The sequence below is a fragment of the Kitasatospora sp. NPDC091207 genome (genome assembly GCF_044768625.1).
Taxonomy (GTDB): Bacteria; Actinomycetota; Actinomycetes; order Streptomycetales; family Streptomycetaceae; genus Kitasatospora.
In genome coordinates, this window is record NZ_JBIVVS010000010.1 from 1 (window position 1) to 112,430 (window position 112,430).

Annotated in this window: 99 protein-coding genes and 4 tRNA genes; 47 read left to right on the top strand and 56 right to left on the bottom strand. The window is 73.7% G+C overall.

Annotated elements, in window-relative coordinates:
* Window positions 1-156: 156 nt before the first annotated feature.
* On the bottom strand, window positions 157-1,578 hold the full coding sequence (locus ACIQTO_RS18285) for a choice-of-anchor A family protein (protein ID WP_402388665.1): 1,422 nt from the start codon (window positions 1,576-1,578) through the stop codon (window positions 157-159).
* Window positions 1,579-1,861: 283 nt separating this feature from the next.
* On the opposite strand from ACIQTO_RS18285, the gene ACIQTO_RS18290 reads away from it, so the two are divergent.
* The 3 genes from ACIQTO_RS18290 to ACIQTO_RS18300 all read left to right on the top strand — a co-directional run bounded on the left by ACIQTO_RS18290 (window position 1,862) and on the right by ACIQTO_RS18300 (window position 4,109).
* Window positions 1,862-2,572 carry a 4'-phosphopantetheinyl transferase family protein gene (locus tag ACIQTO_RS18290; RefSeq protein WP_402388666.1) on the top strand — a complete coding sequence of 237 codons (711 nt, stop codon included), beginning with the start codon at window positions 1,862-1,864 and terminating at the stop codon, window positions 2,570-2,572.
* Window positions 2,573-2,766: 194 nt separating this feature from the next.
* A complete protein-coding gene (locus tag ACIQTO_RS18295; protein ID WP_402388669.1) occupies window positions 2,767-3,249 on the top strand; it encodes a DUF2269 family protein in 483 nt (160 codons plus the stop codon).
* Window positions 3,250-3,281: 32 nt separating this feature from the next.
* A complete protein-coding gene (locus ACIQTO_RS18300; protein WP_402388672.1) occupies window positions 3,282-4,109 on the top strand; it encodes a helix-turn-helix domain-containing protein in 828 nt (275 codons plus the stop codon).
* Window positions 4,110-4,154: 45 nt separating this feature from the next.
* Here the strand turns inward: ACIQTO_RS18300 and ACIQTO_RS18305 are convergent, their stop codons facing one another.
* Together ACIQTO_RS18305 and ACIQTO_RS18310 are read right to left on the bottom strand one after the other, a co-directional pair.
* Complete coding sequence (locus tag ACIQTO_RS18305) at window positions 4,155-4,592, bottom strand: hypothetical protein (RefSeq protein ID WP_387889605.1); 438 nt, start codon at window positions 4,590-4,592, stop codon at window positions 4,155-4,157.
* 207 nt (window positions 4,593-4,799) lie between these two features.
* Window positions 4,800-5,882 carry an Lrp/AsnC family transcriptional regulator gene (locus ACIQTO_RS18310; RefSeq protein ID WP_402388675.1) on the bottom strand — a complete coding sequence of 361 codons (1,083 nt, stop codon included), beginning with the start codon at window positions 5,880-5,882 and terminating at the stop codon, window positions 4,800-4,802.
* A 119-nt stretch (window positions 5,883-6,001) separates the two neighbouring features.
* Here ACIQTO_RS18310 and ACIQTO_RS18315 point away from each other — a divergent pair, with 119 nt between their 5' ends.
* Window positions 6,002-6,811, top strand: a complete 810-nt coding sequence (locus ACIQTO_RS18315; protein WP_402388677.1) for an inositol monophosphatase family protein — start codon at window positions 6,002-6,004, stop codon at window positions 6,809-6,811.
* On the opposite strand, the gene ACIQTO_RS18320 is transcribed toward ACIQTO_RS18315, so the two are convergent.
* The 6 genes from ACIQTO_RS18320 to ACIQTO_RS18345 all read right to left on the bottom strand — a co-directional run bounded on the left by ACIQTO_RS18320 (window position 6,812) and on the right by ACIQTO_RS18345 (window position 13,676).
* Window positions 6,812-7,720: an amidohydrolase family protein gene (locus ACIQTO_RS18320; RefSeq protein WP_402388679.1), complete on the bottom strand. Its 909-nt coding sequence runs from the start codon at window positions 7,718-7,720 to the stop codon at window positions 6,812-6,814.
* Window positions 7,721-7,746: 26 nt separating this feature from the next.
* A complete protein-coding gene (locus ACIQTO_RS18325) occupies window positions 7,747-9,489 on the bottom strand; it encodes an acyl-CoA dehydrogenase family protein (RefSeq protein ID WP_402388681.1) in 1,743 nt (580 codons plus the stop codon).
* Window positions 9,473-10,102 (bottom strand): TetR/AcrR family transcriptional regulator, encoded by a 630-nt coding sequence (locus ACIQTO_RS18330; RefSeq protein ID WP_402388684.1) that lies wholly within the window; start codon window positions 10,100-10,102, stop codon window positions 9,473-9,475. Before ACIQTO_RS18330 ends, ACIQTO_RS18325 begins: the two co-directional genes overlap by 17 nt.
* 212 nt (window positions 10,103-10,314) lie before the next feature.
* The gene (locus ACIQTO_RS18335; RefSeq protein WP_402388687.1) at window positions 10,315-11,799 is read right to left on the bottom strand and encodes a S28 family serine protease; all 1,485 of its coding nucleotides are present in this window, start codon (window positions 11,797-11,799) and stop codon (window positions 10,315-10,317) included.
* A gap of 139 nt (window positions 11,800-11,938) precedes the next feature.
* Entirely contained in the window at window positions 11,939-12,871 is a 933-nt protein-coding gene (locus ACIQTO_RS18340; protein ID WP_402388689.1) for a serine protease, read from the bottom strand.
* Between the two features lie 175 nt (window positions 12,872-13,046).
* Window positions 13,047-13,676, bottom strand: coding sequence for a TetR family transcriptional regulator (locus ACIQTO_RS18345; RefSeq protein WP_402388692.1), 630 nt, complete (start codon window positions 13,674-13,676; stop codon window positions 13,047-13,049).
* A 112-nt stretch (window positions 13,677-13,788) separates the two neighbouring features.
* Between ACIQTO_RS18345 and ACIQTO_RS18350 the strand changes: the two genes are divergently transcribed.
* From ACIQTO_RS18350 to ACIQTO_RS18360, 3 genes are all read left to right on the top strand, one after another.
* Complete coding sequence (locus ACIQTO_RS18350) at window positions 13,789-13,944, top strand: hypothetical protein (protein WP_380325133.1); 156 nt, start codon at window positions 13,789-13,791, stop codon at window positions 13,942-13,944.
* A gap of 40 nt (window positions 13,945-13,984) precedes the next feature.
* Window positions 13,985-14,323: a DUF4190 domain-containing protein gene (locus ACIQTO_RS18355; protein WP_402388696.1), complete on the top strand. Its 339-nt coding sequence runs from the start codon at window positions 13,985-13,987 to the stop codon at window positions 14,321-14,323.
* 228 nt (window positions 14,324-14,551) lie between these two features.
* Window positions 14,552-15,439: a metallophosphoesterase family protein gene (locus ACIQTO_RS18360; RefSeq protein WP_402388699.1), complete on the top strand. Its 888-nt coding sequence runs from the start codon at window positions 14,552-14,554 to the stop codon at window positions 15,437-15,439.
* Window positions 15,440-15,650: 211 nt separating this feature from the next.
* On the opposite strand, the gene ACIQTO_RS18365 is transcribed toward ACIQTO_RS18360, so the two are convergent.
* The 8 genes from ACIQTO_RS18365 to ACIQTO_RS18400 all read right to left on the bottom strand — a co-directional run bounded on the left by ACIQTO_RS18365 (window position 15,651) and on the right by ACIQTO_RS18400 (window position 25,459).
* Window positions 15,651-18,230 (bottom strand): ABC transporter permease, encoded by a 2,580-nt coding sequence (locus tag ACIQTO_RS18365; RefSeq protein WP_402388702.1) that lies wholly within the window; start codon window positions 18,228-18,230, stop codon window positions 15,651-15,653.
* Window positions 18,227-18,982 (bottom strand): ABC transporter ATP-binding protein, encoded by a 756-nt coding sequence (locus ACIQTO_RS18370; RefSeq protein ID WP_402388705.1) that lies wholly within the window; start codon window positions 18,980-18,982, stop codon window positions 18,227-18,229. Before ACIQTO_RS18370 ends, ACIQTO_RS18365 begins: the two co-directional genes overlap by 4 nt.
* Window positions 18,979-19,251, bottom strand: coding sequence for an SHOCT domain-containing protein (locus ACIQTO_RS18375; RefSeq protein ID WP_402388709.1), 273 nt, complete (start codon window positions 19,249-19,251; stop codon window positions 18,979-18,981). Before ACIQTO_RS18375 ends, ACIQTO_RS18370 begins: the two co-directional genes overlap by 4 nt.
* A gap of 332 nt (window positions 19,252-19,583) precedes the next feature.
* Complete coding sequence (locus tag ACIQTO_RS18380; RefSeq protein ID WP_402388712.1) at window positions 19,584-20,261, bottom strand: response regulator; 678 nt, start codon at window positions 20,259-20,261, stop codon at window positions 19,584-19,586.
* Window positions 20,258-21,559, bottom strand: a complete 1,302-nt coding sequence (locus ACIQTO_RS18385; protein WP_402388714.1) for a sensor histidine kinase — start codon at window positions 21,557-21,559, stop codon at window positions 20,258-20,260. The genes ACIQTO_RS18380 and ACIQTO_RS18385 overlap by 4 nt, the downstream gene beginning before the upstream one ends.
* Before the next feature lie 227 nt (window positions 21,560-21,786).
* Entirely contained in the window at window positions 21,787-24,318 is a 2,532-nt protein-coding gene (locus ACIQTO_RS18390) for an ATP-dependent Clp protease ATP-binding subunit (protein WP_402389260.1), read from the bottom strand.
* 122 nt (window positions 24,319-24,440) lie between these two features.
* On the bottom strand, window positions 24,441-25,187 hold the full coding sequence (locus ACIQTO_RS18395) for a VIT family protein (RefSeq protein ID WP_402388717.1): 747 nt from the start codon (window positions 25,185-25,187) through the stop codon (window positions 24,441-24,443).
* Window positions 25,188-25,387: 200 nt separating this feature from the next.
* Window positions 25,388-25,459: transfer RNA gene (locus ACIQTO_RS18400), tRNA-Val, on the bottom strand.
* Window positions 25,460-25,671: 212 nt separating this feature from the next.
* Between ACIQTO_RS18400 and ACIQTO_RS18405 the strand changes: the two genes are divergently transcribed.
* On the top strand, window positions 25,672-26,991 hold the full coding sequence (locus ACIQTO_RS18405; RefSeq protein WP_402388720.1) for a hypothetical protein: 1,320 nt from the start codon (window positions 25,672-25,674) through the stop codon (window positions 26,989-26,991).
* Between the two features lie 46 nt (window positions 26,992-27,037).
* Window positions 27,038-27,259: a zinc ribbon domain-containing protein gene (locus ACIQTO_RS18410; RefSeq protein WP_329487465.1), complete on the top strand. Its 222-nt coding sequence runs from the start codon at window positions 27,038-27,040 to the stop codon at window positions 27,257-27,259.
* 75 nt (window positions 27,260-27,334) lie between these two features.
* On the opposite strand, the gene ACIQTO_RS18415 is transcribed toward ACIQTO_RS18410, so the two are convergent.
* The 3 genes from ACIQTO_RS18415 to ACIQTO_RS18425 all read right to left on the bottom strand — a co-directional run bounded on the left by ACIQTO_RS18415 (window position 27,335) and on the right by ACIQTO_RS18425 (window position 32,191).
* Window positions 27,335-28,204 carry an HAD family hydrolase gene (locus tag ACIQTO_RS18415; protein WP_402388722.1) on the bottom strand — a complete coding sequence of 290 codons (870 nt, stop codon included), beginning with the start codon at window positions 28,202-28,204 and terminating at the stop codon, window positions 27,335-27,337.
* A gap of 5 nt (window positions 28,205-28,209) precedes the next feature.
* Window positions 28,210-30,729: a phosphoribosyltransferase gene (locus ACIQTO_RS18420; protein WP_402388725.1), complete on the bottom strand. Its 2,520-nt coding sequence runs from the start codon at window positions 30,727-30,729 to the stop codon at window positions 28,210-28,212.
* Between the two features lie 178 nt (window positions 30,730-30,907).
* Window positions 30,908-32,191 (bottom strand): HpcH/HpaI aldolase/citrate lyase family protein, encoded by a 1,284-nt coding sequence (locus ACIQTO_RS18425; RefSeq protein WP_402388728.1) that lies wholly within the window; start codon window positions 32,189-32,191, stop codon window positions 30,908-30,910.
* A 459-nt stretch (window positions 32,192-32,650) separates the two neighbouring features.
* Here ACIQTO_RS18425 and ACIQTO_RS18430 point away from each other — a divergent pair, with 459 nt between their 5' ends.
* The gene (locus tag ACIQTO_RS18430) at window positions 32,651-33,766 is read left to right on the top strand and encodes a TerD family protein (RefSeq protein WP_402388731.1); all 1,116 of its coding nucleotides are present in this window, start codon (window positions 32,651-32,653) and stop codon (window positions 33,764-33,766) included.
* A 130-nt stretch (window positions 33,767-33,896) separates the two neighbouring features.
* On the opposite strand, the gene ACIQTO_RS18435 is transcribed toward ACIQTO_RS18430, so the two are convergent.
* A complete protein-coding gene (locus ACIQTO_RS18435; protein ID WP_402388734.1) occupies window positions 33,897-34,637 on the bottom strand; it encodes a Tellurium resistance in 741 nt (246 codons plus the stop codon).
* A 436-nt stretch (window positions 34,638-35,073) separates the two neighbouring features.
* Here ACIQTO_RS18435 and ACIQTO_RS18440 point away from each other — a divergent pair, with 436 nt between their 5' ends.
* A complete protein-coding gene (locus ACIQTO_RS18440) occupies window positions 35,074-36,216 on the top strand; it encodes a DUF2637 domain-containing protein (protein ID WP_402388737.1) in 1,143 nt (380 codons plus the stop codon).
* A gap of 139 nt (window positions 36,217-36,355) precedes the next feature.
* On the opposite strand, the gene ACIQTO_RS18445 is transcribed toward ACIQTO_RS18440, so the two are convergent.
* From ACIQTO_RS18445 to ACIQTO_RS18465, 5 genes are all read right to left on the bottom strand, one after another.
* Window positions 36,356-37,459, bottom strand: a complete 1,104-nt coding sequence (locus tag ACIQTO_RS18445) for a DUF475 domain-containing protein (RefSeq protein ID WP_402388740.1) — start codon at window positions 37,457-37,459, stop codon at window positions 36,356-36,358.
* A 69-nt stretch (window positions 37,460-37,528) separates the two neighbouring features.
* Window positions 37,529-38,104, bottom strand: a complete 576-nt coding sequence (locus ACIQTO_RS18450; protein ID WP_380571056.1) for a TerD family protein — start codon at window positions 38,102-38,104, stop codon at window positions 37,529-37,531.
* A 342-nt stretch (window positions 38,105-38,446) separates the two neighbouring features.
* Window positions 38,447-39,022, bottom strand: coding sequence for a TerD family protein (locus tag ACIQTO_RS18455; RefSeq protein WP_402388743.1), 576 nt, complete (start codon window positions 39,020-39,022; stop codon window positions 38,447-38,449).
* A 239-nt stretch (window positions 39,023-39,261) separates the two neighbouring features.
* On the bottom strand, window positions 39,262-39,720 hold the full coding sequence (locus tag ACIQTO_RS18460; protein WP_402388746.1) for a peroxiredoxin: 459 nt from the start codon (window positions 39,718-39,720) through the stop codon (window positions 39,262-39,264).
* A gap of 240 nt (window positions 39,721-39,960) precedes the next feature.
* A complete protein-coding gene (locus ACIQTO_RS18465; protein ID WP_402388748.1) occupies window positions 39,961-40,395 on the bottom strand; it encodes a DUF3052 domain-containing protein in 435 nt (144 codons plus the stop codon).
* 516 nt (window positions 40,396-40,911) lie between these two features.
* On the opposite strand from ACIQTO_RS18465, the gene aceE reads away from it, so the two are divergent.
* Together aceE and ACIQTO_RS18475 are read left to right on the top strand one after the other, a co-directional pair.
* Window positions 40,912-43,662 (top strand): pyruvate dehydrogenase (acetyl-transferring), homodimeric type, encoded by a 2,751-nt coding sequence (gene aceE, locus ACIQTO_RS18470; RefSeq protein WP_402388751.1) that lies wholly within the window; start codon window positions 40,912-40,914, stop codon window positions 43,660-43,662.
* A 193-nt stretch (window positions 43,663-43,855) separates the two neighbouring features.
* Window positions 43,856-44,302, top strand: coding sequence for a nitroreductase/quinone reductase family protein (locus tag ACIQTO_RS18475; protein WP_402388752.1), 447 nt, complete (start codon window positions 43,856-43,858; stop codon window positions 44,300-44,302).
* Window positions 44,303-44,368: 66 nt separating this feature from the next.
* Here ACIQTO_RS18475 and ACIQTO_RS18480 read toward each other — a convergent pair whose 3' ends face one another.
* Window positions 44,369-45,973: an MFS transporter gene (locus tag ACIQTO_RS18480; protein ID WP_402388755.1), complete on the bottom strand. Its 1,605-nt coding sequence runs from the start codon at window positions 45,971-45,973 to the stop codon at window positions 44,369-44,371.
* 174 nt (window positions 45,974-46,147) lie between these two features.
* On the opposite strand from ACIQTO_RS18480, the gene ACIQTO_RS18485 reads away from it, so the two are divergent.
* The 9 genes from ACIQTO_RS18485 (at window position 46,148) to ACIQTO_RS18525 (ending at window position 57,817) form a co-directional block, all read left to right on the top strand.
* Window positions 46,148-46,876, top strand: a complete 729-nt coding sequence (locus tag ACIQTO_RS18485) for a TetR/AcrR family transcriptional regulator (RefSeq protein WP_402388758.1) — start codon at window positions 46,148-46,150, stop codon at window positions 46,874-46,876.
* 108 nt (window positions 46,877-46,984) lie between these two features.
* A complete protein-coding gene (locus tag ACIQTO_RS18490) occupies window positions 46,985-48,286 on the top strand; it encodes a sensor histidine kinase (protein ID WP_402388760.1) in 1,302 nt (433 codons plus the stop codon).
* Window positions 48,283-48,957 carry a response regulator gene (locus ACIQTO_RS18495; RefSeq protein WP_402388763.1) on the top strand — a complete coding sequence of 225 codons (675 nt, stop codon included), beginning with the start codon at window positions 48,283-48,285 and terminating at the stop codon, window positions 48,955-48,957. The genes ACIQTO_RS18490 and ACIQTO_RS18495 overlap by 4 nt, the downstream gene beginning before the upstream one ends.
* Before the next feature lie 158 nt (window positions 48,958-49,115).
* Entirely contained in the window at window positions 49,116-50,258 is a 1,143-nt protein-coding gene (locus ACIQTO_RS18500) for an alpha/beta hydrolase (RefSeq protein WP_402388765.1), read from the top strand.
* Between the two features lie 47 nt (window positions 50,259-50,305).
* Window positions 50,306-51,532: an acyltransferase gene (locus tag ACIQTO_RS18505; protein ID WP_402388767.1), complete on the top strand. Its 1,227-nt coding sequence runs from the start codon at window positions 50,306-50,308 to the stop codon at window positions 51,530-51,532.
* A 222-nt stretch (window positions 51,533-51,754) separates the two neighbouring features.
* Window positions 51,755-53,701 (top strand): galactose oxidase-like domain-containing protein, encoded by a 1,947-nt coding sequence (locus ACIQTO_RS18510; RefSeq protein WP_402388769.1) that lies wholly within the window; start codon window positions 51,755-51,757, stop codon window positions 53,699-53,701.
* Between the two features lie 35 nt (window positions 53,702-53,736).
* Window positions 53,737-56,028, top strand: coding sequence for a Dyp-type peroxidase (locus ACIQTO_RS18515; protein WP_402388772.1), 2,292 nt, complete (start codon window positions 53,737-53,739; stop codon window positions 56,026-56,028).
* Window positions 56,029-56,099: 71 nt separating this feature from the next.
* Complete coding sequence (locus ACIQTO_RS18520; RefSeq protein ID WP_402388775.1) at window positions 56,100-56,447, top strand: MmcQ/YjbR family DNA-binding protein; 348 nt, start codon at window positions 56,100-56,102, stop codon at window positions 56,445-56,447.
* A 158-nt stretch (window positions 56,448-56,605) separates the two neighbouring features.
* On the top strand, window positions 56,606-57,817 hold the full coding sequence (locus ACIQTO_RS18525; RefSeq protein ID WP_402388778.1) for an alpha/beta hydrolase: 1,212 nt from the start codon (window positions 56,606-56,608) through the stop codon (window positions 57,815-57,817).
* Window positions 57,818-57,838: 21 nt separating this feature from the next.
* On the opposite strand, the gene ACIQTO_RS18530 is transcribed toward ACIQTO_RS18525, so the two are convergent.
* On the bottom strand, window positions 57,839-58,825 hold the full coding sequence (locus ACIQTO_RS18530; protein WP_402388780.1) for a helix-turn-helix transcriptional regulator: 987 nt from the start codon (window positions 58,823-58,825) through the stop codon (window positions 57,839-57,841).
* A gap of 100 nt (window positions 58,826-58,925) precedes the next feature.
* Here ACIQTO_RS18530 and ACIQTO_RS18535 point away from each other — a divergent pair, with 100 nt between their 5' ends.
* Window positions 58,926-59,504 carry a TIGR03086 family metal-binding protein gene (locus ACIQTO_RS18535; RefSeq protein ID WP_402388783.1) on the top strand — a complete coding sequence of 193 codons (579 nt, stop codon included), beginning with the start codon at window positions 58,926-58,928 and terminating at the stop codon, window positions 59,502-59,504.
* A gap of 67 nt (window positions 59,505-59,571) precedes the next feature.
* Here the strand turns inward: ACIQTO_RS18535 and ACIQTO_RS18540 are convergent, their stop codons facing one another.
* Both ACIQTO_RS18540 and ACIQTO_RS18545 read right to left on the bottom strand, forming a co-directional pair.
* Entirely contained in the window at window positions 59,572-60,585 is a 1,014-nt protein-coding gene (locus ACIQTO_RS18540) for an aldo/keto reductase (protein ID WP_402388785.1), read from the bottom strand.
* The gene (locus ACIQTO_RS18545) at window positions 60,582-61,091 is read right to left on the bottom strand and encodes a MerR family transcriptional regulator (protein WP_402388788.1); all 510 of its coding nucleotides are present in this window, start codon (window positions 61,089-61,091) and stop codon (window positions 60,582-60,584) included. The genes ACIQTO_RS18540 and ACIQTO_RS18545 overlap by 4 nt, the downstream gene beginning before the upstream one ends.
* A 121-nt stretch (window positions 61,092-61,212) precedes the next feature.
* Here ACIQTO_RS18545 and ACIQTO_RS18550 point away from each other — a divergent pair, with 121 nt between their 5' ends.
* On the top strand, window positions 61,213-62,046 hold the full coding sequence (locus ACIQTO_RS18550; RefSeq protein ID WP_402388791.1) for a serine hydrolase domain-containing protein: 834 nt from the start codon (window positions 61,213-61,215) through the stop codon (window positions 62,044-62,046).
* A gap of 31 nt (window positions 62,047-62,077) precedes the next feature.
* Here ACIQTO_RS18550 and ACIQTO_RS18555 read toward each other — a convergent pair whose 3' ends face one another.
* Window positions 62,078-62,854: a pirin family protein gene (locus ACIQTO_RS18555; protein WP_402388793.1), complete on the bottom strand. Its 777-nt coding sequence runs from the start codon at window positions 62,852-62,854 to the stop codon at window positions 62,078-62,080.
* A gap of 299 nt (window positions 62,855-63,153) precedes the next feature.
* Between ACIQTO_RS18555 and ACIQTO_RS18560 the strand changes: the two genes are divergently transcribed.
* The 5 genes from ACIQTO_RS18560 (at window position 63,154) to fabF (ending at window position 68,147) form a co-directional block, all read left to right on the top strand.
* A complete protein-coding gene (locus ACIQTO_RS18560; RefSeq protein ID WP_380571187.1) occupies window positions 63,154-64,350 on the top strand; it encodes a PucR family transcriptional regulator in 1,197 nt (398 codons plus the stop codon).
* Window positions 64,351-64,440: 90 nt separating this feature from the next.
* A complete protein-coding gene (locus ACIQTO_RS18565) occupies window positions 64,441-65,391 on the top strand; it encodes an ACP S-malonyltransferase (RefSeq protein ID WP_402388796.1) in 951 nt (316 codons plus the stop codon).
* Window positions 65,388-66,419 carry a beta-ketoacyl-ACP synthase III gene (locus ACIQTO_RS18570; RefSeq protein ID WP_402388799.1) on the top strand — a complete coding sequence of 344 codons (1,032 nt, stop codon included), beginning with the start codon at window positions 65,388-65,390 and terminating at the stop codon, window positions 66,417-66,419. Before ACIQTO_RS18565 ends, ACIQTO_RS18570 begins: the two co-directional genes overlap by 4 nt.
* Before the next feature lie 80 nt (window positions 66,420-66,499).
* Window positions 66,500-66,742: an acyl carrier protein gene (locus tag ACIQTO_RS18575; protein ID WP_360183576.1), complete on the top strand. Its 243-nt coding sequence runs from the start codon at window positions 66,500-66,502 to the stop codon at window positions 66,740-66,742.
* Window positions 66,743-66,884: 142 nt separating this feature from the next.
* A complete protein-coding gene (fabF, locus tag ACIQTO_RS18580; protein WP_402388802.1) occupies window positions 66,885-68,147 on the top strand; it encodes a beta-ketoacyl-ACP synthase II in 1,263 nt (420 codons plus the stop codon).
* A gap of 89 nt (window positions 68,148-68,236) precedes the next feature.
* On the opposite strand, the gene ACIQTO_RS18585 is transcribed toward fabF, so the two are convergent.
* Together ACIQTO_RS18585 and ACIQTO_RS18590 are read right to left on the bottom strand one after the other, a co-directional pair.
* On the bottom strand, window positions 68,237-68,731 hold the full coding sequence (locus ACIQTO_RS18585; RefSeq protein ID WP_380571081.1) for a DUF3145 domain-containing protein: 495 nt from the start codon (window positions 68,729-68,731) through the stop codon (window positions 68,237-68,239).
* A 351-nt stretch (window positions 68,732-69,082) separates the two neighbouring features.
* Window positions 69,083-70,108 (bottom strand): NADP-dependent oxidoreductase, encoded by a 1,026-nt coding sequence (locus ACIQTO_RS18590; protein WP_402388805.1) that lies wholly within the window; start codon window positions 70,106-70,108, stop codon window positions 69,083-69,085.
* Between the two features lie 128 nt (window positions 70,109-70,236).
* Here ACIQTO_RS18590 and ACIQTO_RS18595 point away from each other — a divergent pair, with 128 nt between their 5' ends.
* Window positions 70,237-70,701, top strand: coding sequence for a MarR family winged helix-turn-helix transcriptional regulator (locus tag ACIQTO_RS18595; protein WP_402388808.1), 465 nt, complete (start codon window positions 70,237-70,239; stop codon window positions 70,699-70,701).
* Between the two features lie 156 nt (window positions 70,702-70,857).
* A complete protein-coding gene (locus ACIQTO_RS18600) occupies window positions 70,858-72,384 on the top strand; it encodes an LCP family protein (protein ID WP_402388811.1) in 1,527 nt (508 codons plus the stop codon).
* A gap of 10 nt (window positions 72,385-72,394) precedes the next feature.
* On the opposite strand, the gene ACIQTO_RS18605 is transcribed toward ACIQTO_RS18600, so the two are convergent.
* Window positions 72,395-73,330, bottom strand: a complete 936-nt coding sequence (locus ACIQTO_RS18605) for a 1-aminocyclopropane-1-carboxylate deaminase/D-cysteine desulfhydrase (protein WP_402388813.1) — start codon at window positions 73,328-73,330, stop codon at window positions 72,395-72,397.
* A 224-nt stretch (window positions 73,331-73,554) separates the two neighbouring features.
* Window positions 73,555-73,628, bottom strand: a tRNA-Ile gene (locus tag ACIQTO_RS18610).
* Window positions 73,629-73,819: 191 nt separating this feature from the next.
* Between ACIQTO_RS18610 and ACIQTO_RS18615 the strand changes: the two genes are divergently transcribed.
* Window positions 73,820-74,665: a trypsin-like serine peptidase gene (locus ACIQTO_RS18615; RefSeq protein ID WP_402388816.1), complete on the top strand. Its 846-nt coding sequence runs from the start codon at window positions 73,820-73,822 to the stop codon at window positions 74,663-74,665.
* Window positions 74,666-74,769: 104 nt separating this feature from the next.
* Window positions 74,770-75,516 carry a trypsin-like serine peptidase gene (locus tag ACIQTO_RS18620; RefSeq protein ID WP_402388819.1) on the top strand — a complete coding sequence of 249 codons (747 nt, stop codon included), beginning with the start codon at window positions 74,770-74,772 and terminating at the stop codon, window positions 75,514-75,516.
* A gap of 131 nt (window positions 75,517-75,647) precedes the next feature.
* Here the strand turns inward: ACIQTO_RS18620 and ACIQTO_RS18625 are convergent.
* Together ACIQTO_RS18625 and ACIQTO_RS18630 are read right to left on the bottom strand one after the other, a co-directional pair.
* Window positions 75,648-75,720, bottom strand: a tRNA-Asn gene (locus ACIQTO_RS18625).
* A 61-nt stretch (window positions 75,721-75,781) separates the two neighbouring features.
* Window positions 75,782-75,854: transfer RNA gene (locus ACIQTO_RS18630), tRNA-Asn, on the bottom strand.
* A gap of 244 nt (window positions 75,855-76,098) precedes the next feature.
* Here ACIQTO_RS18630 and ACIQTO_RS18635 point away from each other — a divergent pair.
* From ACIQTO_RS18635 to ACIQTO_RS18650, 4 genes are all read left to right on the top strand, one after another.
* Window positions 76,099-76,395 (top strand): hypothetical protein, encoded by a 297-nt coding sequence (locus ACIQTO_RS18635; RefSeq protein ID WP_402389264.1) that lies wholly within the window; start codon window positions 76,099-76,101, stop codon window positions 76,393-76,395.
* 107 nt (window positions 76,396-76,502) lie between these two features.
* Window positions 76,503-77,936 (top strand): FGGY family carbohydrate kinase, encoded by a 1,434-nt coding sequence (locus ACIQTO_RS18640; RefSeq protein ID WP_402388822.1) that lies wholly within the window; start codon window positions 76,503-76,505, stop codon window positions 77,934-77,936.
* 117 nt (window positions 77,937-78,053) lie between these two features.
* Window positions 78,054-79,457, top strand: a complete 1,404-nt coding sequence (locus tag ACIQTO_RS18645) for a glutamate decarboxylase (RefSeq protein ID WP_402388824.1) — start codon at window positions 78,054-78,056, stop codon at window positions 79,455-79,457.
* Between the two features lie 423 nt (window positions 79,458-79,880).
* The gene (locus ACIQTO_RS18650) at window positions 79,881-80,984 is read left to right on the top strand and encodes a DUF2690 domain-containing protein (protein WP_402388827.1); all 1,104 of its coding nucleotides are present in this window, start codon (window positions 79,881-79,883) and stop codon (window positions 80,982-80,984) included.
* On the opposite strand, the gene ACIQTO_RS18655 is transcribed toward ACIQTO_RS18650, so the two are convergent.
* The 5 genes from ACIQTO_RS18655 to ACIQTO_RS18675 form a co-directional block, all read right to left on the bottom strand.
* Window positions 80,981-82,147: an RNA polymerase sigma factor gene (locus ACIQTO_RS18655; RefSeq protein WP_402388830.1), complete on the bottom strand. Its 1,167-nt coding sequence runs from the start codon at window positions 82,145-82,147 to the stop codon at window positions 80,981-80,983. The two genes, ACIQTO_RS18650 and ACIQTO_RS18655, sit on opposite strands and share 4 nt — an antisense overlap.
* A 117-nt stretch (window positions 82,148-82,264) precedes the next feature.
* Entirely contained in the window at window positions 82,265-84,172 is a 1,908-nt protein-coding gene (dnaG, locus tag ACIQTO_RS18660) for a DNA primase (RefSeq protein WP_402388833.1), read from the bottom strand.
* A gap of 53 nt (window positions 84,173-84,225) precedes the next feature.
* Window positions 84,226-85,536, bottom strand: coding sequence for a deoxyguanosinetriphosphate triphosphohydrolase (locus ACIQTO_RS18665; RefSeq protein ID WP_402388836.1), 1,311 nt, complete (start codon window positions 85,534-85,536; stop codon window positions 84,226-84,228).
* 149 nt (window positions 85,537-85,685) lie between these two features.
* Window positions 85,686-86,675, bottom strand: a complete 990-nt coding sequence (locus ACIQTO_RS18670; RefSeq protein ID WP_402388837.1) for an SGNH/GDSL hydrolase family protein — start codon at window positions 86,673-86,675, stop codon at window positions 85,686-85,688.
* Between the two features lie 198 nt (window positions 86,676-86,873).
* Window positions 86,874-87,818, bottom strand: coding sequence for a PAC2 family protein (locus ACIQTO_RS18675; RefSeq protein WP_402388840.1), 945 nt, complete (start codon window positions 87,816-87,818; stop codon window positions 86,874-86,876).
* Window positions 87,819-88,508: 690 nt separating this feature from the next.
* On the opposite strand from ACIQTO_RS18675, the gene ACIQTO_RS18680 reads away from it, so the two are divergent.
* Window positions 88,509-89,237, top strand: coding sequence for a GNAT family N-acetyltransferase (locus ACIQTO_RS18680; RefSeq protein ID WP_402388843.1), 729 nt, complete (start codon window positions 88,509-88,511; stop codon window positions 89,235-89,237).
* Here the strand turns inward: ACIQTO_RS18680 and ACIQTO_RS18685 are convergent.
* Window positions 89,227-90,486: an ADP-ribosylglycohydrolase family protein gene (locus ACIQTO_RS18685; RefSeq protein ID WP_402388846.1), complete on the bottom strand. Its 1,260-nt coding sequence runs from the start codon at window positions 90,484-90,486 to the stop codon at window positions 89,227-89,229. The two genes, ACIQTO_RS18680 and ACIQTO_RS18685, sit on opposite strands and share 11 nt — an antisense overlap.
* Window positions 90,487-90,595: 109 nt before the next feature.
* Between ACIQTO_RS18685 and ACIQTO_RS18690 the strand changes: the two genes are divergently transcribed.
* Window positions 90,596-91,591: a hypothetical protein gene (locus ACIQTO_RS18690; RefSeq protein ID WP_402388849.1), complete on the top strand. Its 996-nt coding sequence runs from the start codon at window positions 90,596-90,598 to the stop codon at window positions 91,589-91,591.
* 72 nt (window positions 91,592-91,663) lie between these two features.
* Here ACIQTO_RS18690 and ACIQTO_RS18695 read toward each other — a convergent pair whose 3' ends face one another.
* The 8 genes from ACIQTO_RS18695 to ACIQTO_RS18730 all read right to left on the bottom strand — a co-directional run bounded on the left by ACIQTO_RS18695 (window position 91,664) and on the right by ACIQTO_RS18730 (window position 100,758).
* Window positions 91,664-91,981, bottom strand: a complete 318-nt coding sequence (locus ACIQTO_RS18695; RefSeq protein ID WP_402388852.1) for a transcriptional regulator — start codon at window positions 91,979-91,981, stop codon at window positions 91,664-91,666.
* A complete protein-coding gene (locus ACIQTO_RS18700) occupies window positions 91,981-92,460 on the bottom strand; it encodes a hypothetical protein (RefSeq protein WP_402388855.1) in 480 nt (159 codons plus the stop codon). Before ACIQTO_RS18700 ends, ACIQTO_RS18695 begins: the two co-directional genes overlap by 1 nt.
* Window positions 92,461-92,579: 119 nt before the next feature.
* Window positions 92,580-93,110, bottom strand: a complete 531-nt coding sequence (locus tag ACIQTO_RS18705; RefSeq protein ID WP_402388857.1) for a ribonuclease domain-containing protein — start codon at window positions 93,108-93,110, stop codon at window positions 92,580-92,582.
* A 323-nt stretch (window positions 93,111-93,433) separates the two neighbouring features.
* The gene (gene ppdK / locus ACIQTO_RS18710; protein ID WP_402388860.1) at window positions 93,434-96,142 is read right to left on the bottom strand and encodes a pyruvate, phosphate dikinase; all 2,709 of its coding nucleotides are present in this window, start codon (window positions 96,140-96,142) and stop codon (window positions 93,434-93,436) included.
* Window positions 96,143-96,705: 563 nt separating this feature from the next.
* On the bottom strand, window positions 96,706-97,812 hold the full coding sequence (gene dusB, locus ACIQTO_RS18715) for a tRNA dihydrouridine synthase DusB (RefSeq protein WP_402389267.1): 1,107 nt from the start codon (window positions 97,810-97,812) through the stop codon (window positions 96,706-96,708).
* Window positions 97,813-98,096: 284 nt separating this feature from the next.
* Window positions 98,097-98,894 (bottom strand): DUF4097 family beta strand repeat-containing protein, encoded by a 798-nt coding sequence (locus tag ACIQTO_RS18720; RefSeq protein WP_402388863.1) that lies wholly within the window; start codon window positions 98,892-98,894, stop codon window positions 98,097-98,099.
* A 2-nt stretch (window positions 98,895-98,896) separates the two neighbouring features.
* Window positions 98,897-99,541, bottom strand: a complete 645-nt coding sequence (locus ACIQTO_RS18725) for a response regulator (protein ID WP_402388866.1) — start codon at window positions 99,539-99,541, stop codon at window positions 98,897-98,899.
* Window positions 99,529-100,758, bottom strand: coding sequence for a histidine kinase (locus ACIQTO_RS18730; protein ID WP_402388869.1), 1,230 nt, complete (start codon window positions 100,756-100,758; stop codon window positions 99,529-99,531). Before ACIQTO_RS18730 ends, ACIQTO_RS18725 begins: the two co-directional genes overlap by 13 nt.
* A gap of 135 nt (window positions 100,759-100,893) precedes the next feature.
* On the opposite strand from ACIQTO_RS18730, the gene ACIQTO_RS18735 reads away from it, so the two are divergent.
* The 3 genes from ACIQTO_RS18735 (at window position 100,894) to ACIQTO_RS18745 (ending at window position 102,507) form a co-directional block, all read left to right on the top strand.
* Entirely contained in the window at window positions 100,894-101,430 is a 537-nt protein-coding gene (locus ACIQTO_RS18735; RefSeq protein WP_402388872.1) for a hypothetical protein, read from the top strand.
* Complete coding sequence (locus tag ACIQTO_RS18740) at window positions 101,427-101,843, top strand: hypothetical protein (protein ID WP_402388874.1); 417 nt, start codon at window positions 101,427-101,429, stop codon at window positions 101,841-101,843. Before ACIQTO_RS18735 ends, ACIQTO_RS18740 begins: the two co-directional genes overlap by 4 nt.
* A 277-nt stretch (window positions 101,844-102,120) precedes the next feature.
* Complete coding sequence (locus ACIQTO_RS18745) at window positions 102,121-102,507, top strand: VOC family protein (protein ID WP_402388877.1); 387 nt, start codon at window positions 102,121-102,123, stop codon at window positions 102,505-102,507.
* Between the two features lie 447 nt (window positions 102,508-102,954).
* On the opposite strand, the gene ACIQTO_RS18750 is transcribed toward ACIQTO_RS18745, so the two are convergent.
* Both ACIQTO_RS18750 and ACIQTO_RS18755 read right to left on the bottom strand, forming a co-directional pair.
* The gene (locus tag ACIQTO_RS18750; protein WP_402388880.1) at window positions 102,955-103,428 is read right to left on the bottom strand and encodes an alpha/beta fold hydrolase; all 474 of its coding nucleotides are present in this window, start codon (window positions 103,426-103,428) and stop codon (window positions 102,955-102,957) included.
* 178 nt (window positions 103,429-103,606) lie between these two features.
* Window positions 103,607-104,089, bottom strand: a complete 483-nt coding sequence (locus ACIQTO_RS18755; RefSeq protein ID WP_402388882.1) for an ATP-binding protein — start codon at window positions 104,087-104,089, stop codon at window positions 103,607-103,609.
* 178 nt (window positions 104,090-104,267) lie between these two features.
* Between ACIQTO_RS18755 and ACIQTO_RS18760 the strand changes: the two genes are divergently transcribed.
* Window positions 104,268-105,611, top strand: coding sequence for a hypothetical protein (locus ACIQTO_RS18760; protein WP_402388885.1), 1,344 nt, complete (start codon window positions 104,268-104,270; stop codon window positions 105,609-105,611).
* Between the two features lie 27 nt (window positions 105,612-105,638).
* On the opposite strand, the gene ACIQTO_RS18765 is transcribed toward ACIQTO_RS18760, so the two are convergent.
* Complete coding sequence (locus tag ACIQTO_RS18765) at window positions 105,639-106,145, bottom strand: ATP-binding protein (protein ID WP_402388888.1); 507 nt, start codon at window positions 106,143-106,145, stop codon at window positions 105,639-105,641.
* 68 nt (window positions 106,146-106,213) lie between these two features.
* Here ACIQTO_RS18765 and ACIQTO_RS18770 point away from each other — a divergent pair, with 68 nt between their 5' ends.
* Window positions 106,214-107,584 (top strand): ALF repeat-containing protein, encoded by a 1,371-nt coding sequence (locus tag ACIQTO_RS18770; RefSeq protein WP_402388891.1) that lies wholly within the window; start codon window positions 106,214-106,216, stop codon window positions 107,582-107,584.
* A gap of 76 nt (window positions 107,585-107,660) precedes the next feature.
* Here ACIQTO_RS18770 and ACIQTO_RS18775 read toward each other — a convergent pair whose 3' ends face one another.
* Entirely contained in the window at window positions 107,661-107,879 is a 219-nt protein-coding gene (locus tag ACIQTO_RS18775; RefSeq protein ID WP_402388894.1) for a hypothetical protein, read from the bottom strand.
* 172 nt (window positions 107,880-108,051) lie between these two features.
* Window positions 108,052-108,945: a hypothetical protein gene (locus tag ACIQTO_RS18780; RefSeq protein WP_402388896.1), complete on the bottom strand. Its 894-nt coding sequence runs from the start codon at window positions 108,943-108,945 to the stop codon at window positions 108,052-108,054.
* 242 nt (window positions 108,946-109,187) lie between these two features.
* On the opposite strand from ACIQTO_RS18780, the gene ACIQTO_RS18785 reads away from it, so the two are divergent.
* The 3 genes from ACIQTO_RS18785 to ACIQTO_RS18795 all read left to right on the top strand — a co-directional run bounded on the left by ACIQTO_RS18785 (window position 109,188) and on the right by ACIQTO_RS18795 (window position 112,380).
* Complete coding sequence (locus ACIQTO_RS18785) at window positions 109,188-109,766, top strand: NADAR family protein (protein ID WP_402388899.1); 579 nt, start codon at window positions 109,188-109,190, stop codon at window positions 109,764-109,766.
* On the top strand, window positions 109,763-110,887 hold the full coding sequence (locus ACIQTO_RS18790; RefSeq protein ID WP_402388901.1) for a hypothetical protein: 1,125 nt from the start codon (window positions 109,763-109,765) through the stop codon (window positions 110,885-110,887). Before ACIQTO_RS18785 ends, ACIQTO_RS18790 begins: the two co-directional genes overlap by 4 nt.
* A gap of 95 nt (window positions 110,888-110,982) precedes the next feature.
* A complete protein-coding gene (locus ACIQTO_RS18795; protein WP_402388904.1) occupies window positions 110,983-112,380 on the top strand; it encodes a hypothetical protein in 1,398 nt (465 codons plus the stop codon).
* The last annotated feature ends 50 nt before the right edge of the window (window positions 112,381-112,430 follow it).

Here is a 112,430-nt window from a genome sequence, read left to right on the forward strand (position 1 = left end):
CCGGGGGGGGGGGGGGGGCGGGGCGCCCCGGCGGGGGGGGGGGGGGGGGGCGGCCCGCGGGGGGGGGCGGGGGCCCCCGGCGGGGGGGGGGCCGGGGGGGGGGGGCCCCGGGCCCCCCCGACGGTGGTCCGGCGCCGAGGCGCCGCCGGACTGGGACTAGCTGTGGCGGCCGCGGCGGCGGGCGGCCAGGACGGCCAGACCGCCGAGGCCGAGCAGACCGACGCCGGCCAGGCCGAACACCAGCGGACCGTTGCCCGCGCCGGTCGACGGCAGCTCACCGCCGCCACCGGTCGACGAGCCGGGAGCCGGCAGGTGACTGGTCGGCCGGTGACCGGTGGGCCGGTGACCGGTCGGATGCGTGGTCGGGCCGGTCGGGGCCGGGCTCGACGAGCTGGGCGCCGGAGTGGTGGGCGACACGGTCGGCGAGGTCGGGGACGGCGAGGTCGGCGTGGGGCTGGGGGACGTCGGGGTCGGTGAGGTCGGGGACGGCGAGGTCGGCGTCGGGCTCGGCGAGGTCGGGGACGGCGAGGTGGGCGTGGGCGTCGGGCTGGGCGTCACGACGCAGTCCGGCAGGTCCCCGTCGAACGGGTAACTGTGGATCTCGTAGCCGCCGTTGCCGGTCTGGATCAGGTTGCCCGCGAGGTACACCCGGCCGTTCATGCCGGGCTGGGCGATGGTCGTGGTGCCGCCCACGTTGCCCGCCATGACCGAGCCCTGGAACTGCGCGCTGCCGAGGATCTGCGCGTTGGTCGACGTGGGGAAGTTCCACATCAGCCTGGAGCGCATCTCGGTGGTCTGGTCGCCGGGCAGGCCGGTGCCGGTGTAGGTGTTGATGATCGGAGCGGCCCCCAGCATATTGACGACGACGGTGGCGCCGGCCGGGATGTTGGCGAAGACCAGTCCGATCTGCTGGGTGGCCGAGCCCAGGTTCTGGGTGACGTTGAAGACCTGCTTCATGCTGGTCCCGTCGCCCGCGAAGGTCGCCTCGCTGCTGGTCACCGTGACCGTGCCGGTGGCGGTCGCCTTGGCGACGCAGGCCGAGACCTCCTCGATCTGGGTCAGCACCGCCTGGTAGGGCGCGGCGGCGTCCGGATCCTGGATCGCCTGACCGGTGGGGTCGATGCTGACGGTGCCGGTGAGCGTGCCCGCGTAGCGCAGGTTGCCGAAGGCCGGGCCGTGGGAGTCGCTGCCGCCGATGAGGATCTGGTTGCCGGTCCTCACGTCCACGTTGCCGCCGACGGTGACGAAGTCGCTGCCGTTGGGCGGCACCACCCGCGAACCGACCCCGACGACGCCCATGTTGAAGGCGCCACCGCCCTGGCTCTTGTCGATGGTGAGGTCGCCCAGGGTGACGACCTTGCCCTCGGCCTCGGCGGCCCGGCCGTTCACGGTGTAGTCGCCACCGGTGAAGACGTTGATCGAGGCGTCCCGCCCGGGGAAGTCCCCGTTGTGCGGCGGTGACGGCCAGGTGGCCGGGCAGTCGGGCCCGGAGCAGGCCCCCAGCGGCGGGGCCAGCGGTGCGGCCGAGCCCACCGTCAGCGCCGCGGCCATCGGGAGCGCCGCGACGGCGGTCGCCACCGCCAGCCGAACCGTCCGGCGCCTACGGGCGGCCGGCGGCATCGTCGAGGCGGTTGTTCTGAGATCCGACGAGCCAATGCCCTGATCCATCGACACATTCCTCCGCGCAGAGAGAACGCGGCAGGTCGCACAACCTGCCGCGTTTCAGTTGATCCCAGCCGATATCCGATACATCCGGTACATCCAACACCAAATCGGACGATCCACACCCTACAGACCATCAGGACCGATCCCAAGCAGTCCGGGCGACCGCGCTCCCGTCGGCCCCCGCTAGGTTGGCTCCATGACTCCCGAGGACCAGGACCCGCACGCTCCGCTCGCCGCCGTCTCGGCGAGCGCCGATGTCCTGCGGCACCCCGAAGCCGGCGAACACCTGCTCACCACCGTCGAGCGCGAGCGCGCCGCACGCTTCCGCCACGCGTCGGGGCGGGTGGACTTCACCGCCGCGCACATCCTGGTCCGGCTCTGCGCCGCCCGGCTGCTCGGCGTGCCGGTCACCGGGCTGACGCTGGCCCAGAACTGCCCCGACTGCGGCAAGGGCGACCACGGCCGGCCCTACCTGCCGGACCACCCGGACGTCCAGGTGAGCCTCTCGCACACCCGCGGGGTCGTCGCGGCCGCCGCCGGGTACCAGCCGGTCGGCGTCGACGTCGAGCTGACCGACCGCAGCGGGGCGCTCCTCGACGTCGCCGGACGGGTCCTCAGCCCGGCCGAGCTACGACAGGTCGAGGCGCACCCGGAGCCCGGGAAGGCGTTCCTGCGGCTGTGGGTCCGGAAGGAGTCGCTGATCAAGCTCGGACGGGCCGGCCTGGACACCCTCGCCACCGTCGACCTCTCCGCCCTGCCGCTCGACGTGCCGGCGGACCGGCCGCTGCGCAGCCGCCACCAGGACCTGCACCTGCTCGACTGGGCGGACGCCCGGCTGGGAGCGGTCGTCTCGGTGGTGAGCACCACCGAACCGCGGGTCGTGGTGCTGACACCGCCGGCGGGCTGAGCACCCGGCCGGGTCCCACGAACGGGCCCCCCGGGGGCGACCGGCCCCGCGAGAACGGTGGCTCCACCCGGGCGACGGCGGCCCGGATAAGCGGGTGTTAGCGTGCCTGCTCGGGGCGCGGAAACCGGTCGCCCCGGCTGCCCGTGCCGCGTCCCCGGCGCGCAGCCCCCGTTGGATCAAAGGGTGTCCCCGCCATGGCCAAGTTCCTGCTGAGCCTGCACGTCCTCGCCTCGGTGCTGTTCGTGGGGCCGGTGGCGGTGGCCGTGAGCATGTTCCCGCGCCGGGCCAGGGCCGCACTGGCCGGTGGGCCGGACCGCGCCGCCGAGGCCGGCACCCTGCGCCTGCTGCACCGGATCACCCAGGTCTACGCGCTGCTCGGGATAGCCGTCCCGGTGATGGGCATCGGCGTCGCCCAGGTGATGGACGTGCTGGGGCAGTCCTGGCTGATCGTCTCGATGGTGCTCACCGCGCTCGCGGCGCTCTCCCTGCTGCTGTTCGTCCTGCCCGGGCAGCAGGCGGCGGTGGACGCGCTCGGCCTCGACGCCGAGGCCCCGGAGCACGGCAAGGCCGTCCAGGGCCTGCGACTGCTTCCGATGACGGCCGGGGTGTTCAACCTGCTCTGGGCCGTGGTCGTCGTCCTGATGATCATCCGCCCCGGTTCGACCACCGGCGCCTGACCGGGCGACCCCGCCGGGAGTACCGTCCTGTCATGACGACAGCGGGTATCGACACCGGTACGGGGACGGGCGTGGGGGCGCTGCTGCGCGGCTGGCGCGAGCGGCGACAGCTCAGCCAGCTGCAACTGGCACTGCGGGCCGACTCGTCGGCCCGGCACATCAGCTTCGTCGAGACCGGGCGCTCCCGGCCCAGCCAGGAGATGGTGCTGCGGCTCGCGGAGCAATTGGACATCCCCGTCCGCGAGCGCAACTCCCTGCTGCTGGCCGCCGGTTACGCCCCGCACTACCCCGAGACGCCGCTGGACGACCCGGCGATGGACGCGCTGCGGGCCGGCATGGAACGGCTACTGGCCTCGCACGACCCGTACCCGGCCGTGGTGGTCGACGGCACCTTCCGGGTACTGGCGGCCAACCGCTCGCTCGGCCTGCTGCTCTCCGGCGTGGCCCCGCACCTGCTGGAACCGCCGCTCAACGCCATGCGGATCACCCTGCACCCCGAGGGGCTGGCACCCCGCATCGTCAACTTCCGGCAGTGGCGGCGGCACCTGCTGGAGCGGATGGACCATCAGATCTCACGGGTCCGCTCGGAGCCGCTGCGGGCGCTGTTCGACGAGGTCCTCGCCTACCCCGAGCCGGAGTCGGCCTTCGACGAGCCCGAGGAGGACATCACCGAACTGTTCCCGTTCGCCCTGCCCATGCGGGTGGCGGTCGACGGGCAGGTGCTGTCCTTCCTCTCCACCATCACGACCTTCAACACACCCATGGACGTGACCGTCTCCGAGCTGGCCTTGGAGACCTTCCTCCCGGCCGACGCGCAGACGGTCGCGTTCCTGCGGGCGGCGGTACCGGCCGATCGTTAGCGGGCCACCGGGTCGAGGCCGCCGGGCCGGTCACGTCGCCGATCGTCAGCGGGCCGCCCGGTCGAGGCCGCGCAGGGCGGTGAACTGGAGGGCGGCGAACAGCAGCACGGTGCCGGCCTGCGCCGGGATCCAGACCAGCCCGGCGGTGCTCGGCTCCAGCCAGACCGCCATCGCCACCAGGCTGAGCGCCGCCCAGACCACGTTGATGTCGATCACCGCCTGCACGGCGAGGCGGGCCGGGCGACGGCGGGCGGCCAGGACGCCGACCGCGAGACCGAACACCGCGAGGACGGCGCCCAGCTCGACCAGGGTGGAGCTGCCGACACCGAGCAGGTCGCCGAGCGGGCCGGCGAAGGCCAGGTAGGCGAGGCCGTTGCCACCGCTGACCAGGGCGTCGAGGGCGAGGAAGCGGCGCAGGTCCTGCCGGCCCTTCCGGTCGGCGGCGGAGGTGGGGCGGGCGGCGGCGAGGGTGTTCGCGGGCATGGCGGATCAGCCTCCGGAAGAGTGGTCGGATCCCGGTGCGGTCGGCGCGACCGGGTGCTCCACACTCTGCCCGGACGGGCCCGGAGCGTCGATTACCTCCGAGGTAATGGCCCAGGTCAGCGGCTGGATCGGCGTCGGACCGGACGTGGGCCGGGGCCTGGTTCAGGGGTGAACCGGGGCTGATTCAAGGGGTGAGCCGGGCCTGGTTCAGGGCCGTGGCCGTGGACGCTGCAACGGGACGCCCGCCCGCTTCACCGCGCGGGCGACGATCGCCGTCTCGGCGCGGTCGACGCCGAGCCGGCCGAGTGTGTCGGTCAGAAAGCGGTAGAGGCCGCCGTGGTCCGCGCAGAACAGGGTGGCCAGCAGGTTGGTCGGGCCGCTGGTGGCGAAGACCCCGTGCACCTGGGGGTGGCGGGCCAGCGCCGCGCCGACCTCGGCCAGCCGGCCCGGCGGGACGTCCAGCCAGAGGTTGGCGTCCACGGCCATGCCCAACAGTCGCGGATCGACGGTGACGTGGGTGCGGAGCAGACCGGCGGTGGCGAGCCGGTGCACCCGGCGGCGGACGGTCGACTCGGGGGCGCCGACGGCGGCCGCCAGGACGGCGTGGGACTGCCGGGCGTCGACGGAGAGGTGGGCGAGCAGGGCCCGGTCGAGGGCGTCGGGCGGAGGATTCCCCCGGGACCGGGCCGCGGGAGCGGCGGGCTCGGACTCGGGTTCGGACTCGTGCTCGGGTTCGGGTTCGTGCTCGGACTCGTGCTCGGGTTCGGGTTCGGGTTCGTGCTTGGGCGGGGTCAGGGCGGCCACCTCGGCCTGGTCCAGGTAGCCGGCCTGCCACTGCCCCGCGTCGGAGAAGGAGTGCAGCACCGCGTGTGTGGTGGTCTCGGTGACCGCGGCGGTGGCGGGCAACTGCCCGTACAGCAGCCGGTCCCGGGAACCGGCGTCGCTCAGCATCACCGCGCCGACCTCCTGGCCCCCGAGCATGACGTCGACGAACGGGACGTCCGGACGATCGGCCAGGGCCTGCGCGATGGTGTCGACCTTGCCGCGCAGCACCCGCACCCGCAGCAGCAGCGCACCGACGGCCGCGTCCTCGACCTCGGGCATCCGGACCACGCGCAGCAGCCCGGCCTGCCGCAGCCGGGCCAGCCGGCGGGTGACGGTCCGGGCGGAGACGCCGAGCACCTCGGCGATCCGGCCGGTCTCGGCCCGGCCGTCGACCTGCAGGGCGCAGACCAGCCGGCGGTCCAGCAGGTCCAGCTCGGTGTCCGGATCAGCAGTCGAGAGGTCCATGATGTCCGTTCTCCGCCATCAACGGTCAGCTGTCCGTCCTGTTCGGCAGCACCGACGGTACTCCTTGTCCTGCACGGCCGGGGAGAGCCCGCCGGCCCGCGACGGATCGGAGAACGGCCATGGACGAGGTACAGGAGCTCAAGGCACTGCTGCCCGGGGTCGAGGCGGCGGTGCGCGAGGTCGGCGCGCGGCTGGCGGCGACCCGGCCCGCCGAGCCGACCCCCGGACGGACGGTCGAGGAGCTGATGGCGCGCTTCGCCGAGGTGGACGCCCCGGCCGCCGCCCGGCTGCGGGCCCGGCTGGGCGAACTGCGCCCGCGGGCCGGCTGGGTGACGGACGAGCTGACGGGCACGGTACCGGCCGAGGGCGAGTGGTGGCTCTGCGACGCCACCGACGGCGCCGTGCAGTACCTGCTCGGCCAGCCGCAGTGGGCGGTCACCGCCACCCTGGTCCGGGACGGCGTCGCGGTGCTGGCCGTGGTGCACACCCCGGAACTCGGCGGACGGACCTTCCGCGCGGTACGAGGCGGCGGCGCCGAGCTGGACGGGCGGCCCGTCGCGCCGCTGGAGCGCGAGCTGCCGGCGGCCGTCGCCGGGACCGCCCAGCCGCCGCTGGTGGCCGCGGACCCGGTGGCGCTGCGCCGCGCGGGCGAGTCGCTGACGGCGGTCCTGGGCGCGGTGCCGGCGATCCGCGGTCTCGGGCCGACCTCGTTGCAGGTCGCCCAGGTCGGCTCCGGCCAGCTGGCGCTGTTCTGGGAGTACGGGGCGGACGCCGGCAACCTGCTGCCGGGCGCCCTGATCGCGGCCGAGGCGGGCGCGACGGTGACGGACACCACCGGGGCGGCCTGGACAGCCCGCTCCGACAGCTTCCTCGCCGCCGCGCCCGGGCTGCACGCGGACGTGCTGGAGGTCCTGCGGACGGTGCGGTGATCAGCCCGCCGGGTCGAGGCCGAAGAGCGTGGCCGCGTTGTCGTGACAGACGGCCCGCAACCACTCCTCCCCCAGGCCGGCGCCGGCCAGGGCCTCCAACTGGTGGACGTACCGGTACGGGATGTTGGGGAAGTCGCTGCCGAGCAGGACCCGGTCCTGGAGCGCGCGCAGGCGCGGCAGTTCGGTGCGCGGGAACGGGTCCTCGGCCTCGACGAAGTCGGTGAACGCCATGGTGGTGTCCAGCCGGACGGACGGGTGGCGCTCGGCGAGGTCGAGGAAGTCGCGGTACTCGGACATACCGAGGTGGGCCACCACCAGGACCAGCCCCGGGTGCCGGTCCAGGACCTCGCCGATCGGGCCGGGGCCGGTGAACTTGCCCGCCACCGGCCCGGATCCGCAATGGACGACCACCGGGGTCCCGGTCTGTGCCAACAGCCCCCACACCTCGTCCAGCCCGCGGTCCGCCGGATCGTACCCGCCGACCTGGAGGTGCGCCTTGAACACCCGGGCGCCGTCCTCGACCGCCCGCGCCACGTAGGCGGGCGCCCCGGGTTCCGCGAAGAAGGTGGCGGTGTGCAGGCAGTCCGGGGTGCGGGCGGCGAAGTCGGCGGCCCAGGCGTTCAGCCAGGAGGCCATGCCCGGCTTGTGCGGGTACAGCATCGACGTGAACGCCCGGACGCCGAACTCCCGCAGCCGCACGACGCGTTCGGCCTCGGCGACGCGGTAGGTGATCGGCCACGGGCGGTTGACGAGCGGACCGGCCGCGTCGAAGTACGCCCACACCTTGTCGAGGACGTTCTTCGGCATGAAGTGGGTGTGCACGTCGATCAGGCCGGGGAGGCCGAGGGCCCGCCAGAAGCCGCGGACCTCCGCCGCCTCGTCCGCCTCCACCGTCTCCTCCGTGCTCACGCCGGCACCGCCGTCTCGTCCGCCGTTCACGCCGGCACCGGGCGGGCGCGGTCGATGATCGCGCCGGCGTCGAGGCCGGCGGGCAGGGTGCCGAAGGCGGCGCCGTGGTCGCCGCCGAGGCGGGAGGCGCAGAAGGCGTCGGCCACCGCCGGGTCGCCGTGGCGCACCAGCAGCGAGCCCTGGAAGGCCAGCGCCATCGCCTCGACCAGCCGACGCGTCCGGTACTCCAGATCGCTCAGGTCGGTGAGCTGCTTGCGGAGTTCGGCGACGGCGGCGTCGAGCCGGCGGTCCGCACCGGCGGCGGCGTCCAGCTCGCCGAGGAAGGCCTCGACGGTCTCGGGGCTCTTGACCATGGCGCGCAGCGCGTCCAGGGCCGCGACATTGCCGGAGCCCTCCCAGATCGAGACCAGCGGCGCCTCGCGGTAGAGCCGGGGCATGCCGGACTCCTCGACGTAGCCGTTGCCGCCGAGGCACTCCAGCGCCTCCGCGGCGTGCGCCGGACCGCGCTTGCAGACCCAGTACTTGGCGACCGCCAGCCCCAGCCGGCGCACCAGCGCCTCGGTCCCGTCCCCCGCGAGCGCCCGGTCGGTGGCCTCGGCGAGGCGCATCGCGACCGTGGTGGCCGCCTCGGACTCCACCACCAGGTCGGCGAGCACGTTGCGCATCAGCGGCTGGTCGACCAGAGCCTTGCCGAACGCCCGCCGGTACAGGGCGTGCTGGACCGCCCGGGTGGCCCCCAGGCGCATGCCGGCCGCGGCGCCGACGGTGCAGTCGAGGCGGGTCATGTTGACCATCTCGATGATGGTCCGGATCCCCCGCCCCTCCTCCCCGACCGGCCAACCGACCGCGCCGTCGTACTCGAGCTCGGCAGAGGCGTTCGACTTGTTGCCCAGCTTGTCCTTGAGCCGCTGGAGGTGGAGGCGGTTGCGGGTGCCGTCCGGCAGGACGCGGGGCAGCATGAAGCAGCTCAGCCCGCCCGGAGCCTGGGCGAGCGTCAGGAAGAGGTCCGACATCGGCGCCGAGGTGAACCACTTGTGGCCGGTCAGCCGGTAGGTGCCGTCCGCCTGCGGCGCGGCGGTGGTGGTGTTGGTCCGGACGTCCGAGCCGCCCTGCTTCTCGGTCATCGACATGCCGGCGATCAGCCCGCGCTTGCCGCGCGGCTCGCGCAGCCCGAAGTCGTACTCGGTGGCGGCCAGCAGCGGCTCCAACTCGGCCGCCAGCTCCGGGTTCGCGCGCAGGGCGGGGACGGCGGCGTAGGTCATCGAGATCGGGCAGGTGTGGCCGGCCTCGACCTGGCTCCAGACGAAGAACTTGGCGGCGCGGGCGGTGTGCGCGCCCGGCCGGCCGTCCCGCCAGGGGGCGGCGTGCAGACCGTGGCCGACGGCGGTGCGCATCAGGTCGTGCCAGTGCGGGTGGAACTCGACCTCGTCGATCCGGTGGCCGAAGCGGTCGTGGGTGCGCAGCACGGGCGGGTACTCGTTGGCCAACCGGCCCCATTCGGCGGCTTGTTCGGAGCCGGCCAGGCGGCCGAGCTCGTGCAGCTCGGCCTCGGCCCAGCCGGCGCCGGACCGGTGCAGGGCCGCGAGCAGGGCCGGGTCGGCGGCGGTGTCGTGCCCGAACGGCAGGGGCACCTGGTTGGTGACCTCGTGCGTCCGGGGGGCCGTGCCGGCCGTCTCGGCGGGGGTGACCCCGGCGGGGGCGGCCCCGGGGTGGGCGGCCTCGGGGTGGGCGGCCGGGTCGGGGGTGGTCGGGTCAGGCGTCGCTGTCATCGCGTCCTCCCAGGGCACGCAGGGTGAAGGAGACCAGGGCGGGGACCACCTCGGGCAGGGCATCCCCGGAAACGGGTGCGTGGGCCGCGGCGAGCGGGCCGGCCAGTGCCTCGCCGACCGCGCCGACCAGCGCGGCGGCGGTCAGCTCCGGATCCTGGCGGGGCAGCTGGCCGGCCGCCACGGCCGCGGCGATCTCGACGGCGATCACATCGCGGAACGCCCGCCGGAACACCAGGCGTTCGGCGTCCACGAAGGCGTCGGCCGGTTCGACCAGCAGCACATGGGCGAGCCGGGGCGCACGCAGGGCGCGGGCGGCGAAGGTCTCGACCACGGCGGCGATCCGCTGCCGCGGGGTCTCGTGGCGGGCCACGGCCTCGGTGACGGCGTCGATCTCCCGGGTGACCACCCGGCGGAACAGTTCCACCGACAGCTCGGCCTTGTTGGCGAAGTGCTGGTAGAGGCTGCCGGTGGCGATCCCGGCGCGGTCCGCGACGGCGGCCATCGAGCAGCCGCCGTAGCCGCGCTCGGCGAGCAACCCGACCGCGGCCTGCAGGACCGCCTCGCGCTGGGCGTCCAGACGGGCTTGTACGGCGGGGGTGCGTCGGTAGGCCATGAAAGCATTGAAGCACCGATTCACTGCTTCGGGGAGGGGGCGCACAACGCTCTCCGTCGGCCGCTCGCCGCCTTCCGCGTTCCGCCGTCCGCGTTCCGTCGCCGGCAGGGCACCCGGTGGGCGTGGACGCCGAAGGGCCACCCGCCGCGCCTGCGACGGGTGGCCCCGGGTGATTCGGCCCGAGCGGTGCGGCCCCGGTCGGGCCGGCCGCGCTACAGCCGGTGACACTCCAGCTTCAGACCCTCCTCGTCCAGCGGCCCGAACGGCGGGATCTGCTGGGCCTGGGCGAGGGAAGGGGCGGCGGCCGGGTCGGCCAGACCGGCCCACTCCAGCACCTTCGCGGTGGCCTGGGCCGACTCGTCGGCCTTCAGCTTGCTGATGTTGGAGCCGTGGTTGCCCCCGGCCACGGTGTAGACGTAGCTGTCCTCACTGCCCCGGCCCAGCCGGAACGGCTCGGCACCCCACGGGTCGTTCTGGCCGTAGACGAAGATGATCCGCTCGGCGGAGTGCTTCACCCAGCGGTCGATGTCGCGCATCGCGGACGGGTCGAAGCGCATCGGGATGCTCTTCGGCACGTAGGTGCGCGGCGAGTACAGCTCCTTGTAGTCGTAGTGCAGCAGGCCCTTCAGGTCCGAGACGTCGAACGAGGGCGAGCCCAGCTGGGTGCCCGCCTGGTAGTAGTACGCGGTGTACCGGGCGAGCGACTGGTCGCTGTTGCCGGTGATGCCGGACTGGCTGTCGAACCACGCGTACAGCTGGTCGTCGGTGGCGGTGGCCGCCACCGGGACACTGGCGCAGTCCGCCTCGGTGCTGTACTGCCAGAACGTCCAGACGGCGTCGAGCACGCCCGCCTCGTAGGCACGGTCGGCGCTGCCGGTGGTGGTGAAGGTGGAGCCGGCCGCCGCGTTGTCGGCCGCGTAGCGGGCCTCCAGGCGGTCCCGGCGGACGAGCAGCTCACGCTGCGTGGCAGCGAGGGCGGCGCGGCACTCCGGCGTCCCGACCGTCCGGAAGAACTCGGTGTAGGCGGAGTCCTCGCGGTCGTCGACGTCGTTCGGCGCGACGTAGGCGATGGTGCCGTCCACGTCGTCCGGGAAGAAGCGGCGGTGGTAGGTCGAGGACATGCCGCCCTTGCTGGCCCCGGTCGAGAGCCACGCGCGCTGGTAGATCCGCTTCAGCGCGGTGATGATCCGGTGCGAGTCGGTGGCGGCCTGCTGGATGCCGGCCTTGGTCCAGTCGGTGGGCTCCGGGCGGGACGGCGTGAAGTAGCGGTACTCGATCGAGACCTGGTTGCCGTCGGTCAGCCGGGTCGGCTCGGTGCGCGAGGGGTTGGTGCCGAGCGTGTAGCCGTTGGTGTAGAAGACGGTCGGGCGGTCGTAGCCCCGGTGCAGCACGCTCAGCCGCTGCTGGAAGGTGCCCAGCCACGGGCGGAAGTGGTCGATCGGCTGGGTGTAGGTGAGCAGGAAGTAGCGGTGGCCGGTGGTGGTCGGCTTCTCCTCGGTGACGGTCATCCCCGGGATCGCCGCCAGGCGGTCCTTGATGTCGGCCGCGGGGTCGTCGGCGGCCGAGCCTCCGGCGGAGCTTCCGGCCGCGACGGCTTCCGCCTCGGCGCCGGCCGCCAGGGCGGGCGTCGCCAGGCCGAGACCGAGCAGCGGCATCAGCAGGACGGCGACCAGTAGCCTTCTGAGCTTGGTGGACATCAACTCTCCATCGGGTCAACGGAACTGTTCGACACTCTCCGGCAGTCGGTGCCCGACCGCCGGACAGGCGGCCGTCCGGTAGACGGCCGAGTGGGCCACCCGCGGATCGCGGATGGCCCACCGGGGAAAGATGTGCCGGTCAGGGGCGGGGCAGGGTGCAGCCGGACCGGGTGAGGTCGAGGCGGTTGCCGGCGGCGAAGCAGGCCGGGATGCCGTAGGTCTCCTGGGCGTAGTTGATGCCCTGGCGGACGGTCACCACGCCGTTCTGGTCGACCTCGCACGGGTTGTTGTCCGTGCAGCGCTGCCCGTCCTCATTGCCCGTGTTGTTCACGGCGACGACCTGGCCGGTGCCGGCGTCGACCACCGGGGAGCCGGAGGTGCCGCCGATGGTGTTGCAGCTGGAGGTGTAGCGGACCGAGTCCTTCCAGGTCCAGGAACCCTCCTTGAGCCGGTAGACGAAGCCGTCGACCGAGCAGGAGTAGATCTTCTTCCAGTACCCGGAGACCACCTTGATCGAGGTGCCCTGGACGGGGTGGCTCGCGGACACGGTCAGCGGGGCGATCCCGTAGCTCGACTGGATCGCGGCGTAGGTGGTGTTCAGCTGGTAGATCGACACATCGGTGTCGGTCATCGTCCCGTAGACCACCTTGGTCGCGCGCAGTGTGGCGACCTTGGAGCCGGCGCCGTTGAGCAGCGAGAACGTGCGACTGGACGACTGGTTGACGACCACCTCGCCGGGACCGGGGAACCCGCTCTCCAGGCAGTGGCCGTTCGAGAGGATGAGCGCCGGGTCCGTCGCGGCGGAGCTCGGGAGCCGGACGAGCGAACCGGAACAGTTGCTGAGCGCCACCGTCCCGGCGAAGTTCACGGCGGCCAGGGCCTGCTGGTCCTGGGACGGGGCCTGCGACTGGGCGTCGGTCTGCGCCAGGGGCCCGGTCTGCGTCAGGGCGGTCGGCGCCAGAGCGGTCTGTGCTCCCGCCGGCGAGGAGGCGACTGCGGCGGGGGCACCGGCGAGGGCGGTGGCCCCGGCGAACAGGAGCGCGGCGAACATGCCTATGAGCGGCTTCTTCATGAGAGACCTCTCGTTGTGGGGGTGCACCAAAACTGGCGCGGACATGACGAGATGTCAAGAGTCCGACCACCCCGAGGAGGCCAGGCACGGAGGGTGCCCCCGCACCCCGACCCGACCGCACTACGAACGCGCGCCCGACACACCCCGAGGCACCCCCGACGCGCCCCTGGTGCCGTCAACCGCCCTGCCAGTGGCGGCGACCGAGGCTGATCAGGCGGAGCTGGAGCCGGGCGGTGGCCGCGATGCGCCGCTCGCGGGCCGGGTCGCCCTCCTGGGCCTCCAGCAGGGCGGCGGCCGTGGAGACCATGTGGTCGACATACAGCTCGGCCAGCATCCGCAGGTCCTCGTCACTCCATCCGCGTGACACCGGCTGGAGCGCGAGCGCCTCGCCGACCTCCGCGGCGAAGCGTCCGAGCTCGACGTCGATCGCCTCCCGCACCTGCCGCACACCCCCGTGCCGCTCGCGCGCCAGGAAGCGCACATGCGGCCGGTGTCCGCGCACATGCCGCTCGATGACGTCCACCGCCCGGTCGATCAGCTCCTCGGAACCACCGGCCTCGGCCAGCACGGAGCGGATCATCACATGAAGGCTGGCCAGCGACTCCTCGACCAGGGCCACCCCGAGCGCGGCGAGGTCCGGGAAGTGACGATAGAAGGCGGCCGGGGACAACCCGGCGGCCCGGGTGACCTCGCGGACACCGAGGCTCGCGAGGTTCTGATCGGCCAACAGGCGCAGCCCCGCGTCCAGCAATGCGCGCCGGCTCTGCTGCTTCTGGGCCTGTCTGGCCCCAACGGTGTGACTCACGCCATTCAGTAAACAAGTGTTTGCCGAAAATGGCCAGCCCGGCGTAGAGTGGCGGAGGATTCAGCGAACACTTGTAAACCCAAGGCGGTGGCAGCCGCCGGAAGGACCCGCCATGATCCTGCTCACCGCCCTGGTCGCCATGGGCGTCCTCATCGGCGCCGCCGCGCACACCTCGCTCCCGGTCTTCCTCACCGCCTCCGCCGCCATCACCGCCTGGCTGCTCGCGTTCGGCGCCCGCGAGGGCATCGCCCGCCTGCGGCAACGCTGACCCGTCACCGCGTCACCGTCCCGGAAGGACCGCCGCCGTCATGAGCACTGCCACCACCACCTCCTCCTCCATCGGCACCGGTGCGGGGAGTGCCACCGACGCGGGGACTGCCACCGGCACGGCCGCTCGGCGTCGCCGCCGGGCCGCCGAGGCCGACGACCTGGCCGTCGCCTCCTTCCTCCTCGGCCTGCCGGGTCTGCTCCTCTTCAACATCGTCCTGGGCCCGCTCGCCATCACCCTCGGCACGCTCGCCCTGGTCCGCGGCACCCGTCGCCGCGGGCGCGCCGTACTCGGCCTCGCCCTCGGCATCGCCGGGCTGGCCGTCCTCGCCGTCACCACGGTGGCCGGCCACGGCACGCTCTGGCAGATCGGCGACTGAGCCGGCGTCGGCCAGCACGCGCCCGCGAGCTCGGCACCCGCGGCCCGACAGCTCGCTCCGGCCGCCGTGGCCGCCGTGACCACCCGCACAGTCCGCTCCGACGGTCACGCACCCGACCCAACGGCGGAACCGAGCCGCTCGAACGACTGATCCAGCCAACCTGCGGCGCGAAGCCCGTCCGCCCCCGTACTGTGGCGACATCGGCCGGGTGACGACATGGGGGCTGGAGTGACGACCGAGTACCAGAGTGACGCGCAGTCGGGGCGGACGGGAGGCCCCGGGCGGGCAGGCCGGCTGCTCGCGGTCAGCGACCTGCACGTCTCCTACCAGGAGAACCGCGACCTGGTGGCGAAGCTGCAACCCGACTCCCCCGACGACTGGCTGATCGTCGCCGGTGACATCGCCGAGATCAGCACCACCATCGAGTGGTCCCTCGGCCTGCTCGCCGAGCGCTTCGCCCGGGTGATCTGGGCCCCGGGCAACCACGAGCTGTGGACCCACCCCGACGACCCGGTCCAGTTGCGCGGCGTCGCCCGCTACGAGTACCTGGTGGAGCTCTGCCGCCGCCTCGGTGTCGTCACTCCCGAGGACCCGTACCCGGTCTGGGAGGGCGCCGGCGGACCGGTCGCCGTCGCACCGCTCTTCCTGCTGTACGACTACACCTTCCGGGCTCCCGGCACGACCACCAAGAAGGAGTCGCTGGAAGCCGCGTACAACAGCGGTGTGGTCTGCTCGGACGAGCGACTGCTCCACCCGGACCCGTTCCCGGACCGCGACTCCTGGTGCCGCGAGCGCGTCCGGCTCACCGAGAAGCGGCTGGCGGCCTGCGACCCGGAGCTTCCCCTGGTCCTGGTCAACCACTACCCGCTGGTCCGCCACCCCACCGAGATCCTCTGGTACCCGGAGTTCGCCCAGTGGTGCGGCACCGAACTGACGGCCGACTGGCACCGGCGGTTCAACACCGCCGCGATGATCTACGGCCATCTGCACATCCCCCGGGTGACCAACTACGACGGCGTCCGCTTCGAGGAGGTCTCGCTGGGCTACCCGCGCGAGTGGCACCGCCGCGGCCTGCCGGACCCGCTGCTGCGGCAGGTCTTCCCTCAGGACGGCTGAGTACCCGGGCCGAGCACCGGACCTGGCTGGGCACCAGCCACTGCTGAGCACCAGCCCCAGCTGAGCTCCACACCCGGCTGAGCTCCACACCCGGCCGGGTGACCGAACCCGGCCGGGCCCGGGCAGGAGCGGGCGGCCCGGCCCTGCCCCGGCTTCCTCAGTCCGGTTTCCTCGATCCGGCTCCTCAGTCCGGCTCCTCAGTCCGGCTTCCTCAGTCCGTCGCGATCGCCCGGAGCACATCCAACCGTGCCGCCCGGCCCGCCGGGCGCAGACCGGCTACCGCACCCGCCGCCAACCCGGCTATCAGCACCACCGCGAGCTGTCCCGGCGGGATCGCGAACGAACCCGTCCCCGCGCTGTCCGAGGCCCGCACCAGCGCCCAACCGAGGAAGGCCCCGAGGCCGAGGCCGCCGACCGTCCCGAAGGCTGCCACCAGGACCGACTCCCAGCGCACCATGCCCCGCAGCTGGGCCCGGGTCTGACCGACCGCCCGCAGCAACCCCAGCTCCCTGGTCCGCTCGTGCACGGCCAGCGTCAGCGTGTTGGCGATTCCGAGCAGCGCGATCAGCACCGCCAGTGCCAGCAGTGCGTAGACCACCGAGAGCATCATGTCGACCCCGCCGGCCGCGCTCGCCGCGTACTGGTCCCGGTCCTGCACCTGCGGGTTCCCGAACGGCGCGGCGGCCTTCTCGACAGCGGCCCGGCCCGCGGCGAGCGGCACCGAGTCCTTCAGCCCGACCGCGACCATGGTGTCCGCCTCCTGCCCTCGGTGCGGGGCCCATGCCTGGCGGGTGATCAGATAGTCGCCGGCCAGACCCTCGCTCTCGTAGAGGGCGCGGATGGTGAACGGACCGCTCGCGCCGTCCGCGAAGGCGACGTTCACCTGCTGACCGAGCCGCCAGCCGCGCTGGTCCGCCTCACTGCGCGCGACCGCCAGGCCGTCGGTGCCGAGCCCGTCGAGGGTGCCGTCGACGCGCCCGAGATCGACGATCCCGGCCAGTCGTGCCGGGTCGGTGACGTCCAGCACCCGCCCGTGGCCGTCGATCCGCGCGACGCCCCGGCCGAGACCCACCGTCTGCCGCACCTCCGGCAGTTGGGCCAGCGCGTCCGCCAGCTTGGGGCTGACCCCGCTGCCGCCCGCGCCGAACGAGGGCGCGGTGACGGCGAGATCTCCGGCGAAGGACGAGTCCACCGTGGCATCCAGTGTGGCCTTGACGGAGGCACCGAACACCGTGAACAGGGTGACCACCGCGACGCCGATCATCAGGGCACTCGCCGTGGCCGCCGTGCGACGAGGATTGCGGGCCGCGTTGCGCCGGGCCAGTGTGCCGGACACCCCGCGCAACCGGGGCAGCGGCGCACCCAGCACCCGGACGGCGAGGGCGGCGGCAACGGGACCGAGCACCACCATGCCGGCCAGGACGACCAGCGCACCACCGGCGGTCAGCATGACCGACGGCCCGTCCGTCGCACCAAGGACGGCGACCGGGACGCCCACCGCGACCAACAGCCCGCCGAGCACCGCCCGGGCCCTGCCGGACCACCCCTCGGCCGCCCGGTCCACTCCCGTCTCACGCAGTGCCGCCAGCGGCGCGGTGCGGCCGGCCCGAACGGCCGGCAGCAGCGCCGACCCCATCGCGACCAGCGTGCCGACGAGCAACGGCAACACCACCGCGGCCGTACTGATCACCATGCCGCCCGTCGGCAGGGCGAAGCCGAGCGCCGCGAACAGCGCCTTGAGCCCCGCGGCCACGCCGATCCCGGCGAGCAGCCCACCGAGCGAGGCCAGCACACCGACGGCCAACGCCTCCGCCAGCGTCGCCCCGAGCACCTGGCCGCGCACCGCACCGAGTGCCCGCAGCAAGGCGTTCTCCCTGGTCCGCTGGGCGACCACGATCGCGAAGGTGTTGTGGATGGTGAAGGTCGCGACCAGCAGCGCGATCCCGGCGAAGACCAGCAGCAGCATGGTGAACATGCTCAGGAACCGCCCCGACACCATCGCGGTGCTCTCCTGGGTAGCCGCCGTACCGGTGATCGCCTCCAGCCCGCTCGGCAGCTCCGGGGCGATCCGCTTCGCGAGCTCCTGCTGGGAGATCCCGTCCGCCGCGCGGACCTGGATCGAACCGGCCTGTCCGGCGCCCTTGGGCGTCAGATGACGCTCGGCGTCCCCGAGGGTCAGCGCGGTGAAGGTACTCGGCCCCATCCCGTCCGCGCTGTCCCCGAAGGTGGCGATACCGACAACGGTGACGGTCACCGGATCGGGGGTGCGCAGCACGGTGGTGGAGCCGATGCGCAGCCCGCCGGCCTTCGCCGCGCCGCGGTTGACCACGGCCTCACCGGGTGCCTGCGGCGCGCGGCCCTCGGCGAGCCGGTAGGGGTTGAGCCGGCCGTCGGTGAGCCAGTTGCCGGCCAGGGTCGGCGGTCCCTGCCCGCCGATCGGCTTGCCGTCGCTGCCGACGAGTTGGCCGGCGCCCTGGACGGACGCCTCGGCGGCGGCCACCCCGGGGACGGCCCGCAACCGCTCGGTGAGCGCCGTGTCGACGGGCGCCCGCACCCCGCCGGGCGTTCCCGGGGAGTCCAGGACGTCAGCACTGCGGACCACCACGTCGGTACCGGCGTTGGCGTCGGCGAACAGGGTGTCGAAGTTGGAGCGCAGGGTGTCGCCGAGCACCATCGTCCCGGTCAGGAAGGCGACCCCGAGCAGGATCGAGAGGAAGGTGGCGATCAGGCGCCGCTTGTGTGCGCCCAGGGAGCGCAGGCTGAGCCGGGCGGCGGCGGTCGCGGAACTCATGACCGCCCCCGTTCGAAGGCCTTCAGCCGGTCCAGTACCCGACCGGCGCTCGGCTGCTCCATCCGGTCGACCAGCCGGCCGTCGGCAAGGAACAGGGCCTGGTCGGCGTACCCCGCCGCCATCGGGTCATGGGTGACCATGACGACGGCCTGTCCCATCTCGTCGACGGCTCGGCGCAACAGGCCGAGCACTTCGCCACCGGTGCGGGAGTCGAGGTTGCCGGTGGGTTCGTCGGCGAAGACCACCTGCGGTCGCCCGGCGAGCGCCCGGGCCACGGCGACGCGCTGCTGCTGACCGCCGGAGAGCTCGCTCGGGCGGTGGTGCAGCCGGTCGCCGAGGCCGACGACGTCGATCAGCGCGTCCAGCCAGCCCTGGTCGGGCGCGGCGCCGGCCAGGTCGAGCGGAAGGGTGATGTTCTCCCGGACGGTCAGCGTGGGCACCAGGTTGAAGGCCTGGAACACGAAGCCGATCCGGTCCCGGCGCAGCAGGGTGAGACGCCGGTCGCCGAGCGGGCCGAGTTCGGTACCGCCGATGTAGGCCCGGCCCTCCGTGAGGGTGTCGAGACCCGCCGCGCAGTGCATCAGCGTGGACTTGCCCGAGCCGGACGGGCCCATGATCGCGGTGAACCCCCCGGCCGGGAAGTCGACCGTGACGTGGTCCAGCGCCCGGACCACGGTGTCGCCGACGCCGTAGACCTTCACGGCGTCGACGACCCGGGCGGCGGTGTCGCGTACGACATCGAGAGTGCTCACTTCCCCGCGCCCCCTCGGTCCTGCCCGCGCCGTGTCTCGTTGAGGACGGCCCGCTTGGCGCGGTACTCCTCCGCGTCGATGTCGCCCTCGGCGTACCGGCGGCCCAGCACGGCGAGCGGGTGGTCCGCCCCGGCACCGCAGCCCCGGCGCCAGAACGTCCGACGCAGGACGACGACCACAAGGAACACGACGGCGGCCCAGGCCAGCGGGATCAGCAGGATCCAGGGGCCGGGCCAGTGCCCGTCGTGGTCGGCCAACAGGGTGTACATGGTGGTTCATCTCCTCGGCGGTGGACTCCAGCCGCTTCGGGGTGCGTCCCGAAGCACCTTGAGCCTCCCGCCGGGGGTCCTGCTCCCGCGTCCTCCAGGCAGCGGCTCTTGGGGTACTCCCGCGGGAGTACGGCCGGGCGCGGGACGACGCGCGGGAAGTACCCGGCGGACGCGGGACGGTCACGGGACGGGCGCGACCGACCTACCGGGCGGGCCTGGACGCACCGGACGAGGCCCACCGCAGCGGAGCGGGCTCGGACCGGGCCGGACCGGGCAGAAGCCGGTCCCAGCCAGACCGGGCAGAAGCCGGGCTCGGCCGGACCGGGCGGGCCTCAGCCCAGCCAGCCGGGGCGGACCAGCCCCGACTCGTAGGCGAGCACGACGAGCTGGGCCCGGTCCCGCACACCGAGCTTCACCATCGCCCGGCTGACGTGCGTCTTCGCGGTCAGCGGGCTGACCACCAGGCGGCGGGCGATGTCCACGTTGGACAACCCCAGGCCCACCAGTGCCAGCACCTCCCGCTCCCGCTCGGTGAGCGCCGAGATGTCCGGGAGCCCCGCCGGGGTCCGCTCCGGCGCCTTGGAACGGGCGGCGAACTCGCCGATCAACCGGCGCGTCACCCCCGGCGACAGCAAGGCGTCCCCCGCGGCCGCGACCCGGACGGCACGCAGCAGCTCGGCCGGTTCGGTGTCCTTGACCAGGAACCCGGCCGCCCCCGAGCGCAGCGCCTCGAAGACGTACTCGTCCAGCTCGAAGGTGGTCAGGACGACCACCCGCACCTCGGACAGAGCCGGCTCGGCGGCGATCCGACGGGTCGCCTCCAGCCCGTCCGTCCGGGGCATCCGGATGTCCATCAGGACGACGTCCGGGCGGAGTTCGCGGGCGAGGCGGACGGCGGCCTCGCCGTCGTCCGCCTCACCGACCACGGTGAGGTCGTCCTGCTGGTCGAGCAGCGCCCGGAAACCCGCCCGCACCAGCAACTGGTCGTCCGCCAGCAGAACCCGGATCACTCGTCCTCCGCCCCGGCCGTGGGCAGCGTCGCCCGGACCCGGAATCCGCCGCCCGCCGGCGGCCCCGCCGTGAGGGTGCCGCCGAACGCGGCGACCCGTTCCCGCATCCCGGTCAGCCCGCTGCCGCTGCCGCCCGCGTCGCCGCCGGCGGCCGGGCCCGGGTCGTCGACCGTGACGACCAGGGTGGCCGGGTCCGTCCAGTCCAGGCCGACGGTCGCCTGCCGGGCGACCGAGTGCCGGATCACGTTGGTCAGTGCCTCCTGGACGATCCGGAAGGCCGTCAGGTCGACACCGGCGGCCGCCGCGCGCCGGCGGCCCGTCTCACGCACCGCCACAGCCAGCCCGGCCCGCTCCGCCTGCTCGGTCAGCTCGTCGAGCCGGGCCAGCCCGGGTGCCGGGCCGCGCGGCGCCGCCACCCCTGGCCCGCGCAGCGTCCCGAGCACCTGGCGGACCTCGCCGAGGGCCTCCTTGCTGGTCGCCTTGATCGTGGCCAGTGCCGTACGGACCTGCTCCGGTCTGCTGTCGATCAGTTCGAGCGCGACCCCGGCCTGGACGGTGATCAGCGACAGGCTGTGCGCCAGGATGTCGTGCAACTCCCGTGCCATCCGCAGCCGCTCCTCGTCGGCCCGGCGCTGCTCCTGCTGCCGGCGGTACTCCCGGTGGGCGGCGATCTGCTCCCGCCGGAACCGGACGATCTCGGCGACCGACAGCACCAGCAGCAGCCAGGCCACCAGCCCCAGCTCCTGCCACCAGGCGATCGTCGGCGGCGGCGTGCGCAGCCAGCGCGTCGGCACCACGAAGGTGATCAGGACATGCGCGAGGTAGACCCCGCCGAGCCCGGCCCAGGCGGCCCGCCGGTGCCCGGAGGCGACCGCCACGCAGCAGGCGATCACCCAGCTGGCGAAGACCGGCCCGTACGGATACCCGGCGACCAGGTACAGCCCGGTGACGGCCGAACTGCCCGCCACCGCCGCCACCGGCCACCGGCGGCGCAGCACCAACAGGGCCGGGCCGAGCAGCAGCAGCAGATAGCCGAAGGTATCCAGTTGGACCCGCCCGCTCTGGTGCTGCGCGGCCGCCGTGGACCCCACCACCTGCACCGCCGCGACGACCAGCGCCGCGGCCACCGGCCAACCCGCCTTTGCGGCCCGCACCCACGGCGGGCGCCAGGGCTCGGCCTGCCCGTCCACAGGCGTGTCGGGCCCGTGCGCGGGCACGGGGCGCCCGCCGGGGCCGGGCTGCTCCTCCGACGACGGCCCGGGGCGCGCCCGCGGCGGCTGGGGTGTACGCGGCGTCATGCCCGGAAGGCTAGACCCCGGGCCCGCCCCACCGCGTCACCCGGCAGTGGCGTTCGGGCGTACTCCCGCGGGAGTACGCCCGAAGCACACCGGCCCTGAGCGCGCCGAGCCTGAGCACATCGGCCCTGAGCGCGCCGACCGCAAGCACGCCGACCAGGATCGCGCCGAGCCGCGACACACCGCCCGTGACCGGTGACCGGACCGGTCCGACGCGACCGACTCCGCCACTACGACGACGCGGCGGCCTTCGCCCCGGCCTCCTCCGCCGTCGCCGAGGGCTCCGGCCGGGCCAGCGCCACCACCAGCTCGCCGCCGTCCACCTCCGCGATCAAGGTGTCCCCCTCCTGCACCGTGCCGTCCAGCAGCAGGTTGGAGATCCGGTTGTCCAGCTCCGACTGGATGGTGCGGCGCAGCGGCCGCGCCCCGAACTCCGGCTGGTGGCCCCGGTTCACCAGCCACTCCTTGGCCCCGTCGGTGACCTCCAGGCGCACGCCCTGGGCCTTCAGCCGCCGCCGGCTGCGCTCCAGCATCAGGTCGACCACCTTGAGGAGGTCCTTGCGGGAGAGCGCGTGGAAGACGATCACCTCGTCGATCCGGTTGAGGAACTCCGGCCGGAAGTGCGTCCGCAGGTCCCGCATCAGGTCGTCCCTGATCTCGTCCACATCGCCCGCGTGGTCGAGGATCCGCTGCGACCCGATGTTGCTGGTCATGATGACCACGGTGTTGCGGAAGTCGACCGTACGCCCCTGGGCGTCCGTCAGCCGCCCGTCGTCCAGCACCTGGAGCAGCAGGTTGAAGACGTCCGGGTGGGCCTTCTCCACCTCGTCGAAGAGCAGCACGCTGTACGGCTTGCGGCGGACCGCCTCGGTGAGCTGCCCCGCCTCGTCGTAGCCGACGTACCCGGGCGGGGAACCGACCAGCCGGGAGACGCTGTGCTTCTCCTGGAACTCGCTCATGTCGAATCGGATCATCCGGTCCGGGTCTCCGAACAGCAGCGCGGCCAGCGCCTTCGCGAGCTCCGTCTTACCGACGCCTGTCGGCCCGAGGAACAGGAAGGAGCCGGTCGGCCGCTCCGGGTCGCCCATCCCGGCCCGGCCGCGCCGCACCGCCTGGGCGACGGCCGTGACCGCCTGGTCCTGCCCGATCACCTTCTGGTGCAGGTGCTCCTCCAACTGGAGCAGCCGCTCGCGCTCGGTCGCGTTCAGCTCGGCGACCGGGATGCCCGTCCGGCCCGAGAGCACCTGCGCGATGTCCTCCGCGGTGACCGCGACGACCTCCTCGCGGGACTCGGTGATCGCGGCCAGCTCGTCCTCGGTCTGCCGCAGCTCGGTCTTGAGGTTGGCGGCCCGCACGAACTCCTCGTCCGCGACGGCCTCCTCCAGCTCCCGGCGCAGCTTGGTGATCCGGTCCTGCACCGGCATCGACTCGGTGGAACCGCTCAGGCTGCGCAACCGCACCCGCGCGCCGGCCTGGTCGAGCAGGTCGATCGCCTTGTCGGGCAGGAACCGGTCGCTGACGTAGCGGTCGGAGAGGCTCGCGGCGGCGTCCAGCGCCTCGTCGGTGAACCGCACCTGGTGATGCGCCTCGTACGCGTCACGCAGCCCGTGCAGGATCTCGACCGTCTCCTCGACACTGGGCTCGGGCACCAGCACCGGCTGGAAGCGACGCTCCAGCGCGGCGTCCTTCTCCACGTGCTTGCGGTACTCGTCCAGGGTGGTGGCGCCCACCACGCTCAGCTCGCCCCGGGCCAGCGCGGGCTTGAGGATGTTGCCCGCGTCCATCGAGCCCTCGCCCCCGCCGCCCGCGCCGACCACGGTGTGCAGCTCGTCCAGGAAGAGGATCACGCTCTTCTCGGCCGCCGTGACCTCGTCGATCACGCTCTTCAGCCGTTCCTCGAACTCGCCGCGGTACTTGGAACCCGCCACCAGCCCGGTGAGGTCGAGCGCGACCACCCGCTTGTCACGGAGGCTCTGCGGGACGTCCCCGGAGATGATCCGCTGCGCCAGGCCCTCCACGATGGCGGTCTTGCCGACGCCCGGCTCACCGATCAGCACCGGATTGTTCTTGGTGCGGCGGGAGAGGATCTCGACGGTCTGCTCGATCTCCTCGGCGCGCCCGACCACCGGGTCCAGCCGGCCCGCGCGCGCCTCCTCGGTCAGGTCGCGACCGTACTCGTCCAGGGTCGGCGTCTGGCTCGGGTGCGCGCCGGTACTACTGCGCTCACCACCCGTCCCGCGCCCCTCCATCACCGTACGCAGCGCCTCCGGCGAGGGCGCCGCGTTGCGCAGGGCCGTGCCGGCACCCGAGCGCTGCTCCTCCTCCCGCAGCGCGCCGAGGATGTGCTCCGGCCCGATGTACGAGGCGCCGGCCTCCTGCGACCGGGCGTGCGCGGCGAGCAGCGCGCGCTTGGCGGACGGGGTGAGCGCGGGGCGGCCGTCCGCCGCCTGCGTCCCGTCCCCGGAGGGCAGTTCCTTGCCCACGTCCTCACCGAGCTGATCGGGGTCGATACCGGCGCGCTCCAGCATCCGGCGCGACGCGTCCACCCGGGTGGCGGCCCAGACCAGGTGGGCCGTGTCGAGGTAGCCGCTCCCGTCCTCGGTGGCCCGTCGCGCGGCGAGCGACAGCAACTCCTGCGAGGACTCGCTCAACAACCGCCCGATCGGCACCCGCTGCACGGCGGGCGGGGAGGCCGTCGGGCTCATTCCGAAGAACCGGCTGAGCAGGTCGGAGAACGGGTCGTTCGATCCGAACGGGGGCATGGTCACCGTGGTTCACCTCTCCCAAGCAGTCTGGGCCCACACAAACACAGCCTCCCGGCGGTCGCCTCCCGGGCAGGACCGGTCGACTGGCCCCGACCCCGGCCCCGCTCAGGTACCGGTCACTAGCCCGTCACCCGGTCCAGCAGCAGCCCGCCGCTGTAGGTGACGACCATCGCCAGCATCCCGCCCGCCACGTTCCGCAGCACCGCCCGCACCGGCCCGGCACCACCCAGCCGGGCGCTCACCCAGCCCGACGCCGAGAGCGCCAGCAGCACGGCCAGGACCGTCACCCCCAGCCGCCAGGACTCCGGCGGCAGCAGGACCGCGAGCAGCGGCACCAGCGCGCCCAGGGTGAAGGCGGCGGCACTGGCGAACGCCGCGTGCCACGGATTGGTCAGTACCTTCGGATCGATCCCCAACTCGGTGTGCGCGTGCGCGGCCAGCGCGTCCCGCTCGGTGAGCGCCACAGCCACCTCGCGGGCCAGCGCGTCGTCGAGCCCGGCGCCCCGGAAGAAGTCGGTCAGCTCGTCCAGCTCCCCCTCCGGATCCTCCGCCAGCTCGCGCCGCTCCTTCGCCAACGCGGCCTGCTCGGTGTCCCGTTGAGTGCTGACCGAGACGTACTCCCCGGCCGCCATCGACATCGCCCCGGCCAGCAGACCCGCCACACCCGCCACCACCAGCGCCGTCCGCGAACCGGACGCACCCGCGACACCGGTCACGATGCCCGCCGTCGAGACCACACCGTCATTGGCCCCGAGCACGGCCGCCCGCAGCCAGTTGAGCCGCGAGGACAGCTCGGCCCGGCTCTCACCCGGCGCGCGGGCGGCCTCCTGCCCGGCCGCCGGCGCCGCTGGGGTCTGTCCGTCCATCAGCGTTCACCTCCGATCATCCCTCAGAGCTACCCGCCCACCCGATGATCACTCGACCCGCCCACCCCCGCACGCCCACCGACCGGCTCCCGCCCCGGCCGGCAGGCCCCGCAGCAAGCGGCGCGGCCCGACCGGGACCCCGGGAACGACCAAGGGCCAGTTCGCGAGGATCACTCCTCCGAACTGGCCCTTCTCATCTGTGGGCGCGGACGGTTTCGAACCGCCGACATCTGCTTTGTAAGAGCAGCGCTCTACCACTGAGCTACGCGCCCCCCATCGCGGCCCGGTGGGGGCACGACGACTGCCTAGCGTACCTGGTCCGGGGGGTGGTGTGGTGCAGGTGATCGGGGAGTGGAACGGGTAGGGGTGACGGTGGGATGGAGCGATCGGGAACAATGGGCAGTGGATCAGCGGTCGGAGCAGGGAGCGCGCAGTGAGGGTGGCCGGCGGGAGCGGGTGGGGGCGGCGGCGGCCGGGGAGTGCGGTGGCCGAGGTGCTGGTGTTGCCGCTGGTGGTCGCCGGTGCGCTCGGGGCTGCCGGGGCGGCGTCGTTCGGTACGGGCGGGGGGTGGTGGGGCCGGCGCGGCGGTGAGGGGGTGCGGGCGGACGCGAAGGCGGCCCGGGACGCGGCGCAGCAGGCGTTCTACGAGCTGGACTCCACCCAGCGTGAGGTGCGGCTGGCGGTGGAGACGGTGCGCGCGGCGGAGGACGGCGCGACGGCGGGACGGGCGGCGGCGGACTTCGAGGCGATCTCCGGCCGGGTCGACCAGGTCACCGTGAACTACCTGGCGGCACTGGACGCGCACGATCTGGACGCCGAGGAGCTGGAGTCCGGTGCCGCGGCGCGGGCCCGGCACCAGTTGCAGGACGTGCGGGGGCAGCTCGGGGCGGCGCAGGCGGAGCTGAACGACTTCCTGCAGCGGTTGCAGCCGGTGCTGCAGCACGCCGAGTCGCAGCTGATGCGGGTGACGCCGGCGGTGGAGCAGGCGAAGCGGTCACTGCTGAGCGCGACCACCACGCTGGAGGAGGTGCGCGGCGCGGGGCTGAAGGCGGACGACCTGGCGGCCCGGCTGGCCGAGCTGAGCCCGGAGCTGGGCCGGCTGAACGAGGGGGCGGGCCGGCACGGGGTGGCGGCGACGCTGCAGCGGGCGGAGCGGGTGAAGGAGCGGGCCGACGCGATCGCGGCGGACGCGGAGCACCTGCCGGAGCGGGCGCGGGAGATCGACCGGCGGGTGGCCAGTCTGCGGACCCGCGTCCAGGCGCTGGAGACCAAGGCCGGCACGGTGGAGCCGGCGCTGAGTGAGCTGCGGCGGCGGTTCGCCACGGCCTGCTGGCAGGACCTCCAGCGGGTGCCGGACCAGGTGGCGCAGACGGGGCACGCGGCTGAGCAGAAGCTCGCCGAGGCGGCGCGGGCGCGCGACGAGCAGCGCTGGGCGGATGCGACGGGCGCGATCGGCACGGTGCGCGCGTTGCTGGACACCGCGGACGGCTCGGTGGTCGCGGTGAACGAGCGGCTGCGCCAGCTGAACGAGGTGCAGCACGATCCGAACCGGGAGATCGAGCGGACCCGTTTCGCGCTCCGGGACGCCCAGCGGCTGGCGATGGCGGGCCGGCAGGCGCCGGACCCGCGGCACGCGGCTCCGCTGGACGCGGCGGTCGGCCGGCTGGACCGGGCGGTGGCGACGCTGGAGGCCGCAGGCCGGCACCCCGACTACTGGCACTTCCTGACCGAGCTGGCCGCGGTGCGGGAGACGGCGGCGGACGTGGTGGAGCTGATCCGGGAGGATCTGGGCAGCCACCGCTGACGGGGACGGCCTGCGACGCCGGCCGGCACCGGGCTACCCTGCGGGTATGCCACGCTACGACTTCCGCTGCCGCTCCTGCGGCGCCACGTTCGAACTCCGCCGCACGATGGCGCAGGCCAATGACCCCGCGGTCTGCCCGCAGGGTCACGAGGACACCGTGAAGCTGCTGTCGGCCGTCGCCGTCACCGGCGGCGCGTCCGGCGGCGCCGCGCAGCAGGCCCCGTCCGGTGGCGGGGGCGGCTGCTGCGGCGGCGGTTGCTGCGGCTGAGCGGCTGAGGGCCGAACCGCCCAGGGCCGAGCAGCAGGCGACACGACGGACGCGGGACGTCGGGGGGCCGAAGCCTCAGCCGTTGACGACGGCGTCCACCGCACCGGCGTCCACGCCGCCCCGGACGCGGGCCAGGAACTGCCGGATGATCTCCTCCCCCGCCGCCACGCCCACCTGGTCGAGGGCGGTGACGCCGGGGGCCGTCCAGCCGCTGTCGGCGAGTTCGCCGTGTCCGGGGCGCCAGGCCGCGTCGGCGGCGAGCAGCAGGTCCGCGTCGAGCAGCGAGTCGCCGGCGGCCAGCACGGTCGCGCCGCCGACCCGCCGCTCGACCTCGGCCAGGGCGGCGCTCTTGCTCAGCGGCGCGGGCACCGCGTACACCTTGCGGCCCTGCAGCGAGACGGTCCAGCCGCGCTCGGCACACCAGCCGGTGAGTTCGTCGAGCCAGCCGGCCGGCAGTTCGGCGCGTTCGACGACCAGGTAGGCGAACAGCTCGTCGGCGACCCGCCGCTTGTGCGTCCACTCCGGGTCCGCGCAGAGCGCCAGGTGCTCGACCACCTCGGCCAGCGGCACCGACGCGGTGGCCAGCCGGCCGGCCACCTCAGCCTGCCAGTCCTCGTCCGGGACGCCGTCGACGAGCAGCCGGCCGCCGTTGCTGCAGATCGCGTAGGAGGGGACCCACCCCGGCGTCGGGCCGGGCAGGTTGACCCGCTCGTACTGCGTCCTGGTCCGGGTGGTGGCGGGGACGAGGAGTGCTTCGCGGGCGAGTTCGACGAGCAGCTCGGCGGCCTGCTCGGTCATGAACGAGAGCGCCTTGCCGTCGTGCACCTCCACGGAGAGCAACCGCGGTGCGAGACGGTCGGGCACGTCCAGGGCGAGGGCGCGGTTGCTGTAGATCAGGGTGCGGTCGAGATCGCTCGCGACCAGGTAACCACGGGGACTGCTCATCGGGTTCAGGACTCCTTCACCAGGACGGCCGTGCCGGAGGCGCCGGTCGCACCCCGGCTGTAGCGGGGGTGGATCAGGCCGACACAGGAGTACGGCAGATCGTCCACCTCCTCGACGGGGATGCCGCGCTGGGCGGCGAGCAGCCGGACGTGGTCGAGATCGGCGCCGGTGCCGCGCCGGGCGAGCACCCGCCAGGGGACCCGGCGCAGCATGACCCGGGTGGTCTCGCCGACGCCGGGCTTGACCAGGTTGACGTTGTCGATGCCGTACTCGGCGCTGATCCGCTCGACGGCGGCCCAGCCCGCCCAGTCGGGGGTGCGGTCCGCGCCGGCGAGCCGGTCGGCTGCCAGTCGCACCTCGTCCCGGACCTCGGCGAAGTGGTCGGCGACGGTGTCCAGGAAGGCGCCGGAGACGTCCCCGCCGGCCAGCTCGGTGTAGTGCTTGGCGCCGTGGAAGTCGTCCGGTCCGATCAGGTCGGTGCGCAGCACGGTGCGGGAGATCAGGCCGGAGACGGTCGAGTTGAGGCAGGCGGACGGGATGAGGAAGTCGTCCCGGGTGCCGTAGGTGCGCACGCAGCGGCCGGGGTCGGCGAGGACGGCCAGCTCGGGGTCGAACGCGGTGCCGGCCAGGGCCTCGGCGAGCTCGCGGGTGATCGCGCCCTTGCCGGTCCAACCGTCGACGAACACCACGTCGGGGGCGTTGTGGTGGGCGTCCAGGTAGCGCACGGCGACCGGGTCCAGGCCGCGGCCGCGGATGATCGAGACCGCGTAGTGCGGGGTGTCCAGGCCGTGCGCGAAGGCCAGCCAGCGGCGGATCAGGACGCCCACCGGGGTGCCGGCCCGGGCCAGCGAGGCGAGCACCAGGCCGCGGCCGCGCTCGCGCACCAGCGTCTCCGCGACGGTGCCGACGGCGAGCGCGATCCGGCGGGCACTGATCCGCAGCGCCTGGTGGAACAGCTCCTGGTACTCGGGGCTGGGCTGGTACTCGACCGGCAGGGACTCGGCGTAGTGGGCGCCGCCGTTCTGGACGGCCTCCTCGCGCTCCTCGGTGGGGGCCTCCAGCGGGACGTCGGAGAGGTCCTTGAGCAGCCAGGACACCTCGTCGGCGCGGTAGGAGGAGAACTCCGGGCCGTGCAGCGGGGTGGGCAGCGCGGACGCCGGTCGGGCAGGCCGGTGCGAGGGCAGCACGGCGAGAACCACCCGGTCGGTGACCTGTCGCAGCTGGGCGAGCAGGGACCGCCCGCCCTCGTGCAGCTCGGGGGTGTCGGCCACGTCGTCGATCACCAGCACGACCGCGTCGAAGCGGCGGGCCGGGTCGGCGCCGGGGGCGACGTTGTAGACGAAGCGCTCGCGCGAGCCGCCGTCCCGCGGTCCGTCGTGGGCGGGGAACGAGAGCCGGGTGCGGATGGCGTAGCCCGGGTCGTCCACCGCGAGGACGGGCGAACGGGTGGTGGTGGAGTAGCGGACCCGCTCCGCACCGTTCGCGAGGCGGTCGGCGAGGGCACCGGCGAGGCGCAGCGGCGCGTACATCAGCTCCTCACAACCGAGGACCAGCACGCGGCCGTCCTCGGCCGCCTCCGAACCGGAAGCAGGCGCCGGGACCAGAGCCGGGGCCGAGGACGGCTCCGGACCGGAGGTAGGAGCCGGGGCAGGCTCCAGGGCGGCGGCCAGCTGGGCCGCCAACCGCGGGAGCGCCGCTTCGAGTTGCGCCCGGTGTACGGCGTCGAAGCCGTGCCGCCCGCCGTCCGGCAGGCCCTCGGGCCAGTCGAGGGCGACCCGCACCAGCGGGGCGGGGGCGGCGGCCGGCGGTTCCGGCGCCGGGCCGACCTCGGCGATCAGCCGCTCGGCGCGGGCGAGGATGTCCCCGGGCAGCTCGACCCCGCCGCTGGCGGTGGCGACCAGGTCGAGCCGGGTGCCGAGGCGGGCGGCGGTGTCGGCCAGCCGGCGGCGGTCGGCCTCGTCGCGCAGGTCGACCAGGGCGACCACGACGTAGTGCTCCCGCGGGTACTCCGCGTGCAGCTCGCGGATGGTGTTGAGGACGGTGTTGCCGGTGGAGAACTCGTCGTCCACCAGGACCAGCGGGCCGTCCCCGGCCAGCAGCGCCGGGTCGGCGGGCAGCAGCAGGTGGGAGGTCGCGTGCGAGTGCTCCTCCTCGAACCCGCCGACCGGGGTCACCCCCGCCACCGGGCGGCGGGTGGAGTGCAGGTAGGGGGCGTCCAGCCCGTCGGCGACGCTGTGGCCGAGGCCGGTGGCGGTCTCGGCGTAGCCGAGCACCACGGCGCGTGCGGCCGCCTCCTCGCCCAGCAGCTCGCGCACCCGGCGGCCGAGGTCGAGGCCGGCGCCGTGCACCACGGACGGGCGCTGCGGGACGTGCTTGCCGAGCACGGTGGAGACCAGCAGGTGGGCGCGCTTGGGGTTCTCGCGCAGGGCCAGGCCGACCAGTTCGGGGAGGCGGTCCGAGCCGGTCAGGCCGACACCGGCCCGGTCGGCCACCCAGCGGCCGGTCCACTCTTGCTGTGCTGTCACTACTGGTCCTGCCTTCGATGGTGCGAGTCGTGCGATCGGTGCGAGGTCGTGCGGGTCAAGCGGGTCGCTCAGGCCGTGCGGGCCGTACAGAGCGTGCGGGTCAAACGGGCCGCTCAGGTCGTACGGGCCGTACAGAGCGTGCGGGTCAAGCGGGCCGTCCGGAGCGTGAGCGTGCGGGTCACCCGCAGAGGCAGGCCGAGAGCAGCTCGGCGAAGCTGACGTCCTCCCGCGCCACCCCGAACACCTCGGCGCGCAGCATCACCCGCTCCGCCCAGGCCCGGTGCGGCTTGGCCTCGTTCATCTTGTTGGTGTACGCCGAGCGCAGCACCCCGCCGCCCCCGCGCTCCTGGTCCAGGATGTCCCGGGCGTCGCTGTACTCCTCATGGGTGACCACGGAGAGCGCGTGCACGGCGGGGACGTGGCTGGGGTGGATGCAGGTCTTGCCGAGCAGTCCGTTGGCCCGGTCGAGTTCGATCTCGCGGATCAGGCCGTCCAGGTCGTGCTCGATGATCCGCTGACGCACCGCCTCCCCGGAGGGCTCCGCCTCGGCGAAGGGGGTGCGGCGCAGCTGCGGCTTGAACATCCGCTCCTGGACCGGGAAGTACTCCCAGACCGGCCCGGTCACGGTGAACCCGGTGCCGTCGGCCCGGCCGAGCACGTTGACCACGTCCCCGATCACCGCCGCGACCAGGGCGACGTCGTACGCGGTGAGGTCGGGCGAGCGGCGCAACCCGTACGCGGAGCAGAGGTCGGTGACACCGAGGCGGACGGCGAGGACGCGCTCGCGGTACTTGTCGAGGAGCCGGGCGATGCCGAACAGCTGCTCGCGGCGGGTCTCCAGGTGGGCCAGTTCGGGGGACTCCAGGACGGGCATGGCGAACAGCCGCCGCCCGGTGGCCGCCTCGGCCGCGGCGAGGGCCTCCAGGAAGTCGCCGCCGCTCTCGTCGGTGAACTTCGGCAGCACGAAGCCGGTCAGCAGTCCGATCGCCGGGCCGAGCCGGTCGGCGAGGTCGGTGATCTGAGCGGCGGCGCGAACCCTGATGAAGAGCAGGGGCAGATCTTGTGCGCAATCGATGGAGGTTTCGACGGTCGCGGCCGTCTCGGAGGACACTCCACGCACCTCTCCCAGCCACCCGCCGGACGACTCGCCACGGACTCCGTCCCGGCCCCCGTCACCCAGCTCGTCGAACAGCTCACCGAGCCGCGCCACCAGGTTGGCCTCGGCGGCGGTCACCTCGTGGTCGGCGATCGCGTCCTCCAGGCAGAGCACCATCGAGACGACGCCCCGGCCGGCCTGCTTGCGGATGTCGGCAGCCAGCGTGGGCCTGGTGGCGGGGCTGTACAGGGTCGCGCCGAGGGCGGTGGCCAGGACGGCCGCCTCGCTCTCCGCCGAGAAGGCCCGGGGCTGTTCGAGGAAGAGCCGGCCGCGTACGTCGTCGGCGAGGTGGCCGAAATGGCGCATGGTGCTCTCCTCAGGGGTGCGGGGCCGCCGGTCCGGCGGGGCTCGTGCTCAAGGGCGTACGGGGGTACTCGGGGCGTGCGGGGCGTTGCTCGGGGCGTGCGGGGAGGATGCTCGGAGCTTGCTCGGAGGGTGCCGCGATCAGGCGTGGAGTCGGGCTGCGGAAGGTCGGGGTACGGGCCGTCGGGCACCGTTCCGGGGTGCGGGGCGTCACGATGGTTAACCGGTCCACCGGGCCCGGTGGTTCCCGGGCACGCGCTGCTGATCCCCCTCGCCGAACCCCCTGGGGCCCTCTGGCCGCCTATCGTACGGACGACTTCCGGTCGAATGCGGTTCCGAAACATCGAATTCTCGGAAGATTACCCTCCGCTTCACAAAGCGCAAGCATTGGCAAAGTCCCACGGTTTCACCACCTTCGGTCACGTTGTCCGAAGGGGTGGCGAACAGGCAGGATGGTCGGCTATGACGCACGTGATGGCCAAGGGCGCCAACATCGCACTGCCGGTGGCGGCGGTCCGCGCCGTGCTGCGCTGGAGCGCCACGCCCGGTGCGCCGGACGTGGACGCCTCGGCGCTGCTGCTCGGCGCCGACGGCAGGGTTCGTTCCGATGCCGACTTCGTCTTCTACAACCAGCCGAGACACCCCTCGGGGCTGGTGCGCCACCTGCCCAAGCAGCAGACCTCGGCCGGCACCGAGATCGCCGACACCGTGGAGGCGGAGCTCACCAAGCTGCCGCCCGAGGTGGACCGGGTGGTCCTGGCCGGCTCCTCCGAGGGCGGCTCGTTCCGTACGGTGACCGGCCTGCGCCTGCTGCTGTTCGACGCCGGTGCCGGGGAGGGCGCCGCCGCGCTCGCCGAGTTCGCGATGCCCGAGAACGACGACGTCACCGCGCTGGTCGCGGGCGAGCTCTACCGCCGGGCCGGGTCGTGGAAGTTCCGGGCCGTCGGCCAGGGCTACGCCTCCGGGCTGATCGGCCTGGCCACCGACTTCGGGATCACCGTCGAGGACAGCGCGGGCGGGTCCCTGGACGCCGGACCGGCCGACCGGCCGGCCCCGCACGCTCCGCCGACGGATCCGCGCGCCGCCCTGCCGGACCCCCGCCCGACCTCGCGGGCCGAGCCGGGCACGTACACCCTGGCCCCCGCCGTCCCCCTCGCCGCCGCCCCGCAGTCGCCCACGTCGGCACCGGCCGTACCCGCCAACACTCCCCCGCCGCCGCCGGCCCCGCCGGCGATGCCGACGACGCCCCCGGCCCAGCGGCCGGGGTACGGCTACCCCCCGCAGCCCGCCCCGCCGCAGCAGGGCGGCTACGGCTACCCGCAGCAGGCCCCGCGCCCCGGTTACGGCTATCCCCAGCCGTCCCACCAGGCTCCGCAGCAGACCCATCCGCCGCACCAGTCGGCCGCCGGCTACGGGTACCCGCAGCCGCCCGCGCCCCAGCAGCAGGCCCCGCAGCAGGGCGGCTACGGCTACCCCCCGCCGAACACCGCCCCGCAGGCCCAGCAGCAGCCCGCGCCGCCGGCCCCCGCCGAGGAGTTCGCGCTGCCGCCGCAGGGCCCGCAGTTCCAGCCCCGCTGACAGCCACCGACCACCCGGGCGGCCACGGACCCGGCCACGCACCCGCCCGCGGGCACACACACGCGCACGGCCCCGGCCACGCACCCGCCCGCGGGCACAACCGGGGCCGCGGCCCGAACGGGCCGCGCGGCTACTCCGGCCCCGAAGGGTTCTTGTACCCGCGCTGCCACTGCATCCCGAAGCCGTACAGCCGGTCGATGTCCGCCTGGAAGCCGTTGACGTAGCGCACCTCGCGGCGCACCGTCAGCTGGTTGTCCCCGGAGTTCTCGATCAGCACCACCGCGCAGGAGCGGGCCGCCGAGGCACGCTCCTCCAGCTTGATCTCGATCCGCGGACCGGTCTGCGGCACGATCGTCACCACCGCGTTGGCCTGCTCGAACGCGGGTGTGCCGTCGTAGATGTAGACGAAGATGAGCAGTCGCTTGAACTGGTCCTTCTTCTCCAGGTTCACGTACATCGTCTCGCCGGACGGCGCCCCGTACTGGTCGTCACCGCTGAGCTTGACGTAGGGCGCGTGCTGGAGGTCGCCGAAGTAGCCGCCGAGCGGCTGCACCACACCCCGCCTGCCGTCGGAGAGTTCGTACATGCAGGCCAGGTCGAGGTCGACGTTGAGCTGGGCGCTCTGCTGGGCGTCCGGCTCCATCGGGCTGAGGATGCGCGGACTGAACCAGCGCTTGAGCGTGTCCCGGCCGGAGGCGCGCGGCGCTCCTATCCGGGTGGTCCAGTGCAGGTTGACGTAGAGGTAGCCGGTGGTGGCCGCGGCCCCGGTGATGGCGTGCTGCGGGGTCGACTTGGTGAGCGTGATCTTGTGCTGCCCGCCCGGGTCCAGGGTGTTCCGCTCCCCGCGCAGGTACTCCCAAATCGAGGCCATCCCAGTCCTCCCCCAGGGGCCGGTCGGTCGGTCCGACGGTCCCGCCGCTCAATGATCCGGCATCAGCCCGCCCGCCGGGTACCCGAACTCCCTACCCAGCCACATGAACCGGACACCGCCGGGGCGGGTGCGGGGCGGCGCCGGGACGCGCGGGGCGCCCACAAGCACCGAACGCGGCCGGGCCGAGGGGCGGCCGGGCCCCCGCCCGCGGCCGACGGCGGGTCGGCTGGCGGGGTGAAGGTCCCCTCCCGTAACATGCCGCCCCTTCGGACGCGATATCGTCTAGCCGCACAGGTGTCCCTACCGCCCCTGCCCGGGCGTGGTGGGCGCGCCCGGCGGCAAGGACGCACCGTCAGGCCCTGTCCCGGCGACGGGATCTGATCGCCTGTGTCGCACTGTGACCTGTCCCCTGCGGAAACCCGAGGCCCGACCCGCAATGAACCTGACCTCCATACAGCTGGTCTGGACCGTCATCGGCGGCGCAGCCCTGCTGTTCACCGCCATCCTGGTGGCGACGCTGCGCTTCAAGAGCACGACCAAGACCGAGGAGTCGGGCGACTCCTGGGAGCGCACCGAGGAGCGCCGCCGGCGCAAGGAGATGATCTACGGGATCTCCTCCTACGTCCTGCTGTTCTGCTGCGCCGGCGTCGCCGCCGCGCTGTCGTTCCACGGCCTGGTGGGCTTCGGCAAGGAGAACCTCGGCCTCTCCGGCGGCTGGGAGTACCTCGTCCCGTTCGGCCTGGACGGCGCCGCGATGTTCTGCTCGGTGCTCGCGGTGCGCGAGGCCAGCCACGGTGACGCCGCGCTCGGTTCGCGCCTGCTGGTCTGGGTGTTCGCCGTCGCCTCGGCCTGGTTCAACTGGGTGCACGCCCCGCGCGGCATGTCCCACGACGGCGCCCCGGAGTTCTTCTCCGGCATGTCCATCTCCGCCGCGATCCTGTTCGACCGGGCGCTGAAGCAGACCCGCAAGGCCGCGCTGCGCGAGCAGGGTCTCGTCCCGCGCCCGCTGCCGCAGATCCGCATCGTGCGCTGGCTGCGCGCCCCCCGCGAGACCTACGCCGCCTGGTCGCTGATGCTGCTGGAGAACGTGCGCAGCCTGGACGAGGCGGTCGAGGAGGTGCGCGAGGAGCGCCAGTCGAAGGAGGCGGCCAAGCTGCGCGCCCGCAGCGCCGACCGCCGCGAGCGCGCCGAGCTCAAGGCCATCTCCCGCCAGGGCGGCGTGCTCGCCCGGGCACGCGGCGGCCGTCAGGTGCCCGCGCTCACCGCTGCCGGAGACGGCCCGAGCGCTACGGAGCCTGCCCTAGCCGCTGACGCCGACGCCACCACCTCCCAGACCGGCCGCTCCGTCCTGGAGCCCGCCTCGCCCAGCGCCCTGGAGGCCGGCCGCCGGCCGCGTGCCGCCGTCGGCTCCTCCTCGACCGGCTCCCTCGGCGAATCGTCCTACCTCGGCGGCGGCTCCTCGTCGTCCTCCTACCGCGGCTCGACGATCGACCTGACGGCCGACGACGACACCCTGTCGATGCCGAAGCTGGACTCGCTGGAGCGCAAGCTGCGCGCCATCGAGCAGCAGCTCGGCTGACCCCCGCGGCGGGGACGGTCCACGACGCACCCCCCCACGCGCCACCCGCACCACCACACGCAACGGCCGCCCCCTCGCAGGAAGGGGGCGGCCGTTGTGTGGTGTGGGCCCCGGGGCGAAAGGCTCCGGGGCCCGGGCGCTACTTGTCGGCGCCCACCAGTTCGTGTTCTCCGCCGCCACCCTCGGCGGCCACCCGGCGGTTGCGCAGGACCGACGAACCGAGGGCGAGGCCGATGAAGGCGACGCCGATCAGGCCGGTGACGATCTCCGGGATGTGGTACTCGATGCCGACCAGCAGGATCACCGAGAGCGCGCCGATCGCGTAGTGCGCGCCGTGCTCCAGGTAGACGTAGTCGTCCAGGGTGCCCTGACGGACCAGGAAGACGGTCAGCGAGCGGATGTACATCGCGCCGATGCCCAGGCCCAGGGTGATCTGGAAGATGTCGCTGGAAATGGCGAACGCGCCGACCACGCCGTCGAAGGAGAACGACGCGTCCAGCACCTCCAGGTACATGAAGAGGAAGAACGCGGCCTTGCCGCCCACCTGGACGATGGACTTCCCGGACTTCGTGGCCTTCTCCTCCGCCTCCTCGTCCTCCTCCAGGCCGGCCTCGAAGATCGAGGAGAGCCCGTTCACGGCGAGGTAGGTGACCAGGCCGAGCACACCGGCGAGCAGCACCGTCTCGGCGTGCTCCCCGGCGAAGAAGTTGGACGCGAGCAGCAGTGTGACCAGGGCGACGACCGTGGAGAAGGCCTCCAGCTTGCCGACCTTCTCCAGCGGACGCTCGATCCAGGCCAGCCAGTTGTAGTCCTTCTCCTCGAAGATGAAGTCGAGGAAGATCATCAGCAGGAAGACGCCGCCGAAGGCCGCGATGGCCGGGTTGGCGGCCTCCAGGTACTGGCCGTAGGTGAGGCCCTCGTACGTCTTGTCGGAGTGGAGCGCGAGGTCGATGACCGTCGACGGGTTGAGGTGCGCGGTGAGGCCGACGACCAGCAACGGGAAGATCAGCCGCATACCGAAGACGGCGATCAGCACGCCGACGGTGAGGAAGATCTTCTGCCAGTACGGGTTCATCCGCTTCAACACCGTGGCGTTGACCACCGCGTTGTCGAACGACAGGGAGATCTCCAGGATGGAGAGGATCAGCACGATGCCGAATCCTTCAGCTCCCCAGAGCAGGCCGGCTGCGATCAGCCCGATGACGGTGATCGCGAATGACCAGCCGAAGGTGCGGAGGAACACGGGACTTGGTTACCTTTCGAGTTCATGGCGCCGAGAACGTCGACCGGGTCGACGACGGGTTTCGGGCCTTTACTGTACGTTTACGCCAAAATCGAGGGCAATGCCGCGCAGCCCCGAGGCGTACCCCTGGCCCACCGCGCGGAACTTCCACTCGCCCGCGTAGCGGTACAGCTCACCGAAGATCATCGCGGTCTCGCTGGAGGCGTCCTCGGTCAGGTCGTACCGGGCGATCTCCTGCCCGTCCAGGGAGTTGACCACCCGGATGTAGGCGTTGCGGACCTGACCGAAGTTCTGCAGGCGCGACTCGGCGTCGTAGATCGACACCGGGAAGGCCACCTTGTCCACCTGCGGCGGGACGAGGTCCAGGTTGACCAGGACGACCTCGTCGTCGCCCTCGCCGTCACCGGTGAGGTTGTCGCCGGTGTGCTCGACCGAGCCCTCGGGGCTCTTGAGGTTGTTGTAGAAGACGAAGTACTCGTCGCCGAGCACCCGGCCGCCCGAGCACAGCAGCGCGCTCGCATCGAGGTCGAACGGCGCACCGGTGGTCGAGCGGGCGTCCCAGCCGAGGCCGATCTGCACCTGCGTCAGATTCGGCGCGGCCTTGGTGAGCGAGACGTTTCCACCCTTGGCGAGCGTGACACTCATGGCTGTCCTTCCTCCCTTTCCTCCCGGGGCGCATCTCAGGTCTATTCCCCCGTGGCCCCGCCCGGCCTCCTTCGGCCGGCTGAACTTCCTGAACTCCTATCCTTCCAGTGCACCGGGGCAGCACGAAGCCGGGGCGGCACGAACCGTGCGGCCCCGGGCCGGCACCGCACGAAACGGACGAAAGCCGGCCGGCACGGCACCGGACAGCACCGGACCTGACAGCACGAAGCCGGGCAGCACGGCACGGGACAGCACGAAGCCGGGGCGGTCGCGGACGTCGTGCGTCCGCGGCCGCCCCGGCCCGGTGGTGACCCGTCAGGCCCGGAGGGCCCGCCGACCGGCTCAGACGTTGACGCCGAAGTCCTGGGCGATGCCGCGCAGGCCGGAGGCGTACCCCTGCCCGATGGCGCGGAACTTCCACTCGGCGCCGTTGCGGTACAGCTCGCCGAAGACCATCGCGGTCTCGGTCGAGGCGTCCTCGGAGAGGTCGTACCGCGCCAGCTCCTTGTTGTCCGCCTGGTTCACCACGCGGATGAACGCGTTGCGGACCTGGCCGAAGTTCTGGGTCCGGTTCTCGGCGTCGTAGATCGACACCGGGAACACGATCTTGTGCACATCGGCCGGGACGGTCGCCAGGTTGACCTTGATGGCCTCGTCGTCGCCCTCGCCGGCACCGGTCAGGTTGTCGCCGGTGTGCTCGACCGAGCCCTCGGGGCTGGTCAGGTTGTTGAAGAAGACGAAGTTGCCGTCCTTGTCGACCTTGCCCTGGTCGTTGCAGAGCAGGGCGCTGGCGTCCAGGTCGAAGTCCGTGCCGGTGGTGGTACGGACGTCCCAGCCAAGGCCGATGACCACGGCGGTCAGGCCGGGGGCTTCCTTGGTGAGCGAGACATTGCCGCCCTTGCTCAGGCTGACACCCACTGGTCCTCCAAGATTCGGGAGGCACTCCCTGGTGCCCCCGTGGTGCGGTCCGAGGTGTCGGCGGCGATTGCGCCGAGCCTCTGACCAGCCAACGGACCGATCGTAGTGCCGGGTTCCCGTCCTGGGCGGGGAACGGGCCCGGCGTGGCTGTTCGAATCTGCGCGGGCACCCTCCCCGCGGCCGGATCCCAGCCCGCCGAGCCCGTGCGGCGCCCCCCGCGAAGGGGCCCGCGGGGGGCGTCAGAGCGCGCCGAGGACCTTCAGGTACTCCTGCTCGTCCCGCGCGTCCGGCAGGTCGTTGACGACGCTCCAGCGGACCACGCCGGCCTTGTCGATCACGAAGGTGCCGCGGACCGCGCAGCCCTTCTCCTCGTTGAAGACGCCGTAGGCGCGGGAGACCTCGCCGTGCGGCCAGAAGTCGGAGAGCAGCGGGTAGTCCAGGCCCTCCTGCTCGGCGAAGACGCGCTGGGTGAACGGCGAGTCGTTGGAGACGCCGAGCACCTGCACCTCGTCGTTCTGGAGGCGCGGCAGCTCCTTCTGGATCGCGCAGACCTCGCCGGTGCAGACGCCGGTGAAGGAGAACGGGTAGAAGACCAGGACGACGTTCTTCTCGCCCCGGAAGTCGGAGAGCTTGACCAGCTCGCCGTGCTGGTTCTTCAGCTCGAAGTCCGGAGCCTGGGTGCCGACCTCGATGGCCATGGTGGGACCTTTCTGACGCGACAGGGCCGCGCGGCGGGCGCGGCGAGCGCCATCCTCGCATTCACCGGCACCGATTCGGCCGAACGGGTGAGGCGACGGCGGTCGGGGCAGCGACTTTCGCCCTCGGCGAACGCACCCCCCGGCAGGGCGTCCAGCCCGACGCGCCGAACGGCAGGGCCCCGCTGGAGGCAGCTCCAACGGGGCCCGGCTCGGGGATCGCGGCTCAGGCGCGAGGGGCGCTCAGCGCTTGCCCGCCCTGGCGGCCTTGGTCGCCAGACGGGTGGCGGCCCAGTCCTTGGCGATGGCGATCGAGCTGGTCTGCGAGAGGCCGGCGGTCCGGGCCGCGTCGGCGATGTCGGAGGCCTCGATGTGGCCGTCACGGCCGGTCTTGGGCGTCAGCAGCCAGATCAGGCCGCCCTCGGCCAGGTATTCCAGGGCGTCGACGAGGGAGTCGGTGAGATCTCCGTCGTCGTCGCGGTGCCACAGCATGACGGCGTCGGCGACGTCGTCGTAGTCCTCGTCGACGAGATCCGTCCCGGTGATCTCCTCGATGCCCTCGCGGAGTTCCTGGTCACTGTCTTCGTCGTACCCCAGCTCCTGGATGATCTGGTCCTTCTCGAAACCGAGACGGTGGGCCGGGTTGGACTTGTCCGCGGGGTCCGCGGTCGCGCTCACGGGAATAACCTCCAGTATTCGGCCCGGCGTCCATGCCGAGGCTGTGGCCGTAGTCCACACGGGCGCGGCGGTTCGCGCAAGTACCCGACCCCCGATCCCCTCCAAAGGTTGACGTGTCGCAGGGGGACACGCCGGTCGACGTGTCGCGAATCACACCGATTTGCCCTTCTCTGCATGGGACAAGGATGCTTCGGGTTGCCCTGGTCCACAGGCCGTACGTGTGCCCGAGATGCGAACGGCATTCGGGTCCGCGCGTGCGCGGGCGTAGAGTCTCCTGTTGGCCCTCACCCCGACCGCCCGCCATCGGACGGTCGGGCAACCAGGTCGGACCACCTCTGTTCGTAACACCCGGTGGTGCGGGGCGCAGGCAAGAGCGCCTGCTCCGCGCGCCGCCAGACCGTACCGCCCACCGGGCGGAACGGTTACCGATCGGTAGAGATGACGGATCTCCGAGCGCGGTAGCACGATGGAGGCGGCGCGACACACCTCAGTTTCGACCGACAGTGAAGGAACAGCGTGGCTTCCGGATCCGATCGCAACCCGATCATCATTGGCGGCCTTCCGAGTCAGGTCCCGGACTTCGATCCCGAGGAGACCGCGGAATGGCTGGAGTCGCTTGACGCGGCCATCGACGAGCGGGGGCGCGAGCGCGCCCGCTACCTGATGCTCCGCTTGATCGAGCGCGCCCGCGAGAAGCGCGTCGCCGTGCCCGAGATGCGCAGCACGGACTACGTCAACACCATCGCCACCAAGGACGAGCCGTTCTTCCCCGGCAACGAGGAGATCGAGCGCAAGGTCCTCAACGCGACCCGCTGGAATGCGGCCGTCATGGTCTCCCGGGCGCAGCGTCCGGGCATCGGCGTGGGCGGCCACATCGCCACCTTCGCCTCCTCCGCGTCGCTCTACGACGTCGGCTTCAACTACTTCTTCCGCGGCAAGGACGCCGAGGGCGAGTCCGGCGACCAGATCTTCTTCCAGGGTCACGCCTCCCCCGGCATCTACGCCCGCGCCTTCCTCCTGGACCGACTGTCCGAGCAGCAGCTCGACGCCTTCCGCCAGGAGAAGTCGAAGGCGCCGTACGGCCTCTCCAGCTACCCGCACCCGCGGCTGATGCCGGACTTCTGGGAGTTCCCGACCGTCTCGATGGGCCTCGGCCCGCTCGGCGCGATCTACCAGGCCCGGATGAACCGCTACCTGGAGCACCGGGGCATCAAGGACACCTCCGACTCGCACGTCTACGCCTTCCTCGGCGACGGCGAGATGGACGAGCCGGAGTCGCTGGGCCAGCTGTCGCTCGCCTCGCGCGAGGGCCTGGACAACCTGACCTTCGTGGTCAACTGCAACCTGCAGCGCCTGGACGGCCCGGTCCGCGGCAACGGCAAGATCATCCAGGAGCTGGAGTCCCAGTTCCGGGGCGCCGGCTGGAACGTCATCAAGCTGGTCTGGGACCGCAGCTGGGACCCGCTGCTCGCGCAGGACCGCGACGGCGTCCTGGTGAACAAGCTCAACACCACCGTCGACGGCCAGTTCCAGACGTACGCCACCGAGACCGGCGCGTACATCCGGGAGAACTTCTTCGGCGGCGACCTGCGGCTGCGCAAGATGGTCGAGAGCATGACCGACCAGCAGATCCAGCACCTGGGTCGCGGCGGCCACGACCACGCCAAGGTCTACGCGGCGTTCAAGGCGGCCCGCGAGCACAAGGGCCAGCCGACGGTCATCCTGGCCCAGACGGTCAAGGGCTGGACGCTCGGCCCCAACTTCGAGGGCCGCAACGCGACGCACCAGATGAAGAAGCTGACGGTCGAGGACCTGAAGCGCTTCCGCGACCGCCTGCACATCCCGATCACGGACAAGCAGCTGGAGGAGGGCTACCCGCCCTACTACCACCCGGGCCGTGACTCGGAGGAGATCCAGTACATGCACGACCGCCGCAAGGAGCTGGGCGGCTACGTGCCGACCCGCAAGGTGCGGCCGCGGCAGCTGGAGCTCCCGGGCGACGACGCCTACAAGGCGGTCAAGAAGGGCTCGGGCAACCAGACCATCGCCACCACCATGGCGTTCGTCCGGGTGCTCAAGGACCTGATGCGGGACAAGGGCATCGGCAACCGCTTCGTGCCGATCGCTCCCGACGAGTACCGCACCTTCGGCATGGACTCGCTCTTCCCGTCGGCGAAGATCTACAACCCGCTGGGCCAGACCTACGAGTCGGTCGACCGCGACCTGCTCCTGGCCTACAAGGAGTCGCCGAAGGGCCAGATGCTGCACGACGGCATCTCCGAGGCGGGCTGCACCGCCTCGCTGATCGCCGCCGGTTCGTCGTACGCGACGCACGGCGAGCCGCTGATCCCGGTCTACGTCTTCTACTCGATGTTCGGGTTCCAGCGCACCGGTGACCAGTTCTGGCAGATGGCCGACCAGCTGGCCCGCGGCTTCGTGATCGGCGCCACCGCCGGCCGCACCACGCTGACCGGCGAGGGCCTGCAGCACGCGGACGGCCACTCGCACCTGCTGGCCTCGACCAACCCGGGCGTCGTCGCGTACGACCCCGCGTACGGCTTCGAGATCGCGCACATCGTCCAGGACGGTCTGCGGCGGATGTACGGCTCGTCGGCGGAGTTCCCGCACGGCGAGGACGTCTTCTACTACATGACCGTCTACAACGAGCCGATCAAGATGCCGGCCGAGCCGGAGAACACCGACGTCGAGGGCATCCTCAAGGGTCTGCACCGGTACGCTCCGGCCACCGCCGGCCAGATCCCGGCCCAGATCCTCGCCTCCGGCGTGGCCGTGCCGTGGGCCCTGGAGGCCCAGCGCGTCCTCGCCGAGGAGTGGAACGTCAAGGCCGACGTCTGGTCCGCGACCTCCTGGAACGAGCTGCGCCGCGACGCGGTGGAGGCCGAGGAGTTCAACCTCCTGCACCCGGAGGAGCAGCAGCGCGTCCCGTACGTGACGCAGAAGCTGCAGGGCGCCGAGGGCCCGTTCGTCGCCGTCTCCGACTGGATGCGCGCGGTGCCGGACCAGATCTCGCGCTGGGTGCCGGGGCAGTACCAGTCGCTGGGTGCCGACGGCTTCGGCTTCGCCGACACCCGTGGCGCGGCCCGTCGCTTCTTCCACATCGACGCGCAGTCGATCGTCCTGGGCGTGCTCACCGAGCTCGCCAAGCAGGGCAAGATCGACCGCAGCGCGCTGAAGGACGCGATCGACCGCTACCAGCTGCTGGACGTGGCCGCGGCCGACCCGGGTGCCGCCGGCGGCGACGCCTGAGCACGCGATGAGCCGGTGATCCGGTAGACCGGTGACCGGCCCAGGGGCCGGACCTCCCGACGGGGGGTCCGGCCCTTCGCCGTCCCCGCCCCCGGCCCGGACGTGACCTCCGTCACATCCCCTTGAACCTCACACAGGTGTGAGCTCCTAGGGTCGTTCCCAGACGAACCGGACCACCTCAGGAGGGTCTCCCATGAACGCCGTCCACCCCGAGCCCGCCGCCGGCGGCAACGCGTACAACCGCGGTGTGATCACCGAGTTCCGGGCCTCGGCCGGCCGGGTCGGCGGCTCCTTCGCGGGCACCCCGCTGCTCCTGCTCACCACCTGGGGCCGCCGCAGCGGCGAGCCGCGCACCGCGCCGCTGGTCCATCTGACCGACGGCGGGGACCCCGTGGTCTTCGCCTCCAACGGCGGCGCCCCGGCCGACCCCGACTGGTACCGCAACCTGGCCGACCGCCCCGAGGTCACCGTCGAGCTCGGCGCCGAGCGCTACCCGGCCCTGGCCGTCACGGTGTCCGACGACGCCCGGTACGAGGCCCTGTGGGCCGCCCAGATCGCCGCCCAGCCGTCGTTCGCCGCCTTCCGGGCCCGGGCCGGCCGCGTCGTCCCGCTGGTGGAGCTGCGCCGCCTGGCCGGCTGACGCGGACGTGCCGGCGCCCCGGACTCCAGGGGAGTCCGGGGCGCCGGCAGGCGAGGGCCCGGGGTGTCAGATGTGGACGGCCGGGCCGGCCTCGGCGCTGCCGCGCCGGGCGAGCAGCCCGAGCAGGGCGGCGGCGAAGGCCACCACGGAGGCCACCGCGAAAGCGAGCGACATACCGCTGAGGAAGGACTGGTGGACGGCGCCGGCCATCGCGTCGACCACCTCCGCCGGGGTACCGGCCGGGGCGGGCGGGGCGAAGCCGAGCTGGGCCGCCTGCTTGAGGCCCTCGGCCTCGGCGCCCTGGACCGCCGGCAGGCCGGCGTCGGCCCACTTGCCGGGCAGCACGTCGCCGACCTTGGCGGCCATCAGCGCGCCCAGCGCGGCGGTGCCGAGGCTGCCGCCGACCTGCATCGCGGCCTGCTGGAGGCCGCCGGCCACCCCGGAGAGCTCCATCGGCGCGTTGCCGACGATCACCTCGGTGGCACCGACCATGACCGGGCTCATGCCCAGGCCCATCAGGATGAACCAGAGCGACATCACACCGGCGCCGGAGCCCTCGTCCAGGGTGGACATCCCGAACATCGCCACGGTGGTGATCAGCATGCCCGCCACGATCGGGATCCGCGGGCCGAGCCGGCCGATGGCCAGCCCCGCCACCGGCGAGCCGATGATCATCATGCCGGTCATCGGCAGCAGGTGGACGCCGGCCTCGACCGGCGACATCCCGTGGACGTTCTGCAGGTAGAAGGTCACGAAGAAGATCGCGCCGAAGAACGAGAAGGCCATCAGCACCATCAGCAGGGTGGCGGCCGACAGCGGGACCGAACGGAACAGGCTGAGCGGGATCAGCGGTTCGCGGGCGACCCGCTGCCAGAGCGCGAAAGCCGTCATCAGGACCAGCGCGCCGCCCAGGAAGAGCAGCGTGGAGGCGTCGCCCCAGCCCCACTCGGGCGCCTTGATGATGCCGAAGACCAGCCCGAACATCGCCAGCGAGAGCAGCACGATGCCGGGTACGTCGAAGGATTTGGCCGCCTTCTCGGCCCGGACGTCCCGCAGGATCCAGATGCCGAGGGCCAGCGTCAGCAGGCCGACCGGGATGTTGATGAAGAACACCGACTGCCAGCTGACGTGCTCGACCAGCAGACCGCCGACGATCGGACCGGCCGCCGAGGACGCGCCGATCACCCCGCCCCAGATGCCGATCGCCATGTTGAGCTTCTCGACCGGGAAGGCACCGCGCAGCAGGCCGAGCGCGGCCGGCTGGAGCAGCGCGCCGAACAGGCCCTGCAGCACGCGGCAGGCGATCACCGTCTGGATGTTGCCCGCGAAGGCGATCGCGGCCGAGGTGGCGGCGAAGCCGGCCGCGCCGACCAGGAAGGTCCGCTTGTGGCCGAAGCGGTCGCCGATCTTGCCGGCGGTGATCAGGAAGACCGCGAGGGCGAGCAGGTAACCGCTGGTCACCCACTGGATCTCGGAGGGCGCGGCCTTGAGGTCGGCCTGGATGACGGGGTTCGCGATCGCGACGATCGTGCCGTCCAGCGCGACCATCATCACGCCGACGGCGACGGTCAGCAGGGTCAGCCAGGGGTGCCCCTGCAGACCGCTCCCGGACGATGGCTCGGGCTGCGGCGGATCGTCCGCCTTGGCGCTCTTGACGACGGACTGGCTCATCTGGGGCCCTCCGGGGGCATGGCAGCGAACAGACGTGGTCGTGGCGCCCCGGCCCACCCGTCCCCACGAGTTACCCGGCCTGGCGGGCGCCACGCTCCCGCAGATTATGTCAGCTGCTGACATTTGGCAAACTCTGCCGTGTTACTGCGACTGACATGTGTCAGACCGCTAGAGTTGGACACCAGCCCCCTCCGCCTCGCCGTCCGGAAGGCCCCCGCCATGGCCGCTCAGCGCTCGCCCCTCGCCCCCGCCCCGGCCGTCCGGCCGGCCGGGGGCCCCGGCCTGCGCGAGCGCAAGAAGCGGCAGACCCGGGACGCCCTGATCGAGGCCGCCCACCGGCTCTTCTTCAGCCAGGGCTTCGCCGGGACGACCGTGGACGAGATCGCCGCCGCCGTCGACGTCTCGCAGCGCACGTTCTTCCGCTACTTCGCCAACAAGGACGAGGTCGCCCTCGCCGTCATGGCCGAGGCCGAGGACTACTTCATCGACCGGCTGCGGGCCCGCCCCGCCGGGGAGAACCCGCTCCAGGCGCTGCGCGCCGCGATCGTCGAGTCCTGGCGCGACCTCGGCGCCCGGCACCCGACCGGACCGAGCTCGGTGACCAGCGCGCTGGAACTGATGCGGATGATCGAGGACACCCCCACGCTGCTCGCCGCCCACCTGCGCCGGGTCACCGAGCAGGAGCGGGTGGTGGTCCAGGTGCTCGCGGCCCGCGAGGGCCTCGACCCGGCCGAGGACCTGCGCCCCGCCGTGATGGCCGCGGTCTTCGGCAGCGTGCTGCGCGCGGCCCACCTGTCCTGGAGCGCCGCGTGCGAGGAGTCCGGCCCGGAGGACATGATCGCGCTGATCACCCGTCACTTCGACCAGCTCGGCCCCGCCCTGGCCGGCGACTGGCGGCACTGAGGCCCGCCGGGCGGCACCGGGACCGCACCGGAGTCATACCGGGGTACTACGGCGAAGCCCGGTCCCCGGTCCGACGCCCGACGGCGCCGGCCGCCCTAGGCTGACGGGATGACCGATCAGCCCGCCGGGCCGGCCCGGGGCGGCCTGCTGCCCGGTCTGCTCGCCCCGCTCGCCCGCCCGTCCACCGACCACACCCCGCTGCTGGCCCACGCCGGGAGCCGCTGGCTCCGCTGGCTGCCGTACGTCCTCGCGCTCTCGGCGCTGTCCTCCCTGCTGCCCAGCGGGATCAACGTCCTGACGCACGACTACGGGCTCAACACCGGGCTCGCCGCGGCCCTCGCCGTCGCGCAGACCGCGCCGCTGCTGCTCGCGGTGAGCCGCCCGCTGCCCGCCTGGTGGATGATCGGCGCCGCCGACCTGCTGACCTCCCTGCTCGTCCTCGCCACCGGCCGGGACACCTCCTCCCCCTGGCCGTGGCCGGCCACCAGCCTGGTCGGCTACCTGCTGCTGATGCTGCCGCTGGCGCTGCGCGAGCGGCGGCGCACCCTGCTCTCCGTCTGGCTGGCCACCGGCGCCGCCAGCCTCGCGCTGTCGCTGCTCGGCCTCGGCGGCGGCTCCGGCTCGGACAACACCGTGCTGGCGGTGGCCCTGACCGGGGCCGTCCTGGTGCTCGGCGGGGCCCTGCGGGAACGGGCCGAGGCCCAGCGGCTGCTCACCGAACAGGAGCACATCAGCGAGGCCGAGCGCGAGCGCCGCACCCTGCTGGAGGAGCGCGCCCGGATCGCCCGCGAGCTGCACGACGTGGTCGCCCACCACATGTCCGTGATCGCCGTCCAGGCGGCCAGCGCCCCGTACCGGATCACCGGCGTCCCGCCCGAGGCGGCCGAGGAATTCACCGCCATCGCCGGCACCGCCCGTGACTCGCTGTCCGAGATGCGGCGGCTGCTGGGCGTGCTGCGCAGCGAGGACTCCGGCGCCGAGAAGGCACCGCAGCCCGGGATCGGGCAGCTGGCCCAGCTGGTCGAGACGGTCGGCCGGGCCGGCGTGCCGGCCGGGCTGGCCGTCCCGCCGGAGCTGGCCGACGCCCTGCCGCAGGCCGTCGACCTCTCCGTCTACCGGATCGTCCAGGAGGCGCTGGCCAACGTCGTCCGGCACGCGCCCGGCGCCGAGGCCTGGGTGTCCCTGGCCCTCGACGACGGGGCCCTGCTGGTCACCGTGGTGAACGGCGCCCCGCCCGGGCGCACCGAGTCGCTGGAGGCCGCCGCCGAGGGCACCGGCCACGGGCTGGTCGGGATGCGGGAACGCGTGCGGCTGCTGGATGGGAAGCTGGACACCGGCCCGCTGCCCGACGGCGGCTTCAAGGTGGCCGCCGTGCTGCCCTTCGACACCCCCCGGGAGACCACCGCATGACCATCCGCGTGATCATCGTCGACGACCAGGCGATGGTCCGGGCGGGCTTCGCCGCCCTGCTGGGCGTCCAGAGCGACATCGACGTGGTGGGCGACGCGGCGGACGGCGCGCAGGCCCTGGAGGTCTGCGGCCGCACCCATCCGGACGTCGTCCTGATGGACGTCCGGATGCCCGTCATGGACGGCCTGGAGGCGGCCCGCCGGCTGCTCGACCCGGCCGTCCCCGGCGCCCACCGCCCCAAGGTGCTGATGCTGACCACCTTCGACGTGGACGACTACGTGTACGAGGCGCTGCGGGCCGGGGCCAGCGGCTTCCTGCTCAAGGACGCGCCCCCGGCCGACCTGATCGCCGCCGTGCGGGTGGTCGCGGCCGGCGACGCCCTGCTCGCCCCCTCGGTGACCCGCCGACTGATCGAGGACTTCGCCCGGACCGGGCCGGTCCGGCGCCGCGACCCCAAGCTGCGGCTGAACGGCCTGACCCCGCGGGAGACCGAGGTGCTGGAGCTGATCGCCCGCGGCCTGTCCAACCAGGAGATCGCCGCCGGCCTGGTGCTCGCCGAACAGACCGTCAAGACCCACATCGGCCGGATCCTGGCCAAGCTCGACCTGCGCGACCGCGCCCAGGCGGTGGTGCTGGCCTACGAGTCCGGCCTGGTGACACCGGGTCAATGACCGCCCCGGCGGCCGGCCTCCCGCCGGGCCGGCCGGCATGCCCCCTCCTGATACCCGGGTAGCACCCGGGAGTTGGCCCCGCGGTGTGACGTCCGCGGGGCCGCCGCGTTTCTACCTTCCTCTCCGTCGACACCCGACGGACAAGGGAGAGCACGAACATGCGGCAGCCTCGCACCGACCACCGGCCCCGGCGCTTCGGACGCGCGGTCGCCGCCGCCGCGGTGGCCCTGGCCACCGTCCTGGGCGCCGGCGGCTGGGCCGCCGACACCCAGCGCGCGGTCACCGGGCCGCCCCCCGGCAGCGCCGCCTGGGTCGCCGACACCACGCTCGGCATCCGGCCGCCCGACCCGGCCACCGCCTCCCCGGCCGCGGTGGCCGCCTTCTTCGACCGGCTGCCGGCCGCCGGCCAGGACGCGCTGGCCGTCCGCCACCCGCTGGTGGTCGGCAACCTCGACGGCGCCCCCGTCCGCCTCCGCTACCGGGCCAACGCGCTGGCCCTGACCGAGGAGCGCGGGCGCGAACTCGCCCGCGCCGCCGACCCGGCGCTCACCCCGCGGGACCAGGCCGCCGCCCGCGGGCGCGCCGAGCGCTACCGCACCCTGCTCGACGGCGGACGGCAGATCCTCGCCTTCGACCCGCGCGGACGCGGCCAGGTCGCCGAGGTCCACGGGGACCTGACCGCCGCCGGCCGGACGGCCGTCGTCGTCCCCGGCTCGGACATCGACCTGCTCAGCTTCGACCGGCCCACCGACCCGTACGGCACCCCGGGCGGGATGGCCCGCGCGCTGTACGAGGCGACCGGCCGGCAGGCCGCCGTGATCGCCTGGGCCGGCTACACCACCCCGGTCGGCCTCGGCCCCGACGCCGCCACCGAGACCCTCGCCCGGGCCGGAGCACCGCGGCTCACCCGGCTGCTGGACGGACTCGCCGTCACCACCCGGCCGGCGGCGCCCGCCACGGTGTTCTGCCACAGCTACGGCTCGGTGGTCTGCGGCCTGGCCCGGCCCGGCCCCGAGCAGGCCGCCGGCCTGGTGGTGCTCGGCTCCCCCGGCATGGGCGTCGGCTCCGCCGCCGACCTCGACCCCCGGGTGCCGCTCTGGGCCACCGAGCGCAACGGCTCCGACTGGATCGGCAACGTGCCCAACGTCTCGCTCCTCGGCCTCGGCCACGGCGCCGACCCGACCGCCCCCGGCTTCGGCGCCCGCCCGCTGCCCGCCACCGGATCCCACGGCCACACCGGCTACTTCGCGCCCGGCACCGCCTCCCTGGCCGCCTTCGCCGCCCTCGCGCTCGGCCGCTGAACCAGCGCCCGCCCGCCGAACCCCGCCACCTCCCGAGGAGCAACGCCATGGCCCGACCGCTGACCGCCCTGCGCCGCGCCGCGCACCAGGTCGACACCCGTACCCCCGAGACCCGCGACCGCGCCCTGGACGGCCTGCGCGCCCTGGCGCTGCTCGCCGTCCCCGTCGGCCACTGGCTGCTCGGCGGCTTCACCCTCTCCGCCGACGGCGCGCTGCACAACGCCAGCCCGCTCGGCTCGCTCGGCTTCTTCGCGCCGGTCAGCTGGGTGCTCCAGATGCTCGGGGTGTTCTTCCTGGTCGGCGGCCACTCCTCGGCCCGCTCACTGGACCGGGCCCGCGCCCGGGGCGTCGGCTTCGCCGGCTGGCTGCGCGCCCGCTCGGTCCGGCTGCTGCGACCGGTCCTCGGGGTGGCGGCCGTCTGGGCGCTGCTGATCCCGGTGCTGGGCCGGCTCGGCGTCCCGGCCGACACCGTCCGGACCGGCTCGGTGCTGGTGGTGCAGCCGCTCTGGTACATCGGCGTCTATCTGGGGCTGACCGCGATGACCCCGCTGTGCGTGGCCGCCGCCCGGCGGCTGCGCGGCTGGTCGGCCGGTGTCCTGGTGGCCGTGGTCGGCACGGTGGACCTGCTGCGGTACGGCCCGTGGGCGGAGGCGGTGCCGTCCTGGACCGGGCTGCTGAACGTCCTGCCGGGCTGGCTCTTCGGCTACCAGTTGGGGGTGCTCTGGGCCCGCGGGCGGCTGGGCCGACCGGCCGCCCGGCTGCTGCTGTTCGGCGGCGGGGCCTTGTTCGCCGTACTGCTGCTGGTCTTCCACTACCCGGCCAGCATGGTCGGCGTGCCCGGCGCCGGGCGGACCAACTCGCACCCGCCGTCCCTGCTGGTCCTGGCCCTGGCGGCGGTGCAGTGCGGCGCGGCGGTACTGCTGCGGGAGCGGCTCGGCCGGCTGCTGCGGCGCCCGGCGCTCTGGCTGCCGGTGGTGGCGGTCAACCTCTCGGCGATGACGATCTTCTGCTGGCACCAGAGCGCGATGCTGGCCGTGGCGCTGCCCGGGGCGGCCGCCTTCGGCACCGTGCCGGGCCTGACCGGGGCGCCGGACTCGCTGGGCTGGGTGGCCGCCCGGGTGGCGCTGCTTCCGCTGTTCGGCGCTGTCCTGATCGCGATCGGGTGGTTCACCCGCCGGTTCGACGGCCCCTGGACGGCGTTCTCCCGGACTTGGAAGGCGATGGCCGGCGGCGCGGCGGCGCTGTTCGCCGCGTACGCCCTGGGCGTGCTCTGAGCCGGGAGCGGAGGCGGAGAACTGACGGGGCGTGAACCAATCGGGCGCACGCCCCGGCCAACGGCGACACGCGCCCACCGAAGCGATGCATCCGCATGCGAACCACCACGCGCCGTGATGTCCTGTGACCGTCGGCGACTGTCGGTACGCCCGTGCCCGCCCACGGCAGGCCGTCCGCGCTCCCGCCGGCCCTTCTCCCGACATCCCCCTCCGAGGAGTCCCATGTCCCTGTCCCCACCGCGGCCACGGCGCCGGCCGCGGGCCCCCCGCCGGCTGTCCGCCGTCGCCACCGCCGTCGTCTGCGCGCTGACCACCGGAACCGTGCTGACCGCCGTCACCCCGGCCGCCGCCCTGGTCCTCGCCCACGGCGGCACCCACGACGACGACCTGGCCCCGCACGTCACCTCGCCCCGGGTGCTGGCCGAGATGCGGGACGACGAGGTCGCGGCACTCGGCCAGGAGCACGCCGAGGAGCACGCCCGCATGCGGGCCGCCGTCCGCGGCGTCGGCGACTACCCGCAGACCACCCGGACCAACCGGCTCAAGGCGCTGACGGACTCCCAGACCACCACCAACGCCGGCTTCGACCCCACCGTCTTCGGCGCGTTCAACCAGTACTTCTCCTCGCCCGACTTCGGCGACCACATCGCCCTGCTGCCGACCGGCAAGGTGCTGGTGTTCTCGTTCGAACGGATCGAGACCAACCCGGAGAAGGAGCCCGCGCCGACCCAGACCACCGGCAAGGAGAACGCCGGCCGGGCCTTCCTCTGGGACCCGGCGAAGGGCTACGGCTCGGAGGCCTTCAAGCAGGTCACCCCGCCGATCGTCGACATGCCGGACGGACTGCACGAGCCCCGCCCCGCCCCGTTCTTCTGCTCCGGCCACTCGTTCCTGCCCAACGGCATGCTGGGCGTCTTCGGCGGGAACCTGGGCGGCAACGGCGGCACCGGCGCCAAGCTCTCGCTGGTCTTCGACCCGTGGACGGAGACCTGGACCAAGAACCCGGACATGTCGGTCGGACGCTGGTACCCGTCCGTGGTGACCGGCGCCGACGGCCGCCAGCTGATCATGTCCGGCCAGTCCGAGCTGGGCTGGGGCACCCCGACCCCGGTGGTCGAGCGCTTCCCCGCCAAGGGCTACCAGGTGCCGCTCCTGAAGACCGAGACGCCGAAGAACACCCCGGTGGACCGGTTCAAGGCGGACGCCCCGTTCAGCCTGGACTACCCGCACCTGTTCTCGCTCAACGACGGCAACATCTACGGCTTCGGCCGCCAGGCCAACGAGCAGTGGAAGTTCGACCCGGTCGCCGAGTCCCGCAGCGACCTGACCGCCCGCCCGGACGGCCGCAAGCGCAACTACGGCTCGGCCGTCCCCCTCCCCGGCGGCCCGAACGGCCCGGACTCCGCGCTGGTCCTCGGCGGCGACCGGGACAACCCGAGCACCCTGCGCTTCTCCAACGGCAGCTGGACCGCCGAGAAGTCGCGCGCGTTCGGCCGCACCCAGGACGACACCGTCCTGCTGCCCGACGGCAAGCTGCTGACCGTCAACGGCGCGTACGACATCCGCGACTACGGCAACGGCCCCTACAACCCGAACGCCGACCTCAAGTACCGCCAGATCGAGCTGCGCGACGCCCAGGGCAACTGGAAGCTCGGCCCGGTCCAGCGGCTCCCGCGCGGCTACCACTCCAACGCCGTGGTCCTGCCGGACGGACGCGTCATGGTGACCGGTGACGAGCTCCAGCAGATCGCCAACAACCCGGACATCAACGGCAGGGTGAGCGGCATCCCCGGCACGGCCGGCCCCGTCACCATGGACGGCACCATCGAGATCTACGAACCCGCCTACCTCCACCAGGGCAACCGCCCCTCGCTCGACCGGGCCCCCACCACGCCGGTCGGCTACGACAAGAAGTTCCTGGTCACCACGTCGACCCCGGAACGCGCCGCCAAGGCCGTCCTGCTGTCGCCGACCACCGCGACCCACTCGGTCAACACCAGCCAGCGCCACATCGAGCTGCGGCTCAGCAGCCGGGCCGGCAACCGGCTGGAGTTCCAGGCGCCGCCGGACGCCAAGGCCGCGCCGCCCGGCTGGTACATGCTCTTCCTGCTCAACGACCAGGGCGTGCCCAGCGTCGCCCAGTGGGTGCAGCTCAGCCCCTCGGCCTGACCCCGACCTCCCCCATTCACCCCACGGAGGAAACCATGGCAACGGATCTGAGACTGCGCCGGAGCGAGGAGATCCAGGGCGACATCGTCGCCGGCTTCAAGAAGGACAACGTCACCCTGCTGTTCCTCAAGTTCGAGGACGCGGCCAGGGCCCGCGACTGGCTGCGGGCGCTCGCCCCGCAGATCGCCACCACCCGCCAGGTCGCCGACTTCAACGCCGCGTTCAGCGAGGCGCGCAGGTCCTCGGGCGGCGACGACCCCAAGACCCTCAAGGCCACCTGGCTGGGCGTCAGCCTCACCTACGAGGGCATGCGCCAGCTCTCCGCCACCGACCCGTTCGCGCAGGACCCGCCGGTCGGCAGCGGCCTGGAGGCGTTCAAGGAGGGCTCGGCCAAGCGGGCCGGCGCGCTCGGCGACACCGGTGACAACTCCCCGGAGAACTGGCTCTTCGGCAACGGCCGGACCCAGGCCGTGCACGCGGTGCTGACGATCGCCTCGGACACCGAGCAGGACCTCGCCGCCGCCGTCACCGCCCAGCGCGAGGCGGCCGCCGAGGCGAGGATCGTCATCATCTTCCAGCAGAACGCCAAGACCCTGCTCGGCAGCCGGCGCGGCAAGGAGCACTTCGGCTTCAAGGACGGCATCAGCGAGCCCGGCGTGCGGTTCTTCGACCAGCCCGCCCCGGAGAACGAGGAGGAGGTCGAGGGCCACCCGGGCACCCGGATCATCCCGGCCGGTGAGTTCGTCGTCGGCGAGCAGCCCGCCCCCGGCAGCTTCACCGACTTCCCCGCGTGGGCCCGCGACGGCTCCTTCCAGGTCGTCCGCCGGCTCTCCCAGGACGTCCCCGGCTGGTGGTCCCAGGTCTCGGTCAAGCTGAAGGAGCTCAAGCAGGCCAAGGCCGTCCCGGACTCCGCCACCACCGAGTGGCTGGCCGCCCGGCTGGTCGGCCGCTGGCGCTCCGGCGCACCGGTCTGCAAGCACCAGGACCGCGACGTCCCGAACGACCCGACGGCCTCGTCGGACAACGACTTCGACTTCCGGGACGACCTGGAGGGCCTGGCCACCCCGCTCTTCTCGCACCTGCGCAAGTCCAGCCCGCGGGCCGGGCTGCAGGCCCCCGACCCCAGCCGCCCGCCGTTCGACGCCAAGGAGCTCGACGGCCGGCGGATCATGCGGCGCGGCGCGCCCTACGGCCACCCGTTCGACCCGGCCTCCGAGGGCCCCGGCGGGCCCGACGACCCGCGCGGCCTGCTCTTCGTCTGCTACCAGGCCGACATCGCCCGGCAGTTCGAGTTCATCCAGGCCGACTGGATCGACCAGCCGGACTTCCCGCCCGGCCGCAACCCGGTGCCCGGCAAGGACCCGGTGATCACCGGGGCCGACGACGTCGACTTCGAGAGCCGCGGCCCGGACGGCGCGATCAAGCACACCCCGCTGAGCTTCCAGCAGTTCGTGCAGACCCAGGGCTCGGTCTACGCCTTCGCGCCGTCCATCAGCACCCTCAAGGCCCTCGCCGACGGGCGGCTCACCGGCCAGTCCCAGGGCCGGCCGGGCGGCCAGGTCTCCCCGCAGCAGGGCAAGGGCTACCCGTGCGACGACTTCGTCGCCGTCCCGGACCAGTGGCGCCAGGGCGGGCAGAGCCAGTACTGGGCGTTCCACGGCGAGCAGCGCCGCCGGATCGCGGTCGAGGACGGCGCCTCGCACACCGACCGCCCGGTCGAGCGCGACGCCGCGCTGACCGACTGGCCCGGTCTGCAGGGCGTCGCGCGGATCGACTGCGTGCTGCCGATGCCCGATCTGCAGAACCCGTCCGGCAAGAGCTGGTACTGGGTCTTCCACAGCACCGGCGGACGCCAGCAGTACCGGGCCGTCTCGATCACCTGCGGCGGCGGGAGCCACACCACCGCCCTGGAGCGCCCCGACCGCGACCTCTCGGCCTGGGGTTCGCTGAGCGGCGTCGACCGGATGGACTGCTTCCTCGCGGTGCCCGACCAGCAGCGGGTCGGCGGCAAGAGCTGGTACTGGGCGTTCCACAGCACCGGCGGACGCCAGCAGTACCGGCTGATCTCGGTGGCGGACGGCGCCGCGCACACCGACGTCCGTGAGCGCACCGACCGCGAACTCACCCAGTGGGGTTCGCTGGGCGGCATCGCCAAGGTGGACTGCTTCCTCCCGGTGCCCGACCAGCAGCGGGTCGGCGGCAAGAGCGAGTACTGGGTGTTCCACGGCGAGGACTACCGCCGGATCTCGGTGGCCGACGGCAGCGGTCACCCGGACCGCAAGCTCGCCGACGACCGTCCGTGCAGCGCCTGGAACTCCCTGGCCTGAGCCGGCCGCCCGGCCCCCGTCCGCGACGCGACGGGGGCCCGGGTGTCGGTCCGTTGCCCTACGCTGCCGCCATGGTGACGTTCGATGAGTTCCGCGCGATGGCGCTCGCCCTGCCGGAGGCCGTGCAGCAGCCCACCTGGGAGATCGAGACCCTGCGGGTCCGCGCGAAGATCTTCGCGATGGGCGCGCCGGACGGCGGGAGCGTCAGCGTCAAGGCCTCCCACGAGGACCAGCGCGAGCTGCTCGCCGCCGAGCCCGAGGTGTTCTCGTACCCCCCGTACGTCGGCCGGCACGGCTGGGTGGGCGTACGGCTCGACCTCGTCGACCCGGAGGAACTGCGGGAGTTGCTGACCGAGGCCTGGCGGCGCGCCGCGCCGAAGCGCATGGTCAGGGAGTTCGACGCGACGCAGGCCCGGTGACGCCGGAAGGACACCGGAGGTTCATGTGATCCATCCCACAGTTTGCGCGGGCCCGACACCGCGCCGGGCCCCCTACGCTTACCCAGGGAAGTTGGCAGTCGTACCACCCTTCGGGCCCCGCCCGCAGAACGGTCACGGGCCCCTAGGGAGTTGACGCGATGCGCCGTCGGCGGTGGAAGCGTGTTCTGATCGGTGCCTTCGCGGGGTGCGCCGTGCTCGCCGATGCCGGCGCCGCCGCGGCCCAGGCCGCCGCCTCCACCGAGCAGCTGGCGATCTCCACGCCACCGGCCGGCAGCGCCGCGTGGGTCGAGGACCACTCCTTCGGCCGTACCCTGCCCGACCCGGGCAGCACGACGCCGGCCTCCGCCGCCGAGTTCTTCGCCTCGCTGGCGCCCACCGAGCTGGACCGGCTGATCCAGGACTACCCCCTGGTGGTCGGCAACTTCGACGGAGCCCCGGTCGAGCTGCGCTACCGCGCCAACCGGATCGCCCTCGCCGCCGAGCGGGACCGGGCCCGGGCCCGCGCCGCCGACCCGAAGCTGGACTCCGACCTGCGCGCGCTCGCCGTCTCCCGCGCCAACGACGTCGAGCACCTGCTCGCCCCCGAGCGCCAGGTGCTCGCCTTCGACCCGCGCGGTCGCGGCCTGGTCACCGAGGTCTGGGGCGACCTCGCGGACGCCGACCGGATCTCCGTCCTCGTGCCCGGATCCGACGCCGACCTCGGCCACTTCGACCAGACGGCCGAGCCGCTGCGCTCCCCCGCCGGGATGGCCCGCGCGCTGTACGCCGAGGAACGGCGGCAGTCGGCCGGCACCCGGACCGCGGTGATCGCCTGGACCGGCTACGTCACGCCCTCCGGTCTCGGCCCGGACGCCGTCACCTCCCGGCTCGCCGACGTCGGCGCGCCCCGGCTGGAGCGGCTGCTCGCCGGCCTCAAGGAGACCACCCGGCCGGACGTGCCGCCGTCGCTGCTCTGCCACTCCTACGGCTCGGTGGTCTGCGGCAACGCCGCCCCCGAGATCCCCCGGGCGGCCACCTCGCCGTCCGACACCTCCGGAGTCACCGACCTGATGGTGTTCGGCAGCCCCGGCATGGGCGTGCAGAGCACCGCCGAGCTGGGCACCGGCGTGCACGTCTGGGCCACCCGCAACGGCAGCGACTGGATCGGCAACGTGCCGTACCTGGAGGTGGGCGGGCTCGGTCACGGCGCCGACCCGACCTCGGCGGAGTTCGGCGCCGAGCAGATCTCCTCGGCCCGTTCCTCCGGCCACAACGGCTACTTCACCGAGGGCACCGACAGCCTGCACAACTTCGCGGCCATCTCGCTCGGCCACTACGAGGACGTGGTCCGGCCCACCCCCGAGGCCTGAGCCCGCCGCGGTCCGCCCGGGTCAGTGCGACGGGCCCTGGTCCTGGTACAGCCGGAGGGCTTCGGCGGCGGCCCGGGCCAGTTCCCGCCGGGCGGCCGGCGGCGAGAGCACCTCGGCGTCCGGACCGAAGGAGAGCAGCGCGCGGACGGCCGGCAGGGCCTGGAAGCCCATCGCGAGCTCGACCCACTCCTCCGGGGCCCCGGCACCCGACTCGGGCGGCGTCACGGTGAGCCGGCCGCCGTGGATCCGGACGAACAGGTCCAGCCGCCCGCGCCGCACCCGGACCTTCACCGGCACCTCCTTCGGCAGCCGCTCGACCTGCTCGCGCAGCACCGCCCAGACCTCGCCGAGCCCCAGCCCCGGGCGGCGGCGCACCGGCTCCTCGGTGGTCTCGGCCACCAGCACCCGGTCGGCCCGGAACAGCCGGGGCTCGCCCCGCAGATCGGCCACCAGGTACCAGACGGCGGCCTTGCTGACCAGGCCGTACGGGTCGACGGTGTACTCGACCGGGGCCGGCGTGCCGCTGTGCCGGTAGCGCAGCCGCAGCCGGCGGTCGGCGAACACGGCGTACTGCAGCTCGCCGAGGTCCGGCCCGGCCGGTGCGCCGGCCTGGAGCCAGCGGGCCGGGTCCACCAGGACGCGCTCGCTGATCCGCTCGGCGGCCGGGCGGTGCGGGGCGGGCAGCGCGGCCATCACCTTGCGCAGGGCCGAACCGAGCGCGCCGTCCAGCCCGAGGTCGCTGTGCGCGCCCTGGGCGGAGAGGACGAACAGGGCGCGGGCCTCGTCGGCGGTCAGCCCGCTGACGTCGGTGCGGTAACCGGGCAGCAGGGCGATCCCGCCGTGCCGGCCGCGTTCGGTGTAGACCGGGACGCCGGCCGAGGAGAGCGCCTCGACGTCGCGGTAGATGGTGCGGACCGACACCTCCAGGCGTTCGGCCAGTTCGGTGGCGGACACCTGGCCGCGGGTCTGGAGCAACAACAGGATCGAGAGCAGACGGTCGGCCTTCATGGGAGGAGGATTCCAAAAATCATGACGCCGGTTGTCAGGTTTTACCGGGAGATTGCCTCCTGAAAGCCGAACACCTACGCGTCGATGGAGCCGAATCCGCATGGACACCACCCAGGACCCCCGCCCGCTGTACCTGCTCGCGCTCGGACAGCTGGAGAAGCTGATCGCCGAGGTGACCCCGGAGGCGCTCGGACGCCCCACCCCGTGCACCGCGTACGACCTGCGGCAGCTGCTCAGCCACGTGGTCGGCGGCGTACACCGGCTCGCCTACATCGGCGAGGGCGGCCGCGCCGAGGACGTCGTGGCGGCCACCGACGAACTGGCCGACGACGCCTGGCCGGCCGCCCTCGGCCGGGCCCGCGCCCGGGCCGTCGCCGCCTGGGCGGACGACGCGAAGCTGGACCGGCCGGCCGTCGCGCCCTGGGGCGAGGTGCCCGGCCGGGCCGCGCTGGGCGGCTACGTCATGGAGGCGGTCACCCACTCCTGGGACATCGCGCAGGCCCTCGGCAGCCGCCTCGCGCTGGACGAGCGGCTGGCGCTGACCGCGCTGTCGATCGCCGAGGCCGTGCTGGATCCCGAGCACCGCGGCGGTCCGGTCCCGTTCGGCGCGGTGCGGCCCGCGCCGGCCGGTGCCGACGCCTACACCCGGCTGGCGGCCTGGCTGGGCCGCGAGGTCTGAGCCCCCGCCGCCGGGAGGGGGCGCCCCCTCCCGGCGGCCCGCCCACGGCCGGTCCGGCGTTTCGCGGCTACTCGCGGCCGACCGAGGTGAACGCCATGTCCGGGTAGCGGTCGCCCACCACCCGGCCGGCGACCGGCTCCAGCACGGCCAGCTCCTCGGCGGTGAGCCGCAGCGTCACGGCGGCGGTGTTCTCGGCCAGCCGTTCGCGCCTGCGGGTCCCCGGGATCGGCACGACCGTCAGGCCGTGCACCTCGGCCCGCTGGTGCGCCCAGGCCAGCGCCACCTGCGCGGCGGTGGCCCCGCGCGCCGCCGCGATCTCCCGCAGCGGCTCGACCAGGGCCCCGTTGGCCACCGCGTTGGCGCCGCTGAACCGCGGCTGGGTCCGGCGGGCGTCGTCCGCGGTCAGCTCCTCCGCCGCGGCGAACGAACCGGTCAGGAAGCCGCGCCCGAGCGGGGAGTACGGCACGAAGGCGACGCCCAGCTCGGCGGCGGCCGCGACCGCCGAACGCTCGACGTCCCGGGCGAAGACCGACCACTCGGACTGCAGGGCGGCGATCGGATGCACCGCGCAGGCCTCCCGCAGCTCGGCCCCGGTCACCTCGGAGAGACCGAGGTACCGCACCTTGCCCGCCGCCACCAAGGCGGCCATCGCGCCGACCGACTCGGCGATCGGCACCGCCGGGTCCCGCCGGTGCATGTAGTAGACGTCGATCACGTCCAGCCCGAGGCGGCGCAGCGAGCCGTCCACCGCGGCCCGGATGTACGCCGGGTCGTTGCGGACACCCCGGTAGGCCGGGTCGTCCGCCCGGCGCTCGACGCCGAACTTGGTGGCGAGGACCACCCGGTCCCGGTGGGCGCGGACGAAGGGGCCGATCAACTCCTCGTTGCGGCCGGCGCCGTACTGGTCGGCGGTGTCGAGGAAGGTGACACCTGCCTCCAGGGCGGCGTCCAGGGTGGCGAGTGCCTCGGCGGTGTCGGTCGGGCCGTAGAACTCGCTCATGCCCATGCAGCCGAGGCCCTGGGCGCCGACGACCGGTCCGTCCCGGCCGAGCCGGACGGTGGGGAGGGCGGGGTGGGTCATGCGCTCTGCTTCCTTCTCTGCGGGCCGTCCACCGGGTCGCCGCCGTCCGCCGGGTCGTCGCGGTCGGCGATCTTCCCGGCGTACAGGTCGATCTTGTAGTCGATGACGGCGAGGGTGGCGTGCAGGTCGGCGATCCGCTGCCGGACCTCCTCGCGGTGGGCGAGCAGCAGGTCGCGCCGGTCCTCCATGGTCCGCTCGCCCCGGCGGGCCAGCTCCACGTACCGGAGCATGTCGGCGACGGTCATGCCGGTCAGCCGCAGCCGGCCGAGGAAGGCCAGCCGGTGCAGGTCGGCGTCGCGGTAGCGGCGCTGGCCGGAGGCGGAGCGGTCGACCGGGTCGAGCAGACCGATCCGCTCGTACCAGCGCAGGGTGTGGGCGGTCAGTCCGCTGGCCGCCGCCACCTCGCTGATGGTGTGCCGAGGGGTCCGGTCCGGCTCGCCGACCGGCGTGTTGAAGACGTCGGAGCAGGTCCGCAGGTCGACGTGGATCGGTGCGAGCGTTGCCATGATCGGTACCCCCAGTGGTTCGCGGTGACGACGACGCTAGTGAGTTGGAGTGCACTCCAAGCAAGCCTGCCATCCGGGTACTCCCGGCACCGGGATCCGGCCGCCCGTTAGAGTCGGCGCCATGGAGAGCTTGCGGATGATCGAGACCTGGCCGGTGCCCAACGCCGCGGCGGTGGTGGTGCGGGGCGCGGACGGCGCGGTCCTGGGCGGGCACGGCCCGCGGCAGCACCTGTTCCCGCTGGCGTCGGTGACCAAGCTGCTCACCTCCTACGCCGTCCTGGTCGCGGTCGAGGAGGGCGTCTTCGAGCTGGACGACCCGGCCGGGCCGGCCGGCTCGACCGTCCGCCACCTGCTGGCGCACACCTCGGGCCTGGCCTTCGACGAACACCGGGTGATGGCCGAGCCGGGCAACCGCCGGCTCTACTCCAACGCCGGCTTCGACGTGCTGGCGCAGACCCTCCAGCAGGCCTCGGGCATCGAGTTCGGCCGCTACGCCGCCGAGGCCGTGTTCGAGCCGCTCGGGATGAACGCGACGCTGATCAACACCGCCCACAAGTCCCCCGCCGGCGCCGGCGGCCTCTCCACCGCGGCGGACCTCGCGCTGTTCGCGGCCGAGCTGCAGTCGCCCAAGCTGCTGGACCCGAGCACCCTGCGCGCGGCCACCCGCGAGGTCGCCTTCCCCGGGACGGGCGGTGTGCTGCCCGGCTTCGGCCACCGCCGGCCGAACGACTGGGGCCTCGGCTTCGAGATCCGGGACGGCAAGGCGCCGCACTGGACGGGCACCACCAACTCCCCCGCCACCTTCGGCCACTTCGGCCAGTCCGGCACCTTCCTCTGGGTGGACCCGGAGGCCGGGGTGGCCTGCGTCGCGCTCACCGACCGGGACTTCGGGCCGTGGGCCGCCGAGGTCTGGCCGGTCCTGGGCGACGCGGTCCTGGCCGAACTGCGCGGCTGAGCCCGGCGGGCGGGCCGCCCGGGGCCCGCCCTCAGCCGTACGAGACCGGCGAGTGCATCTCCCAGAGCAGCAGGCGGGCGCCGTCCGCGCCGGCCGTCGGGTCGGCGAAGGCCTCGCCGGTGATCCGGACACTGTCGCCGGGCGCCATCGAGCGGCCGCCGCCCTGCGGACCCGGCACCGTCCGGTAGCCCAGCGAACCGGCCGTCAGATGCGCGTACCGCCAGGCGGCGGCGGGGAGCCGGGGCAGCGGCTGCCAGGGGTCGGCGGCCACCAGCCAGAGCGCGGCGTCACTCCGGCGCAGCCGCAGGGCGTCCGACCCGGCGTCCCGCTCCAGCCCGGAGGCGAGCAGCGTCAACCCGCCGTCCGCCGGTTCCACCCGGCGCAGCCCGTACACCGGGGGCGCGTCGAACACGTCCGGCTGGAGCCACATCTGGACGAAGCGGACCGGCCCGTCGGCGCCGCCGACGTTGCGCTCGGTGTGGGTGACCCCGGAGCCCGCGCCCAGGTACTGGAGCATGCCGGGGCGGACCACCCCGCTGTGGCCCCGGGAGTCCCGGTGCGCCAGCGCGCCCTCCAGGACCCAGGTGAGGATCTCGGTGTCCCGGTGCTTGTGCTCCTCGAACCCCGCCCCGGGCGCGAGCAGTTCCTCGTTGCAGGCGAGCAGCGCGCCGAAGTGGGTGTTCTTCGGGTCGTAGTGGCCCGCGAAGGAGAACGCGTGTCTGGTCTCGATGCCCTCGGCCGGGGTGGAGCGGTAGCGCTCGGCGGTGCGGCGCAGGTCGGCGCGGGGGCGGGCGGGAGCGTCGGTCACGGGCCCCACGGTAGCGCGGACCGAGGTCCGCTCCGGGGTGCGGCGGCCCCCGGGGCGGCCGCCCGCACCCGCGCCGGAGGTCCCCGCGGCCGGCCCCTCCGGCCGCCGGGTGTGACGGTCGCCACCGTGCCGCTCCGCCGGGGGGCGTGCACGAGCAGTCACTCCGGTGAGGCAGTCTTGTCCTTGTGCCAGCCGCCTCCGCGAACTCCAAGAACGATCCGACCGCCAAGCCCGACAAGAACGGGAAGGGCCCGACGCCCGGCTCCGGCCGGGACCGGCCCGGCCGGGCGGCGCCACGCCTGACCGCGCAGGAGCGCAGACTCTCCGCCGAGCGGGCCGAACGGCGGGTCGCGACGCTCAAGCGGCTGGAGAAGTCCTCGGGCAAGCTGGCCACCGCCGCGATCGCGCGGATGGACGACCAGCTCGGCTGGTACCGGCGGATGCCGCCGGAGCACCGCTCCTGGATCGGCCTGGTCGCCCAGGCCGGCATCGCCGCCTTCACCGAGTGGTACCGCCACCCGGACGCCCCGCAGGCGATCTCCACCGACGTCTTCGGCACCGCGCCGCGCGAGCTGACCCGGGCGATCACGCTGCGCCAGACCGTCGAACTGATCCGCACCACCATCGAGGTGATGGAGGAGGCCATCGAGGAGGTGGCCTCCCCCGGCGACGAGGCGGACATGCGCGAGTCGGTCCTGGTCTACGCCCGGGAGATCGCCTTCGCCACCGCCCAGGTGTACGCCCAGGCCGCCGAGGCGCGCGGGGCCTGGGACGCCCGGCTGGAGGCACTGGTCGTCAACTCGCTGCTCTCCGGCGACGCCGACGAGGGGGTGCTCTCGCGGGCCGCCGCGCTCGGCTGGGGCCAGCCGAGCCAGGTCCGGGTGGTGATGGGCAGTGCCCCGGACGGCGACAGCGAACTGGTGGTGGAGGCGATCCGGCGGGCCGCCCGCTACGCCAAACTGCACGTCCTGACCGGGGTGCTGGGCAAGCGCCTGGTGGTGGTGGTCGGCGGCGAGAAGGAACCGGTGCACGCGGCCCGGGCCCTGATCGGCCAGTTCGCGCCGGGCCCGGTGGTGGTCGGCCCGACCGTCCCCGACCTGCTGTCGGCGACCCGCTCGGCGCACGCCGCCGCCGCCGGCCTGCGGGCCTGCGCCGCCTGGCCGGACGCCCCGCGCCCGGCGCTGGCCGACGACCTGCTGCCCGAGCGGGCGCTCGCCGGGGACCAGGCGGCCCGCCGTCAGCTGGTGGAGGAGATCTACACACCACTCGACGAGGCCGGTTCGGCACTGTTGGAGACCTTGAGTGTCTATCTGGAGCAGGCCTCCTCCCTGGAGGGAGCCGCCCGGATGCTCTTCGTTCACCCCAACACGGTGCGCTACCGGCTCCGACGTGTGACAGACGTCACGGGCTACGCTCCCTCCGATGTACGTTCGGCCTTCACGCTGCGTATCGCACTGGCGCTGGGCCGACTCGCCGCGGCCGGGGAGCAGAGTTGACCCCGATGTAGGGATCTGACAATCCCGGATGCTTTTCTTCGTTACCGTCGCCTACCCGCCCCCGGGCGCCTGGCGAGAGAGGGTTGAACCGTGCTCGTAATCGTCGCCCCTGGACAGGGTGCCCAGTCCCCCGGTTTCCTCAGCCCCTGGCTGGAGCTCGACGGTGTCACCGACCGCCTGCGCGGCTGGTCGGAGGTCGCCGGGCTCGACCTGGTGCACGCCGGCACCGAGGCGTCCGCCGAGGAGATCAAGGACACCGCCGTCGCCCAGCCGCTGCTGGTCGCCGCCGGCCTGGTGACCGCCCGCGCGCTGTTCCCGGACGAGGACCGCGCCCGTGCGCTGGTCGGCGCCGTGGCCGGCCACAGCGTCGGCGAGATCACCGCCGCCGCCGGCGCCGGCGTGCTGTCCGCCCACGACGCGCTGACCTTCGTCCGTGAGCGCAGCCTGGCGATGGCCGAGGCCGCCGCGGCCACCGAGACCGGCATGCTCGCCGTCCTCGGCGGGGACCCGGAGACCGTCGCCGCCAAGCTGGCGGAGCACGGCCTGACCGCGGCCAACAACAACGGCGGCGGTCAGATCGTCGCGGCCGGCACGCTGGCCCAGTTGGAGGCCCTGAAGGCCGACCCGCCGCCCGTCTCCCGGCTGATCGGACTCAAGGTCGCCGGCGCGTTCCACACCGAGCACATGGCGCCCGGTGTCGAGCGCCTGGCCAAGCTGGCCCCGACGCTGGAGGTCGCGGACCCGAAGGTCGCGTACGTCTCCAACCGGGACGGCGAGGTCGTGACGGCCGGCACCGAGGTGCTGGACCGCCTGGTCTCGCAGGTCTCCAACCCGGTCCGCTGGGACCTCTGCATGGAGACCCTGCGGCAGCTGGGCGCGACCGCGGTCATCGAGCTCGCCCCTGCGGGTACCCTCACCGGACTGGTCAAGCGCAACCTCAAGGGTGTGGCGACGCTTGCCCTCAAGACCCCCGCCGATCTGGACAGGGCCCGTGAGCTCGTCGCGGAGCACGGCGGTCAGGAGCAGGAGATCACGGCATGACCCAGCCTCAGATCAAGCCCGTCACCGGCGCCCGGTACTCGCGCATCCAGGGCGTCGGCGGTTACCGCCCGGTCCGGGTGATCCCGAACGCCGAGGTGCTGAACTGGATCGACTCCTCGGACGAGTGGATCCGGACCCGCAGCGGGATCGCCGAGCGCCGCTGGGCCGGCCCGGAGGAGACCGTCGCCGAGATGTCGGTGCAGGCCGCCGGCAAGGCCATCGCGCAGGCCGGGATCAGCCCCGACCAGATCGACGGCGTGATCGTCGCGACCGTCTCGCACCTCAAGCAGACCCCGGCGATCGCCACCGAGATCGCCGAGCGGCTGGGCTGCGGCACCGCCCCGGCCTTCGACATCTCGGCCGCCTGCGCCGGCTTCGGCTACGGCCTGAGCCTGGCCGACGGGATGATCCGCGGCGGCAGCGCCGGGTACGTCCTGGTGATCGGCGTGGAGCGGCTCAGCGACCTGACCGACCAGTCGGACCGCTCGACCGCCTTCATCTTCGGCGACGGCGCCGGCGCCGCGATCGTCGGCCCGTCCGACACCCCGGGCATCGGCAAGGTCGTCTGGGGCTCGGACGGCTCCCAGAAGGACGTCATCTCGCAGACCCAGGCCTGGGACACCGCCTTCGCCAAGGAGGACGCCGTCAACGGCGTCGGCGAGGCGCTCAAGTGGCCGGCCCTGCGCATGGAGGGCCAGTCGGTCTTCCGCTGGGCGGTCTGGGAGATGGCCAAGGTGGCCCAGCAGGCGCTCGACGCCGCCGGGATCACCGCCGACCAGCTCGGCGCGTTCATCCCGCACCAGGCCAACATGCGCATCACGGATGCCATGATCAAGGCGCTCAAGCTGCCCGAATCGGTGCCCGTCGCCCGCGACATCACCGAGACCGGCAACACCTCCGCGGCCTCCATCCCGCTGGCGATGGAACGCATGCTGGAGAGCGGCGAGGCCCGCAGTGGTGACCTCGCGCTGATCATCGGGTTCGGGGCGGGTCTGGTCTACGCGGCAGCAGTCGTTACGCTCCCCTAGGCAACTTTCGCCCCGCCCATCCGCAAGCCTGCGTCCGTCCGCCGGGCGGCCGCAATCAACACCGAAGAGGAGCAGCCAGTATGGCTACCAAGGACGAGGTCCTGGAAGGTCTCGCTGAGATCGTCAACGAGATCGCCGGCATCCCGACCGAGGACGTCGAGCTCGACAAGTCCTTCACCGATGACCTGGACGTCGACTCGCTGTCCATGGTCGAGGTCGTCGTGGCCGCCGAGGAGCGCTTCGACGTGAAGATCCCGGACGACGAGGTCAAGAACCTGAAGACCGTCGGCGACGCGGTGGACTACATCCTCGCCAACGCCTGAGCGTTCGACTCGTTCGACGCCTGACGTCGGCCGGCTCCCGCAGCCGGCCGACACGCCGGCCGGGCCGCCCCACCGGGCGCCCGGCCGGGCCATCCACGGCTCGCCGCCGAACCCCGCACAAAACGTGAGAGAAGACATTCCAGTGACTGAAAACCGTACCGTGGTCGTCACGGGTATCGGCGCCTTCACGCCGCTGGGCGGCGACGCCGCCACCACCTGGGAGAACCTGGTCGCCGGGCGCTCCGGAGTGGCTGCCCTGACCGAGGAGTGGGCCGCCGAGCTGCCCGTCCGGATCGCCGCGCGCACCGCGGTCGAGCCGGGCGAGATCCTCCCCCGTCCGCTGGCCCGCCGGCTGGACCGCTCGGCGCAGTTCGCGCTGATCGCGGCCCGCGAGGCGTGGGCCGACGCCGGCTACGAGACCCCCGCCACCGACGAATCCTCCAAGCTCGCGCCGGAGCGCCTGGGCGCCGTGATCGCCTCGGGCATCGGCGGTGTCACCACCCTGCTCGACCAGTACGACGTGCTGAAGGACAAGGGCGCCCGCAAGGTCTCCCCGCACACCGTCCCGATGCTGATGCCCAACTCCCCGGCGGCCAACGTCGGCCTGGAGGTCGGCGCCCGCGCGGGCGTGCACACCCCCGTCTCCGCCTGCGCCTCCGGCGCCGAGGCGATCGGCTACGCGATCGAGATGATCCGCTCCGGCCGCGCCGACGTCGTGGTGGCCGGTGGCACCGAGGCGGCGATCCACCCGCTGCCGATCGCGGCCTTCGCCAACATGATGGCGATGTCCAAGAACAACGAGAACCCCGAGAGCGCCTCGCGCCCGTACGACAAGGGCCGCGACGGCTTCGTGCTCGGCGAGGGCGCCGGCGTGGTCGTGCTGGAGTCGGTCGAGCACGCCGAGGCGCGCGGCGCCCGGATCTACTGCGAGGCGGTGGGCCAGGGCCTGTCCTCGGACGCCCACCACATCGCCCAGCCCGAGCCGACCGGGGCCGGGGTGGCCCGCGCGCTGGCCGACCTGTTCGACCGCAACCCGCTGGACAAGGCCGAGATCGTGCACGTCAACGCGCACGCCACCTCGACCCCGCAGGGTGACACGGCCGAGCTGAAGGCGCTGCGCAAGGAGCTCGGCGAGCACCTCGACCACATCGCCGTCTCGGCCACCAAGTCGATGACCGGCCACCTGCTGGGCGGCGCCGGCGGCATCGAGACCGTCGCCACCGTGCTGGCCCTGTACAACCGGATCGCCCCGCCGACCATCAACGTCGGCGAGCTGGACGACGACGTGGACGCGGACATCGTCCGGGACGAGCCGCGCAAGCTGCCCGAGGGCCGGATCGCGGCGCTGAACAACTCGTTCGGCTTCGGCGGCCACAACGTGGTGCTGGCCTTCCGCACCGTCTGAGGTCCGCTCCGCAGTTCATGACGAAGGGGCCCGCGCTCGTACGGAGCGCGGGCCCCTTCGTGCTGCGCCGGGCCGCCCGCCCGGCCGGCTCAGACCACCTGGTGCAGCCAGCGCACCGGGGCGCCCTCGCCGGCGTAGCGGAAGGGCTCCAGCTCGTCGTCCCAGGGCTTGCCGAGCAGCCGGGAGATCTCCGCCTCCAGGTCGGCGCCCTCGCTGCGGGCCCGCAGCAGGACGGCCCGGAGCCGGTCCTCGGGGATCAGGATGTCGCCGTGGATGCCCGTGACGGCGTGGAAGATGCCGAGCGCGGGCGTGCTGCTGTACCGCTCGCCCTCCGCCGTGGCGCAGGGCTCGCTGGTGACTTCGTACCGCATCAACTGCCAGCCGCGCAGCGCGGAGGCGAGCTTCGAGGCCGTGCCGGGTTCTCCCTGCCAGGAGAGCTCGGCCCGCCAGTGCCCGGGCGCGGCCGGCTGGCGGATCCAGTCCAGACTCACCCGCACACCGAGCACCCCCGCGACGGCCCACTCGACGTGCGGGCACAGCGCGCGGGGCGCGGAGTGGACGTACAGGACTCCACGTGTCGTCACCGGGACCTCCAGGCTGTGGACGAGGGTCGCCTTCCCCAGCTGCCTCGCGTTCGCGCCTGTAGTTGATCCACAGTTACCCACGTTAGCCGACATTAAGCCACTAAATTGAGCAAAACGGACAGGCTTTCGCTCAATGCTAATCGAATCCCCAACGAGGTCCACCCCTCGGTGGGATCTCTCCCCCGAACGGCCCCATCGTGAGGCGGGACCACCGTACCGCGCCGCCCCGCACGATGGATGACGCACTTTCGGATCGGGCCGGAATGCGGTAGTGCGACCCGATCCCCTGCGCCCGGTACGCAAACCGCCCCGCGCCCGGGAGGGGCGGCGGGGCGGCGGGCCGACAGGGCGTCAGCCGTTCAGACGGACCACCATCTTGCCGGTGTTGGCGCCGCGCAGCAGGTCCAGGAAGGCCGCCGCGGTGTTCTCGAAACCGTCCACCACGGTCTCCTCGTGGCGCAGCCGCCCGTCCCGCAGCCAGCCGCCGACCTCGGCGACGAACTGCGGCTGCAGGGCCGCGTGGTCGCGCACCAGCATGCCCTCCAGACGAAGCCGCTTGCCGATCGCCTGCGCCAGGTTGCGCGGGCCGGCCGGGGCGGTGGTGTCGTTGTACTGGGCGATCGCGCCGCAGAGCACCGCCCGGCCGTGCACGCCCAGCGCGCCGATCGCGGCCTCCAGGTGATCACCGCCGACGTTGTCGAAGTAGAGGTCGACGCCGTCCGGGGCGGCCTTGGCGAGCTGCTCGTGGACCGGCGCGTCCTTGTAGTTGAACGCGGCGTCGAAGCCGTACTCGTCGACCAGCTTGGCGACCTTCTCCGCCGAACCGGCCGAACCGACCACCAGCGAGGCGCCCTTGAGCCGGGCGATCTGGCCGACCATCGTGCCCACGGCGCCGGCCGCGCCGGAGACGAACACCCGGTCGCCCTCCTTGAGGCCGCCGACCGCCAGCAGGCCCGCGTAGGCGGTCAGGCCGGTCATCCCGAGCACGCCGAGGTAGGCGGACAGCGGCGCGGCGGCCGGGTCGACCTTCACCGCGCGCTCGGCGGGCACGGTCGCGTACTCGCGCCAGCCCAGACCGTGCAGCACGGCGTCGCCCGGGGCGAAGCCGTCGGCCGCGGAGGCGACCACGTAGCCGACCGCGCCGCCGTCCATCGCCTCGCCGAGGGCGAACGGCGGGGCGTACGACTTCACGTCGTTCATCCGGCCGCGCATGTAGGGGTCGACCGAGAGATAGGCGTTGCGCACCAGGATCTCGCCGGGGCCCGGGGCGCGGACCGGCGCCTCGACCAGGGCGAAGTCCGTCGGGACCGGCCAGCCCTGCGGACGGGCGGCGAGGTGCCATTCGCGGGCGGTGGCGGGCGCTTCCTGCTCTGCCATCGGTGGTGCTCCTTGCGGTTTCTGGGTGGTCCCCCGGGTCATACCGCCCGACCTGAAAGGTTGAGCGACTGAAGTAACGATGGACATGAAAGGTTCATGTTGTCAACTGTTCAGGTAGACTGTCACCCATGGACACCCAGCCGACCGGGGCCGCCACGCAGCAGCCCGACGAGATCACCCGTGAGGTCGTCGACCTGATGGCCAATCTGGTCGCGCTCTTCCATCGCGAGTACGAAGAGGCCGCCGCCGCCCGCTCACTCACCGGCGCCCAGGCCAAGGTCCTCGCCCTGCTGCGGCGCGGACCGATGCCGATGCGCCACATCGCCCAGACGCTCAGCTGTGAGCCCTCCAACATCACGGGCATCGTCGACCGCCTGGAGTCGCGCGGCTTCGTGACCAGGGAGGCCGACCGGCAGGACCGCCGGGTCAAGCTGGTCGCCGCCACCGAGACCGGCTCGGCCGCCTCCGAGGAGCTGCGCGAGTCGCTGAACTTCGCCCGGGAACCGCTCGCCGCGCTCGGCCCGGAGGAACGGACGGCCCTGCGCGACCTGCTCCGCCGGATGCTGGCGGGCGCCTCCGGCCCCGGGGCGTGAGCAGCATCACAGGCCCAGCGGCCGATCCGGCCGAATTGGCCCGCCATCGGCTGTAACCGAACACTCCGCCGAATCGTCTAAAGTTCGAGACTTTGCACCAGCCCTCCCGGGGCCGGTGCGCGCGGGAACGACACCAGAAGGCGGGGGGCCGGGACGATGAGCAGCAGCACGCGCCGGCGGCGGATCGTACGGACCGCCGTGGGGCTCGCGGCGGTTCTGGTGCTGTCCGTCGCGGGGGCCGGTGCCTGGTTCTACCACCGGCTGGACAGCAACATCACCACCTTCGACGCGGGCGGCGTCGCCACCGAGCGCCCCCCGGCGCCCGTCCCGGTCACCCCGGGCGCCTCCGTGCCGGTCAACGTCCTGGTGCTCGGCTCGGACACCCGGGACGACGGCAACGCCGACCTCGGCGGCGGCGAGGAGGGCGTCGGCCACTCGGACACCGCGATCCTGCTGCACGTCTACGCGGACCACAAGCACGCCGTCGGCGTCTCGATCCCGCGCGACGCGCTGGTGACCATCCCGTCCTGCAAGCTGCCCAGCGGCAGGTGGACGGAGCCCCGGACCAACCAGATGTTCAACTCGGCGTTCACCATAGGCGAGTTCCCCCAGGGGAACCCGGCCTGCACGCAGAACACCGTCGAGGCGCTCACCGGCCTGCGAATAGACCACACCATCGTGGTCGACTTCAAGGGCGTCGCCGCGATGACCGAGGCCATCAACGGCGTGGACGTCTGCGTCCCCAATGACGTGAACTCGCACAACATCAAGCTCAGGAAGGGCTTGCAGAAGCTCTCCGGGCAGCCCGCGGTGGACTACCTGCGGGCGCGGTACGGCTTCGGCGACAACTCCGACATCGGCCGGATGAAGCGCCAGCAGGCCTTCCTCTCCTCGATGATCAGCAAGATCCAGGGGCTCGGCTTCTCGCTGCCGACCCTGCTCCCGCTGGCCGACGCCGCCACCCGCTCGCTCACCGTGGACGAGGGCCTCGGCACCGCGATGAAGCTGGTGGACTTCACCCAGTCGCTGCAGGGCATCAAGCTCGCCGACATCACCTTCGTCACCACCCCGTGGCGCTTCTCCGGCGAGCGGGTCGCCCTGGTCCACCCGGACGTGGACACCCTCTGGAAGCTGCTGCGGGAGGACCGCACGCTGGACGGCCAGAGCACCGGCGCGGTGGACCAGGGCGGCGCCCCGCCGTCCCCCGCGGCCTCCTCGCCCGCCGCCTTTGGCGCCTCGCCCACCACGCTCTCCCCCGAGCAGGCCGCCGTACCGATCACCCTGGTCAACGGCGTCGGCACCCCCGGGCTCGCCGGGAAGGGCGCGGCGACGGTCCGCGCCCAGGGCTTCCAGAACGTCACCCTGGACGCCACCAGCGGCAGCCGGCTGCGGACCGAGATCGCGTACGACCCGGCCTTCAAGACCGCCGCCGACCAGCTGGCGCTGCTCTTCCCGCAGGCCCGCTCGGTCGAGGAGCCGGGCGCCGGGGGGATCATCGTCACGCTGGGCCGCGACTACCACCCGGTGGCGGCCACCGGTCTCGACGCCGCCGGTCCGACGACCGGTCCGACGACCGGTCCGACGACGGGCACGACGGCCGCACCCAGCGGTGTCCCGACCGGCATCGCCGAGAACTCCCGCGGGGCCGACACCGACCCCTGCAACAACCTGACCTTCGGCTAGCGGTACCGCGTCAGCCCCGGTCCGGGCCACCCCGCGGCGGGTCGGGCAGCCCGGTGACCACCGCGGTCAGCCGGGTGCCCGCCGGGAAGGCACCGGCGGCGGCCAGGTCCGTCAGGGCGGCGAGCAGCTTGGCGACGTAACGGTGCTCCAGCGCGATCCCGTGGCGCCGTTCGAATCCCTCGGCGAAGGCGGCGAGCGCGGCCGGCACCTTGCCGTAGCCGCCGCCGTGGTGGTCGTGGTCGATCCGCCAGTTGTCGAACTCACGGCCGTACGCGGCCCGGTGCAGCCGGCCGACCTCACCCTCCAGGTACCCGGCTCCGCCGCGCAGCACCGCCACACCGAGCGCCCGCGCGCCCGGCGGCAGGCCGGCCGCGATACCGGCGAGGGTGCCGCCGGTGCCGACCGGGCAGCAGACCACGTCCCGCTCGCCGAGGTCGGGCAGCTCCGCCGGGACGGCCGCCGCGCCGATCGCCGCCAAGGCGTTGGAGCCGCCCTCCGGCAGCACCAGACAGGGGCCCCAGCGCCGCTGCAGGGCGGCCTCGACCCCGGCGTCGGCGGCCCAGCCGCCGGCCGTCTCCCGGTACGCCGACCGGGACAGGAACTCCAGCCGCATCCCCGCCGCCTCGGCCGCCCGCAGCGACCAGTTGCGCGGGGCGCCGGCCAGCTCGTCGCCCCGGACCAGCCCGACGCTCTCCAGTCCGAGCGCTCCGGCGGCCACCGCGACCGCCCTCAGGTGGGTGGAGTAGGCCCCGCCGAAGGTCAGCAGCCGGGTGTGGCCCCGCTCGACCGCCGCCGCCAGGTTGGGCGCGAGCTTGCGCCACTTGTTGCCCGGCACCGCGGGGTGCAGCAGGTCGTCGCGCTTGAGCCGCAGCTCCACTCCGGCCCGTGCCAGCGTCTCGTCGGCGCAGTCCGTCAGCGGGGTCGGCAGCAGTGCGGGTTCGAGCATCGGGCCAGGATACGGAGCCGACGGCACCACCCCGGCCCGGCCGGCCCCGGGGCGGGCCCACCGCGGACGACAGCGGGCGGCTCCGGCGGGGGGACGTCAACGCACCCCCGGTGCGGCCCTATTCGGGTGATTCCCGGCCTGTCGGTACGGTCGCCGCAGTCGGCGGTCACTAGAGTTCGTGCAGATGACCACACCTGGTCAAGCCCGGTCGTACGGGCGAAAGGTGGGGCGGGTGGGACTCGAACCCACGACCAAGGGATTATGAGTCCCCTGCTCTAACCGGCTGAGCTACCGCCCCGGTTCGCCGCGCGCGCCGGTGACCCGGTCGCGGCAGCAGCAGACGGCCCCGGAAGGCCGTCCCGGGCAGCATAGCCGGTCGATCACCCGTGGTGCGCGCCGGGGGCGCACATGGGGTGCGCTCCGATATCCGCCTCCCCGGCCGGCGCAGCCCCGCTGGCGGGCCCCCGGCGGCCCCGGGAGCCTGGGCGGATGACGGTACGTGAGCTGGCGGCGGTCGGCGCCGCGCTGGTGGTGCTGGCGGCCGCGGGCTGCACCACCGCGGCGGGTCCCGGCGGCGGCGCCCCGACGGTGAGCTCCCACCCCGCCTCGGGCAGCACCGACACCCACGGCTGGAGCCGGGAGCGGCTGCGCGGCGCGCTCGCCCGGCACACCGGCGTCACCCGCACCGCCAAGCCCACCGTGCTCAACGGCCTGGTCGGCGCCGTGTTCACGCGCAACGCGGACGGCGACCACTTCTGCACCGCCAGCGTGGTCGACAGCGCCGGGCTCAATCTGATCGTCACGGCCGCGCACTGCGTCTGGGACCCGAAGCTCGGCCAACGCGGCGACCTGGTCTTCGTGCCCGGCTACCGGGACGGCGAGACCCCGAGCGGTGTCTGGCCCCTGCTGGCCGTCACCGTCGACCAGGCGTGGAAGGACGGCGCCGACCCGGACGTGGACGTGGCCTTCGCGGTGGTCCAGTCGCAGGGCGGCCGGCAGGTGCAGCAGGTGCTCGGCGCCAACCGGCTGGGCGTCGACCGCGGCTACCGGCTGCCGGTGAAGGTCACCGGCTACCCCGGCACCAGCGACGTCCCGATCACCTGCAGCAACACCACCTCCGAGCAGAGTCCCACCCAGCTGCGGATCGACTGCCCGGACTGGACCGGCGGCACCAGCGGCAGCCCCTGGGTGACCGACTTCGACCCGGAGACCCGCACCGGCACCGTGGTCGGCGTGATCGGCGGCTACCAGGAGGGCGGCGACAGCCCCGACACCTCGTACAGCAGTTACTTCGGCGACCGCGCGCAGGCCCTCTACGACCGGGCCACGGGCTGACCGGGCCGGGCTGGCGTCGCCGGGCCCGGCCTGGTAGATCTTCCTCACGAACGGCGGACCGCACGACCCGCAGTGCCCGCCCCGAGGACGAGACGGAGCCCCGGATGCCCTCCCGCCCGGTACGGCCCGCGCGTGCGGCCCAGGCGGCCGCGCTGGCGGCCCTGCTGCTCGCCGTCGGCACCGCCTGCGGCGGGAGCGACCGGGCGCCGACCGCCGAGGTGGCGCCGCAGAGCACGGTGGGCGACCGGATCGGCACCCTCTCGGTCCACACCCCGCAGGGCCCCCGGGCCTGTACCGCGAGCGTGGTGCGGAGCCCGGGGCGCAATCTGCTGGTGACCGCCGCGCACTGCGTGCAGAGCCACCGGATCGGTCTGCTGGACGGCCTGGTGTTCACCCCCGGCTACCGCAACGGGTACTCGCCCTACGGGAGCTGGCCGGTCCAGTCGATCACCGTGGACCCGCGCTGGGCCTCCGACGGCGACCCGGAGTACGACGTGGCGTTCGTCACGGTGCGGCCGGCCGGCGGCCGGGAGGTCGAGGACGCGGTCGGCGGGAACCCGCTCGGCACCGACCAGGGCTTCGGCCTCGCCGTCTCGGTGACCGGCTATCCCAATGAACGCGATGAACCGATCACCTGTTCGGCTCATACCCGCTCACAGACCCCGACCCAGGAGCGCTTCGACTGCGGCGGCTACACCGACGGCACCAGCGGGAGCCCGTGGGTGACCGGGGCCGGGGTGGTGGTCGGTGTGATCGGCGGCTACCAGGAGGGCGGCGAGACGCCCGGCACCTCGTACAGCATCACCTTCGACGACCGGGTGACCGAGCTCTACCAACAGGCCACCGCCTGACCCGCCGTACCCGACCCGTCCGCCGGCCCGGAAGGAGCCCGGCGGACGGGCGGTGGCCCGGGAAACACGAAGGCCCCCCGGTTGACCGGGGGGCCTTCGCTCTGAGCAGTCACCGGGCGGACCCGGTGCAGCTCCCGCAATTGGACTCGAACCAATAACCTGCCGATTAACAGTCGGCTGCTCTGCCAATTGAGCTATGCGGGATCGCGGTGGACCACAGTCGCACCACGGCCAGGACGGCCGGCCCGAGGGCCCGCCACCTGAGCTCCCCCAATTGGACTCGAACCAATAACCTGCCGATTAACAGTCGGCTGCTCTGCCAATTGAGCTATGGGGGAACGAGCTTCCGCTTCGGCCCCCGGTTCCCCGGGCTCCTCGGCGCTCGCTGCGGGACATACATTAGCGCACTCGGGGGGGTGGTCCGCCAATCGCTTTCCCCCGGCCGCCGCGGGGCACCCCTGCCCGGCGTGCCCCGCGCGCGCCCGGCGCGGCACCCGGGGATGCTGGGGGCGCGGGCGGTTCGCCGCCCCGAGGGACGGGTAGGGCATTGCGGCAATGGCCGCCAGGAGAGGGTGGAATCCGATCATGTGGAAGCTGTCGTTGATCGTCGGACTCGCGGCGGGCTACGTCCTGGGCTCGCGGGCCGGTCGCCAGCGGTACGAACAGATCGCCAAGGTCACCCGGCAGGTCGCCCGGAACCCCAAGGTGCAGGGCGCCGCCGACAAGGCCAAGCAGCAGGCCGGCGCGGTGGCCGGGAAGGCGGCCGGCGCCGTCGCGGACAAGGTCGGCGACAAGCTGCCGAACGCCGTCACCGACCGGGTGTCGTACTTCAACCGCACCCGGGTCGAGGACGACAGCTGGGGTACCTTCCGCCCGTGACCGGGTGGTGACGGGCGTTCGGCCGGGGTGACTCCGGGGCGGTACCGAACGAGCAACACTTACCGGGCCCGGCCGCGTCCGGACGCACGCTGAGGCATGATCTCGACATGGCCATCGTCGCGGGGATAGACAGCTCGACCGGTCGCACCCGGATCGTCGCGTGCGACAGCGAGACCGGCGCGGTGCTGCGGTCCGGCAAGGCACCGCACCCCACGCCGGAGGGGCCGGACCAGCGGGCCGGTGAGGCCGACCCGCAGGTCTGGCTGCACTCACTGGGCGACGCCGCCGCCGGCGGCCTGCTGGAGGGCGTCCGGGCGATCGGCGTCAGCGCGCAGCAGCACGGCATGATCGGCCTGGACGCCGGCGGCGTCCTGGTCCGGCCGGCGATCCTCTGGAACGACCCGCGCTCCAGCGGCGCCGCCGCCGCGCTGCTGGACGCGCTCGGCGGGCCGGCGGCCTGGACGGCCGCGATCGGCGCCGTCCCCGGCCCCACGTACACCATCGCCAAGCTGCGCTGGCTGGCCGAGTTCGAACCGGCCAACGCCCGCCGGGTCGCCGAGGTGCTGCTGCCGCACGACTGGCTGGTCTGGCAGCTGCTCGGCCACCCCAAACGGCGCACCACCGACCGGGGCGACGCCTCCGGCACCGGCTACTGGTCGCCGATCACCGGCGAGTACCGGCAGGACCTGGTCGAGCTCGCGCTCGGCCACGAGCTGCGGCTGCCCGACGTGCTCGGCCCCGCCGAACCCGCCGGACACACCCCCGAGGGCCTGCTGATCTCGGCCGGCACCGGTGACAACATGGCCGCCGCGCTCGGACTGGGCCTGCGGACCGGCGACGCGGTGGTCTCACTGGGCAGCTCCGGAACGGTCTTCGCCGTGCACGAGCAGGCCGTGGTGGACGCCACCGGGCTGGTCTCCTCCTTCGCCGACGCCACCGGCCGCCACCTGCCGATGGTCGCCACCCTGAACGCCGCCCAGGTGCTCCGCTCCACCGCGGCGCTGCTCGGCCTCGACCTGGAGGGCCTGAGCGACCTGGCGCTGCGCTCCTCCCCCGGCGCGTACGGCCTGGTGCTGCTGCCCTACCTGGACGGCGAGCGGACGCCCGCGCTGCCCCACGCGGCCGGCACCCTGACCGGGCTCCGGGCCGAGTCGATGACCCCCGAGCACCTGGCCCGGGCCGCCGTCGAGGGCATGCTCTGCAACATCGCGGACGCGCTGGACGTGCTGCGCGCCCGGGGCGTCGCGGTCAAGCGGGTCTTCCTGCTGGGCGCCGCCGGGCGGCTGCCGGCCGTGCGGCGGATCGCCCCGCAGCTGTTCGGCACCCCGGTCGTGGTGCCGCCGCCGGGCGCCCATGCCGCCCGCGGTGCGGCCCGGCAGGCCGCCTGGGCCCTGGCCGGCACCCCCGAACCACCGCGCTGGGAGCTGCCGGAGGCCGTCACCGTCACGCCGGACGCCGAGCAGGACCTGCCGGTCGGCTCGGCGGTGCGTCAGCAGTACCGGTCCGCCCGCGAACAGATCCACCCGGAGACGGCCGGCTGAGCCGCCCGGGCGCCCCGGGGTGCCCGGGCGGTGCGCCGCCGTGGAGATGCGCGGCCCGGTGGCCGGTGGCAGCGTGAGAGGCGACGCGGTCACCGGAGCGAAGGGCGGCAGGACCTCATGGCGCTGCACAAGGGAAGCGGCGACGATCGCCGGCTGGCCATCAATCCGTTCGTCGGCACCGCCGACCCGCTGAGCGCGATGGAGCTGGCCCCACCGGTGCACCGGCTCTCCGACGGCCCGGTGGCGGCCGACACGGCGTACCAGCTGATCCACGACGAGCTGATGCTGGACGGGAACGCCAAGCTCAACCTGGCGACCTTCGTCACCACGTCGATGGAGGTCCAGGCCACCCGGCTGATGACCGAGTGCCTCGACAAGAACATGATCGACAAGGACGAGTACCCGCAGACCGCCGAGCTGGAGCGGCGCTGTGTGGCGATCCTCGCCGACCTCTGGCACGCCGCCGACCCGGAGACCACCGTCGGCTGCTCCACCACCGGCTCCAGCGAGGCCTGCATGCTGGCCGGTCTCGCCCTCAAGCGCCGCTGGATGCGGCGCAACGCGGACCGGTACGCGGCCGGCGCCCGCCCCAACCTGGTGATGGGCGTCAACGTCCAGGTCTGCTGGGAGAAGTTCTGCACCTTCTGGGAGGTCGAGGCCCGCACCGTGCCGATGTCGGGCGAGCGCTTCCACCTCGGCGCCGAGGAGGCGGTGGCGCTCTGCGACGAGGACACCATCGGTGTGGTGGCCGTGCTCGGCTCGACCTTCGACGGCTCCTACGAGCCGGTGGCGGAGCTCTGCGGCGGCCTGGACGCGCTGCAGCAGCGCACCGGCCTGGACATCCCGGTCCATGTCGACGGCGCCTCCGGCGCCATGGTCGCGCCCTTCCTCGACCCCGAGCTGGTCTGGGACTTCCGGCAGCCGCGGGTCGCCTCGATCAACACCTCCGGCCACAAGTACGGCCTGGTCTACCCGGGCGTCGGCTGGGCGCTCTGGCGGGACCGCGAGGCACTGCCCGAGGAGCTGGTGTTCCGGGTCAACTACCTCGGCGGGGAGATGCCGACCTTCGCGCTGAACTTCTCCCGCCCCGGCGCGGAGGTGGTCGCGCAGTACTACACCTTCCTGCGGCTGGGCCGGAGCGGGTTCCAGGCCGTCCAGGGAGCCTGCCGCGAGGTCGCGGTCTACCTGGCCGAGCAGATCGAGGCGCTCGGCTGCTTCCGGCTGCTGACCCGGGGCGACGAGCTGCCGGTCTTCGCCTTCACCACCACCGACGACGTGACGTTCGACGTGTTCGACGTCTCGCTGCGACTGCGCGAGCGCGGCTGGCAGGTGCCCGCGTACACCTTCCCCGCCGACCGGGAGGACCTCTCGGTGCTGCGGGTGGTCTGCCGCAACGGATTCTCCCGGGACCTGGCCGACCTGCTGCTCTCCGACCTCACCCGGCTGCTGCCCGAGCTGCGCAAGCAGCCCCGGCCGCTCAAGGAGTTCGGTGTGGCGGCGCGGACGGCCTTCCACCACTGACACCCGCTCAACCACCGCGGGGAACCGGAGGGAACCGTTCCGGCGGCGGACCGTGATCACGGCGAGGGGAGGGCGCATCGAAGCGCCCTCCCCTCGCCGCGCGTCCCTGCGGTTGGGGCAGCCTCCCCCCGCGAGGCTGTCCCAACCGGTGGGGGATCGGGACGTCAGGGACCGGCCGTGGAAACGGTGCCCGGACGAAGCGTCCGGACCGCGAAACGCACCGGTGTGAGAACCATGCATGACGGGCAGGCACATGTTCGAGCGTCACCCGGGGTTGTGAGACACTTCCGTCCGTCTCAGCGCCAGGACCTGGTGTTTGAGACGACAGGCCGATGAGGTTGGAGACGCGGACACGCCCCCACGGCCCGGGCCGGAGCCCGCTCGGGCCCTCCCGCTCCCCCGCCGCCGCCTCCGATGTTGGGAATGACCGTTATGGGCTCCGCCTGGAAGCAACTGCCGGACGACCTCTCCGTGCCGGCCAAGCGCCTGACGGAGGAGCTCCGTGCGGTCAAGGACGCGACCGGGCTCTCGTTGTCCGAACTCGCCTCCCGGACCCACTACAGCCGGGCCTCCTGGGAGCGCTGGCTGAACGGCAAGCGGGTCATCACCGAGCAGGCGCTCGACGCCCTCGTCAAGGCGGTCGACTGCGACGGCCGCACGCTGCGGGCCCTCTGGGAACTGACCGCGGCGGCCGCGGAGGGCGGCGGCCCGGACGCGGCGGGGCCGGACCCGGCGGACGCGGAGCCGACGGCGGACACGGCGCCGGCGGACCCTGAGCCCGCCGGCACGGAGCCGGCGGACGCCGAGCACCCGACCCCCGGGCGGCACGGCACGGAGACGGGCGCCCCGGAGCCGGACGGCGGCGAGCCGGCGGACCCGGGCGGACCGGACGGCACGCCGGTCCACTGGTGGCGCCGGCCGGTGGCGCTGGTCGGCTGCGCGGCCGTGGTGGCCGTCCTGATGGTGCTGGCCGGGGTCCGCTACTCCCGCGGCGGAACCGAACCGGCCGCCGCCGCGCAGCCCGCCGTGACCGGCACGGCCACCTCCACCGCCCGGACGGCCCCGGCCTCACCCTCCTGCCAGGCGATGGGCTGCTCCCACAAGGACCCCAAGGCCACCGGCTGCGGTGCCGACGCCCGGACCCTGCTGACCGGCAACATCGGCAAGGTGGTGATCTACCTCCGGTACAGCCAGCGGTGCCAGGCGGCCTGGGCGGCCATCACCGAGGGCGCGCCGGACGACTACTCGACCATCACCAGCAGCGCCGGCGAGACGGAGACCGCGCTGATCCACTGGGGGTACGACAACTACTCGGCGATGGTGAACGCGGCGGACCCGGCCGCCACCTTCCGGGTCTGCGGCCACACGCCGGCCGGGGACGACTGCACGGGCGGCGTCTCCGGGCTGGCCCAGGTGGTCGCCTCGACCCCGATCCCGATCGGCCCCGCCTCTCCGCCGGCCGCTCCCACCACTCCCGCCGGGTCCACGCCCCCGCCCACGCCCTCGCCCGCCGCCTCCCCCAGCTAGTCGAGATAGCCCCGGAGCTGCTCGGCGAAGGCGTGCTCCCGGAGCTTGACCAGGGTCTTGGACTCGATCTGGCGGATCCGCTCCCTGGTCACGCCGAACAGCGCGCCGATCTCCTCCAGGGTGCGCGGACGGCCGTCGTCCAGGCCGTAGCGGAGCTGGACGATCTGGCGTTCGCGGTCCCCGAGCGTGGCCAGGACCGCCTCCAGGTGCTGGCGCAGCAGCAGGAAGGTCGCGGACTCGGCCGGTGAGGCCGCGTCCGCGTCCTCGATCAGGTCGCCGAGCGCGACGTCGTCCTCCTCGCCGACCGGGGTGTGCAGCGAGATCGGCTCCTGGGCGAGCCGGAGCAGCTCGCGCACCCGCGCCTCGGTCAGCTCCAGCGCGACGGCGATGTCGGCCGGGCCCGGTTCGGTCCCGCTCTCCTGGAGCAGCGCGCGCTGCACCCGGATCACCCGGTTGATCAGCTCGACCACGTGCACCGGGACCCGGATCGTCCGTGCCTGGTCGGCCAGTGCCCGGCTCATCGCCTGGCGGATCCACCACGTCGCGTAGGTCGAGAACTTGTAGCCGCGGGCGTAGTCGAACTTCTCCACCGCCCGGATCAGGCCGAGATTGCCCTCCTGGACCAGGTCCAGCATGGTGAGGCCGCGGCCGATGTACCGCTTGGCCACCGAGACCACCAGCCGCAGGTTGGCCTCGATCAGCCGCCGTTTGGCGATCCGCCCGATCACCACCAGGGCGTCCAGCTCCCCGGCCAGCGGGTCGGGCGGCGGGGGCTCGCGGTTCAGCCGCTCCTCGGCGAAGAGGCCGGCCTCGATCCGGCGGGCCAGCTCCACCTCCTCGGCGGCGTTCAGCAGGCGGATCCGGCCGATCTCGCGCAGGTACTGGCGGATGAGGTCCGCCGCCGGGCCGGTGCCGCCCGCGGGACCGCGGTCCCGGTCGGCGTCGAGGTCCGGTTCGGTCCCGGCGTCCGTCCGCCGGCCCTCAGCGGCGTCGGGGGCGGCGTCCGGATCACCGGCCCGGGGGCGGCCCGGCGGAAGGCCCCGCGCGGACACCCGGACACCGTCGGCGGGCGGTGTCCCGGTCCGGCCGTGGTCGTCGTCGTGGGGGGCGAGCGGATCGGTGGTCGGGCGGGCGGTCGCGGCAAGGCCTTGGTCCACGGGCATCCCTCGGGGCGGGCGCGACTCTGGCGGACCCGCGCTGGACGGAGGTGGAACGCCCTCCAGTGTGCGGCACGCCACACTCCGTGGCCGAGACTCGTGCGCGCACTTTCTGCGGCGGGACTACAGCCCGGCGGCGCCCTGACTGCGCAGGCGCTGCTTGTACTGTTCGAGCTGCCAGAGCTCGCTGCTCACCGCGTTCCACTCCTCGCTCGCGCCACGGGCGTGGAGCTGGTTGAGGTAGGCGCGCCCCTCGGTGATCCGCTGCTCCACCGCCTGGAGCCGCAGTTTCACCAGGAACTCCCCCGCGTAGATCGCGTCCACCTTGCGGCGCGAACGCACCGGCTCCACGGTGAGCTCGGTCACCAGCGACCGCACCTGGTCGTCCGGGCACGCCTCGCGCACCGCGTTGGTGAAGTCGGCCTGGCCGGCCCCGGACGCCGCTCCGCCGGCCTGGCCGATGGCCCGGCGCACGGCCGTGTACGGCGGGGTCGGGAACTCGTCCTCGCCGTACTGATCGAAGGTCGGCGCGACGAGGTCCGGGTGCTGCAGGGCCAGCTTGAGCAGCTCGCGCTCGACGAACTGGGCCGGGTCGCGCGGGTTCAGGCGGAACAGCGGGGTGACGGCCCTGACCGGTTGCGGCTGCTCGGGGCGGCGCTGCTGGCCGGCGGCGCGCGGGTTCTGCTGGCGCTCCCGGTCCCAACGGGCCAGTTGGGAGATCCGGCGGACCACGAACTGCTCGTCCAGGATGCCGAGCATGCCGGCCAGCCGGACGGCGTACTGGTGCTGGATCGAGCGGTCCTTGATCTTGGCGACGATCGGCGCGGCCTCCTCCAGCGCGGCCGAGCGGCCCTCCGGGTTCTCCACCCGGTGCCGGGCGACGGCCGAGCGCAGCGCGAACTCGAACAGCGGGACGGGGTTGTCGATCAGCTCGCGGACCGCCTCGTCCCCCTTGGCCAGGCGCAGTTCGCACGGGTCCATGCCGCCGGGGCTGACCGCGATGGAGGTCTTGGCGGCGAACTTCTGGTCGTCCTCGAAGGCCCGCAGGGCGGCCTTCTGGCCGGCCGCGTCGCCGTCGAAGGTGAAGACCGTCTCGCCGCGGTACTGGGAGGTGTCCATCAGCAGCCGTCGGATGATCTTGATGTGGTCCTCGGCGAACGCGGTGCCGCAGGTGGCCACCGCGGTGGTGACACCGGCCAGGTGACAGGCCATGACGTCGGTGTAGCCCTCGACCACCACGGCCCGGCCCGACTTGGCGATCTCCTTCTTCGCCAGGTCGATGCCGTACAGCACGTGGGACTTCTTGTAGATCGGCGTCTCGGGGGTGTTCAGGTACTTCGGACCGTTGTCGTCCTCGCGCAGGCGGCGGGCGCCGAAGCCGACCGTCTCCCCGGCGATGTCGCGGATGGGCCAGACCAGCCGGCCCCGGAAGCGGTCGATCAGGCCACCGCGCTGGCCCTGCGAGGCCAGGCCGCCGAGCAGGATCTCCTTGTCGCTGAAGCCCTTGCCCCGCAGGTAGCGGACCAGGTTCTCCCAGCCGACCGGGGCGTAGCCGACGCCGAAGGTCGCCGCCGCCTCCTCGTCGAAGCCGCGCTCGGCGAGGAAGCGCCGCCCGATCTCGGCCTCCGGCGAGCCGAGCTGCTCCCGGAACCAGGCACCGGCCACCTTGTGCGCCTCGACCAGGCGGGTGCGCTCGCCCTGCTGGTGGCGGGGGCTGTAGCCGCCCTCCTCGTAGCGGAGCGTGATGTTGGCCTGGGCGGCCATCCGCTCGACGGCCTCGGCGAAGGTGAAGTGCTCGATCTTCATCAGGAAGGCGATGGTGTCGCCGTTCTCCTGGCAGCCGAAGCAGTGGAAGACGCCCTTGGCGGGGTTCACGTAGAAGGAGGCGGACTTCTCGTCGTGGAAGGGACAGACGCCCTTGTACTCGCCACCGCCACCATTGGTGAGCTGTACGTAGTCGCCGACCACCACGTCGATCGGCAGTGCGCTGCGCACCGCCTGTACGTCTTCGTCCCTGATCCGACCGGCCACCCCGGAAGTCTACTGGGGCGGCGCCGATCGCCGACCGCGCCGGGGCGGTCTCCTCACGGCCGGGCCGTTCCCAGCAGCTTGGCGTGCAGGGCCAGGGCGGAGGCGTCGGTGAGGGTGGCGATCTGGTCGATCACCGCGCGGAGGGCGGCGCGGTCGTCCTCCGCCTCGCGGTAGAGGGTGGCGAACACCGGGTCCAGGCCCTCGGGGGCGCGCCGCGCGAGGACATCGGCCAGCTCGGCGATCACGATCCGCTGGCGGGCCCGGAGCTGGGCCTGCTCGTCGCGCTGCATCACGAAGCGGACGGCGACGGCCTTGAGCACCGCGCACTCCAGCCGGACGTCCCGCGGCACCACCAGCTCGGCCCGGTAGCGGGTGAGCCGGCCGGGGCCGTAGCGGGCCCGGGTGGCCTGCTCGGCGGCCAGGCAGAACCGGCCGATCAGCTGGCTGGTGAGGTCCTTCAGACCGGCCCTGGCGCGGGCCGAGCCGTCGTAGGAGCTGGGCCACCACTCCTGGCCGAGCAGTCGGTCCAGCGCGGCGGCCAGCTCCTCGGGTTCGGCGTCGGGGGCGTAGCGCTCGGCCACCTTGAACAGTTCGGCGCGCTCGCCCGGGGCGCGCAGCACGGCCGGCTCGATGTGACCGGCCTGGAGGCCGTCCTCCACGTCGTGGGTGGAGTAGGCGACGTCGTCGGACCAGTCCATCACGGTGGCCTCGAAGCACTTGCGCCCGGCCGGGGAGCCGGCCCGCAGCCAGCGGAACACCGGCAGGTCGTCGGCGTAGACGCCGTACTTGGAGGAGGCCGGGTCGAGCGGGTGCGCGCCGTACGTCCAGGGGTACTTGGTGGCGGCGTCCAGCGCGGCGCGGGTCAGGTTGAGGCCCACGCTGCGGCCGGGCCAGGGGGCGAGCCGGGCGGGCTGCTCCTCCTGCGGGGCGAAGCGCTTGGGCTCCAGTCGGGTGAGGATGCGCAGCGACTGCGCGTTGCCCTCGAAGCCGCCGCAGGCCTCGGCGGCCTGGTCGAGGGCCTCCTCGCCGGTGTGGCCGAACGGCGGGTGGCCGATGTCGTGGGCCAGGCAGGCGGTCTCGACGAGGTCCGGGTCGCAGCCGAGGGCGGCGCCCAATTCCCGCCCGACCTGGGCGCATTCGAGCGAGTGGGTCAGCCGCGTCCGGGGGAAGTCGCTGCGCATCGGGGCGACCACCTGGGTGGTGCCGGCCAGTCGGCGCAGGGCGGCGGAGTGCAGCACGCGGGCGCGGTCGCGCTGGAACGCCGTCCGGCCGGGGCGCTTGTCCGGCTCGGGCACCCAGCGGGCCTCGGCGGCGTGGTCGTACGGGAGCGGGGCGGCGGTGAGGCGGTGCGCGGTGTCGTCCATATGCCAATCACCGTACGCCGCGGCTCCGACAGCCGGGGTGAGCCGCGCGCGAAGGGGCGCGGGCCGGGGCGTGAACCTTGGCCGCCCGGCCGGGGGCGGCGCGAAGCCCGCCCCCGGCCCCCCGGGACCGGCCCGGCCGGGCCCCCGGTTCAGCCCCGGACGGCCTTCAACACCGCTGCGGCCACGCCCTCCTGGCCCCTGGCGTTGGGGTGGATCGCCGCCAGCCCGGGGGCCGGGAAGGGCGGCTCCACCCAGCGCACCGCCTCACCGGCGCACATGTCGTGGCCGACCGAGGGCGCGGCCGCGTCCACGAACACCGCGCCGGCCGTCTCCGCGCGGCGCTTGAGCATCGCGTTCAACTGCTGCTCCTTCTCGGCCAGGAAGCCCAGGTCGCCCTCGGAGACCGTCCGGCCGAGCACCGGTACGCAGCTCGCCGGATCGGCCGGCAGCAGCACCGGGTAGCCGACCACGTAGACCCGGGCCTGCGGGGACCGGCGCTTGACCTCCTGCAGCACCTGGCCCAGCCGTTCGCCGGCCGCGTCCACCTTGCGCTGCACCTGGTCGGCGGCGCCGCCGGCGGAGGCGTAGTGCTCCCGGCACGGCGCCGCGGCCCGATCCGAGCCGATCAGGCTCTTCACCGCGTCCGCCAGGTTCTCCTTGGCGCACTCGCCGACGACCTCCATGAACCCGGCGTCGTTGCCGCCGATCCCGACCGTGACCAGGCGGGTGGCCGGGGAGAGCGCGTCCAGCTGCGGCGGATTGGCCCCGCCGCCGTCGGTCTGCTGGGAGCCGGTGAGGTCCCCGGTGCGGGCACCGCTGCAGCTGACGTCCTTGAACCGGCCGTCCGCCAGCCCGAGCGCCTTCGCCACCAGGGAGGGGTAGTTGACGGCCGAGCGGGCGCAGCCCTTCGGTTCGCCGACCTGCGGGGAGATCTTCAGGCCCGCGGTGTAGGAGTCCCCGAGGGCGACGTACGGTCCGGTGGGCGTCGGGGTCGGGGTGGGCGTCGGGGTGGCCCGCACCGGGTGGGGGCCGTCCGGTGACCCGGCGGGGGCATCGGAGGAGCCGCCGGCGGAGCTGCACGCGGCGAGCAGCAGCGCGCTGAGCCCGGCGACGAGTACCGCGGTCGGACGTGTGGACATGGGCATGGAATCCCCCCGGGGGCCGGAGCCGGCGACGTTTCCTTCTGACAACGGCCCGTCCCCCGGGCACCGCACCGGCAACGAACGACGGCCCCCGATCGCTCCCGGCCCGGGCGCGCGATCCCCGGCGCGGACGTCGGGGCCGCTCGGGCCTGCTCGGGGCCCGGCGCTCGGGGCCGGGCGATCGGGGCCCGCGGGCTACTCGGGGCCGCGCTCGTGCTCGGCCAGGAACTGCTCGAAGCGCCGGCCCAGCTCGTCCGCCGACGGCAGGTCGACCGGCTCGGCCAGCAGGCTCTCCCGGCCCTCCGCGCCCGCGACGGCGTCGTACTGGCCCTCCATGCCGCGGATCGCCGAGCGCAACTCGCCGTCCCCGTGGGTCAGCTGCTCCTCGATGTCGGCGTACACCTCGCCCACCCGCTCGCGCAGCTTGGTGCCCGGCAGCACCAGACCGGTGGCCGACTGCACGGCCTCCAGGATGAGCACCGCGGCCGCCGGGTAGGCCGAGCGCGCCACGTAGTGCGGCACGTGCACGGCGAAGCCCAGCACGTCGTGGCCGGCCTCGGCGAGCCGGTACTCCAACAGGGCCTGGGCGCTGCCCGGCACCTGGGCCTGCTCGAACCACTGCGGGTAGCCGGGGGCGAGGTCCAGCCGGTTGCCGTGCGGGGTCAGGCCGACCGGGCGGGTGTGCGGCACGCCCATCGGGATGCCGTGGAAGTCCAGCGCCAGCCGGACCTCGAAGCGCTCGGCGAGCAGGCGCACGGCGGCGGCGAAGCGCTCCCACTCGACGTCCGGCTCGGGGCCGGTGAGCAGCAGGAAGGGCGAGCCGGCCGCGTCGTGGACGAGCCGGAGGAGGATCTCCGGCGGCTCGTAGGAGGCCCAGTGCTCCCGGTCGAAGAGCATCGCGGGGCGGCGGGCCCGGTAGTCCACCAGGCGGTCGTGGTCGAAGCGGGCCACCACCTGCGGGGTGCCCTCCTCCAGCAGGTGGTCCACCACCTGGCCGCCGGCCTCGCCGGCGTCCATGAAGCCCTCGAAGTGGTGGAGCAGCACCAGGCCCGCACCGGTGTCGGCCAACGCGGCCTTCGCCGCCGCCACGGCGGCCACGCCCTGCTGATCCAGCTCGTACAGCTCCTGGGGATCACGCACCGCGCACCCAACCCCGTTCTCTACTCGTCGACTCGTACCGGCTACTCGTCGTCTGCAGCGTGCCGGGCGCCGCCGGAATTCCCGCCGCGCGCGGCCGTCGCCCGGCCGCTTCCCCGGTCAACGCCCGGCGACCCGCCCGGGTGCCCCCGGAGCCGCGCCGCGGCGCCCTCCGAACCATGATCGCACCCGGCGGGAAACCCGCTGGTCACGGGCGCCCGAAGCCCCTCCCGGGCGCGCGTCCGGGGGGCCCGCGCGCCCATTCGTGTGCCGCGAGGTGACGCACCGCCTTCTGGCGGGTATCGTCCTCTCGCTGCCTCGCATCGTCGCGTCGTCGTCACGTCGTCCGTAACGCCGTCGATCACGTCCCGGCCCGGTGCTCGGCCAGCCACCCACGACGCATCTTGCCTTCATCTGGCCGCCTGCTTCCCTTCGCGCTCCCGTTTCCTCTTCGGCCATCTCGCGGACGCACACTGTCCCCTCGCTCATCCCGCCGGACCGGTCCGTCGACCCGTGTCCGCTCCGGCACCGCGCTGCCCGCCTCCGGGCCGCCGCCCCCCACCCCGCTCGACCGGCCTCCGGCGTGCACGGGCACGGGCGGCCGGACTCCGGGATCGGGGCGAACGTCCACGCAGCCCGAGCCGCACCCCGGCGCGGGACGCGCCCTCCGACCGATGAAGGACCGAAGGTTCCGTGCCCGTACCTGTCATCCTCACCGGCCGCACTGTGCGGCTGGAGCCCCTTGCCGCGCACCATGCCGAGGCCATCGCCGAGGCCGGCGCCGAGGACCGTACGACCTACGCCTTCACCCCCGTCCCGCACGGCCTGGAAGCGGCCCGCGAGTACATCGCGCGCGCCCTCGCCGACCGGGCCGCGGGCCGGGCACTGCCGTTCGCGACGGTGAGCCTCGCGGACGGCCGGGTGGTCGGCTCCACCCGGTTCCTCGAACTCGACTACTGGCAGGGCCCGGTCGTCTGGCCGCCGGTGCCCGGCGTGCCGTTCGGCGACCCGGCCACGGCCGTCCCGGACGCCGCCGAGATCGGCAACACCTGGCTCTCCCCCCGGGCCCAGGGCAGCGGCATCAACACCGAGGCGAAGCTGCTGATGCTGCGCCACGCCTTCGAGGAGTGGCGGGTGCAGCGGATCTCGATGCGCGCCGACGCCCGCAACCTGCGCTCCCGGGCCGCGATCGAGCGGCTCGGCGCGACCTCGGAGGGCGTGCGCCGGGCCCACTCGCGCGGGCTGGACGGAGTGGTGCGCTCCACCGCGTTCTACTCGATCCTCGACTCCGAATGGCCCGCCGTGCGGGACATCATCGAGCTGCGGATCGCCGCCGCCACCTCGCCGAGCGCCCCGGAACGGGCGATCAACCAGGAGTGCCTTAGACACGGCGGCGGCGCCGGGCAGCTGATCACGGCCTGAGCGGCGGTTCCCCGGTGGCGGCCCCCCTCAGCAGGCGGGTGAGGACGTCGAGGTCGCGACCGGGGCCCGGCGCGGCCGGCCACCGGTCGTGGCTCGCCTCGACGACCGCGGACACCGGGCGCCAGCCGTCGCGCACCCGGCCGACCACGACCTCGAAGACGGCGTGCCCCTCCGGACGGCAGAACCGCAGGACACCCTCCCGGGTGTGGACGCGCCACCGCCGGTCCGGCGCGTCCGGCGCCGCCCCGGTCCGGATCCGCTGCCACTGCTCCTCGGTCCACACCACGTCCGGCACGGGGTGGGGACGCGGGATCCGCATCGGCGGGGTGCCCCGGTCGCCGGGGACGCTGCCGGGCTCCGGGAACGCCCAGGCCGGCAGCGGCTCGCGGGCGGCCAGCCAGCCGGCCGGGATGCCGGCCGTCCCGGTGTGCGCGGCGACCACGCCGCCGGTGACGGCGGCGACGGTGTCCATGTCCCCGCCGGCGCCGATCGCCTCCCGGATCGCCGCCGGGTAGTCGGTCAGCCCGCGGGCGGCGCACCAGAGGGCGTAGGGGACGGTGTCGGCGGCACTGGTCCGGCTGCCGTTGCCGAGCACCCGGGCGGCGACCCGGAGGTCCGGCTCGGCGAGCAGCGCGATCGCCTCGGTCAGACCGTCGTGGACGGCGCCGGCCGGCGTGTGGTGGCGGACCTCCGTCAGGAAGCCCTCCGGCGTCATGGCCTCGGTCCGGGCCCGCACCGCGTAGGCGGCGGCCACCGCGACGGCGACCGCCCCGTCGACGGCCTGCGGGTGGGTGTGGGTGATCAGCGCCGTCTCGGCGGCCGGCCGGACCACCTCCGCCGGATCGGCCGCGTACAGCGCCCCCAGCGGGGCGATCCGCATCGCGGCGCCGTTGCCGTAGGAGCCCTGGCCGTCGAACAGCCCGGCGGCCAGCGCCTTGGCGTCGCCGCCCTCACGGACCAGGCGGAGCAGGCGGTTGGCGGCGGGGCCGTAGCCGCGGTCGAAGTCGTGCCGGCGGGCGAAGGCGTGGGTGAGGTCGAAGGTGTCGATCGTGCCGCGCTCCGCCCGCGCCGCGTACACCGAGCAGGCCATCTCGGTGTCGTCGGTCCACGGCCAGGGGCCGGGCGGGACGGTACGGGCCGCGAAGTGGGCCGCAGCGGTGTCGGGGACGAAGTACTGGGCGCCGAGGGCGTCGCCCACGGAAAGGCCGTTGAGGGCGTCGAGCGCCGGGCCGGTGTGAGGGGTCGTCATCGTGGCCAAGCTCACCCCGTCGGCCGACGCCGCGTCAACGCCGTTCGCGGAAGGCCCTCCGACGGGCGATGTTCCGCATACCCCCGACCCGGTCGGGAAGCACCCCGGCATGACCCGTACGGAGCTCCTCGACCCCCTGCTGCTGCTCGGCGCCGACCAGCAGCACATCGTCACCCGGGCGCAGCTGCGCGGGCTCGGGGTGCCGTCCGGCACCATCGCGCACCGGCTGCGGCCGGGCGGGCCCTGGCAGCAGGTGCTGCCACGGGTGATCCAGCTGCAGAGCGGGCGGCTGAGCGCCCATCAACGGCTGCGCGCGGCGCTCGCCTACGCGGCCCCGAAGGGGCGGTCGGCGCGGCCCGGCGAGGTGCTGCTGACCGGGGAGGCCGTGCTGGCCTCGGCCGGGCTGCCGTCCGCCGGGCACCCGGCCGACCTGAAGGGCGTCGACGTGCTGGTCCCGGGCCCGCGCCGGGTCGCGGACCGCGACTTCGTCCGGATCCACCGGGCCTTCGGGGCGATGCCGGGCGGGTTCGAACGGGACGACGGGCTGTGGAGCACGACGGTCGCGCGGGCGCTGGCCGACCTGGCGCCGCGGGAGAGCGGCCAGCGGCGGTTCCGGGCGCTCTGCGCGGAGGCGGTCCAGCGGCGGCACTGCGATCTGGGCGAGCTGCTGGACCAGTTGCTCGCCCGTCCGGGGGCGCTCGCGCTGCCGCGGGTCGCCCAGGTGGTGGAGGACCTCGCGGCCGGGGTCCGGTCGGTCGTCGAGGGCGAGGCCCGCGCGCTGGTCCGGAAGGCCGGCCTGCCGGAGCCGCTCTGGAACCCGGTGCTGTTCCTGGACGGACGCTTCCTCGCCGTCCCGGACGCCTACTGGCCGCGGGCCTGCGTGGCCCTGGAGATCGACTCACGGGCCTGGCACCTGCGCCCGGCCGACCACGAGCGGAGTCTGGCCCGGGCCAACCGCCTCACCGCCGCCGGCCTCCCGGTCGTCCGCGCCACGCCCGTCCAGCTGCGGCGGGACCCGGAGCCGGTGCTGCGGGAGCTGCGCACCCTGCTCGCCACCGGCCCGCACGGCCCGCACGCGCGGATCGGCTGGCGGCGGGCCCGGTAGGGCGTGCGCGGGGTACGGGCCGGGTGGGTGCGGGGGGGGCGGGTGGGTGCTACGTGCGGGCCGGGCGCGGGCTCAAGCCCGCTCCTGCGCGGCGCCGGCGGCCTCGGCCGCGGCCACCAGCCGCTGGAGTTCGGCGAGATGGGCGGCCAGCGCCTTGCGGCCGGCCTTGGTCGCGCTGAGCCAGGTCCGCGGGCGCTTGCCGACGTACCCCTTCTTCACCGCCACGTATCCGGCCTCCTCCAGCGCGGCGGCCGCCTTGCTGAGCGCCGAGTCGGAGACCTCGCAGTGGTCGCGGACGGTGGCGAACTCGGCCTCGGCGCAGGCGCCCAGGAAGGCCAGCACGGTCAGTCTGGTCGGGTGCTGGAGCAGCGGATCGAGTGCGGCCGGCATCAGTGGACCGCCGGCGTCCGGCGGATCCACGCGTTGAGCCGGCCGGTGGCCGCCCAGAACGCCGCCCCGGCCGCCACGCCGGCCGCCGCGCCCGTCCACCGCGCGCCGCCGCCCGCCAGCCAGGCGAGCAGCATGGCGGCCAGCCCCGCCGCGATCACTCCGAGGACGGCCAGCAGGACCGGGCGGGTCAGGCCGGGTGCCATCCGGTGCACGATGCCGCCTTCGTTCATCGCGATCCGGGCCAGGGCGCCGGTCAGGGCGGCGAAGACCAGCCCGAACAGGGCGCTCAGCCAGCCCAGCCCGGCCCCGACGGCCTGTCCGACGCCGGTGCCGTAGACGGCGAAGGCCACCGCGAAGGCCGGGCCGTACCAGCCGGGCAGGCGGCCCGGGGCCTGGGCGGCGGCCCTGGCCCGTGCGGCCAGGCGCAGCGCCTCGGCGGCGGGCAGGTCGGCGGGTTCGGCGGGCTCGGCGGTGCTCATGGAATCCCCCTGGATGGCCCGGGCGCCCACGGGCACCCGGCGTTGTCGGTCCTTCCACTATGGCATCTACTTTCCAAAGTGGAAAGTACTTTCCCAGGTGGCGTTCCGCCCCGGAGGAGTCAGCAGCGCGCGTCGATCTCCTGGAAGGAGCCGTAGTGGTCGGCCGTCCAGTACTGCTCCCCGATGCCGCCGGTGACGACCCGTCGGGCGCCGCGGTCACCGGACCCCGGGGTCACCACGGTGTACTCGTGGTAGTAGCCGGAGGCCTTGCGCGGGAGGCGGTTCTCCCGGTTCTCGAAGACGATGCCGTCCGAGCGGTACGGGTAGGGGCCGCCCCTGGCGATCAGGCCGAGGGTGTCGAGGGCCTGGGTGGGCAGCTTGGTGCGGCAGACGTCGGCCAGCGCGGGATCGGCCGGCACCCAGCCGCCGGCCGGGGCCGGGGTGGTGCCGGCGGGCGGGGACGACCTGGGGGCGGAGGGCCTGGGGCCCGTGGCGGTCGCGCCGGCGGAGGCGACGGAGGAGGGGGCCGAGGCGGAGGCGGCGGCCTTCGGACGGTCCGTCCCGTCGTCCGAGAGGAGGTAGCCGACGACCGCGGCGAGCGCGCAGATCAGGACGGCCGCCAGGGCGGACAGGCGGTTCTTGCTGGTCATGCGCTCCAGCTTGGCAGCCGGCCGGGCCCCGGCCGGCCAGCCACACGCGTGGCCGCGGCCACACCCGGGGCGGCCCCTCGGGGCAGCCGGGCGGGCAGACCCGCGGGCGGGCGGACGGGCGGGCACCCCTGCGGACGGGCGGGCAGAGAAATGCGACCGGGGTGGGAACGGACGCCGTTGTCCGTTCCCACCCCGGTCGCGATACGTACGCCGGTTCTCCTGCGCCGAGCCCCGGTGTACGCCCTCCCCGGTGGGAGGGGGTGCGGTCAGCGACCGAACCGCGCCGACGGTGCCCCGGCCGATGCCTGGCCGGGGCGCCGCACTCAGCGCGAGTCGCTGCCCGCCGTCTCGATGGCGGCGCGGCCTGCCTCCAGGCGCGCCACCGGGATCCGGAAGGGGGAGCAGGAGACGTAGTCCAGCCCCACCTCGTGGAAGAAGTGCACCGACTCCGGGTCGCCGCCGTGCTCGCCGCAGACGCCGAGCTTGAGGTCGGGGCGGGTGGCCCGGCCGGCCTCGACGGCGTGCTTGACCAGCGCGCCGACGCCGTCACGGTCGATGGTCTCGAACGGCGAGACCCCGAAGATGCCCTTCTCCAGGTAGGCCGTGAAGAAGGAGGCCTCCACGTCGTCCCGGGAGAAGCCCCACACCGTCTGGGTGAGGTCGTTGGTGCCGAAGGAGAAGAACTCGGCGGCCTCGGCGATCTGGCCGGCCGTCACGGCGGCGCGCGGCAGCTCGATCATGGTGCCGAGCTTGATGTCCAGGTGGACGCCGGTGGACTGGGCGACCTCGGCGAGCACCCGCTCGCACTCGTCGCGGACCAGCTCCAGCTCCTGGACGGTGCCGACCAGCGGGATCATCACCTCGGGGCGGGGGTCCCCGCCGGCCAGCTTGCGCTCGGCGGCGGCCTCGGCGATGGCGCGCACCTGCATGCCGAACAGGCCGGGGATGACCAGGCCGAGGCGGACGCCGCGCAGGCCGAGCATCGGGTTCTGCTCGTGCAGCTTGTGCACCGCCTGGAGCAGCCGCAGGTCGTTCTCGTTCGGGTCCTTGCGGGCCTCGGCGAGGGCGACGCGCACCGACAGCTCGGTGATGTCCGGCAGGAACTCGTGCAGCGGCGGGTCGAGCAGGCGGACGGTGACCGGCAGCCCGTCCATCGCCTGGAAGAGCTCCAGGAAGTCGCCCTTCTGCAGCGGCAGCAGGGTCGAGAGCGCGGTCTCGCGGTCCTTGTCGTTGTCCGCCAGGATCAGGTGCTCGACCTCCTTGCGGCGCTCCTCACCGAGGAACATGTGCTCGGTGCGGCACAGGCCGATGCCCTGCGCGCCGTAGCGGCGGGCGCGGCCGCCGTCCTCGGAGTTGTCGGCGTTGGCCCGCACGGCCAGCCGGCGACGGACGTCGGCGTGCGACATCAGCCGGTGCACGGCCTGGACCAGACCGCCCTGGACGTCGGCGCCGGCGTGCAGGGTGCCCTCGAAGTACTCCACCACCGCGGAGGGGAGCACGGGTACCTCGCCGAGGTAGACCTTGCCGGTGGCGCCGTCGATCGAGACGACGTCGCCCTCCTCCAGCTCCAGGCCGTCGGCGGTGGTCATCCGGCGGCGCTTGGTGTCGACCTCCAGCTCCTCGGCACCGCAGACACAGGTCTTGCCCATGCCGCGGGCGACGACGGCGGCGTGCGAGGTCTTGCCGCCGCGCGAGGTGAGGATGCCCTCGGCGGCGATCATGCCGTCCAGGTCGTCCGGGTTGGTCTCGCGGCGGACCAGGATGACCTTCTCGCCCGAGCGCGACCACTTCACCGCGGTGTAGGAGTCGAAGACGATCTTGCCGATCGCGGCGCCGGGCGAGGCGGCGAGGCCCCGGGCGATCTGCTTGGACTCGGCGTTGGGGGCGAAGCGCGGGAACATCAGCTGGGAGAGCTGGCCGCCGGTGACCCGCATGAGGGCCTCGTCCAGGTCGATCAGGCCCTGGTCGACCAGCTGGACGGCGATCCGGAAGGCGGCGGCGGCGGTGCGCTTGCCGACCCGGGTCTGCAGCATCCAGAGCTTGCCGCGCTCGATGGTGAACTCGATGTCGCAGAGGTCCCGGTAGTGGGTCTCCAGCGTCTGCATGATCGCCATCAGCTCGTCGTACGACTTCTTGTCGAGCTGCTCCAGGTCGGCGAGCGGCAGGGTGTTGCGGATGCCGGCGACGACGTCCTCGCCCTGGGCGTTGGAGAGGTAGTCGCCGTAGACGCCGACGGCGCCCGTGGAGGGGTCACGGGTGAAGGCGACACCGGTGCCGGAGTCCTCGCCGAGGTTGCCGAAGACCATGGAACAGACGTTGACCGCGGTCCCCAGGTCGTTCGGGATGCGCTCCTGGCGGCGGTAGAGCCGCGCCCGGTCGCCGTTCCAGGAGTGGAAGACGGCGTGGATGGCGAGGTCCATCTGCTCGCGCGGGTCCTGCGGGAAGGCCCGGCCGGTCTCGCGCTCGACGATGCCCTTGAACACCTCGACCAGTTCCCGGAGGTCGGAAGCGTCCAGGTCCAGGTCGTTGACGGTGTCCTTGGCGTGCTTGGCCTCGTCCAGGGCCTCCTCGAACAGCTCGCCGTCGACGCCCAGCACGGTCTTGCCGAACATCTGGACCAGGCGGCGGTAGGAGTCCCAGGCGAAGCGCTCGTTGCCGGACTGCGCGACCAGGCCGACCACCGAGGCGTCGGAGAGGCCGATGTTCAGGACGGTGTCCATCATGCCGGGCATGGAGAACTTGGCCCCGGAGCGGACCGAGACCAGCAGCGGGTTGTCGGCCTGGCCGAGCCGCTTGCCCATCTCCTGCTCAAGGGCGTCCAGGTGGGCGCTGATCTCCTTGTGCAGCGAGGCGGGCTCACTGCCGGTCTCCAGGAAGACCTTGCAGGCCTCGGTGGTGATGGTGAACCCCGGAGGGACGGGGAGGCCCAGGTTGGTCATCTCGGCCAGGTTCGCGCCCTTGCCGCCGAGAAGATCCTTGAGGTCCTTGTTTCCTTCGGTGAAGGAGTAAACAAACTTCTGCTGGGACGGCACGGGTCGGTCTCCTCGCACACGGTTGCCCTGACGCCGGAGAACATACCCATTTCGAAGGCGCTTCCGCGCCGCCAATAGGCCGTACGAGGCCGGTACCCGGTGGTAACCCGACAGATCGAATGCACATAAAGGCGTTCACCTCTGTTGGTGAAATCGTCCGGATGACGCGAGCTAGCGTTCAACTCTTGAACACAAGGAAACCGGAAGATCACACGAAGGGGACGCACGGTAGCGGTCGGCGGTCCAGCGTGTTGCCCCGGCTTGATTTCCTGCACCCCGAGCACCCGATCCCGCGTCACCCCCTTCGGGAAGCGATTCCCCGCCGACCTGTCCATTTCGTCCTCTGAAGGACCATCAGGCGCCACGGCATGTGGCAAGCGTCACGGACGCATCTCGCCCGTCGAACGTAGTCCCCCTCCGTCGATCGTCGCACTGTGTCCAGCTTCGTGCTCGTTCCGTGATGTCGGCGCACCAAAAAGGAGCCCTCTTGTCCAGATGGGACAAGAGGGCTGGGACGCCTTGGCGAGAGGCCGTCGAGGGCCATTTTCGCCACTGGGGACAGATCAACCGCCAGAGGTGTCCGATTCGGCGTCCGCACTGGGCAGAGCGCAGTCATACGGATCGTCCAACCAGCCTTCCGGCAGAACCACCCGGTTGTTGCCGCTGGTGCGCCCGCGCGGGCCGTCCGCACCGGCCGGCCAGAGCTGGGACTGCTCCACCATGGACAGGGTTTCGGCCAACTCGGCGAGCGAGGAGGAGTTGGCCAGCCTCACCCGCAGTTCGGAGCCGACCGAGAAGCCCTTGGTGTACCAGGCGACGTGCTTGCGGAAGTCGATCACGCCGCGGGCCTCGTCCCCGATCCACTCCCCGAGCAGCTGCGCGTGGCGCACCATCGCCCGCGCCACGTCCGCGAAGCTCGGGCGGGCGTAGTCGACCTCGCCCTCGAAGATCGCGACCAGGTCCTTGAACAGCCACGGCCGGCCGAGGCAGCCACGGCCGACCACCACACCGTCGCAACCGGTCTCGCGCATCATCCGCAGCGCGTCGTCCGCCGACCAGATGTCCCCGTTGCCGAGCACCGGGACGTGCGCCGGCACGGACTCGCGCAGCCGGGCGATCGCCGACCAGTCCGCCGTGCCCCCGTAGTGCTGGGCGGCGGTGCGCCCGTGCAGCGCGATGGCGGCGACGCCCTCCTCGGCGCCGATCCGGCCCGCGTCGAGGTAGGTGAGGTGGTCGTCGTCGATGCCCTTGCGCATCTTCATGGTGACCGGGAGGTCCCCCGCGTTGGCCACGGCCTCGCGCAGCAGCTCACGCAGCAGGTTGCGCTTGTACGGCAGCGCCGAGCCGCCGCCCTTGCGGGTCACCTTGGGGACGGGGCAGCCGAAGTTGAGGTCGATGTGGTCGGCCAGGCCCTCGTCGGCGATCATCCGGGCGGCCTTGCCGACGGTCACCGGGTCCACCCCGTACAGCTGGATCGAGCGCGGCTTCTCGCTCGCGTCGAACTTGATCAGCTGCATGGTCTTGGCGTTGCGCTCGACCAGGGCCCGCGTGGTGATCATCTCGCTCACGTACAGGCCCTTGCCGCCGCTCTGCTCGCGGCAGAGGGTGCGGAAGGGCGCGTTGGTGATGCCGGCCATCGGCGCCAGCACGACGGGTGGCCACACCCGCATCGGGCCGATCGTCAGCGGCGCGAACTCGGAGGTGGTCGCGGTCGCGGTGGGCGCGGCGGACGTGGGCGCGGCGGCGGGCGCGGTGTCGGACGCGGTGTCGGCGGGCGTGGCGGACGCGGTCGCGGACGCGGTGGTGTCGAGCGTGGCTGTCATGCGCGGCTGACCTCGTGGACGGGGGTTCGGGACTCTTCATTGTCCCCCACCGCGTGCCGGGGGCCGTCGGTGCTGCCCGCCGGGCCCGCCGGCACCGGCCGTACGCCGTCAGGGCCCCGAACCGCCCCCGCTCAGGACGGCCCGCGGTCGGCCGCCCCGGAGACGACGCGCACCGAACCCGAGGTGGTCCCCACCCGGACGGTGTCGGGGCTGGAGGCGTCGGCCAGCTCGGGATCGACGTGGCGCTCGCCCCCGACGGCACCCCCGCTGAAGTCGAAGGCGTACCGGGAGCCCGGCGGGAGGCCGAGCGACACGGCGCCGGAGCTGACACCGACGTCCACCAGGTGCGGCGCGCGCACGAAGCCCAGGTCGACCTCCCCCGAGAAGGACCGCGCCTCCACCCGCGCGGAGGTCAGGCCACTGGCCCGCAACAGGCCCGAGGTGGTGCGCGCGGACACCTCCCCGGAGAGTCCGACCAGCTGGATCGCCCCCGAGGTCGCGGCGAGCCGGATGCTCCCGGTCAGGTCCTGGACCTCGATGCTGCCCGACGTCCCGCCGCCGGACACCGAGGTCGCGACCGGCACCTCCAGTTCGATCAGGGCGGCGCACCCGACGTCCACGGCCGGTAGCACTTGGTTGCAGCGCATCCGGACGGTGAGCGCGTCACCCTCGAAGACGGCCGAGACCGTGGGCTTGCGGACCGTCCAGTCCAGGTACTGCTTCACGTGCACCCGCCCCGGCGCCCCCGGCCTGATCACCACCGCCGCCGTCCCGGTGTCCAGCTCCACCCTGGTCACCGGGACCTGGTAGGTGCGCTCGGACACCGTCTTCTGCTGCACCACCATCGCCCAGGTCTGCACGGCGCCGAAGACCAGCACGAAGGCCAGCGACAGCGTCCCGGTGACCTGCCAGCCACGACGTCCGCGCACGGTTACCCGACCTCCAGGAACCGCAGCACCGCCAGCACCCTGCGGTGGCTGTTGTCGGCCGGCGGCAGATCGAGCTTGGTGAAGATCGAGTTGATGTGCTTCGCCACCGCGCTGTCGCTGACCACCAGGGCGGCGGCGATCGCCGCGTTGGAACGGCCCTCCGCCATCAGGCCGAGCACGTCCCGCTCGCGCGGGGTCAGCTTCTCCAGCGGATCGCGGTGACGACGGACCAGCAGCTGGGCGACCACCTCGGGGTCGAGCGCGGTACCGCCCTCCGCCACCCGCTGGAGGGCCTCCACGAAGTCGTCCACATTGGCCACCCGCTGCTTCAGCAGATAGCCCACCCCGCTGGTGTTGGTGGCCAGCAGATCGGCCGCGTACCGCTCCTCGACGTACTGGGAGAGCAGCAGCACCGCGACCTCCGGCCACTGCCGGCGGATCAGCAGCGCGGCCCGGACGCCCTCGTCGGTGTAGTCGGGGGGCATCCGGACGTCCGCCACCACCACCGCCGGACGGTGCTCCTCCACGGCCGCGAGCAAGGCCTCGGCGTCCCCGACCGCGGCGGCCACCTCGAAGCCCACCGCCTCCAGGACCTTGACCAGACCGGCCCTGAGCAGGACCGAGTCCTCGGCGATCACAGCACGCACGGCAACTCCACGGTGATGGTGGTGGGGCCCCCGAGGGGGCTGAGAACGGACAGCGTGCCGTCGACCGAGGCGGCGCGCTTGCGCAGCCCGGTCAGGCCGGTGCCGCGCGCGGAGTCCGCGCCGCCGACACCGTCGTCGCTGACGACCAGCCGCAGCCGGCCGCCGGCCGTCCGCACCGACAGGTCGACCCGGGAGGCCCGGGCGTGCTTCGCGACATTGGTCAGCGCCTCGGAAACGGTGAAGTAGGCGACGGCCTCGACGGTCGGGGCGACCGGCTCGGTCAGCTCGACGTCGAGGCGGACGGGCAGCGGCGAGCGGGCGGCGATGCCGGACAGCGCCGCGTCCAGACCGCGGTCCTCCAGGACCGCCGGGTGCAGGCCGCGGACGAGGTCCCGCAGTTCGTCGATGGCGGCCTGGGCCTCCTCGTGCGCGTCCACGATCACCTGCATGACCTCGGGCGGGGCGTCCTTGAAGGTGCGCCGGGCCAGGCCCAGGTTCATCGCGAGCGAGGTGAGCCGCTGCTGGGCACCGTCGTGCAGGTCGCGCTCGATCCGCCGGCGCTCGGTGTCGACGGCGTCGACCAGGCCGGCCCGGCTCTCGGCGATCTCCTCGACCCGGCGCTCCAGGGTCTCCGCCCGGCCCGGACCGAGCAGCCGCACCGCCGCCCATTCCTCCAGCCGGGCCAGCAGGGCCGTCGCCCAGGGCAGCACCAGGAGCAGCAGGGCGCCGGCCGCGGTGACCGGGGCGTCCAGCGTGACCAGCGACTCGCGCACCGGATTCGCGTGCGGCATCAGCCAGGCCCAGCCGTAGACGGTGGCCATCACCAGGCCCGCGCCCCAGGTGTACAGCACCCCGACCGCGCCGAGCCCGAGCAGCGGAGCCGCCAGCAGGTGGTAACCGACCTGGCGCCAGCTCACCCCGGTGCGCAGCCCGGTGAGCAGGCCCGCCGGGGTGTCGACCGGCTGGAGCAGCGGCGGCACCTCGATCCCGCGCAGGGTGCGCAGCCGGCCGCGCTGGGCCGCCGTCAGCAGGCGCAGGCCGAGCAGGGTCAGGCCGATGACGGGCAGGAAGAGCTTGGAGGAGACGAGGGACAGCCAGATCGGCGCGGCCAGCGGGATGCCGGCGGCTATGAAGCGGGTGTCACGCCAGACGGCGGCCGACCACGGGGGCCGTTCGACGCTCCTGGCGAGCGCGCGGCGCAGCGAGGTGGAGGGCATGACGGACAGCGTAGGGCTCGAAGATCGACTGCCGCCATGAAGGGGAGTGGAGAGCAGGGGTGTACCTGGCTACACCCCGGGTTCGGTGCGGTGCACTACCGACAGCGGGTGCCGCCCCACGGAAGTCTTGAGGACATGACGAGCACTCCATCGCACTCCGCCGCCCGGCCGCACCGGCCGGTGACGCTCCTCGGGCTGGACCAGTTGGTCGGGCCGGCCAAGTCGGTCGGGCTGGTCGGGTCGGCCGAGTCGGTCGGGCTGGTCGGGCCGTGGTCGGTGCAGGGCGCCCCGGCGTCCCGGGGCCGGGCGGCGCTGGAGGTCTACGAACACGGCGAGTTGCTGGACGTCGTGGTCGCGGCCCGGCTCGCGCCGCAGGTGCTGCGCGGCGCCCGGCGGTACCCGGCCCCGGACGCGCGAAGGTCCTACGGGCTGGCCTGGGGCCGGCTGCCGGAGGGCGGCCCGGTGCCCGTCGTGGGGTTCACCGCCGGGCGGCTGCGCCGGGCGGGGCGGCCGGCCAGGGTCGTCGAGATACCCGACGTCGTCACGGTGGCCGGGGAGTTCTGGCTCGCCTGGGCACAGGGCTCGTTCGACGGCGTCCTGGTCGAGCACCCGGCGGGTCGCGAGCGGCAGCCGCTGCGGCGGGTCCGTCGTCACGGTCGGAGCGCACGGTGAGCACCGTCCTGCTGGGCGCCCGGCCGACCCCGCTCGCACGGCCGGCCGCCCCCGCGCTGCCCGCCTGGGCCCCGCGGGTGCCCGCCCTGGCGGCGCTCGCCCTCCTCCCCTGGCTGGCCGTGCTGGCCGTCTGCCACGAGACCGCCTGGGTCGCCCTCGACCTGGGCGAACTGACCGCCCTGCTCTGGCTGGACGCGCTGCTGCGCCGCGGCAGCCCGGCCGCGCTCCGGGCCGCCCGCGTGGTGGCGCTGCTGCTCGCGGGCGACGCCCTGGCCGACATCGGCACCGCCGGACCGGGCCTGCCGCTGCTCGCCGCCCTGGTGATGGCGGGCTGCGTCGAACTGCCGTTGGCCGCCCTCTGCCTGGCGCTCGGCCGACGCGCCGCGAGCGGCCTTCGGGCGGGCCGCCGCTGAGCCGGCCGCCGCTGAGCGGTGCCCGCACCGCGCCGCACCTGACGGCCCGGCACCCGCTGGTGAGGTGGCCCACGGCCCGTTCGCACGACAGTGACGCACGAGTCGCGTCACCACCACAGAAGGCGCGCTCCCGGTCAAAGGATTCGGCCCGCCACCGGTCCCGGAGGCCCGCCGGGGAGTCGGGCCGAAGACGGCCGGCCCGGCAGGTCCGGGCCGGGCCGGGCCCGACGGTCGGGTCGTGCGGGGTGACGGTGGAGCGGGGTGGCACGATCGCGGGATGGCACACATCGGACTGACCACCGTGCTCGTACGGGACTACGACGAGGCGATCTCCTTCTACGTGGACGCCGTCGGCTTCGAGCTGCGGGAGGACTCACCGCGCGAGGGCGGCGGACGCTGGGTGGTGGTGGCGCCGCGCGGGTCGACGGAGACGGGGCTGCTGCTGGCGCGCCCGTCGAAGCCGGAGCAGCTGGCGAGGATCGGGGACCAGACCGGCGGGCGGGTCGGGCTCTTCCTCAACACCGAGGACTTCGAGGACGACCACCGCCGGATGACCGCCGCCGGGGTCCGCTTCCTGGAGGAGCCGCGACACGAACCGTACGCCACGGTGGCGGTGTTCGAGGATCTGTACGGCAACCGCTGGGACCTGCTCCAGCTCCGCTGAGCCGGACCGGCCGGGCCCCCGGAGCCCCCTGGGGAGGAGGTCCGGCGGACCCGGCGGGCTACCGCGCCGTCTCCCGGTCGCCGCCGAGGAGGAAGCCCTCACGGCGGCGGCGACGGCCACCGGGTCCTTCTCGTACCCGAAGTGGTCGAGCTTCGGGAAGCGGACCGGCTCGGCGGTGGTCAGGACCTCGGCGAGCCGGACGGCAGCACGGCCCGCCCCGGTCGTGGTGGCGTCCTTGCCAGCCATCAGCAGGACGGGAGCGGCGAGCCGGGCGTGCTTCGGGTAGTCGTTGTCCAGCCGGGCCGCCTCGACGTACTCGCGGACCGTGCCCCCGAGCAGGGCGTGCTCGCGCAGCCGCTCCGGCTCCTTCATGACGAACCGGAGGATGATCCGCAGCAGCCGGCGCGGCGCCTTGCCGGCGGCCTCCGGGTTGATCCCGGACGAAGGTCAGGAACGCCTCGGCGCCTTGCCCCGCGCCGGCGGCCGCTCGGTCCCGGGGGCCCAGCCCATCGGGACGGAGCCGTCGATGGAGACCCCCGGCTCGCAGAAGGCGATCCGGTCGAAGGCGGATCCGCGCAGGGCGGATTCCAGGGCGCGGAAGGCACCGAAGCTGTGCGCGAAGACCAGGCGCACACCGGTCGCGGCCCGCACCGCCTCGATGTCGGCGCACTCGGCGTCGACGCCACAGCCGTCACCCCGCGGGCCGCCGGCCCCGCGTCCGCGCCGCTCGACGGTGTGCACGGTGAGGTGCCGGGCGAGTTCGGCCGCGACCCCGTCGAGCTCCTCGGCCACGGACAGCGCCCCGGGCACGACGAGCAGCGCGGGGCCGCCCGACCCCACACCGCGGTAGCCGATGACCGTGCCGTCCGCCGAGTGCACCGACCCGACGGTGAATCCGGGTGTCGCGACTCCCGCCGCCATGCTCCTCCCCCTTGCTCGACGGTCCATCGGGCTCGCACGGCCGCGCGGGTGGACCGGCCGCCCGTCGACCGCGATCGAACAGCCGCACAGGGTACGGATGTCGACCATCCCGACGACGAGCCGTCCGACGCCCCCGCCACGAGGGCCGTCAGGCCGCCTCACCCGGGCGGGCCGAGGCCTACAGGGCCACCCTCCCGTACCGGTTCGCCGTCCCCCACCAGGGCGCGGGGAACGGCGAACCGTCCGCCGGCGCTCCGACCGGGTACTCGAACCAGACCACCTTGCCCGCGCCCTGCCGGTGCCAGCCCCAGGTGCTCGCCAAGGCCTCCACCAGCAGCAGGCCACGCCCGCCGGTGGCCTCCTCGTCCGGCTCCGAACGCGTCAGCGACGCACCGGTGTCCGCGACCTCGACCCGCACCGACTCCCCGGACCACCGCACGCCGACCGAGCACCGTCCGCCCGTGTGCTCCACCGCGTTGGCGATCACCTCACCGGCGCACAGCTCGACCTCCCCCAGCGCCTCCTCCGACAGCGGCACGCCCCACTCCCGGAGGAGCGCCAGGACCGACCGCCGCGCCCGCGGCACCGCGGCCGCGTCGGGCGGCACGTCCCACTCACGGGGCACCGGAAATCTCGCACTGCCGAGAGGACTGCTGGTCACCGGTCTGCTCCGTCCGCCACAAGGGCACGCGTCGGGTACGCCCGCCCGGCAGGTCAGGGGGACACGCGCCCGACCACCCGTTGGGCTGACATCAAGTCAACGGGGGTACACAGGAATGGAGAACAGGTGATGCTGGTCCGGGGGTTGAATCGGTTGAACGAAGGAGACGGGGATCGTGATGGCGCAACGACCGCGTACGCCGAACACCGCGTTGGCCGCGCTCATGCAGGAGACCGCCTGGGGCAACGACCAGCTCGCCCGCGCGGTCAACCGGACCGGGAGTGAGGCGGGCCTGCGGCTGACCTACGACAAGTCGTCGGTCTCGCACTGGCTTTCCGGTGTCCAACCGCGTGCCGAGGTCCGCGAGGTCGTGCGGGAGACGTTCGCGCGCCGTCTCGGCCGGCCGGTCACCCCCGAGGAGACCGGCTTCGAGGCCTCTCCCGAGCCCCCCGGCGACCGGCGCGCCCTGGCCGACCTGATGTCGCTCGGCCGCGCCGACATGGACCCGTCCCGCCGGAGCGTGCTCGCGGCCGGGCTGTACTCGGCCGCGCTGAGCCTGCCGGTGTTCGACGACAGCGCCGAGCGGATCAGCCGCACCGCGGCGGGCCCGACCGTGCGCGTCGGACAGGGCGAGGTCGAGACCGTCCGGAACATGACCGACCGGATCGCCGGCATCCTCGACGAGCTCGGGGCCGCGCACGCCCGCCCGATGGCCGCCGCGTTCCTGGTCAACTCGGTCGGCCCGTGGCTCCAGGCGTCCGGCACCGCCGAGGTGAAGGCCGACCTCCTGTCGGCAGCCGCCGATCTCACCTATCTGACCGGGTGGATGGCCATGTACGAGACCGCCCACGGGCTCGGCCAGAAGTACTACGTCGAGGCCCTCAAGCTCGCCCGCGACGCCCAGGACCACGTGACCTACTGCCGGACACTGCGCGGCATGGCGCTCCAGGCCGCCAGCCTCGGCCACGGTCCGAAGGCGCTGGAGCTGGCGGATTCGGCCGCCGAGGCCGCGCCCGTCTCGGGCCCGCGCCTGCGCGCGTTCCTGGCCGGCCAGCAGGCGCACGGCGCGGCCATGGTGAAGGACCGGCGGCAGGCCTTCGCCCGGCTGCGCGAGACGGAGACGGCGCTCGCCCTGGCGGACGGGCGCAACGACTCCGTCGGCGGCTACGACCAGGCCGCCTACCACTTCCACGTCTCCCACGTGCTGTACGAACTCGGCGACCTGCCCGGGGCGATCAAGGAACTGCAGCTCTCCAACCGGGCCAGGCCCGGCAACGAGAAGCAGGGCCGGGCGCACGCCAACGGCCTGCTCGCGCGGCGCCAGATGGAGCTGGGCCATGTGGAGGCCGCCTGCACCACGTGGCACACCTTCCTGGACGACTACGTCACGCTGAGCTCCGTCCGTGGCGACGAACACTTCCGGGCACTCTCCACCACCCTGCCGGGCGGTCCCGACACACCCGTCGTCCGCCAACTCCGGCACCGTGCAAGCGATGTGGCGCTCCGGAAGGCCGCGGCCTGACGGACCCGGCCGGGACGTCGGGGCCCGTCAGGCCACCCGCCCCGACCGACCCGGGAAGTTCGCCGTCCCCCAACCGTGCGTGGAGGACGGCTCCACCGCGTACTCGAACCAGACGACCTTCCCGGTGCCCACCGGGTGCCGGCCCCAGGTGAGCGCCAGCGCCTCCACCAACAGGAGGCCACGGCCGCAGGTGCCCTCCTGCTCCGGCATCGAGCGCGCCAGCGACGCGCCGGCATCCGCGACTTCGACCCGCAGGCGTTCCCCCCACCACTCCACGCGCACCGCACAGCGGCCACCCGCGTGCTCCACCGCGTTCGCGATCACCTCGCCCGCGCACAGCTCCACCTCCCCCAGGGCATCGCCCGACAGCGGCACACCCCACTCCGGGAGGATCGCCACCACCAACCGCCGCGCCGGCGGCACCGCGGCCGGGTCCTGGGGCGGGCCTTCGGAGGTCCCGCCCCACGACCTGGTCGCGCCCGGCCGGGTTCGGGATGGACCCCTCCAAATAATGCTGATCTGATGATCAAACAAGAAGATCTATGCTGAGCGCGTTCACGATCCATCCCCATGTTCTCCCGCTCAAGAGGCAGGTCTGCTTGATGAAGTTGCCCAAGGTGTCCGCCGTCCTTGCCGCGGCTGCGCTCGCTCCCACCGTGCTGTTCCCGTCGATGGCCTCCGCTGCCGAGCAGCCGGCGCCCGCCGGGGTCTCCGGCCCGGACACGGCGTCCGACGCCGCGGGGGACCACGACTCCCAGGAAGCCCTGGACCGCGCCGAGATCCAGCGCATCCTGGCCGACACGTCGACCGGCCGCGGCGTGCGCGAAGCCGCCGAGAAGGCCCTCGCCGGCACCGCCGCCGACCTGCGCCACTTCCTCACCGTCGAACTCGACAAGCAGCGCCAGACCGACGACCGCGTCGAAGCCTTCCGGCTCATCGCCACCGGCGGGCCCGCCGTCAAGAAGGCCGCCGCCGCCGCGCTCAGGGGCACCTACGCGGACCTCGTCACGTTCCTCAAGGAGGGCCAGTTCACGGCCCGCGCCGAGGACGACGACCGCGCCGAGATCGAGCGCATCCTGGCCGACACGTCGACCGGCCGCGGCGTCCGCGAGGCCGCCGAGAAGGCCCTCGCCGGCACCGCCGCCGACCTGCGCCACTTCCTCACCGTCGAACTCGACAAGCAGCGCCAGGACGACGACCGGGTCGAGGTCAGCAAGCTCATCGCCACCGGCGGACGTGCCGTCCGGGAGGCCGGCGGCGCGGCGCTCGACGGCAGCTACGCGGACGTCGTCACGTTCCTCAAGGAGGGCCAGTACAAGGCCCGTGCCGAGGACGACCGGGTCGCGATCCTGGTCGTCATCGCCGACAGTACGGTCGGCCCGCGCGTCTTCGCGGGAGCGCAGAAGGCCCTCGACGGCACGCCCGCCGACCTGCGCCGCTTCCTTGAGGTCGAGCTGCCGTCGCTGCGTGAGAGCGACGACCGGGTGAAGGTCTCCCAGCTCATGGAGACCGGTGGCCCCGCCGTCAAGAAGGCCGCCGGCGCCGTCGCCGACGGCAGCTACGCGGACATCGTGAAGTTCCTCAAGGAGGGCCAGTACACGGCCCGCGCCGAGGACGAGGCCAACGCGGCGGCCGCCGCCAAGCCGACCACGCCGACCCAGCGGCCGGAGCAGGCGCAGAACTCCGGCACCGGGCAGAGCCAGTCGACCGGGCAGACGGCCCAGACCGCCCAGGCGACTCAGACCGTCCAGACCGCCGGCGTCGTGGGCGCCACCACGAACCCGGGCCCGGCCGTCGCGCCCGCGCGGGTCACCACCGCCGGCACGACCACCACCGCCCCGGCCTCCGGCCAGCTCGCCGCCACCGGAGCGGACGAGGGCCTCGGCTGGGAGGCCGGCGGCGCCGCCGCGGCCGTCGCGGCCGGTGCCGCCCTGGTGGCCGTCTCGCGCCGCCGGCACGCCGCCGAGAGCTGATCGCCGTCCGCTCGCCCAGGGTGCCCCGTCCCTCCGGCCGGGGCACTTCTGCGTGCGACGGCCCGGCCGTGGTCGACTACTTGCGGACCCCCGGCATCAACGGCGTCGGCGGATGCGAGCGCAGGAACTCCTCGAACACCGCCGGATCCTCGACGTACCGCTGCACCTCCGGAGACAGCGGGGCGTACTCCCGGACCGTGACGCCTCCCGAGCCGTGGGCAAGGGCTGCCGCCGTGGCGCAGCCCGCCGCCACCAGGACCCCTGCCAGCGCCAGCAGGACCCTCCGTGCCCGCACCTCCGCCATCGCACGACTCCCCCTCTCCACCTGCTGTCGCCCCCCGGATGGTGCACAAGCACGGCCACCGGCCATGAGAGCCGCGATATCGACAGCCGCTCCTGCCGACAGAGTAAGCAGAATCGAAGCCGTCCGGGCCCGAACGCCGGTGTGTCGCAACCGAGTCGGCGGCCTACCCGGCCGCCGCCGCACCACCCAGGTACGGCTCGCCCCTGCCGCCGCGCAGGGCGGCGCGGGCGCGCGTGACGCCGGCCCGGATGCCGACCGCGCCCGTGCCGACCGCGACCGGACGGCGCCCGAGACCGGCGCAGGCACGGCAGACTCCCGGTTCGGGCACCGGGTCATGGCACGTGGCGCACTCGGCGTAGCCGGCTTCCGGGGCGATGTCGGGCGAGCGCTCCGGCGGCAGCTTGCGTTCCAGCCGGCTGCGCAGCACGCCCAGCGGGGAGTGCAGGGGTGTCGGCAGGCCGGGCAGCAGCGCACGGGCGAGGTCGTCGACCGTACTGCCGCGCTCCAACCACCGGGCGACCAGCGGCGCGAGTCGCAGCGCCTCGGCCTCGCCGAGGCGCAGGCGGGGCTCGGGGCGGAGCGCCCGGAAGAGCGTGTCGACCGCCGTCCGCGTCGCCTCGTCGACGGGCCCGGGAGGCTCGACAGGCCCGGGAGGCTCGGGAGGAGGCGGGAGGGTGGGTGGTTTCTCCCGGTCCTTTACCGAAGGGACGACAGCGGCGGCGGCAGCCGGTCGACCGGATCCCGGACGGGTGACATCCGGCCGCGCGTGCGGGCAGTCGTAGACGTGACTCTCGCTGCGGAGCGTGCCGTTGGGCAACCGGACGGTCTCGACCCGGTAGTAGCCGGCGTCGGTCAGTTCCTTCAGGGCCCGCCGGACGGCGCCGCGCCCCTGCGGGCTGGTGTCGGCCATCTGCCGCCCGTCCTCGCGCCGCCCGTCGGGGCGGGAGAGCAGGTCGGCGAGCAGGCCGCGGGCAGTGTAGCTGAGCCGGCGGTCCTGGAGCAGACCGTTGGGCAGCACGGTGAAATGGCGCGCGTGAGCGCTACGATGAATGCGCATCGGGAGGGCTTTCTCCTGTTGCCGGGCCCCGGGGTGTTGGTAGCACCGCCGGGGTCAACTATGTCTCTGTGTGATGTTGTGATTCCGGAACGTAGCACACGCACCGTCCGGTGGGCGACGAGATCAACGGGTGCGCACAGACCGGTCAACTCCGGCCCTACGGCAGGCAGAAGTGGCCCCGGGCCATCCACTTCGATCAAAATCACTGGCCGCCGCCACCCTCTTTGCGTCAGAATGACGATATGAGCAGCGAGTACACGGGGAACCCCCTCGACACCCGCGACCGGGCCGCGCTGGTGGCGGCCGTCGCCTCCGGAGCCCGGCCGAGGTGGCTGATGTTCTGGGGCCACCGGCCGCAGCAGGACGGGTCGGTCGGGCAGGGTGCGCTGAGCCAGTGGTGGCCGTCCGCGTTCACCGTGGACGGCGTCGCCTACCCGACCGCCGAGCACTGGATGATGGCCGGCAAGGCCCGGATGTTCGGGGACGAGGCCATCGTGCCGCGCATCCTCGCCGCCCGGACCCCGGCCGAGGCCAAGAAGCTGGGGCGCCAGGTGCGGGGCTTCGACGAACCCACCTGGGCGGCCGGGCGGTTCGAGCTGGTGGTGACGGGCAACCTCGCCAAGTTCGGGCAGGACGAGGCCCTGCGCGGCTACCTCCTCGGCACCCACCAGCGCGTCCTGGTCGAAGCCAGCCCGGTGGACCGGCTCTGGGGCATCGGACTCGCCGCCGACGACGAGCGGGCGACCCGACCGGCCGACTGGCGCGGCGAGAACCTGCTCGGCTTCGCCCTGATGGAGGCCCGGACCCGGCTGGCGCGGTGAGCGCGATCGCACCCGTCCTGGACGCCACGGTGGTGGTGTCGGCGGGCGCCGCACTCGCCCTCACCCCGAGGGCGCTGCGGCGGGAGGTCCGGCCCGGACCCGGCGGAGCGCCAGGGCCGGAGGCGCTGCTGGCGATCGTCGTGGCGCTGATCCTCCTCAACCAACTGGCCTTCGCCGTCCACGTCCAGCGCGTGCACGGCGGCAGCACCGCGTTCATCGCGCGCTACCTGCCGCCCGGGTGGTTCGCGGTGCCGCACGGCAACCCGTTCGTCGACTGGGTCGCCGCGCACACCCCGGCGCCCGAGCTGCTCGCGCCGTCCGTGCTCCGCGTCCAGGCGTTCCTCGAACTGCCGCTCGTGCTGCTGACGTTCGTCGCACTGCTGCGCCGCCTCGACCGGCAGCTGTACGCGCGGGTGGCCCGCTCGCCGCTGATCCCGCTCGCCGCCGCCTCGTACACCGTCGCGTTCTGCGCGGTGGAATGGGACCTGCGCAACCCGTACACGGTGGACGACCTCGTCATCCGGGCGGTGTCGGCGCTCGTCACACCGCCGCTGATCGGCTGGATCGCGCGGCGGGAGGCGGACACCGCGTCGCGCTCCCCCGGGGCGGTCGTCTTCGCGCTCGACCTCTGGGCCTACGGCCACCTGATGCTGGTCCTCTACGACACCGCGCTGCTCTACAACCTGTCCCGGCTCGACGAACGGCTGCCGGGCGCGATCACCGCGGTCGGTGTGCTCGGCCTGACCCGCCTCCTGCCGCGGTCGCGGCGCGACGCCCCGGCCGGCCCGCGGGTGACCGCGCTCACGGACACCCTCGGCCGGGGCCTCGCGCTGTTCCTCGTGCCCGCCCTCGCCGTCCGGTACGCCGGAAGCTTCGGCACGCCCCGGCTCGCCGCCCTGGCGGGCGCCACCGTGCTGATCGTCGCCGTCGCCCGGCGCGCGACCCGGCTCGCGCTCCCCGCGGCGGCCGGCGCGGTGACCGGATTCCTGGCCGTCCGGTGGTCCACCGACCCGTACTACGAGGCGGCTCTGCTGCGGGCGGCCGTCGTCGCGCTCCTCACCGCCGCCGCCGTCTGCGCGCTCCTGGACCGCAGTCGCAAACATTTCGACGCACTGCCGTAACGCTCTCGCCGTATACCGACGCCAGGATGACCCGCAGTCAGGGTCGAGATGGACAGGGTGCGGCGATCATGCGGATACGGCACACAGAACAACCCATGGATCGGCACGGCGGCGAGAGCGAACAGGACGCGCTCGAACTCCGTGCCGAGCTGGACGAATTACTGCGAGCCCGGCAGTACGCCAACCAGCGCGAACGGCGGCTCACCGAGGCGGTCCGGGCCGTGCCTGACCGGCAGCGGCCGGACGCCGAGCTGCTGCGGCAGCTGGCCCAGGCGCGGACGCTGCGCGAGGGGCTCGGCGCGCGCTGCCTGGAGCTGAGCGAGCAGCTGACGGCGCTGGAGGACCGGCTCCGCCAGCCGGCGCCGCGCAATCCGGTACCCCGGCAGCCGACCGGCGCCCGCTTCGGGGGCGCGTACGAGGAAGCGCACGCCCCGTCGGTGCAACAAGCTCCGCCGCCACCACCCGCCACCGGAGCACGGTTCGGTACCCGGCCGCCCCGACCCGCGGAGACTGCGGACAACGGGGAGACCGGGGAGCCCGCACAGGCCCGCGAACCCGGCCAGGCCCGCCAATCCGGTCAGGCCCGCCGGCCCACCCAGGGCCGCGAACCCCGTCAGACCCGCCAACCCACCCAGCCCCCCGCCGCCGCGGCGGCCCCCGCACCCCCGCCGCCCCAGCCCGCGCCGGAACCACCCCGACGCCGCTCCCCCGCCGAACTGACCGCCCTCGCCGCACGGATCACCTCCCTGCACCGCCAGGGCGCCGCCGAGGAGATCACCACGCTGCTGGGCCAGGCCGCCGCCCTGCTCCTCCCCCTCGACACCGCCCGGCTGGCCGGCCTGCTCGCCCGCGGCGGCCCGCCCGACGCCTCCGTCCAGCTGGCCCGCGGCGCCGCCGCCGGCACCCCGACGCAGGCCGCCAGCACGCTCGCCGAGCTGCGCCAGGCCGGTCTGGCGCAGGAGGCGACCGAACTGTTCCACGCCCTCTGGGCCTACCCGGCCGACGCCCTGCCGGCCCTGCTGGCGGCCCTGGAGCGCGCCGGCCAGCACGCGGACGGCGCCACCCTGCTCTGGGAGTGGGGCTCCGCGCCCACCGCCGAGCTGGCCGCCCTCGCCGCCGGGCTGGAGCGGGCCGGCCGCGCCGAGGACGCCCGGACCCTGCTGCGCCAGGCCGCCGGCCGGCCCACCGCCGACCTGATGGAGCTGGCCACCACCCTGCCCGCGCCGCTGCCGGCCGTCCTGCTGCGCGAACTCGCGGCGCTGCGCCCGCCGGCCGAACTGGTCCGGCTCGCCACCGCGCTCGCCGCGCACCGCAACGACCGCGCGAGCCAGGACGGCCGCGAGAGCCGCGAGTACCGCAAGGTCTACGACGGCCTGCTGACCGCCCTCCTGGAGGACGAGGGCCGCCACCGCACCACCCTCGCCTCACTGCGCAGCGCCGGTCTGCCCACCACCCCGGCCACCGCGCCCCGCTCCCGCTGGGGCCGCCGGTAGGCGCGCGGCCCGGGCACCCGGGACGCCAGGAGCCCCCGCCCGCCGGAAGG

Excerpts from the sequence above, each read along its gene's own strand:
- ACIQTO_RS18290 (WP_402388666.1), top strand. The coding sequence starts at position 1,862 with ATGACTCCCGAGGACCAGGACCCGCACGCTCCGCTCGCCGCCGTCTCG.
- ACIQTO_RS18295 (WP_402388669.1), top strand. The coding sequence starts at position 2,767 with ATGGCCAAGTTCCTGCTGAGCCTGCACGTCCTCGCCTCGGTGCTGTTC.
- ACIQTO_RS18300 (WP_402388672.1), top strand. The coding sequence starts at position 3,282 with ATGACGACAGCGGGTATCGACACCGGTACGGGGACGGGCGTGGGGGCG.
- ACIQTO_RS18305 (WP_387889605.1), bottom strand. The coding sequence starts at position 4,592 with ATGCCCGCGAACACCCTCGCCGCCGCCCGCCCCACCTCCGCCGCCGAC.
- ACIQTO_RS18310 (WP_402388675.1), bottom strand. The coding sequence starts at position 5,882 with ATGGACCTCTCGACTGCTGATCCGGACACCGAGCTGGACCTGCTGGAC.
- ACIQTO_RS18315 (WP_402388677.1), top strand. The coding sequence starts at position 6,002 with ATGGACGAGGTACAGGAGCTCAAGGCACTGCTGCCCGGGGTCGAGGCG.
- ACIQTO_RS18325 (WP_402388681.1), bottom strand. The coding sequence starts at position 9,489 with ATGACAGCGACGCCTGACCCGACCACCCCCGACCCGGCCGCCCACCCC.
- ACIQTO_RS18330 (WP_402388684.1), bottom strand. The coding sequence starts at position 10,102 with ATGGCCTACCGACGCACCCCCGCCGTACAAGCCCGTCTGGACGCCCAG.
- ACIQTO_RS18335 (WP_402388687.1), bottom strand. The coding sequence starts at position 11,799 with ATGTCCACCAAGCTCAGAAGGCTACTGGTCGCCGTCCTGCTGATGCCG.
- ACIQTO_RS18340 (WP_402388689.1), bottom strand. The coding sequence starts at position 12,871 with ATGAAGAAGCCGCTCATAGGCATGTTCGCCGCGCTCCTGTTCGCCGGG.
- ACIQTO_RS18350 (WP_380325133.1), top strand. The coding sequence starts at position 13,789 with ATGATCCTGCTCACCGCCCTGGTCGCCATGGGCGTCCTCATCGGCGCC.
- ACIQTO_RS18355 (WP_402388696.1), top strand. The coding sequence starts at position 13,985 with ATGAGCACTGCCACCACCACCTCCTCCTCCATCGGCACCGGTGCGGGG.
- ACIQTO_RS18365 (WP_402388702.1), bottom strand. The coding sequence starts at position 18,230 with ATGAGTTCCGCGACCGCCGCCGCCCGGCTCAGCCTGCGCTCCCTGGGC.
- ACIQTO_RS18375 (WP_402388709.1), bottom strand. The coding sequence starts at position 19,251 with ATGTACACCCTGTTGGCCGACCACGACGGGCACTGGCCCGGCCCCTGG.
- ACIQTO_RS18385 (WP_402388714.1), bottom strand. The coding sequence starts at position 21,559 with ATGACGCCGCGTACACCCCAGCCGCCGCGGGCGCGCCCCGGGCCGTCG.
- ACIQTO_RS18390 (WP_402389260.1), bottom strand. The coding sequence starts at position 24,318 with ATGCCCCCGTTCGGATCGAACGACCCGTTCTCCGACCTGCTCAGCCGG.
- ACIQTO_RS18395 (WP_402388717.1), bottom strand. The coding sequence starts at position 25,187 with ATGGACGGACAGACCCCAGCGGCGCCGGCGGCCGGGCAGGAGGCCGCC.
- ACIQTO_RS18410 (WP_329487465.1), top strand. The coding sequence starts at position 27,038 with ATGCCACGCTACGACTTCCGCTGCCGCTCCTGCGGCGCCACGTTCGAA.
- ACIQTO_RS18415 (WP_402388722.1), bottom strand. The coding sequence starts at position 28,204 with ATGAGCAGTCCCCGTGGTTACCTGGTCGCGAGCGATCTCGACCGCACC.
- ACIQTO_RS18425 (WP_402388728.1), bottom strand. The coding sequence starts at position 32,191 with ATGCGCCATTTCGGCCACCTCGCCGACGACGTACGCGGCCGGCTCTTC.
- ACIQTO_RS18430 (WP_402388731.1), top strand. The coding sequence starts at position 32,651 with ATGACGCACGTGATGGCCAAGGGCGCCAACATCGCACTGCCGGTGGCG.
- ACIQTO_RS18435 (WP_402388734.1), bottom strand. The coding sequence starts at position 34,637 with ATGGCCTCGATTTGGGAGTACCTGCGCGGGGAGCGGAACACCCTGGAC.
- ACIQTO_RS18440 (WP_402388737.1), top strand. The coding sequence starts at position 35,074 with ATGAACCTGACCTCCATACAGCTGGTCTGGACCGTCATCGGCGGCGCA.
- ACIQTO_RS18450 (WP_380571056.1), bottom strand. The coding sequence starts at position 38,104 with ATGAGTGTCACGCTCGCCAAGGGTGGAAACGTCTCGCTCACCAAGGCC.
- ACIQTO_RS18460 (WP_402388746.1), bottom strand. The coding sequence starts at position 39,720 with ATGGCCATCGAGGTCGGCACCCAGGCTCCGGACTTCGAGCTGAAGAAC.
- ACIQTO_RS18475 (WP_402388752.1), top strand. The coding sequence starts at position 43,856 with ATGAACGCCGTCCACCCCGAGCCCGCCGCCGGCGGCAACGCGTACAAC.
- ACIQTO_RS18480 (WP_402388755.1), bottom strand. The coding sequence starts at position 45,973 with ATGAGCCAGTCCGTCGTCAAGAGCGCCAAGGCGGACGATCCGCCGCAG.
- ACIQTO_RS18490 (WP_402388760.1), top strand. The coding sequence starts at position 46,985 with ATGACCGATCAGCCCGCCGGGCCGGCCCGGGGCGGCCTGCTGCCCGGT.
- ACIQTO_RS18495 (WP_402388763.1), top strand. The coding sequence starts at position 48,283 with ATGACCATCCGCGTGATCATCGTCGACGACCAGGCGATGGTCCGGGCG.
- ACIQTO_RS18500 (WP_402388765.1), top strand. The coding sequence starts at position 49,116 with ATGCGGCAGCCTCGCACCGACCACCGGCCCCGGCGCTTCGGACGCGCG.
- ACIQTO_RS18505 (WP_402388767.1), top strand. The coding sequence starts at position 50,306 with ATGGCCCGACCGCTGACCGCCCTGCGCCGCGCCGCGCACCAGGTCGAC.
- ACIQTO_RS18510 (WP_402388769.1), top strand. The coding sequence starts at position 51,755 with ATGTCCCTGTCCCCACCGCGGCCACGGCGCCGGCCGCGGGCCCCCCGC.
- ACIQTO_RS18515 (WP_402388772.1), top strand. The coding sequence starts at position 53,737 with ATGGCAACGGATCTGAGACTGCGCCGGAGCGAGGAGATCCAGGGCGAC.
- ACIQTO_RS18520 (WP_402388775.1), top strand. The coding sequence starts at position 56,100 with ATGGTGACGTTCGATGAGTTCCGCGCGATGGCGCTCGCCCTGCCGGAG.
- ACIQTO_RS18525 (WP_402388778.1), top strand. The coding sequence starts at position 56,606 with ATGCGCCGTCGGCGGTGGAAGCGTGTTCTGATCGGTGCCTTCGCGGGG.
- ACIQTO_RS18530 (WP_402388780.1), bottom strand. The coding sequence starts at position 58,825 with ATGAAGGCCGACCGTCTGCTCTCGATCCTGTTGTTGCTCCAGACCCGC.
- ACIQTO_RS18535 (WP_402388783.1), top strand. The coding sequence starts at position 58,926 with ATGGACACCACCCAGGACCCCCGCCCGCTGTACCTGCTCGCGCTCGGA.
- ACIQTO_RS18540 (WP_402388785.1), bottom strand. The coding sequence starts at position 60,585 with ATGACCCACCCCGCCCTCCCCACCGTCCGGCTCGGCCGGGACGGACCG.
- ACIQTO_RS18545 (WP_402388788.1), bottom strand. The coding sequence starts at position 61,091 with ATGGCAACGCTCGCACCGATCCACGTCGACCTGCGGACCTGCTCCGAC.
- ACIQTO_RS18550 (WP_402388791.1), top strand. The coding sequence starts at position 61,213 with ATGGAGAGCTTGCGGATGATCGAGACCTGGCCGGTGCCCAACGCCGCG.
- ACIQTO_RS18570 (WP_402388799.1), top strand. The coding sequence starts at position 65,388 with ATGACCCAGCCTCAGATCAAGCCCGTCACCGGCGCCCGGTACTCGCGC.
- ACIQTO_RS18575 (WP_360183576.1), top strand. The coding sequence starts at position 66,500 with ATGGCTACCAAGGACGAGGTCCTGGAAGGTCTCGCTGAGATCGTCAAC.
- ACIQTO_RS18590 (WP_402388805.1), bottom strand. The coding sequence starts at position 70,108 with ATGGCAGAGCAGGAAGCGCCCGCCACCGCCCGCGAATGGCACCTCGCC.
- ACIQTO_RS18595 (WP_402388808.1), top strand. The coding sequence starts at position 70,237 with ATGGACACCCAGCCGACCGGGGCCGCCACGCAGCAGCCCGACGAGATC.
- ACIQTO_RS18600 (WP_402388811.1), top strand. The coding sequence starts at position 70,858 with ATGAGCAGCAGCACGCGCCGGCGGCGGATCGTACGGACCGCCGTGGGG.
- ACIQTO_RS18605 (WP_402388813.1), bottom strand. The coding sequence starts at position 73,330 with ATGCTCGAACCCGCACTGCTGCCGACCCCGCTGACGGACTGCGCCGAC.
- ACIQTO_RS18615 (WP_402388816.1), top strand. The coding sequence starts at position 73,820 with ATGACGGTACGTGAGCTGGCGGCGGTCGGCGCCGCGCTGGTGGTGCTG.
- ACIQTO_RS18620 (WP_402388819.1), top strand. The coding sequence starts at position 74,770 with ATGCCCTCCCGCCCGGTACGGCCCGCGCGTGCGGCCCAGGCGGCCGCG.
- ACIQTO_RS18640 (WP_402388822.1), top strand. The coding sequence starts at position 76,503 with ATGGCCATCGTCGCGGGGATAGACAGCTCGACCGGTCGCACCCGGATC.
- ACIQTO_RS18645 (WP_402388824.1), top strand. The coding sequence starts at position 78,054 with ATGGCGCTGCACAAGGGAAGCGGCGACGATCGCCGGCTGGCCATCAAT.
- ACIQTO_RS18650 (WP_402388827.1), top strand. The coding sequence starts at position 79,881 with ATGACCGTTATGGGCTCCGCCTGGAAGCAACTGCCGGACGACCTCTCC.
- ACIQTO_RS18655 (WP_402388830.1), bottom strand. The coding sequence starts at position 82,147 with ATGCCCGTGGACCAAGGCCTTGCCGCGACCGCCCGCCCGACCACCGAT.
- ACIQTO_RS18665 (WP_402388836.1), bottom strand. The coding sequence starts at position 85,536 with ATGGACGACACCGCGCACCGCCTCACCGCCGCCCCGCTCCCGTACGAC.
- ACIQTO_RS18670 (WP_402388837.1), bottom strand. The coding sequence starts at position 86,675 with ATGTCCACACGTCCGACCGCGGTACTCGTCGCCGGGCTCAGCGCGCTG.
- ACIQTO_RS18685 (WP_402388846.1), bottom strand. The coding sequence starts at position 90,486 with ATGACGACCCCTCACACCGGCCCGGCGCTCGACGCCCTCAACGGCCTT.
- ACIQTO_RS18690 (WP_402388849.1), top strand. The coding sequence starts at position 90,596 with ATGACCCGTACGGAGCTCCTCGACCCCCTGCTGCTGCTCGGCGCCGAC.
- ACIQTO_RS18695 (WP_402388852.1), bottom strand. The coding sequence starts at position 91,981 with ATGCCGGCCGCACTCGATCCGCTGCTCCAGCACCCGACCAGACTGACC.
- ACIQTO_RS18700 (WP_402388855.1), bottom strand. The coding sequence starts at position 92,460 with ATGAGCACCGCCGAGCCCGCCGAACCCGCCGACCTGCCCGCCGCCGAG.
- ACIQTO_RS18705 (WP_402388857.1), bottom strand. The coding sequence starts at position 93,110 with ATGACCAGCAAGAACCGCCTGTCCGCCCTGGCGGCCGTCCTGATCTGC.
- dusB (WP_402389267.1), bottom strand. The coding sequence starts at position 97,812 with ATGCGGGTGTGGCCACCCGTCGTGCTGGCGCCGATGGCCGGCATCACC.
- ACIQTO_RS18730 (WP_402388869.1), bottom strand. The coding sequence starts at position 100,758 with ATGCCCTCCACCTCGCTGCGCCGCGCGCTCGCCAGGAGCGTCGAACGG.
- ACIQTO_RS18735 (WP_402388872.1), top strand. The coding sequence starts at position 100,894 with ATGACGAGCACTCCATCGCACTCCGCCGCCCGGCCGCACCGGCCGGTG.
- ACIQTO_RS18745 (WP_402388877.1), top strand. The coding sequence starts at position 102,121 with ATGGCACACATCGGACTGACCACCGTGCTCGTACGGGACTACGACGAG.
- ACIQTO_RS18750 (WP_402388880.1), bottom strand. The coding sequence starts at position 103,428 with ATGGCGGCGGGAGTCGCGACACCCGGATTCACCGTCGGGTCGGTGCAC.
- ACIQTO_RS18760 (WP_402388885.1), top strand. The coding sequence starts at position 104,268 with ATGGCGCAACGACCGCGTACGCCGAACACCGCGTTGGCCGCGCTCATG.
- ACIQTO_RS18770 (WP_402388891.1), top strand. The coding sequence starts at position 106,214 with ATGAAGTTGCCCAAGGTGTCCGCCGTCCTTGCCGCGGCTGCGCTCGCT.
- ACIQTO_RS18780 (WP_402388896.1), bottom strand. The coding sequence starts at position 108,945 with ATGCGCATTCATCGTAGCGCTCACGCGCGCCATTTCACCGTGCTGCCC.
- ACIQTO_RS18785 (WP_402388899.1), top strand. The coding sequence starts at position 109,188 with ATGAGCAGCGAGTACACGGGGAACCCCCTCGACACCCGCGACCGGGCC.
- ACIQTO_RS18795 (WP_402388904.1), top strand. The coding sequence starts at position 110,983 with ATGGATCGGCACGGCGGCGAGAGCGAACAGGACGCGCTCGAACTCCGT.